Below are 87,324 nucleotides of genomic sequence, written 5' to 3'. Positions count from 1 at the left end.
GCCGAGCATGTGGTGGGGCTTTACTACGGCGCGCGGGGGTGATCCTTTGGCGCCCATGAGCGCCTTCAAGACCTACGACATCCGCGGCCGTCTCGGGACGGAACTGACCGAAACCATCGCCCACCGCATCGCGCGGGCCTTCGCCGCCGTAACCGGGGCCGGTGCGGTGGTGCTGGCGCGGGATTGCCGCGAAAGCTCTCCCGCGCTTGCCGATGCTGTGGCCGCAGGGCTGGTTGCGTCAGGGGTGCGGGTCCTCGACCTCGGGATGGCCGGAACCGAGGAGATGTATTTCGCCACCGCGCATCTCGGGGCCGGGGGCGGGATTTGCGTCACCGCCTCGCACAATCCGCGGGAATACAACGGGATGAAGCTGGTGGGGCGGGGTGCTGTGCCGCTGCCGGATGCCGATTTTGCCCGGATCAGGGCGCTGACCGAAGCTGGCGGTGAACCGGACAAGGCGGCGGGTGGCACGCGGGAGGATCATTCGTCGGTCCGTGCCGCCTATGTGGCGCATGTGGCCGGGCTGGTCGGGACGGGCATCGGGCCCCTGCGGCTGGTGGTGAATGCCGGGAACGGGGCGGCGGGGCCGACGCTGGATGCACTGGCCGAGGGACTGGCCCGGCGCGGCGCGCAGCTGGACCTGGTGCGGATGCACCATGCTCCCGACGGCAGCTTCCCGAACGGCATTCCGAACCCGCTTCTGCCGGAGAACCGTCCGGTGACGGCGGCGGCAGTGACGGCGGCGGGCGCCGATTTCGGGGTGGCGTTCGACGGTGACTTCGACCGCTGCTTCCTGTTCGACGGCGACGGTGGCTTTGTCGACGGCGAGCATGTCGTGGCGTTGCTCGCCTCGGCGCATCTGGCACAAGAGAAGGGTGCGACGATCATCCATGATCCCCGTGTCATCTGGGCGGTGCAGGATGCGGTCGCCAAGGGTGGCGGCCGGTCGGTGCTGGCGCCGACGGGGCATGTGTTCCTGAAGGCGGCGATGCGGCGCGAAGGCGCGGTCTACGGCGGCGAGATGAGCGCGCACCACTATTTTCGCGGTTTCATGGCCTGCGATTCCGGGATGATCCCCTGGCTGATGGCGGCGCGGCTGGTGTCACGGTCCGGGTGGAGCCTCACCGAGATGGTCGGGGCAATGCGGCGGGACTTTCCCTCTTCGGGCGAGATCAACTTCCGCGTGGCGGACCTGCCTGCCGTGGTGGCGCGCACCAAGGCGGCGCTGGAACCCGCGGCGCGGTCGATGGACCGGACGGATGGTTTGAGCCTCGATTTCGGCGACTGGCGGATGAACCTGCGCGCCTCGAACACCGAGCCCCTTCTGCGGCTGAACGTCGAGGCGCGGGGGGACGTGGGCCTGGTGGTCAGTGGCGTGGCCCGCGTGAAGGCCCTGATCGAGGGCTGAGGCCGCTTAGGCCGAGACGGCAGCGACCGCGGGCTTGCGCAGCATCGGCCAGCCGCGACGGAACACCGGGATCACCGGCAGGTCGTCGGCCAGAGCCTGCAAACGGCTTTCGCGGTGCTGCAGGCGGGCGATTTCCGCCCTGATATCGGCGAGTTCGTCGGTGAGGGTAAGGCGGGAAGCGGCCATCTGGTCCTCCTTTGTTCTACAGGGTCAGCATCGACTCGAAGTCTGAAGACTTGGTGAAGGGGCAGACCGACGGCAGATTGTTTCTTGCGCAGCGGCTTGTCTGGCGCCGTAACGCGGAGCATTCTGGCCACAAGAAACTGGACGCTTGCACATGTGGGATTTCAGCATTGCCAAGGCCTTGGGCCTTCTGATCCGGACCGCGCCGTTCCTGATCTTCCGCGCGTTGGTGTATTTCGGGATCGCCGTTGCGATGGTCGTCGTCACCGGCGCGGGCGCGGGGACGGGCTATGGCATCGGCCTTTTCGGGGACGAGGAGTTCCGGTCAACCAGCACGATGTGGGGCGGGATTGCGGGCTTCGGGCTGACGGTGGGAGTGATCTTCTTCCTGCGCGATTACCTTCTGTACATGGTCAAGGCCGGGCAGATCGCGGTGATGGTGGAATACCTGGACGGCAAACCCTTGCCCTATGGCCAGGGCCAGATCGCCTATGCCCGCCGGGTGGTGACGGAACGCTTCGGCCAGGCCTCGGCCCTCTTCGCGCTCGACCGGCTGGTGCGCGGGGTGATCGCGGTGATCACCGGGCTGGTCGAAGGCGTGATGACGATCCTGCCGATCCCGGGGATCAACCAGATCATGGGCGCGGTACGGGCCTATCTGCGCATATCGGTCGGGCTGGTGGACGAGGTGATCCTGGCCCATGCGATCCGCACAAGGTCGGAAAATGCCTGGGAAGCCGCGCATGACGGGCTGGTGCTCTATGCGCAGAACGGGCGGGCCATGCTGGTCAACGCGGCCTGGCTGACCCTGATCAGCTGGGTGCTGGCGGTGGTGGTCTTCCTGGTCATGCTGGCGCCGGCGGCGGGCCTTGTCTGGCTTCTGCCGGGCGAGGCGTCAGGCGGGACCTTCGTCTTCGCGCTGATCTTCGCCTGGGCGGTGAAGGCCGCGGTGATCGAACCCTTCGCGCTGGCCTGCATGTTGCAGGTATTCTTCAACGTGACCGAAGGGCAGGAGCCGCAGCCGGAATGGCGCGGGCGGCTGACGCAGATTTCCGACAAGTTCCGGCAACTCGGCGAACGCGCGGTGGGCTGGTCGCCACGCGGCGCGGCAGAGGAGTGACCTGCGCCCGGATGCCCCTGCCAAACGCATGAAAATAAACCGAAGGCCGGTTGCGGGGCCGGGGTATCTGTGGCAAGACTCCGGCTGATGCCAATCAGACCGATGAGTTCAGAATGAGCGAATTCGCCGCCCGCCGCGTGATGATGGTCGATACGCAGGTCCGCCCCTCGGATGTGACCAAGTTCCCGATCATCGATGCGATGTTGTCCGTCCCGCGCGAAACCTTCGTGCCGGATGCCCGGCGCGAGGCGGCCTATGTCGGCGAGAACCTGCCGCTGGCCCCGGGCCGCGTGGTGCTGGAGCCGCGGACGCTGGCCAAGCTTCTGGATGCGCTGGACGTGCAGCCGACGGAGCTTGTGCTGACCATCGGCTGCGGGCTGGGCTATTCGGCGGCGGTGATCGCCCGCCTGGCCGAGACGGTGGTCGCGGTCGAAGAGGACGAAGGTCTTGCGGCGGACGCGCAGCGCATCCTTTCGGAAGAAGGGGTCGACAATGCCGTCGTGGTCACCGGGCCACTGGCCGATGGCGCGGCGAAATGCGCACCCTATGACGTGATCACCGTGGAAGGCGGCGTCGAGGTGATCCCCGATGCCGTGCTGGCGCAGTTGAAGCAAGGCGGACGGATCGGCGCGGTCTTCATGGACGGGGCAGTCGGAACCGCACGGGTCGGATACAAGACCGAAGGCCGCATGACCTGGCGTCCGGTATTCAACGCGGCGGCCCCGGTCCTGGCGGGTTTCCGGACGGCGCGCGGCTTTACCCTGTAGGGCAGGCGAGGCCGGCGGGAAGACCCGCGCGGATCACAAGAGATCGCCTGCCACGTTCGTCGGTGGGCCTTGAAGAGGCGATGAATATGCGTGCTTGGCTGAAGGCGGCGGTCGTGGCGGTGGTTGCTCTGGTGGCGGTGCCCGGTGCAAAGGCCGAAACGCTGACCGATGCGCTGATTGCGGCCTACAAGAACTCGCACCTCCTGGACCAGAACCGGGCCGTGCTGCGTGCGGCGGACGAGGATGTGGCGGTAGCCGTCTCTGCCCTGCGTCCGGTGGTGGCCTATACCGCACAGGCGGGCTGGTCGCGGGCGGACGTCAGCACGGCTGGCGGGACCACGGTGGTCGAGGGGCTGTCCGCCTCGCTGGCGCTGTCGGCTGAAATGACGCTGTTCGACTTTGGCCGCAGCAAGCTTGGCATCGAGATCGCCAAGGAAAGCGTGCTGGCCACCCGGCAGGCGCTGATCCAGGTGGAGCAGAACGTGCTTCTGGCAACGGTGCAGGCCTATGTCGATGTGCGGCTGGCGCAGGACGTCGTGGCGCTGCGGCAAAGCAACCTTCGGCTGATCACGCAGGAACTGCGCGCGGCGCAGGACCGTTTCGACGTGGGCGAGATCACCCGGACGGATGTCTCGATCGCCGAGGCCCGGCTGGCGGCGTCGCGTGCGGCGCTGGCTGCGGCCGAAGGCCAGCTGATGATCGCGCGCGAGGCCTACAAGGCAGCGACCGGCGCCTATCCGGGCAAGCTTGCGCCCCCGCCGAGGGCTCCGGCCCTGCCGCGCACGATGGAAGAGGCGCAGGGCGTCGCGCGGGGGACGCATCCCCTGATCCGTCAGGCGCAGCACCAGGTGACGGTGGCCGACCTGCAGGTCGATGCGGCCAAGGCGCAGCGGATGCCGACAATCGGCGCAGGCGTGACGCTGCGCACCGATGACGAGGATCTGCAATCGTCCAGCGTCGGGCTGACGATGAACCAGACGCTCTATGCCGGCGGCAAGCTCTCGGCCCTGCAGCGCAAGGCTCTGGCGGGCAAGGATGCGGCGCGGGCGGCGCTCCAGCAGACGGCGGTCAGCGTGATCGAGAACGTGGGCGTGGCCTGGGCGAACCTGGCGGTTGCTGCGGCCTCGATCGAGGCATCCGACCTGCAGATCCGGGCGGCGCAGGCGGCGTTCGACGGCGTGCGCGAGGAAGCCGCGGCGGGGACGCGCACGACGCTGGACGTGCTGGACGCCGAGCAGGAATTGCTGGACGCGCGCAACGCACGGCTGGAGGCCGAGGCGCAGCGCTATGTGGCGGTCTACCAGGTGCTCTCGACGATGGGGCTTCTGACGGTCGACCACCTGCAACTTGGCATCCCGACCTATGATCCCGATGCCTATTACGGCGCGGTCGAGAAGGCGCCCAGCCACTCGGCGCAGGGCAAGAAGCTGGACCGGATTCTGGAGAAGATCGGCAACTGACCGACCCGACGCATTCGCAATCCGCGATTTCTGTTGCTTTGCATCGGCTTGGCGCAGTAAGTTGAAGCCGAAATCCAAGCTAGGCGAGCGGAAGTCCCTGATGGTGGGCCCCCTGAGTTCCGAGGAGATCGAGGACGTCGTTTCCTCGGTTCGGCGGCTTGTGTCCAACGAACACAGCCCGCGTCGGACCACGCGCGACCTGGGCGCAGACCGCCTGCTGCTGACCCCCGCGCTGCGCGTGGTCAGCGAGGTCAGCCCGCTTGCCCCGCTGATCCTTGATGTGCCGGTGCCGGAGCCCGAGTTGGCAGAACCGGAGATCGAGGCGGTTGAGGACGTGGAGGTCGATGAAACCGCGGTCGAACTGATCGAGGCCGACTGGGAGGACGAGATCTGGGCTGCTGCCGAGCCGGTGTCGCTGGGCGAGGCGGCCCTGGGTGCCGAGGAAGCCGAAGTCCTGATCCCGCCGATGGAGGAAGGCTCGGTCGAAATCGGGGCCGCGTCGGGCGAACTTCCCGAGCCTTGGGCGCAGGTCGGAGCCGAATGGGTCGAGGACGAGCCGATCCCCTTCGTTCCGCTGCGACGGCGGGCGGAAAGTCTGGCCGCGCGCCTGGCTTCGGGCGAGGTGCTGGAGACGCTTGGCGGGACTGATACGGTGGCCCGCGTCGAAGCCCCCGCGGTGCCGGAGGCGGTGGGTGTCGAATCGCAGCCTGTCGATGACCTGCTGACCGCAGATCTTCTTGCGGCCGACCCGGACGATGACATCGGCGCGGCTGAGGAAGATCATCACGGCCCGGCGGAGAACGCGACGACACAGCGCATGCCGACCGAGATTCTGGATGCGGACGGCACGCCGCTCGCGGTTCTGGACGAAGCCGCCCTGCAAGAGATCGTGCGGCAGATGATCCGGGAAGAGTTGCAGGGATCGCTCGGCGAGCGGATCACCCGCAACGTGCGCAAGCTGGTGCGGGCCGAGATCAACCGTGCGCTGGTCGCACGCGACCTCGACTAGGCAGAAATGAAAACGCGCCCCGGCGGGGCGCGCATCTGGCTTGATCCGATCGCGGGATCAGGCGGCTTCGGCCTGTTCCAGCTCCAGGGCGTGCCGACGTTCGGATTCCTCGCGCGACAGTGCGACCGAGGTGCGGACGCCCTTGGCGACGAATTCCATCAGGCCCTTGACCACCCGCTCGTTCGGGTCGATCCCGGCGCAGGACAGGACCTCGCGGCCGTCGCGCGACCGTGCCCAGCGGGCGATCTGGTCGGGACCGTTGCCATATTTCTTGTCGTCGGCGATGGCGTCATCCAAAGCCGCAAGCACGACGGCCGCGAACAGCTTGCGCGCGCGCTGGCCCTGCTCGAAGTTGAAGGCGGTGCTGTCGATGGTGTCAAGCATCGGCTTTTCCTTTTTTCTTGCTCTTGTAATTCCTCAGCGTCCGAGGGTTGTAACGATTTGATCACGATTCGGGGGATACCCGTTTGGAATGACTGCTATGCGCAGATTGCATGGCTTGCGCGTCACCCGTCAGCATCTAGTCGGTCCAACCCTGGACCAGTCCCGATATTTAGGGGGTGGCCCCGATTAATCAACCTTTAAGTAGGATATTCTTGCCGTAACGGAGAGGCGCTGCTCATTCGAGCCAAAGACGGGCTTGACCTGCCTTCAAGATTCCATCTGCGCGGTCACGGCGCAGATAGGCGATCCCGAATCCCTCGCTTTGGGTGAAAAGCGTGCCGACGGGCTTGCCGTCATCCTGACGGGTGATCTCGCTGCCGACGGGCGCCCACCCCTCCATCATCACCCGTACCAGCCCCTTGCGGAGCTCGGTCTTGTGCTTCATCCGCGCGGTAACTTCCTGGCCGACATAGCAGCCCTTGCGGAAGTCGACGCCATGCAGCCGCTCGAACCCGGCTTCAAGGATATAGCTGTCGTCGGGGATCAGTTCGATCCCGCTTTCCGGGATCAGGTTCCCGACCCGGATCGCATCCCAGTCGACGTCGGGCGTGACCAGCATATCGGTTGCGTAGCGCCGCCACCCCAGCGCTGGATGGCGCGGGTCGGGAAAGGCGCGATCCGGCGGGGTGCCGAGGCCGCGCGACAACCGCAGGTCGGAGGGTGCGATCTGCACATCGGCGCGCAGGCGATACATGGTCAGGCGCCGGAGCGTGTCGGCGGCCAGCGGCGTGGCGATGTCGAGCAAAAGGTCTCCCCCTTCGTGCCGGACCACGAAGAAATCGGCCAGATACTTGCCCTGCGGGGTCAGGAGTGCCGCCCAGACGATGCCGGGGCCCTGCTCCAGCGGGCGGAGGTCGTTCGTGACAAGACCCTGCAGGAAGCTCACGGCGTCCTTGCCGGTAAGGGTCCAGATCGTGCGCGGGGTGTCTTGCGTCATGTGCCGGACTGTAGGGGCAGGGCGCGGCGGGCGGAAGCCTCAGTCACGCAGTTGTGCCTCTTGCAGCTGGGCGTAAAGCCCGCCCCGGGCCATCAGGCTGTCATGCGTGCCTTCCTCGATCAGGCGCCCGTGGTCCAGCACGATGATCTTGTCCGCCGCCTTCACCGTCGACAGCCGATGCGCGATGACGAGCGTCGTGCGGCCCGACTGCGCGCGGGACAAAGCGGCCGAGACTGCGGCCTCGGTCCGGGTGTCCAGCGCCGAAGTCGCCTCGTCCAAAAGCAGGACCGGTGCATCCGCCAGAAGCGCGCGGGCGATGGCGACGCGCTGGCGTTGGCCGCCGGACAGCGCCGAGCCGCGCGGACCGGCGGGCGTGTCCAGCCCCAGCGGCAGCGCATCGGTGAAGGCGGCAACCTCGGCATCGGCCAGCACCTGCGCCAGTCGGGCCGGGTCGCGGTCGGTGCGCCCGAGAAGCAGATTTTCCCGCAGCGTTTCGTCGAAGAGCGCCGCATCCTGCGAGACAGAGGCAAGAAGCGCGCGCTGGTCGGCAAGGCTCAGGTCCTGCACGTCGACCCCGCCGATCAGGATGCGCCCGGCCTGCGGCTCGATCAGCGCGGCGATCAGCTGGAAGACGGTCGACTTGCCCGCGCCGGAAGACCCGACCAGCGCCGTGACCTTGCCCGCCTCGGCCGTGAAGCTCAGCCCGTTCAGGACCGGACGGTCGGGATAGTCGAAGGTCACGGCCTCGAACCGGATCGCCGGGGCGCCGGGGGCGGGAAGGGTCCGGCTGACGGCGGGGCGGCTGCCCTGCGGCCGGGTGTCAAGGAGGGTGAAGATGCGCTCCAGGCTGGCTTCGGCCACCTGCCACTGCCCGGCCAGGTCGCTGAGCCGCCGGATCGGCTGGAAGGTCAGGGCCATGGCGGTGAAGAAGGACATGAACTCGCCCGTCGTGCGGGTGCCCGCCGCGACTTCGCTGCCCCCCAGCATCAGGACGGCGAAAAAGCCGATGCCGGTGATCACGTCGACCAGTGCGGGCATCGTGGCCCTGGCCAGCGCGGTTTTCACCTCGGCGCGGACAATGGTGTCGATGATGCGCTGGAAACGACCGGCCTGATAACCCTCCATCCGGTTCAGCTTGACCGCCTGGATGCCATGGAAAATCTCGTCCAGCCGGGTGGCGCGCAGGCCCGCCTGATTGCGGGTGAGCACCGCCTTGCGGCGCAGGTAGCGGCGCAGGACGACGGCGGGCAACAGCAGGAGCGGCGCGCCCACCAGCGCAGCGGCGGTCCAGAGCGGGTCGATCATGATGGCGACGACGAACAGACCGACAAGCGAGATCAGGTCGCGCCCGATGCCGCCGATGACCAGGACCGAAGCCCCTTGCGCGGCAAGGGTGTCGCCCTGCACCCGCTCGATCAGCGTGCCGGGGGAATGGGTCTGGAAGAAACTGGCGTCGAGCGTCAGGAGATGCCGGATCAGATCGACCTGCATCGTCCCGGCCGAGTGCTGGTTCACCCGCGCCAGAAGCCAGCGCCCGAGGATCGACGTGATCGCGCGGACCAGGAACAGCGCCAGGATCGCGCCACCGACCCAGATCAGCGCCCCCGATCCGCCCGGCGCGAAGACCCGGTCGAACAGCGGCTCCAGCATGTAGGACAGGAACCCCAGCGTCGAGCCTTCGATCATCATCACCAGGAAGGCCAGCGCCATCACCGGCAGGTGTGGCCGCAGATACTGGCGCCAGAAGCGTCCGAATAGCTCGCGCGAGGTGTAGCGGCGGGAAGACTGCAAGAGGGGTTGCCTTTGCCTTGGATCAGATTGGGGGTTTAGCGGGAAAGGCACGGTGCCTCAAGCCGGGCCGGTTGACGCTGGCGGCGGGCGGGCCTAGCCATGGCGGGTAGCGATGGAGTGACGACGCATGAGCCTTGCCAACGGCCGCCCCTACCTGGCCATCCCCGGTCCTTCGGTGATCCCCGACCGCGTGCTGCGCGCGATGCACCGCGGCTCGCCCAACATCTACGAAGGCCCGCTGATCGAGATGGTGGCAGGCCTCTGGCCCGACCTGCGCAGCGTGGCGGGCACGACGGGTCATGTGGCCATGTATATCGGCAACGGCCATGCGGGGTGGGAAGCCGCGAACGCGAACCTGTTCCACAAGGGCGAGAAGGCGCTGGTCCTGGCGGTGGGGCAGTTCGGCCTTTCCTGGGCCAATTCGGCGCGGGCGATGGGGATCGAGGTCGAGGTACTGGACTTCGGCAAGTCCTCGCCCGCCGACATGGCTCGGGTCGAGGCGGCGCTGCGGGCCGACAAGGGTCACAAGATCAAGGCGGTGCTGACGACGCAGGTCGATACGGCCAGCACGATCAAGACCGACATTCCCGCGCTGCGGGCCGCGATGGATGCGGCAGGGCATCCGGCTCTCCTCGCGGTGGATTGCATCGCCTCGCTCGGCTGCGACGAGTTCCGCATGGACGCCTGGGGCGTCGATGTGCTGGTGGGGGCCTGCCAGAAGGGGCTGATGACCCCGCCCGGCCTCGCTTTCATCTGGTTCTCGGAGGCCGCGCGGCTGCGCTGCGGCAAGTCCGACCTCGCCACGCCGTACTGGGCCTGGGGGCCGCGTGCCGAGGCCGAGGAGTTCTGGCAGCTCTGGAACGGCACCGCGCCCACCACCCATCTCTACGGGCTGCGCGAGGCGCTGGACATGATCCATGAAGAGGGCCTGCCGCAGATCTGGGCCCGGCATCGCACCCTGGCGGGGGCCGTCTGGGCCGCCTTCGACGCCTGGGCTGCGGGCAACCCGGCGATCGGGATGAACGTCTCCGATCCGCGCCATCGCGGCCACTCGGTCACGGCGGCACGCTTCGGGGCCCCGCATGCGACCCGGCTGCGGGATTGGTGCGAGACGAAGGCGGGGGTGACGCTCGGCATCGGCCTCGGCATGGCGCCCTCGACCGACCCGGCCTACCACGGCTTCCTGCGCGTGGCGCATATGGGGCATGTCAACGCCCACATGACGCTGGGTGCGCTTGCCGTGATGGAGGCCGGGATGACCGCCCTTGGCATCCCGCATGGGCCGGGGGCGCTGGCCGCCGCTGCGCAAGTGGTGGCGAAAGGGGCTTGATGGGCTGGTTCAAGACCCGCGAACTGGAACCCGGGGTCTTCGTGACGCTGGAACCGGCGGTTGACCCGATGTTCCGGGCCAGCATCGTGACCGTTCTGGGTCGGGACCGCGACCTGCAGCTGGATTTCGGCTGCGGGGTTCTGCCCCTGCGGCCCGCGCTTCCCCTGTCCGGCAAGCCGGTCGTGGCGGTCGCAAGCCACGCCCATGTCGACCACATCGGCGGCTTCCACGAATTTTCCGAAAGGCTGGGCCACGCGGCCGAAGCGGCGGGATTTGCCGGACAGCCGGGTTTCGAAACCTTCGCCGACGAGTTTCTCGGCTGGCCGGATGTCGTGACTGCGCTGCCGCGTCCGGGATGGAGGATCAACGACTGGCATCTTTTTCCGACCCCCCTGGCCGGAACGCTGGACGAGGGCGACCGGATCGACCTCGGCGACCGGCAGTTCACGGTCCTGCACCTGCCGGGGCATTCGCCGGGCGGGATCGGCCTTCTGGACGAACAGGGCGGGCTGTTCCTGACCGGCGACGCGATCTACGACGACGAGATTCTGGATGACCTGCCGGGTGCCTCGATCCCCGACTACCTCTGCACCATGGACCGGCTGCGCCAGATCGACTGTCGGCTGGCGATCGGCGGGCACGGGCCGGAAATGACCCGCCCGCGCCTCAAGGCCATTGCCGGGGACTATCTCCGGCGACGGGGCTGACCCTCAGCCGCCGTTCTTCGCCAGCCAGTCCTCCATCCATTTGATCTCGGCCTCCTGCGCCGCGATGACGGCTTCGGCCAGCTTGCGGACCTCGGGGTCCGTGCCATGTTCCAGCACGATCCGCGCCATCTCGACCGCGCCCTGGTGGTGCGGGATCATGCCCTTGATGAAATCGACATCGGCATCGCCGGTGTATTCCATCGCCATCATCTCGTGCATCCGGGCATTGGCCTCCATGAAGGCCATCGAGGACGGCCCCATGTCGCCCATCATGTGGCCCGTATGGTCGGTCGCTTCCTGCGCGAAGGCGGGCAGGGCGCTGACCAGCGTCACGGCCAGGGTCAGGTGTTTCAGCATCGGTCGTCTCCTTGTTGTGCGGGGCCTTCCTGCCAGCCTTCCATCATGGGAAGGAAACTCATTTCCGCGTGAGCGAAACGCCTGCAACCTGCCGATTGTCGCGCAACTGTGCACGACGGAAGCCGATCTGTGCGGGACTTGCGGGCGTCAGGGCCTTTTCCGGGTCACATTCGGGGCGTATGGTCGGGCCAGTGTGACAGCAGGGGTGCGGTCAAAGTGGTGAAGCGCAAACGGCCGGTCGTGGGCATCATCGGCAACAGCTACCTGATGAACAACAGCTATCCCGTGCAGTCCAGCGGGACGATGAACACCGCGGCCGTGGCCGAAGTGGCGGGGGCAGTGCCGCTGATCATCCCCTCCGATCCGCGCTATGTGGGCGTCGAGGAACTGCTCGATCTTTGCGACGGCTTTCTCCTGACCGGCGGACGCCCGAACGTCCACCCCAGCGAATACGGCGAGGAGGAGACCCCCGCCCATGGCGCCTTCGACCGCAGCCGCGACGCAATCACCCTGCCGCTGATCCGCGCCTGTGTCGACCGGGGCCAGCCCTTCCTCGGCATCTGCCGCGGCTTCCAGGAGGTGAACGTGGCCCTCGGCGGCACACTCTACCCCGAAATCCGCGACCTGCCGGGGCGGATGAATCACCGGATGCCGCCCGAAGGCACGCTGGAGGAATGCTTCGCGCTGCGCCACAGCGTCAGCTTCACCGAGGGCGGGGTGTTCCACCGGCTGATGGGCGCGCGCGAGGTGATGACCAACACCCTGCATGGCCAGGGCATCGCCCGACCCGGATGCAGGGTCGTGATCGACGGCCATGCTCCGGACGGCACGCCGGAAGCGATCTATGTGAAGGACGCGCCGGGCTTCACCCTTTCGGTGCAGTGGCACCCGGAATGGAATGCGGGCAGCGATCCGGTGTCCCGGCCCCTGTTCCAGGCCTTCGGTACCGCCGTCGCCGAATGGGCCGAAGGCGCACGACCGGCGGCGATGGCGCGGTCAGCCTGAGGCAATCGGTCAAAGCGGGCGCAGCTTCAGCCGGGTGATCCGGTTTTCCCGTTTGCCCACCACCTCGAAGCGGAATCCGTGGAAGCTGAACACCTGGCCTTCGCTCGGGATCATCTGCGCTTCGTGGATCACCAGTCCCGCGAGGGTGTTCGCCTCGTCGTCCGGCAGGTGCCAGTCGGTCGCGCGGTTCAGGTCGCGGATCGTCATCGCCCCGTCGATCAGCCAGCCGCCATCCTCGGCCTGCGACAACCCGGCATCCTTCTTCACCACGTCAAATTCGTCGGTGATGTCGCCGACGATCTCCTCCAGGATGTCCTCCAGCGTGATCAGACCCTGCAGCGCACCGTATTCGTCGACCACCAGCGCGAAATGCGTGCGACGGGCCAGAAACGCCCGCATCTGTTCGTCGAGCGTGGTGGTTTCCGGAATGAAATAGGGTTTCATCGCCACCTTCTCGATGTCCAGCGCCGCGATCCCTGCGACGGATCCTTCCTCGCCGCGCACCAGCCGGTCGACCTCGCGCAAGAGGTCCTTGGCGTGGACCACGCCCAGGATCGTATCGTCACTGCCGCGAAAGATCGGCAGGCGGGTGTAGGGCGAGGCGAGGACCCGGGTGATGATTTCGCCGGGGGGCAGGTCGGCGTCGATCATCTCGATCTGGCGGCGGTGGCGCATGATCTCGTCGACCGTGCGGTGGCCGAGGTCGAGCGCGCCAAGCAGGCGGTCGCGGGCGTCCTTCTCCATCGCGCCGCCGGAATGGCCGATGGCGATGGCCCCGGCGATGTCGTCCCGCAGGGCCTCCATTGCGCTTTCATGATTGTCGCGGCGGACAAGCCGCATCAGCCAGCGCAAGAGCCGGCGGAGGAGGCTGGGCGGCGACAGGGAAGTGGAATCGCTTGGCATCGGAATCGTCAAGCCTTGCGTGCCAGAGGATGCTTGGTCAGGACCAGCTCTTTCAGATGCTCGTCGAGGACATGGGTGTAGATCTCGGTCGTGCCCAGGTCGGCATGACCAAGCAGGGTCTGGATCACCCGCAGGTCGGCGCCATGCGCCAGAAGATGCGTCGCGAAGGCGTGGCGCAGGACATGCGGCGTCACGCGCGCGGGCGAGATACCCGCAAGCACGGCCACGTCCTTGACCAGGCCATGGAAATACTGCCGCGTCAGATGGCCGTCGCGCCCGTCACCCGGGAACAGATAGCGCGAGGCAGGGCTGCCGACCTTGCGCCCCTCTTCCTCTTCGGCATCGCGATGCGCCAGCCAGTCGGTCACGGCCGACCTTGCCGGGGTGGAAAGCGGCACCATCCGTTCCTTCTGGCCCTTGCCGCGCACCAGGATCATCCGCGGATCGCCCCGCGCCGCCGCCACGGGAAGGCCCACCAGCTCGCTGACGCGCAGGCCCGTGGCATAAAGCAGCTCGAACAGCGCCGTATCCCGCAGCCGGTCCGCCGGATTGCGCGCGCGGGTGCGGGCGGCCTCCATCAGCCGGGTGACTTCGGCCTCGGTCAGGGTCTTCGGCAGCCGCGCAGCACGTCCCGGCCCGGTCAGGCGCAGGGCGGGGTTGTCAGTGCGCCAGCCTTCCTCAAAGGCGAAGCGATAGAGCTGGCGGATGGAAGACAGCCTGCGTGCGCGGGTGGCCTTTGACAGGCCCTGCGCGTCGCAGTGGACAAGGTAGTCCTCCACCGCCGCACGATCCGCGCTGGCAAAGCCCAGCCCGCGCCGTTCCAGCCAGTCGGCGAAATCCAGAAGGTCGCGACCATAGGCAAGCTGGGTATTGCGCGCTGCACCAAACTCCGCAATCCGTGCGTCAAGGAAGGTCGAGATCCACCGGCTCGCCTCGGCATCCGGCATGCTCTAGCCCCGCCGTTCCAGGATCATCAACTCCAGCGCGGTGCGCCGCGCAACGCTGTCCAGCCCGACCAGCCGCAGCAGCGACAGCCCCTCGGTCACGCCACGCAGGTCGCCCTGCACGCCGCGGCCGATATTGTCGATGGCGACGATGATCGCCTCGCCCTTGCGATTGCCGTCCAGCAGTGCCTTCGCCTCGGTCGAGGGTTCGGGCTCGCGGAAGGCCGCGGCGATGGCCCGGCCCAGGCTGTCTGGCGGCAGGACCAGGCTCGGGTCTCCGGCGGCAAGCGCCAGAAGGAAGGCGTCCTCTGCCGTAGCGGGTTTCTGCCGTTTCGCGACGGTTTCGGCGTAGGGCGACAGCAGGCCCACCCGCAGCGCGATGGTGGCGGTTTCGCCCGTCAGCGGAATGTCCTGCAAGGCCTTGCCGAAGAGCGTGGCGAAAGGCACCTCCAGTTCCGCCTCCTGCATCCGCGCCCAGGCCTCGGGCAGGGTCGCGGCGACCCGGGCCGCATCGCCGGACGAAATCGCGGCCTCGAAGTCCTGGAAAGCCGCCACACGGTCCCAGACCCCGCCCGAGGCCGCCGGATCGCGCTCGGTGTAAAGGCCCAGGATCACGTTCGGCGGGATCGTCCCCGCGCGGGTCAGCCGCTCTGCTGCCTCGATCTGCGCCTTCCACCCGGCGCGGGGGCTCAGTTCGGCATAGGAAAAGGCGATGGGCAGACCCTCGGTCGGCAGGGGCTCGCCGATGGCGGCATAGATCATCCAGTCAAGCGGCGTGACCGGGTTCGGTGCGGGCGGCGGCGGCTCGCCCTCGAAAAGGTCGGGATCGAGGAAGCGCGACAGAAGGGTCTCCTGATCTGCCGTTATCTGGTTCAGTGCCTTCGAGGTGCGGATGGTCAGCGCGGCGGTATCCCAGTCGCCCGAGCGCGCCAGGCAGAAGATGCGCGCGGGCAGGGTCGGCGCCAGATGCGGCTCCTCCGCCATGAACTGGCAGGCGCGATCCTCGGCCCCGGTCAGAAGCGCCACGTCGAAGGCCCTGCGGAACAGCTCGGGCGAGGGCGTACCGGCGGCATCGATCAGGGCTGCGGCCTGTTCCAGCGCGCCAAGCGCCAGCAGCTTGTCGATCCTGACCTGCAAAAGCTCACCCTTGCCACCGGCGTCGACCGGGGCCGCAACTTCGGCAAGGAGCAGCGTCAGGAACAGTTGTCGCAGCGCGGGCAGGTCGTCATCGGGATGCGTGACCAGCCGTTCGGCAATCTCGCGCGTAAGGCCCGCCCCCCAGAGATCGTGCGGCAGCCCGGAGACCGCAGGCGCGATCAGCCCGACGCTGTCGGGCGAAGGACCATCGAGGGCAGTGGTCGTCACCGAAGCCGGCAGCGCGCCGCCCGCCTTGGCGACCGGGGGTTCGTCGATGGCAGTCGGCACGTCGGCACTTGCGGCCGCAGCGGGCGTTGCCACCGATTGCGACAACCAGTCGATGGCAGAGAGCGGACCGCTCGCGTCCTGAGCCGCCAGGGGGCCGGCGAGCATGGAAAGCGAAAGAAGCCCCGCCGCACTAATCCGCATTCAGCACCACAGGCTTCTTCACTTCGCCCTGACTCGGCGTCAGATCACCCAGATAGGCATAACCGGTCAAGCCGAGGAAGCCAAAAATCACCAGCACCACCAACGCCTTGATGATCCGACCCATCGAATTGCCCTTCCTCGACTTCTGTCCCGACGGCTTGATCCGCCGGGTTCTTCTTGCTGTCGTCAGTCATCCATCGCGATGGCTGCGGCAGGTTCCTTGCGAATGTATATAGCATTCGGGGAAAGTTCACGCCATTGAGGGAGGAAGATTTCCCTTCGGCAAGTCCTTGCCCGAAGGTCACGAAACGGAGAGCCATGGCCAGGCTGGCGAAGACTGTGGTCCTTGTGGGAATGATGGGGGCGGGCAAGACGGCGGTCGGCACCGCCCTTGCCCGGCAGTTGGGGGTGGAATTCCGCGATTCCGACGAGGAAATCGTGCGCGCCGCCAACCGCACTATCGCCGAGATCTTCGAACGTGATGGCGAACCGTTCTTCCGCGCGCGTGAAACCGAGGTGATCGGCCGCCTGCTGCGCGGCACCCCATGCGTCCTGTCCACCGGGGGGGGCGCCTTCCTGGCCGAGGCAAACCGTCAGCTGATGCATGACGTCGGCGTCTCGGTCTGGCTCAAGGCAGAATTGGAGCTTCTGTGGCAGCGTGTCCGCCACAAGACGACGCGGCCCCTGCTGCGCACGGCGAACCCGCGCGAGACCCTGCGCGAGCTTTACGAAGCCCGGCAGCCGTTCTATGCGCAGGCCGACATCGTGGTGGAAAGCGCTGCCGAACGCTCGGTCGAAGAGATGGCCACCCGGGTGGTCGCGGCGCTGAAATCACGGCCGGACGTGCTGGAGGTCTGATCTTGAACAGGGTCAAGGTGGAATTGGGCGAACGCTCCTACGAGGTGCGGATCGGCTCGGGCCTGATCGCACGCGCGGGCGCCGAGGTTGCACCGCTCCTGCGCCGCAAGCGGGTGGCGGTCGTGACCGACGAAACCGTTGCCCCACACCATCTTCCCGCCCTGACCGCCGCGCTGGAAGCCGAAGGCATCGGCTCATCGGCCCTGATCCTGCCTGCGGGCGAGGCGACCAAGGGCTGGGAGAACCTGGCGCGCTGCACGGAATGGCTGCTGGACCAGAAGGTCGAGCGCAAGGATGTGGTGATCGCCTTCGGGGGCGGCGTGATCGGTGATCTGGTTGGCTTTTCCGCGGCGATCCTGCGCCGGGGGGTGCGCTTCGTGCAGCTGCCGACGACGCTCCTGGCCCAGGTCGACAGTTCGGTCGGCGGCAAGACCGGGATCAACACGCCCCAGGGCAAGAACCTGGTCGGCGCCTTCCACCAGCCAAGCCTGGTCCTGGCCGACATCGAGGTGCTGACCACGCTGCCCGACCGCGATTTCCTGTCGGGCTACGGAGAGGTGGTGAAATACGGGCTTCTGGGCGACGCGGCCTTCTTCGACTGGCTGGAGCGCGAAGGCCCGGCGATCCGCGTCGGCGACAAGGCAGCCCGGCTGCGCGCCGTGACCCGGTCGGTCGAGATGAAGGCCGGGATCGTCTCGCGCGATGAAACCGAAGAGGGGGAACGCGCGCTTCTGAACCTCGGCCACACGTTCTGCCATGCTCTTGAAAAGGCGACAGGATATTCCGACCGCCTGCTCCACGGCGAAGGGGTGGCCATCGGCTGCGCGCTGGCGTTCGAACTGTCGTCGCGCCTTGGCTTTTGCAGCCAGGAGGAGCCGAGCCGTGTTCGTGCGCATCTCAAGGCGATGGGCATGAAGGTCGACATCCGCGACATTCCCGGCGAGCTGCCGGGGGCCGACACGCTGATCGCGCTGATGGGGCAGGACAAGAAGGTGGTTGACGGCAAGCTACGCTTCATCCTCGCGCACCGGATCGGGCAGGCTTTCGTGGCCGATGACGTGCCGGGCGACGCCGTGCGCGCGGTACTCGATGAGGCGCTCGGGCGCTAGAACAGCAGCTTGTAGACGTTGCCGTTGGTGTCCGACGCCTGGCCCGTGCCGCTGGCTGTGCCCGATCCGATGACGAAGGTACCCTGCACCCGCGTTCCGTCGGCGCAGACGGCATAGATCTCGCCGTTGTTCACCCCGGCGACGGTCGAACTTTCCTTGCCCACCTCGCCGCCGGTCTTGCTCCAGGTCAGGGAGAGGCCCTTGGTGTTCGACACGGTGCGGGGGGTCAGCGAAGACCAGGTGCCCAGGCATTTGCCGCGCTCGGGCAGCCGGAAAGTCAGGTCGCCCGAGGTGCTGGTGGTGTTCTTCGCCGTCGCCTGGATGACCAGCGTCGGGTCCTTGTCGGCGATCTCGCCCTGAAGCGGGTAAAGCTGCATCGGGCTGGTCCCGCTGGCGCAGGCCGCGAGCGGCAGGATCAAGAGCGCGGCCATCATCCACGGGTGGCGATTGCGGCGGGCCTGGCGATCCGGGTGGCCAAGTGGTTCGGCGGTCATGGGCGTGGTCTTCTGTGCAAGGACAACGACGGCAGTGGGGCGGCATTGGCGGCTGTGCGCAAGGACACTCCCGCCGCCCGCATCGCGGCGTCTATGAATCGGATTCGCGCGACTGTCTAGGGGGGCGCGGGCACGGGGCGGGCAAACATGACCCGGATGCAGGTCCGGCGTGGCAGGTTTGCGCCAGCCTCAGCCCCCGACCGGCGGCACGCTGTCCTGCACCGCAAAGACCAGCAGCTTGCGGATCGTCGTCAGCCCGCCTGCAGAAGACCTGCCCAGCACCGACTCCCTCGGATGCCAGCCGCCGCCGTCCAGATTGAGATAGGAGGCCGGGTTCAGCCGGATCAGCCCGACGATGGTGTCGGCGATGATGTGGCTGGCCGTCGGCCCGACGCGCTCGCCATTCTCGCGGGCGCGGGCTTCGCACAGGAAGTAGAGCCAGGCCGGGGTTTCGCGCAGGAAGCCAAGCGTCGCCGCCGTCTCGCGCAGGCCCCGGGTGCCGGGCGGCAGCAGGCCATCATCCGGAAGCGCCATGCGGACCTCGTCTTCGCTCAGCGGCGCAACGCCGTACTCGCCGGCGAGACGCTGTCCAAACGGAATCCGGCGATGGAAGCCGCGCATCAGGTTGCGGAACAGGATCGAGCCATGCACCGCCGCCGTGGAATCCCCGACGATGTTCAGCATGTCCCGCGCGAAGGTGAGGTCGATCCGCTCGGCGCTGCCGAAGTCGCGCGGGGCGCCGTGCGCCGGTTGCGGCAGGACCCGGGTCATGCGCTTCCAGTCGATCACCCAATGGTCGGGCAGGGCATGCGCGCCGGGCAGGCTGGCCTGCATGTTGCCATGCGAGGTGAAGGCGAAGAGGTCCTCCAGCGTGGCCCCGGTGTCGGATATGCGACCGTTCACCCCGAAATTCGCGTTGAAATCATAGGCTGCCCCGACCATCGAATGCCCGAACCGGAAGGCGGCGGTGGTGAATTCCAGCGGCACGCGGTTGGCTTCGGTCAGGCGGGTCGGCCATCGGGACAGGGGCTTGCCCGTGACGGCGGTCGACAGAAGCCGGGGCAGGTAGTCGTTCAGGATCAGCCAGTGGTAATGCCGGGTCACAAGCTGCCGTGCCTGACGAAAGCATTCGGCGGCGTCCGGGACCTGCGGCTCAAGCGCGGTCACGGCCTTGTTGTGCAGAAGCATCAGCGCCAGGTGCAGCTGGCTGAGGATCAGGTTCTCGTCATTGCGGCGATCTGCAAGCTGCGGCACACCGGCCGCGCGCGGAATGTCCGGCGCGCCGGTCGCATGGATCACGCGCGCGGGGTTTATCAGGAGGTTGGTGAAGACCGCGTCCGCCTCGCGTCGGGTCTGCCCCAGACGAAACCGCTTGCCATCGGCATGATACAGCGCCCGGATCTCCGGGTCTGCGCTTTCCGGGCCGTCGCCGTAAAGGCTGGACAGCGTCAGCGGCTCCGGGTGTTCGTTGGCGAGGTTGTCCAGGATGATCGACGGCTTCGCTCGCCGGTTCCGGTCAAGGCCCGGCGGATCGACCGCGCCGATGACGCCTGCCGCCGCCGTCCAGCCGTGCTGTGTCACCACATCGCCCGTCGGGGCAGAGATGTCATGGTTCACGAACTGGCCGAAATAGGTGTAGGCCGCCGGCAGCTTCATCTGCACCACCGGCATCCCGCTCAGTGGAACGCGGCTGGCGATCTCGAAGGCGCGCAGCCGGTCGCAGGTCGCCCTGGCGGTGGTTCCGGTCACGCAGCCGACCAGCGGGTCTTCGGCGAGCGCCGGAAACAGGTAGGTGTAGCGCGATCTGGACCGGGCCGCTGCAAGGGTCGGGCGCGCATCCTCCCGGTCGATCAGGTTGTGCGTGCTCGTGATCGGCGGCATCGCGGGGCCCTCGTGCAGGAATCAGTAGGGTTCAGGCAGGTTCAGGCCCGAGGCTTTCGGGCAAAGCCGGGCAAAGCGGGACGTGTCGGTCCCTCCGCGCATCGCGCAAAGGCCGGGCACAAGGACGCGCAGGCTTGGCAGGGGGTCGCCGGGCAGCGTCAGATCCACCGCAAGCGCCCGGTGACCAAGCCCGGCCAGGCGGGTCAGAAGCCCTTCCCGATCCAGCGAGACGTCCGGCTCCCTCGCCGGGGCGGCGGGTGCAAATTGCGGTTGGCGCCCGGTCGAGGCCTGGCCGATCCAGGCCAGGACCTCCGGATCCCCAGCCTCGCGCGCAAGCTCCATGCCCACCTCGGTCTGAACCATCTCGGTCACGGCGGCCAGCGCGGCGTCTTCCAGAACCGGCCTCGCGGCCGTGCCGGTCGCCACCACCCGCCCGTCGGCATCGGCGGAAACGGCCGCCACCACGGGCAGGCCGATGTCGGTCGTCAGGTCCAGAAGCAAAGTCTGTCGCGCCCGCTGGTGCAGCCACCAGAACAGCCGTGGCTGGTGTTCGTCGATGAGGTCAAGCGGCAGCGGAGCCGCAGGGCGGCCGCCATGCCACCACAGCGCGACGGCGTCCCGCTCCACGCATTCCCAGAGCCCGGCCGCAATGGCGCCGTCGCGGTCCGCACCCGTCGCGCAACCCGTCGAATCCGCGTCCTTCACCAGTGGCTCGGACAGCACTGCCGCACAGTCCAGGTAGACAAGCTGCGCGGGCACCTCCACCGGTTCACCGCTCAGCATGTCCGTCGCCGTCACCCTGGCAAGCCCGTCCCTGCGCGGCAGTGCGGCAAGTTCGGCCAGGTGGTGCTGCGCCAGGCTTGACCGCAGTTCCAGCGCCTCGGCTCCCGCTGCAAGCAGGGCCTGCGCCATCGTCATCCCGCGCCCCGCGGGCAGGCGCGGCTTGAGCCCGGTCACGCCTTCGCTGTTCGGCAGGGCCACGGCCAGGAACAGCGGCGCATCCGGCGCATCCAAGGGCACGACGGAGAAATCCGTCGCCAGCGCAGGCCCCATCCGCGCGATCAGTTCCGCCTGGTTCTGTTTCATGCTTGCATAGGAGTGCCGTTGCGATGTCCGATCAAGACCGGATTGCGCAAGGCGCCGGGCATTTCACGCTGCCATCACGGAACGGACGAATAGTGATGTCGGGAACGAGGCGCGGCGGCAGACCGAACAGAGGGAGAGAGGGCGGAATGGTTGGGTTTTTCAAACTGAAAAGCGATGCACTGGCCGATCAGGTCGCGACGGGCGAGGCGATCATGCGGGTCTCGAAGTCGGCCTTCAAGGATACGGCCACGTCGGAATGGAAGAAGTTCAACGACGACACCCGCGGCTGGCTTCACGCCAACGGCTACCGCTACGACGGCCCCGGCGCCGGGCCGAATGGCGAGATTCCGGACAGCGTGGAAATCGTGCCGGTCTACGACACTCCGAACCGGATGCACGTCCGCATCCCGTGGTCGGGCCTGTTGAAGACCCCACCGAAAGTCGAGGACGAGCCGAGCTATGGCGGCCCGCAGAACGTGCGCTTCAAGGTGCTGCTCGCCCGCTATTTCATGCGCCACTGTCGCTGAAGGCAGGTATTCAGGCGTGCTCGGCCGCCATGTCGCGGGCGAGCCGCAGGCCCTTTTGCAGGCTCAGCCGACCTTCCGGCCAGCAGATCGGCAGGCTCTCGACCACCCAGGTCTCCAGCGCCTCTTCGTCAGGGTTGGCAGGACCCTCCCACATCTGGCTCGCGATGCGGAGGAAGGTGCGATAGGCCGCCCCGGCCTCTCCCGCCCGCCCCAGATGCGCGAAGGACGCCACCGCCCACACCCCGAGGTCGGGGAAGCCGTCGGGGCATTTCTCGACCGTGGCGATGGTCGCGGCATGGTCGCCCGCCATGAAATGAATGCCGGCGAGATAGGCGGTGTAGTATTCCGGATAGATCGGGTTCAGCCTGACCGCCTGGAGGGCCAGTTCCCGGGCCTCGGTCGCATGACCCAGGAAGCCCAGCCCGCTTGCCGCGGCGATCAGGGTTTCGGCATCATTCGGGTTCATGTCCACCGCCAGCCGGAAATGCGAATTCGCCCGCTCGGGCGACCGCGCAATCGCCCAGTTCCAGGCCATGCTGATATGACAGCGCGGGTCATAGGGGTCGAGCGCGATGGCCTCCCGCGCGTGCTTGAACGCCTTGGCACAATCGGCCTTGCGGTTCGGGTACCCGGGTCGGACCATGCTCCGGGTGGACAGGACCTGCGCCAGGCTCGCATGGCTGCCCGCAAGACCCGGGTCCAGCTCGATCGCGCGCAGGAACATCGCCTCGGCTTCCGCATCCGCCTCGGCCGACCACAGGCGCGACAGCTGGTGCCCCTTCAGCCACAGGTCATAGGCCACCGGATTGCCGGGCGTGCTGCGGGCGTGGCGCAGGAGCGTGATGTGGTTGACCTGCGACGCCAGGTTCGCCGCCACCGCCCCCGCGACGGACGAGCTGATCTCCTGCAACTCGTGCTCGGCCACCGGGAAGAGATGCGACCAGACCTCGCTGCCGTCGCGGCAGTCGATCAGGGTGACGAACAGCTTGCCGCCGCCCGTGCGCCAGTCCAGCACGCAGTCCACCGCGAAATCGGCGTCGATGGCACTGCCCACGGCCGTGAAGTCGACGACCGCAGCCGAGTCGAAGCCGCTTGACGGCCAGGGGATGACGATCCAGCAGCGGAACTTCGACAGGCAGGACTTGGCAAGAAAGGCAAAGCCTTCGCCAAGGTAGTCCTTGCTCGCATCCGTGTAGCGGGTCAGTGGCGGCCGGATCGTGATCCGGGGCGGGCCGTTGCGCGTCAGCGGGGCCCGGTCTGGTGCGGGTGTGGTGATCGGGCGTTGCAGGGACACCTCGCCACTCTTGATTGCGACCAGAAGCGCATTCGAGGCCTCGCTCGGCTCGCTGTCCAACTCTTCGGCCAGCGCCTGTTCCAGGAGGCCGAACTGCCTCAGCGCCGCCGACTGGTCGCCGCGTAGCGCGTGGAAGCGCATGACAAACTGGTGCGCAAGCTCGTGCGAGGGTTCGATCCGCACCAGCTCCTCGGCGATGCGGGTGTCGGCGAAGGCATTGGCGGCGATCAGCTTTTCCAGCTGGTCGGTCAGCGCCGTGGTCAGGACCGACCGAAGTTGCGACCGTTCGATCTGCAACCAGGCTTCGAAGACCGGTGCCGCGGGCTGGGCAGGACCGAACAGCTCGCCCTGCCAAAGCGCCGCCGCTGACAGGAGCGCATTCTGGTCATGTGTGCTGGTGGCAATCAGCTCGCGAAACCGCCGCACGTCCAGCGCAAAGGAAGCACCTTTCAGCCCGACCGAAAAGCGGTCGGCCTCCACCAGATCCTCGTCCTCGGGACCCAGCACCTCGCGCAACTCGCGCAACGCCTGCCGCAGGCTCGAGCGCGCCAGCGCCTCGGGCGCGGGGTCCCACAGCAGCGAGGCCAGCTGCTCCCGGTTCATCCGGCATCCCGGGCTCAACAGCAAGAGCCCCAGCAGGCAGCGCGTCTTGCGGGTCTTGAACGCAACCTCCTCGCCCGACGCGATGCGGGCGACCCGGCAAGAGCCCAGGAGATCGACTTGAAACCGGAACATGCAGGAGGTCCCCCGAAACCTCGCGACCAGCGTTGCACAAGGCGCCGGGGGCTTTCAACAGGCGAACGATACTATGTCCAGCATATTCCTGCGGTTGTGGCCTTCCGGCTGGCCTGTCAGGGCGTGAAGAAGGGCTTTGCCGTCATCGTGGACGGGACCGGCACGCCCATCCGGGTCAGGATCGAAGGCGCAAGGGCAAGTTGATCCAGAACTTCATCTTCGCCAGGCAAGGCACTGTTCCCGAAATAGTAAAACGCAAAGTCACGCTGCTCCTCACCCGTCCCGCCATGATGCCCCCGCGCGTCCTGGCCGTGGTCGGCGGTGACGATCACCTCGTACCCGTCCTGCCGCCAGCGGTGGATGAACGGCGCAAGAATCGCGTCCAAGTGGAAGCAGGCGTGATCCATCTCCTCGCAGTCGTGGAAGAAACGGTGGCCCATGCTGTCCAGCGTGCAGGTATGCAGGATGCCGTAGTCTATCCCCTTGACTTCGCACAGCCTTGTCAGCGTTCCGAACAGGTCGTAGTCGGCGGGCGTCATCTGGTTTGCATGACCGTAGCCGCGCATGGTGTGGAAGCGGCCATGGGTGATCGGCCCCTCGGGCTCGTCATATTCGATGTCGCGGACCACGTCGAAAGGCGCGCGGTTGAAGAACTCGGACCAGTAGCTGTGCGTCACCGCCCCCGTTTTCCTGCCCGCGCGGGTCAATTCGCTGAAAACATCGGGAAATTCCAGCCGCCGGATGTCCGCGTTGTCCCAGATCAGGTGATCTTGCGGCGGCACGCCGGTGTGGATCGAGGCGTAGCAAGAGGCCGAAGTCGAAGGCAGCACCGCGCGCATCTTCCGGACCCGAGCATGGCCCTGTTCGACCCAGCCTTCGAGGTTGCCGAAGAGCCGCCGCCAGTTCCGGTAGGGCACGCCGTCAAGGATGATGAGAAGAAGTTTGGTCACGTCTGAAGCTCGCCTAACATATATCCGGCAAGAACCGGAATTTTTGAAAATTCCGGTTCGGAGCCTTCAAAGGCTCCGGCACGATTTCTTCGAAGAAATCGCTGTCTTGCCATCAGTTCCCCGCGCTTTCCATCCTGCGATGCGCGATCACCTGCTCCAGCCAGCCCAGCTCCATCTCGGGCACCGAGCTGAGCAACAGGTCGGTGTAGTCATCGAAGGGCGGGGTCAGCACGTCGGATTTCTGGCCGTAGCGCACGACCGCGCCCTTGAACATCACCGCGATCTTGTCGGCGATGGCCTTCACGGTGGCAAGGTCATGGGTGATGAACAGATAGGCCACATGCGCCTCGGCCTGCAGGTTCAGGAGAAGCTTGAGGATCCCGTCCGCCACCAGCGGATCCAGCGCCGATGTCACCTCGTCGCAGATGATCAGCTTCGGGTTCGCCGCCAGTGCCCGCGCGATGCAGACCCGCTGCTTCTGCCCGCCCGACAGTTCCGCCGGATAACGCTGCGCGAAGCCCTTGCCCATCTCGATCTGGTCCAGAAGCTCCTGCACCCGCCGGTCGCGCTCGGCTCCTTTCAGCCCGAAGTAGAACTCCAGCGGCCGCCCGATGATCGTCCCGACCGTTTGCCGCGGGTTCATCGCGGTGTCGGCCATCTGGTAGATCATCTGGATCTCGCGCAGGTCGTCCTTGCTGCGCCCCGCCAAATCCGCCGACAGCTGCCGACCGGCAAAGGTGATCCGCCCTTGCGTGGGCGGCAACAGCCCGGTGATCGCCCGTGCAAGCGTCGACTTGCCCGAGCCCGATTCGCCCACCACCGCCAGCGTCTGCCCGGCGGGCAGGTCGACCGAGACGTTCTTCAGCACGTCGAAACTGGTACCCCGATAGCGGGCCGTGATGTTCGCGACCTGCAACACCGGCGGGGCAGGCGATTTCTCGGTATGCTCCAGCCCGCGGACCGATACCAGCGCCCTGGTATAGTCCTGCGTGGGGGCATGGATGATCTGCCCGGTCTCGCCCAGCTCCACCATCCGGCCATGACGCAGCACCATGATCTCGTCGGCGACCTGCGCCACCACGGCAAGGTCGTGCGTGATATACAGGGCAGCGACATGGGTGTCGCGGATAGCCTCCTTGATCGCGGCCAGCACGTCGATCTGCGTCGTCACGTCCAGCGCGGTCGTCGGTTCGTCGAAGATCACCAGATCGGGCTTCGGGCAGAGGGCCATCGCCGTCATGCAGCGCTGCAACTGCCCGCCGGAAACCTGGTGCGGATAGCGGTTGCCGATGGTGTCGGGGTTCGGCAGGCCCAGCTTCTTGAACAGCCCCCGGGCGCGGGCCTCGGCCTCGGCCTTGCTGCACAGCCCGTGGCTCAGGCAGGTCTCGATCACCTGCTCCATGATCTGCTTGGCCGGGTTGAAACTCGCCGCCGCCGATTGCGAGACATAGGTGACTTCGCGCCCCCGCAGCTCCCGCAGGTCCTTGTGCGAGGCGAGCCGGATTTCCCGCCCGTTCAGATGGATCGTGCCCCCGGTCAGCCGCACCCCGCCGCGCCCGTAGGACATGGCCGAAAGCCCGATGGTCGACTTGCCAGCCCCGGATTCGCCGATCAGCCCCAGGACCTTGCCCTTCTGCAACGTCAGGTCAACGCCATGCACCAGCGTCACATTCTTCGGGGGTTCCCCCGGCGGGTAGGAGGTGGCCTCGATCACAAGGCCCTTGATCAGAAGCAGGGGATCAGCCACCGCGGCCTCCTTTCAGGCTGGAGGTGCGGGTCAGGATCCAGTCCGCCACCAGGTTCACGCTGATCGCCAGCGCGGCAATCGCGGCGGCGGGCAGGAGCGCAGCGGACTTGCCGTAGATCAGCCCGTCCTTGTTCTCCTTCACCATCCCGCCCCAGTCCGCCAGCGGCGGCTGCACACCAAGGCCAAGGAAGGACAGGGTCGAGATGAACAGGACCGCGAAGATGAAACGGAGCCCGAACTCGGCGACCAGCGGCGACAGCGCGTTCGGCAGGATTTCCCGGAAGATCACCCAGGTGCCCTTCTCGCCCCGTAGCTTGGCGGCCTCGACATAGTCCATGACGGCGATGTCGACGGCCACGGCGCGCGACAGGCGGAAGACGCGCGTGGAATCGAGGATGCCCATGACCAGAATCAGGACCGTCAGGTTCAGCGGCAGGACCGACAGCATGACCAGCGCGACGATCAGCGAGGGCACCGCCATGATCAGATCGACGACCCGCGACAGGATCTGGTCGATCCATCCCCCCTTCACGGCGGCAAGGAAGCCCAGGAAGGCCCCGAGCGAGAACGCCAGGATGGACGAAGCCAGTGCCACGAAGATGGTGATCTGCGCGCCATAGATCAGGCGGCTCAGGATGTCGCGGCCGATGGTGTCGGTGCCCAGCCAGTGCGCAGCCGACATGCCCTCCCATTGGCCGCCGGAGCTGTCGTCGATGGGCCATGGCGCGATCCAGTGCCCGAAGACCGCGATGAAGAGGAAGCTCCCGGTCAGGACAAGGCCGATGAGGGCGGAAAGCGGAAGCCTCATTTCGGGTGCCTCAGACGCGGGTTGGCCAGGATGCCGATGATGTCGGCCAGCATGTTCAGGAAGATGTAGACGGCGGCGAAGATCAGCCCCACCGCCTGCACCACCGGCAGGTCGCGCTTGGTCACATGGTCGACCAGGTACTGGCCAAGGGCGTTGTAGCCGAACACCACCTCGACCACGACGACACCGACGACCAGATAGGCAAGGTTCAGCATCACCACGCTGACCACCGGCGCGATGGCATTCGGGAAAGCGTGGCGCCAGATGATCGTCATCGGCGACAGGCCCTTGAGTTCCGCCGTCTCGATATAGGCCGACTGCATGACGTTCAGGATCGCCGCGCGGGTCATCCGCATCATGTGGGCCAGGACGACCAGCACAAGGACGATGACCGGCAGGGCGACGGCGTGCAGCTTTTCCCAGAAGCCCATGCCGGGGAAGACCATGGCGACGGGCTGGAAGATCGGGATCAATTGGGTGAGGAGATAGATCACGAAATAGGCTGCGACGAATTCCGGCAGGCTGATCGTTGTCAGCGTTACGCCCGAGATCAGCTTGTCAGGCCAGCGCCCGGCATATCGGGCGGCGATGAGGCCCAGAAGGATCGCCAGCGGCACGGCGATCACGGCCGCGCAGCCCGCCAGGAACAAAGTGTTGCCAAGACGTTGCCCGATGGATTGCGCGATGTCGGCGCCGTTGGTCAGCGCATGGCCCAGGTCGCCGGTCAGGATACCGCCGAGCCACTGGAAATACCGGGTCAGGGGCGGCTGGTTCAGCCCCATCTTCTCGCGCAGGTTGGCCAGCGCCTCGGGCGTGGCCTGTTGCCCCAGGATCGCCTGAGCCGTGTCGCCCGGCAGCGCCTCGACGCCCAGGAAGATCACGGCCGAGACGGCGAGGAGCAGGAGGAGGCCCAGCGCAAGGCGCTGGACCACAAGTCTCAGGATCGGATGCACGCGCCCCGCCTCAGGCGTTCAGCCAGCAACGGACCTGCGCGCGTCCGTTCATCAGCTCGCCGTTCGGATCGTCGGCCCAGCCGCCGATCACGTCGCTGACCCCCGAGACGAAGTCGTTGAACATCGGCAGGATCAGGCCGCCTTCGTCGCGCAGGATATGCGCCATCTCGCTGTATTCCGACTTGCGCTTCGCCGCGTCCAGCTCACCCCGCGCGGCGAGCAGAAGCTCGTCGAACTTGGCGTTCTTGAACTTGGTGTCGTTCCAGTCGGCGGTGGACAGGTAGGCCGTGGTGTACATCTGGTCCTGCACCGGACGCCCGCCCCAGTAGGACGCGCAGAAAGGTTCGACGTTCCAGACGTTCGACCAGTAGCCGTCGTCGGGCTCCAGCTTCACCTGCAGCGGGATGCCCGCCGCATTTGCCGAGGCGGCAAACAGGTTCGCCGCATCCACCGCGCCGGGGAAGGCGCCCGCAGCGGTGCGCAGGATGATGGGCGAACCATCGTGGCCGGACTTCTTGTAGTACTCCGCCGCCTTGGCCGCGTCATACTCGCGCTGCTCGATGCTGTCGTCGAACAGCGGATAGGCCGCGTTGATCGGGAAGTCGTTGCCCCGGCTGCCCAGCCCGCCCAGGATCTTGTCGACCATCTCCTGCCGGTTGATCGCGTATTTCAGCGCCATGCGCATGTCGTTGTTGTCGAAGGGGGCCTTGTCGACATGCATGATGAAGACATAGTGCCCCCGCCCCGCGACCGCCTTGATCTGGATACCTGCCGCGCCTTTCAGAAGCTCGACGATCTTCGGGTCGACCCGGTTGATCATGTGGATCTGGCCCGACTGCAATGCGGCCGTCCGCGCGGTGTTGTCGTTGATCACCAGGATCTCGACCTCGTCGGCATGGCCGATGGTGCTGTCAAAGTAATTGGCGTGTTTCTTGAAGGTGTGGCGCACGCCGGGCTCGTTCACCTCCACCGCATAGGGGCCGGCGCCGATGCCTGACGTCGGGTTGTCCACCCCGCCGCCCGGCTGGATGATCAGGTGATAGTCGGCCATCAGATAGGGCAGGTCGGCGTTGGCCGCATTCAGCTTCAGCGTGACCATGTCACCCTCGGCCTTCATGTCGGCAATGCCCTGCACGATCCCCAGCGCGCCCGACTGCGCCTTCTCGTCGGTGTGCCGCTTCAGCGTCGCCACCACGTCATCCGCCGTCACCGTGCCGCCGCCGTGGTATTCCACGCCTTGGCGGATCTTGAATTTCCATTCGGCGGCATCGGGCGTCGAGGAAACCTCTTCGGCGATCCGCATGTCGAGCGAGCCGTCCGGCTTCACGTCGCAGAGCATCTCGCCCCAGGTCATGTTCACCTGGAACGGCACTTCGGACGCCGCCAGCGCCGGGTCGAGGCTGTTGGTCGACTCGCCCCCCTGCATGCCGACGCGGATCACGCCGCCCTTCTTGGCCTCCTGCGCCCGCGCGGCCTTGCCGAAGAGCGCCGAGGCGAGCCCGGCCGATACCCCGAGCGCCGTCGTGCGGCCGACGAATTCGCGCCGGGTCATCCGGCCCTTGGCAGCCTCAGCCACCATCCAGTCAAGCTGGTTGTGCTTGTCGTTCATGCTGGTCTCCCTGGATTGGTCCCCGTACCGGGGATTCTTTTGTTGACTTGGGAATCAATAAACCGCGAACCCTGTCTTGCGACAAACGTTTTTTCGCGGGTCGTCACACAAACTTGCGCTCCACCTCCTCGTCCCAGTCGCGCCGGAAGACAACGGCGTCGCCCTCCCGGGCGGTCAGCGTCGCCTGCATGCGCAAATGCGTGGCGGTCGCGGTCATCGCCGTCGCCACCCGCGTCATCACCCGCCAGTCCCCGCGCGACAGGCGCTGTTCCCAGCTGATCTCGGCGCGGGCGGACAGCGGATCGGCCCCGATCTCCCAGCGCTCGGTCGTATGCTCGCCGGTGATCAGCCCATGCGTCAGGTTCTCCGGATCGCCCTGGTCGTCCTCGACCACCAGCGCATGCCGCCCGGCGATCAGGTCGGTCTCGATCCGGCGCGTGGCGCTTCCCGTGCGCAGCATCCGGTGCTTCCACGGCGGCGCGGTTTCGGCCGGGGGAGGGGTCCATTCCGCCGCGCCCGTCCCCTGATGCACCGGCAGATCCAGGCTTGCCGCCGTGATCTCCAGCGTCGCTGCCTCCGGGCTGGGCCAGACGAAGGGCCAGTAGGTCGTCGACAGCGCCAGCCGCAGCCTGTGGCCCGTCGCGAGACGATAGCCCATCTGGTCCAGCACCAGCGTGATGTCCTCCGGCACACCCGGCAGCATCGGCTCCGGTTCCTCGCGGCTGCGCCGGTGGCAGAGGTTCAGGATGCCATGCGCAATCCGGGTCGAGGAGCCATCGGGCGCCACATCGCAAAGCCGCGCTACGAGGAATGCCAGCGGCTTGTCCGAGGCCAGTCGCAGCGTCAGCCGCGCCGCCCCCAGAACCTCCAGCGGTTCGGCGAGGGGCGCGGCATCGAAGCAGACCGACAGCGCGTCGTCGGTGCGCTGGTCTCCCGCCATTTCGGCGTTCAGCCCCATCGGGAAATACTCTCCCGCCTGCATCCCGAGGTGTTGCGCCGTGCAGACCGACGCCGAAAGCGGCCCCGCAACCCCAAGCCCCGCATCCGAAACCACCATCACCCGGCGGCTGACCCGCGGCGTCGGCCATGCGGCCTCGGCGATCCAGTGCCCGTCGCGATGCGGTGCGCTGGGGTTCGGCGGTTGGGAATGCAGCATGTAGGCGCGGAAGGCCGGGTCATCCTCCGCCCCGTTCTCGATGCCCTTCAGCCAGCGGTCCCACCAGCGGATCGCCAATTGCAGGAAGCCGATCTTCGGACCCGGCACGGCGGTATGCGGATACTGGTGCACCCAGGGCCCGATGATCCCCTTCACCGGCCCCCGCGCATTCTGCATCAGCGCGGCGACCGTGTTCATGTAATTGTCGTTCCAGCCGCCGAAGGACAGGATAGGGACGGTCATCCGGTTCCAGTCTTCGCAGATCGATCCGTGCTTCCAGTAGGCGTCCCGCGTCTGGTGCGCCGCCCAGCCGGGGGCATGGAAAGGCTCCGCCTCCAGCCGTTTCAGCCAGTCCTCGCGCCAGCCGTTGTGCAGAAGCGGATCGCCCGGACGCGAGGAATAGCTCAGCATCACGCTGCCCCAGCCGAAGTTTTCCCCCAGAAGCGCGCCGCCCTTGAAGTGGATGTCATCGGCAAAGCGGTCGGTGGTGGAATAGACCGAGATCACCGCCTTCAACGCCGGGGGTTGCAGGAAGGCCGTCTGCAGGCAGTTGAACCCGCCCCAGCTTTTCCCCATCATCCCCACGCTGCCCGAACACCAGTCCTGCCTGGCCAGCCAGGCGATCACGTCGCAGGCATCCTGCAACTCCTGCGCGGAATATTCGTCCTCCATCAGCCCTTCACTGTCGCCATTGCCACGGATGTCGACCCGGACACAGGCATAGCCATGTCCGGCGACATAAGGGTGCATCAGCTCATCGCGGGGCAGGGTGCCGTCGCGCTTGCGGTAGGGGATGTATTCCAGCACGGCAGGGACCGGGCGGGTGGCGGCATCGGCGGGCATCCAGACCCGGGCCGAAAGCCGCGTGCCGTCGGGCATCGGGATCCGCAGATCCTCGATTTCGGTGATCGCTTCGGGAAACTCGGTCCGGACCGTCACGCGCCACCTCTCCGATTCTCTTTGCCCATCCGATATTATCCGTTCGTGCAATTCAAGCGTCGCGTGCGGTGCAGAACGCGATTTGCGCGCCGTTGCCTGCCGGGCTAGGGTCGCTGGCAGTCAAGTGGCGTTCAGGTGGTCTGATGGTGCGGCCCTACTTCATCCTGCTCGCGGTCTGCACCGCGCTGACCCTGCTGTTCGCCGTCCCCGGCGTGGCATTGATCGTGCTGATCTTCACCTTCGGGCTGACCGTCCCACTTCTTTTCATCCTGCCGATGGCGACGATCCTGCTCTGGGCGCTGCTTCCCGCCGTCCTTGCCCGAAACAGCTGGCTGCGCTGGCCCGCTCTCGCGCTTGGCCTTGCGCTTCCGGCCTCGCTGCTTTTGCTGCCGGGGATGGCCGACCGCGAGGCCCGGGCGATGATTGCCGCGAAATCCCCGGTCGCACCGCAGCCGATTGCGCTTGCAGGGCAGGTGGGGGTCGAGATCATCCGCAACGCCAGCCACCATCCTGATCTCTGGAACACCAAAGGCGTGCGCTCCGACTTCTACGGCGATGCCCCGTGCTTCGACCTTTGCGAGCGCCTGCTGACCGGCGGCAAGGTCGCCTGGGTCCGCATCACCCTGCGCGACGATGCCTTCACCAACGACAAGGCCGAAACCAGCGCCCGGTTCGTCAAGGCAACCGATGCGGCCTGCCACGCGGCCAGCGCGGATTTTGCGGAAGCGGGGGCGACCTGCATCCTCTTCGCGCCCGATGACCGCCAGCCCGCCGCTCTGGTCCTAGATCTGAACGACGACCGCATCTGGCGCGACCGGGCAACCGCCGCCTGGCCGCTGGAGGAAATCGGCACCCGCACCGCCACCGCCTATGCCGGGGCAAGCGTGGAGGCGCCGGTGGTGTTCCGGGCGGTGCAACTGTTCTATTCCCGGCCCAATGGACTCGTGGGCTTCGACGGGGGAGGCCTCGGCAATGGCAACGCGGGCGGCGGCTTCCTCTTCGCCCGCACCCGCGCCATCACGCCGCCCATCGACCTCGCCGCAGCCGTGACGGCGCTGGGCCTGCCGCTCGGCCCGCCGCGCCCGCTCCTGCCGAAGACCCCGGGAACAGAACACAACATCTTCATTCCCCCGCCGCCGGACGCGCAGGACGCCGCCTATGTCGCCTCGCTTCTGTCCCTCGGCCCGTCGCCTGACCCGCGTGGCCGTTCCAACGCCTTCGCGCAGGTGGTGAACGGCTGGCACGAGCGTCTGCGCTGGAAGGACCCCATCACCGCCGCCGACCGCGACATCTTCTGCGCCTCGCTGCTCGACCCCTCGATCCGGCTTTTCTTCTGGGCCGACCAGCTTCGCAACAAGGGCCTGCGCTGCGATTGACCGTCTCTGGTCAGAGGTTAAGGAGTGGTGAACGTCCGCGACCAACCCATTGATTCCATTGCATCCGATTTTTTGTCCACTGTGGACACGTTTCCCCTGTTCACCCCCGCACACCCCCCGCGCGGCCAGATCGGGATGAAATTCCGGCTCCCCCGGTCTACCTTCCTATGCAAAGGAGACCCCCATGTGGAACCCGCTGCTCGACCCCTCGATCCCCCTCGGCGACGCCGTTGATTCCATTGAGACCGTCATCGTCCCCCGCGCCCGCGACCTCGGCGGGTTCGAGGTCCGCCGTGCCCTTCCCTCGGCCCAGCGGCAGATGGTGGGCCCCTTCATCTTCTTCGACCAGATGGGCCCGGCCGAGTTCCTGACGGGTGAAGGCATCGACGTGCGCCCCCACCCCCATATCGGCCTCGGGACCGTGACCTACCTCCTGAAAGGCCGCCTCCACCACCGCGACTCCCTGGGGACCGACGCCTGGATCGAGCCCGGCGCGGTCAACTGGATGCTTGCGGGGCAGGGGATCACCCATTCCGAACGGACCGACGGCGAGGCCCGGAAGGCGCCCCTGTCGATGTTCGGCCTCCAGACCTGGCTGGCCTTGCCGAAGGACCGCGAGGACGCGGTGGCGGGCTTCACGCATCTGGGTCGCGACGAACTGCCGGAGCTTGACGGAGAGGGAAAACAGGTCCGCCTGGTCCTGGGCCATGCCTGGGGCGAGAAGGTGGATCTCGCCATGCCCTCCGAGGTTTTCTACGCCGACGCTGTCCTGCAACCCGGTGCGGCGATCCCCTTGCCCGACGACCACGAGGATCGGGGCGTCTACGTTCTGGAGGGCGAGGTTTCGGTCGGCGGCCAGGTGTTCGAGGCCGGGCGGATGCTGGTCTTCCGGCCAGGCGACCGCATTTCGGTCAAGGCGGGGCCGCAGGGCGCGCGGATCATGCTACTCGGCGGGGCCACCATGGACGGACCGCGCTTCATCTGGTGGAACTTCGTGGCCTCCTCGCGCGAACGGATCGAGGCCGCGAAAGAGGCCTGGCGCGCGGGCGACTGGCAGCACGGCCGCTTCAAGCTGCCGCCCGGGGACGACGGAGAGTTCATCCCCGCCCCGGATCGCTAGGCGCGGGGCAGGCCTTTTCCGGCGCAGCGCCCGGATCGAGGCGCGGAACGGTTCGACCATGAACCGCACAAGCGTGCCGTGGGGTTGAGCCACCTTTTCACCCGCTGCATCGGCCAGCCCGAAGGTCAGCTCTTCCCGTCCGCGAGGAATGTAGAGAGTGCCGAACATCCAGTCCCAGGTCGCCAGGATCAACCCGTAGTTCCGGTTGTGGTGCCGTGGGTCGCAGCTGTGATGGATCTGGTGCTGCGCGGGCGAGATCAGAAGGTGCTCCACGAAACGGCCATAGCTGAGCCAGATATGGCTGTGTCGCAGGTTCCCGCCGAGCAGGCAGAAGAGATAGAATGACACGCTCAACCCGGCCAGCATCCCAAGGGGCACCGGGCCTACCGTAACCCCCAGAATCACGCCAAGCAGCAGTCCGGTCACGATTCCGGTGAAGAAATCGCAGAACATGTTGTCGACGGGATGCCTGCGCAGAACCGTGATCGGGGTCATGACCTCGGCGGAATGATGGGTGGCGTGGAATGGCCAGAGGAACGCCCAGTCATGGGTCAGCCGATGCGACCAGTATTGACAGAAATCCGCAGTCAGGAAGACGAGTGTCGCGACGAGGAACGGATGCGAGACCGCGGGCTCGCCGGCGATCTTTCCAAAGGTTGCGCCAACCAGTTCCGAAACCCGCGTGCCGATGGTCGTGGCCGAGGCGATGGCGAGAAGGGAAGATGCCGCCATGAGGATCCGCGAGAAGATCAGGACCTTCAGGTCGACCCGGTGCGAGGGATGGAACCAGATTTCCCGGGGCAGCGCCCAGCGAAGGAAGCCGACACCCGGACGACGCATCCGCCAGAGGACGAAGGCTATGACCAGCGAGGAGACCAGGAAGACGGGGGCGAGCAGGCCGGCACCCCCCAGGGCCAACCGGCTCAGCCCGGCGGCAATACGGGAAAAGAGGTCCTGGAGGACCGGATCGTCTTGCAACATCGTCTCTGCCCCTACGCATGCAAGCATAGAAATATGGCGGTCGATGAGCAAGGGCGGGCCGGCCCGGGCGGGTGCGGCGAATAATGCAGGGGAATTGGCTTTCGCATGGCTTGACGGGGCCTGCGGGCTTCCGTAATACCCCGCCACGCCGCTCCCGGAAGGGGTGGCTGACGAGACGCGCGGTGGTAGCTCAGTTGGTTAGAGTACCGGCCTGTCACGCCGGGGGTCGCGGGTTCGAGCCCCGTCCACCGCGCCAGTCTCCTCCCTGTCGCCCGATCATCGGCAGCCAGACGGGTGTCCACGCAGGACAGCGTTTGGGATTGCAATGAATTCAGCGGCTTGGCCGTGGGCGTTCAGGAAGTGTTCATCCTTTCTGCGGGCCTCGTGCGACGCTCCGCCGCCGGATCGCACCCTTCCATCTTTCTCCCGTGGCGGGGAGGGAGGCGCGGCTTGCCCGTATCCGTTCCGGCGGATCGACATCGGTCGGGGTGACGACGTTTCCCGCTTGACGCCCCCCGGACAACCCCTTATCTGCCCGTTCCAGCGCGCGGTGGTAGCTCAGTTGGTTAGAGTACCGGCCTGTCACGCCGGGGGTCGCGGGTTCGAGCCCCGTCCACCGCGCCAGCTTCTTCCCGTGATGGTCAGGCATTCCAGCCTCGCCCCCTGCGGCGGGTGTCGGTAGGGCTGCGGCCACACCGGAGGAACGCCGCGATGATCCGTCTTGCCTTTGCCCTGTTCATCCTCTCTGCCAGGGCCGCGCTTGCCGAAGGCGGAGTTGCCCTGCCCACGGGATTCGACGGGACATATGCCGCAGAGGGTCAGCCCTGCGGCACTGGCGAGCCGATCACGGTCAGCGATGGCACCTTGTTCGGCGCGGAATGGGGCATGACCGTCACCGACCTGATCGAATCCCCGAACGATCCGGACACCGTGGAGGCGACGCTTCTGGTCAGCGGTGGTGGCGATGAGTGGGTCGAGTCGGCGGTGATCCGGCGCGAGTCGGACGGCAAGGGACAGGTTCTGGTGATCGACTACCCGGACGGAACCCGCACCACCTGGCGACGCTGTGAGTAAGCTCGCAGGCCAATCGCAGGGGCGTGATTTGCCAAGGCGGTCGCCGCAGCCGCAACGCAACTACCCCCAACCGTTGATTTCGACAAGCCTCTGGAAAGATGCGGTTTCGACTGCGCATTTGCTTCGGCGCAAACTGGCCTATTCCGCGATGCAGCACGAACCTTCACGCGGCACCACCTTGCGGTGAGCCCCCCTTCGCAACGGTTGGTGCCGGGAGTAGCGTCCGGCCCATCCCGGCCAGAGCCTGCCGGATGGGAGATCCCATCGACGCGACAGGCCCGGCGCGCCGGGACGTGACTGGAACGGAAGCCGCGGAATGGCCCGTTCCTGAAACAGGAGACGCATCATGCGTTCGAACGTTCTTTCCCTTGCCCTGATCGCATCGCTTGGCCTCGGCACTGCCGTGCTGGCAGCCTCGACCGACAGCTCCGGCGTGATCAAGACCATCGACGCGAAGGCGATGACGGTGGTTCTGGAGGACGGCACCACCTATCACCTGCCCGCGGGCTATGACCTGAAGCCGTTCAAGGTCGGCGAGAAGGTGGTGGTGAGCTGGGAGATGAAGGGCACGCTGAAGGAAGCGACGGCGCTGAAGGCGAGCTGAGGGCCTGAGCGAGACACGGGAACGGGGGCCGCGAGGCCCCCGTTTTCGTTTGTGGCGGGACAAATTCCTTCGAAGGAATTTGCAAAAAGTCTTCGAAGACTTTTTGGCCCGGCCCCGGCGTCGCGCTACAGGGTCATCCGGTAGCGGATATGGCCGTCATTGTCGCAGAACTGGTCGTAGAGGCGCCGGGCGGTCGCGTTCTCGATCTCGGTCAGCCAGTAAAGCCGCTGCCAGCCCTTTGCGCGGCCGATGGCGACCAGATCCTCGATCAGCGCGCGGCCCAGGCCCTGGCCCCGGGCCTCCGGCGCGACGAAGAGGTCTTCCAGATAGCCGTCATCGCCCATCACCCAGGTCGAGGGATGATGCTGGTGGATGGCGAAGCCCTGCGGCACGCCCTCGACACAGGCCAGACGCGCGGTCAGGGCATTGCCCGGGTCCATCAGCCGCGCCCAGGTGAAGGCGGTCGCTTCGGGCGGCAGGGACAGGCCGTAGCCGTTACAGAATCCCTCCCAGAGGCGACGGAAATCCGTTTCGTCCGAAGGCCTTGCGTCGCGAAGCTCAACCATCACGCGATGCGGGCCAGGATGCGGGCCCAGCTGCGGATGCCCTTGTGGAACGATTCGAGGTCGTATTTCTCGTTCGGGGAATGGATCTGGTCGTCGTCGCGACCGAAGCCGATCAGCATGGCGTCCATGCCGAGGATGGTCTTGAAATAGCCCGCGACCGGGATCGACCCGCCCGCGCCGACGAATGCGGCGGGGCGGCCCCATTCCTCGGTGAGCGCGGCGCGGGCGGATTCGAAGGCCGGGTCGGAGATTGCCATGACCGAGGCGGGGGCGCCGTCGCTGCCGCCTTCCCAGTGGATCTCGCAATCGGCGGGCATCTGCGCCTCGGCCCAGCGTTTGAACGCGGCGATGATCTTCTCGGGATCCTGGCGTGAGACGAGGCGGAAGGACACCTTGGCATGGGCTTCCGACGGCAGCACCGTCTTGAAGCCCGCGCCGGTATAGCCGCCCCACATGCCGTTCACTTCGGCGGTCGGGCGCGACCAGATTTTTTCCAGCGGCGTGCGGTCCTGCTCGCCTGCGGGGACGGACAGGCCCACGTCGCCCAGGTAGCCCGCGTGGTCGAAGGCCAGCGCCTGCCATTGCTGGCGGAGCGCGTTGGGAAGCTCGTCGACATCGTCGTAGAAGCCCGGAACCTGCACCCGGCCCTGCGAATCGTGCAAGGCGGCCAGAAGCCGCGCCATCAGGTGCAGCGGGTTCTGGGCCAGCCCGCCGTACATGCCGGAATGCAGGTCGCGGTTCGCGGCGCGGATGGTGAATTCCGACTTGGCAAGGCCGCGCAGCATGGTGGTGATGGCCGGGGTCGCCGCCTCGAACAGCCCGGTGTCGCAGATGAGCGCCAGGTCGCAGCTGAGTTCCTCTCGGTTCGCCTCCAGGAAGGGGACGAGGGAAGGCGAGCCCGATTCCTCCTCGCCCTCAAGGAAGATGGTCAGCTTGCCGGGCAGGGTTCCGTGGACATGCTTCCAGGCGCGGCAGGCCTCGATGAAGGTCATCAGCTGGCCCTTGTCGTCCGAGGCGCCACGGGCACGGATCACCTTGCCTTTCGGGGTGTCCTGCAGTTCGGGGTCGAAGGGCGGGCGGTCCCAAAGGTCCAGGGGATCAACGGGTTGCACGTCGTAATGACCATAGAAAAGGATATGGCGCTTCCCCTCGCCGCCATGGGCCACGACCATCGGGTGCCCCGGCGTCGCGGCGGCGCGGGCAGTGAAGCCGAGCGTGTTCAGGTCGGCCGCCAGCGCCTCGGCGGTGCGGGCGCAATCGGCCTTGTAGGCCGGATCGGTCGAGATCGAGGGGATGCGGAGAAGCTCCATCAGCCGGTCCAGCGACTGTGGCAGGGTTTCGTCGATGCGGGAAAGGACGGCGTCAAGCTGGGCTTCGGAGGTCATGGCGGGCCTGTCTGGTAAGGTTTTCCGGATCGTAGCAGGCCAGACCCTGCTGTCCATAGGCGGCGGGATCGGGTAGACTTCCAGCATTGTTGAAGACATTCATCCAAAGTTGGGGGTGACAATTCGCCCCCTTGGCCGTAATCGGCGTTTGACCGAAATCAAGGCACCAAGGCGGGGGTTCGGGCAGAACCGCCGCAAAAGGGACCGAGACCGATGACCAGATACGACGACGCGATCGACCTGAGCCTTCAGCGCCTGCACGACGAGGGACGCTATCGCACCTTCATCGACATCGCGCGCGCGCAGGGCCAGTTCCCCCATGCGGTGTGGACGAAGCCGGACGGGTCGCAGAAGGACATCACCGTCTGGTGCGGCAACGATTACCTCGGCATGGGCCAGCACCCGGAGGTTCTGGGCGCGATGCACGCCGCGCTGGACGCAACCGGGGCGGGCTCGGGCGGCACGCGCAACATCAGCGGGACGACCGTCTGGCACAAGCGGCTGGAGGCGGAGCTTGCCGACCTGCACGGGAAGGAGGCGGCGCTGGTCTTCACCTCGGCCTACATCGCCAATGATGCGACGCTGTCGACGCTGCGGACCATCTTCCCCGGCCTGATCATCTATTCCGACGCGCTGAACCATGCCTCGATGATCGAGGGCGTGCGGCGCGGCGGCGGCGAGAAGCGGATTTTCCGGCACAACGACGTGGCGCATCTGCGCGAGCTGCTGGCGAAGGACGACCCGGCGGCGCCGAAGCTGATCGCCTTCGAATCGATCTATTCGATGGATGGCGACTTCGGCCCGATCGAGGAAATCTGTGACCTGGCAAGCGAATTCGGTGCGCTGACCTATCTGGACGAGGTCCATGCCGTCGGCATGTACGGCCCCCGCGGCGCGGGTGTGGCCGAACGCGACGGGCAGATGGGCCGGATCGACATCGTCAACGGCACGCTTGCCAAGGCCTTCGGCGTCTTCGGCGGCTATATCGCGGCCTCGGCCCGGATGGTCGATGCGGTGCGGTCCTATGCGCCGGGCTTCATCTTCACCACCTCGCTGCCGCCTGCGGTGGCGGCGGGCGCGGCGGCCTCGGTCCGGTTCCTGAAGGGCGAGGGCGGGGTGCGCCTGCGCGAGAAGCACCAGACCCAGGCGAAGATCCTGAAGACACGGCTCAAGGCGATGGGCCTGCCGATCATCGACCAGGGCAGCCACATCGTGCCGGTCCATGTCGGCAATCCGGTGCACTGCAAGATGCTGTCGGACATGTTGCTGGAAAGCTATGGCATCTATGTCCAGCCGATCAACTTCCCGACCGTGCCGCGCGGGACGGAGCGTCTGCGCTTCACGCCCTCGCCGGTCCATGGTGCACAGGAGATCGACCAGCTGGTGCGCGCCATGGATGCGCTCTGGGCGCATTGTGCGCTGAATCGCGCCGAACAGGTTGCCTAAGGGCTTTGGCCGGTGGAAAACCCCTTGTCCTGTGCTAGGGTTTCGCGAATAGAACAATTGTGAGTCGCTGGGGAAGGCGGCCACGCTTGAGTAGTGCACCGAAGGGGACAGGGCGCTGATGATCGGTTGGAGGTCGAAACCTTCGACAACCGAAGAAGACAAGCCAAAGGGCTTTGACGACTTCGAGTTGCGTCTCGGCGATCTCATGCGCGGCGAGCGGGCCACGCTTGGGAAATCGCTGCTGGATGTTCAGCGCGAGCTGAAGATCAAGGCCACCTATATCGCCGCCATCGAGAACGCCGATCTTTCTGCTTTCGAGACGCCCGGTTTCGTCGCCGGTTACGTTCGCTCCTATGCCCGTTACCTGGCCATGGACCCGGAATGGGCCTTCGAACGCTTCTGCGCCGAGGCCGGATACCAGGTGTCGCACGGGCTTTCCGCCGCCGCTTCGCCGCAGCAGATCGTCAAGGCGCGGGCGCGGTCAGAGTTTTCCGACCCGCTGGGCGACCCGAACGCAAGCTTCATCCCGCGCGGCGAAGCGATCTGGAGCCACATCGAACCCGGTGCGCTGGGATCCATTGCCGTGCTGGTCGCCTTGATCGGAGCCATCGGCTATGGCGGCTGGTCGGTCTTGCAGGAAGTGCAGCGGGTGCAACTGGCCCCGGTGGACGAGGCGCCGACCGTGGTGGCCCAGATCGACCCCTTGGCCAATGCTGGGGCGACCGCGCCGCAGGTGGTGGCATCGCGTCCCGTGGAACCCGCCACCGAGGCGGTGGCAAGCGCCGAGGGTACGGCGACGGAAGACGTGCTGGATCGCCTGTACCGACCGCAGGCTCTGGACGTGCCGGTCCTGACCTCACGCGATGGCCCGATTGCGGCGATCAACCCGCGTGACACGGGTGTGTTGTCGCAGGTGGCCGAGGCCGATGCGGTGGACGCCGCCATCGACCAGGCGGTCGAAGGGGACGTGCAGGTTATCGCCGATGCCAAGGAAGGCGTCGAGGTTCTGGCCGTCCGCCCGTCCTGGGTGCGGGTCAATGCCGCCGACGGCACCGTGCTGTTCGAGAAGATCCTCGACGCGGGCGAACGCTATGCCGTGCCGCCGCTGGAAACCGCTGCCGTCTTCCGCACCGGCAATTCCGGGTCGATCTACTTCGTCGTCGACGGGGTGGCCTATGGGCCTGCCGCGCCTGGGGCGCAGATCGCCAAGGACATTCCGCTGTCGCCCGAGGCGCTGACGCAGACCTACGCGCAGGCTGACCTGACGGCGGATCAGGACCTGGCGAACTTTGCCACCGCGGATGCCTCTGACGTGGTGCCCGCGCCGGTGCCCGAGGCGTCGGAGTAAACCCCGCCCATTGCCGGTGCTGCCCGTCCGGCCTATGTTCCGGGCGGTAGTCCCTGGAGCCTGACCGATGACCCACAACCCCGTCCGCCCCTGGCGCAATATCGAGCGTCGGAAGTCGCGACAGATTCGCGTGGGCAAGGTTCTGGTCGGGGGCGATGCGCCGATTTCGGTGCAGACCATGACCAACACCATCACCTCGGACGTGGCGGCGACGCTTGAACAGGTGCAGCGTTGCGCGGTGGCCGGGGCAGACATCGTGCGGATTTCCACGCCGGATGTGGAGTCGACCCGAGCGCTGAAGGAGATTGTCGCGGAAAGCCCGGTGCCGATCGTTGCCGACATCCATTTCCACTACAAGCGCGCCATCGAGGCGGCCGAAGCAGGCGCCGCCTGCCTGCGGATCAACCCCGGCAACATCGGCGACTCCAAGCGCGTGGCCGAGGTTGTGAAGGCGGCCAAAGACCACGGATGCAGCATCCGTATCGGGGTGAACGCGGGAAGCTTGGAAAAGCACCTGCTGGACAAATATGGCGAGCCTTGCCCGGATGCCATGGTGGACTCCGGCCTCGACCATATCAAGCTGTTGCAGGACAACGATTTCCACGAGTTCAAAATCTCGGTGAAGGCCTCGGACGTTTTCCTTGCCGCCGCCGCCTATCAGCAGCTCGCCGACGCAACCGACGCGCCGATCCATCTCGGGATCACCGAAGCGGGCGGCCTCGTCTCCGGCACGGTGAAATCGGCGATCGGGCTTGGCAACCTGCTCTGGATGGGGATCGGCGACACGATCCGCGTCAGCCTTTCGGCGGACCCGGTGGAAGAGGTCAAGGTCGGCTATGAAATCCTGAAATCGCTGGGCCTGCGGCACCGGGGGGTGACGATCATCTCCTGCCCGTCCTGCGCCCGGCAGGGGTTTGACGTGATCAAGACGGTGTCCGCGCTGGAGGACCGGCTGGCGCATGTCACGACCAGCATGAGCCTGTCGATCATCGGTTGCGTGGTGAACGGCCCGGGCGAGGCCTTGATGACCGACATCGGCTTTACCGGCGGCGGGGCAGGCAAGGGGATGGTCTATCTGGCCGGCAAGCAGGATCACACCCTGTCGAACGACCGGATGGTCGATCACATCGTCGAACTGGTCGAGGCGAAGGCCGCCGAGATCGAAGCGGCCGAGAAGCTGGCGGCGGAGTAGGCCCGCGCCGTCAGTCGTCCCCGAGTTCCCGGGCCAGATGGTCGATGAAGGCGCGCAGCCGGGCGGTCACCGACTGGGCCGAGGGGTAGACGAAATAGATCGCCTTCCGGGGTGTCGACCAGTCGGGCAGGACATGCACCAGCCGTCCGGCGGCGATTTCGGGGCGGGCGACGATGCCGGGCAGGGCGGCGATTCCGGCCCCGGCCAGCAGTGCATCGCGCACCGCAAGGTGCGAGCCGAGCCGCAGGGGCGGGTCATGCGGAATCACCACCTCCTCGCGCCCGTTCTGCAGGGGGAGGCCGCCGGGCCAGGGCGCGGCAAGGCCGACGAGATCGAACCGGGCCAGGTCTTCGGGCCGGTTCAGCGCATCGAGCCCGGGCAGGTCGGGGGCGGCGACGAGCATCGCCTGACCGTGCAACAGCCGCCGGGCGACCTGGCTGCTGTCCTCCAAGGGGCCAAAGCGGATGCAACCGTCAAAGCCTTCCTCCAGCAGATCCGGGGCGCGGTCGAGGAAATGCACCTCCAGCGTCACATCGGGATGGGCCTTGCGGAACCCGGCCGCGATGCCGCCGATCAGCACGTTGCCGATCGACTGCGGCACCGCCAGCCGCAGGTGCCCGCGCGGGGTGCCGCCGGATTCGCCAAGCGCTCGGCGAATGTCCTCGGCCTCGCCCAGCAGGCGGTCGGCGCGGGCGGCTAGGACCTCGCCTTCCTGCGTGGGGCGCAGCGTGCGGGTGGAGCGTTCGATGAGCCGGACGCCGAGATGCGCCTCAAGATCGGCCACGCGCTTCGACAGGGTGGATTTCGGCACCCGCAGGGCCAGCGCGGCGGCCGAGAACGAGCCCTCGCGCAGGACAGTGCGGAAACCGCGCAGGGCAGAGAGGTCGAGGTCATTGTCCATGATCTTGGACGCACCTTGCATGAATAGCTATCTTGTCCATAGTGGTGGATTTTGCCATCTTCCGCAAGACAAGATCAAGGAATGTGAGATGGATCGGAGTTCCGAAACGCCGCCCAGCCGGGCGGTGACATTGGCCGTTCTGGGCCTGGCGTCGATGACGATCATGGCCAATGCCACGGTTGCCTCGTCCCTGCCGGGCCTGCGCGCGCACTATGCCGACGTGCCGCATATCGACACGCTGGCCGGGCTGATCGTGACGCTGCCCTCGCTCGCCATCGTGCTTTCAGCGGGGCTGATGGGGGTGCTGATCGACCGCTGGGACCGGCAGAAGCTCTTGCTGCTGACGGCGGCGCTATACGCCATCGGCGGCACCTCGGGCCTTTGGGCGGAAAGCCTGTGGGGGATGCTGGCGGGTCGGCTGGCCCTTGGGCTGGGCGTCGCGGGAACGATGAACCTGGGGATGACCTGGGCCAGCGACCTCTGGCAGGGCCCGGCGCGGGCGCGGTTCCTGGGCTGGCAGGGCGCGGCGATTTCGCTGGCGGGGATCGTGTTCATGCTGGCGGGCGGGGCGCTGGCCAGCCTGCACTGGCGCGGGGCCTTCGCCGTCTATGCGCTGATCGTGCCGATTGCCACGCTCGCCTTCCTGGTCCTTGGCCCGCACGCCCGCCGGATCGCGGCCGAGAAGGCGCGGCCCAAGGCGGTTGCCTCCAGCGCCGACCGCTTCCCCTGGGCAGCCTATGCCTTCATCGCGCCCCTGGCCTTCCTGTTCCAGACCGCGTTCTACGTCACGCCCACCCGGCTGCCGTTCCATCTGGAGGCGCTGGGAGTGACAAGCCCGCTGGTCGTGGGGGCGCTGATGGCGGCGCTCGTCACGGTGTCGGCTCCTGTCGCGCTGATGTATGGCCGCATCCGGGCGCGGCTCAGCGCCATGACGATCTTCGGGCTGTCCTTCTTCCTGATTGGCCTTGGTTTCCTCGCCCATGCCACGGCGTCGGACTGGCACGGGGTGCTGATGGGCTCGCTGATTGCGGGGCTTGGCATGGGGATATCGATGCCCAACTACACCACATGGTTCATGGAGCGGGTGCCCGCGTCGATGCGGGGGCGGGCTTCGGGGCTGCTGACCACGGCCTTCTTCCTCGGCCAGTTCGCCTCGCCGCTGGTGTCGGCGCCGCTGGTTGCCTGGTTCGGGCTGGCGGGAACCTTCGCGGTCGTCGGCACGGGGCTGATGACGCTGGGCACCGGCCTCTGGGTTGTCCATGCGCTGCGGCCGGACCCGACTGCGCTGGAAGCATGACAGGAAGGGCGGCCATATCGGGCCGCCCATTTCACAGCTGAACCCCAAGGTCAGCCGTCGGCGCGGGCGTCCTTGACGAAATCCTGCATCGTCTCAAGCGGCGCATAGCCGCGCATCACCGTGTCCTTCAACACGAAGGCCGGCGTGCCGGTGATCTCCATCTGCTCGGCAAGCGCGTAATTGTCCTTGATCACGGCCATCACCTCGGGCGCGTTCATGCGGTCGATGATCGGCTTGGCTTCGAGACCAAGATCGGTTGCCAACCGGGCCAGCGTCTCGGGCGTAGGCTCGCCGCGCAACGTCATCAGCGCGTCATGCGCCTTGGCGTAAGCCTCGTCGCCGTGCAGCTGGCGGAGCGCGATTGCGAACTGCGCCGACAGCATCGAAGCGTCGCCCAGGATCGGGAATTCCTTGACCACGAAGCGGATGTTGCCGTCGGTCTTGATCAGCTCGTCAACTTCGGAATAGGCCTTGCGGCAATAGCCGCAGCGGTAATCCATGAACTCGACCAGCGTGATGTCGCCGTTCGGGTTGCCGCCGACCCAGTCGTTCGGGTTCTGGAAGATCACGTCGTTGTGGGTGGACACCATCTGCACGTCGCGCGCCAGCGAGGCGTCTTCCTCGCGCTTCTGTAGCACGTCCATCGCCTCGATCAGCACTTCGGGATGCTCCAGCAGATAGGCGCGCACTTCGTCGCGCAAGGCCTTGCGCTCGACCTCGGTCATCGTGCTGTCGACGCTGCCCGCCACGGGAGCGGTCTTCGGCAGGTCTTCGGCGAAGGCGGGAAGGCTGGCAAGGCTGACGATCAGGCCAAGGGCGAGGCGGGTCATGCGGTCTCCTGAACGGGCCGCAAACCTGCGGCGGACGGAGGATAGGCGGCGACCCCGGGCAAGACAAGGCGCTCGCCGTTTCGTGATACCGAAGCGGTTGGCGCAATTTACAAAGCCGGGCCAAGCAGGGATAAGGCGGCGATGATCGCGCTTCGCCCGTTTCTGTCCTTGCTGCTGCTGGTTCTGACCCTGGCCCGTCCGGCGGTGGCCGAAGACCTGTCGGCATTGGCGAAGGTCGATCCGCTGCGGTCGGGGATCATCGCCACCGGCGATGGCGGGCTGGAGCTGCGCATCGCGCTGAGCCAGCCGGTGCCCTGGCGCCTGCGGATGATGGACAACCCGCCCCGGCTGGTGATCGACACGCGCGAGGTCGACTGGCGCGGGGTCGAGGCGCTGGCCGTGGTTCGACCGGGCGCGTCGCTGCGCGCGGGCGCCTTCCGGCCGGGCTGGTCGCGGCTGGTGCTGGAACTGGAGCATCCGCTGAAGGTGGTGCGGGCCGAGATGCCGACGGGCGCCGAGACCCGGATCGACCTGACGCTGGAGCCGACCGATGCGGCAAGCTTTGCCGCCGAAGCGGCAAGGCCCGATCTGCCGGACTGGGCGCTGCCCGAGGCGGCGGATCTGGTGGCCCCCGTGCCTTCCGGCGCAGGACCGCTGGTGGTGGTGCTTGATCCCGGCCATGGCGGCATCGACCCGGGCGCCGAGCGCGAGGGGCAGAGCGAAGCCAAGCTCATGCTCACATTCGCCCGCGAACTGAAGGAGGCGCTGATCCGGGATGGCCGCTTTCGGGTGGTGCTGACGCGCGACGAGGATATCTTCGTGCCGCTGGAAACCCGCACCTCGATCGCGCGCGAGGCCAAGGCGGACGTGTTCCTGTCGCTGCATGCCGATGCCCTGGCCGAGGGCGATGCGCAGGGGGCGACGGTGTATACGCTGGCGGCGGATGCGTCGGACGAGGCCTCGGCGGCATTGGCCGAACGCCATGACCGCGACGACCTTCTGGCCGGGGTCGATCTCAGCGCGCAGGACGATCTGGTGGCGGAAGTGCTGATGGACATGGCGCGGACCGACACTGCCCCGCGCACCGAGCGGCTGGCCGAGGCGCTGGTCGCGGCGATCCGGGGGGCGAAGGTCAGGATGCACCGGCATCCGCACCAGACCGGCGGCTTTTCGGTGCTGAAGTCGCCGGATATTCCGGCAGCGCTTCTGGAGGTGGGGTTCCTGTCCTCGGACCGCGATTTCAAGCGCCTGTCCGATCCGGCCTGGCGCGCGACGCTGGCCGGGGCCGTGCTGGCGGCGCTGGTCGCCTGGGCGGACGAGGATGCCGTCCTGCGGGCTGCGGCCAAGCCGTGACTGTTGCGAAAGCCTGCCTGAACAGCCATTTGTGACCGGCCAAGGTTTTGACGCGCGTCCGCGTCTGGTATAGTGCGGGGCGAAACTCAGCAGGGGGCCCGGGTGCTTCGGTTTGTCGGTAACGTTCTGGGTGGCCTGTTCTCGGCTTTGACGCTGGGGCTGATCTTCGCCGCCCTGACGCTGGGCGGCATCTTCTACATGTATTCCCGCGACCTGCCGAGCCATGAGAACCTGGCACAATATACGCCTGCGACGATCAGCCGGATCTATTCGGGCGAGGGGCGGATCATCGACGAATTCGCCCGCGAGCGGCGGCTGTTCGTGCCGGCAGATGAAATTCCCGACCTGGTGAAGCAGGCCTTCATCAGCGCCGAGGACAAGAACTTCTACCATCACCACGGCTATGACACCCGCGGCATGGTGGCCGCGCTGATCGAGGCGGTGAAAAGCCGGGGCGAAAACATGCGCGGCGCCTCGACCATCACGCAGCAGGTGATGAAGAACTTCCTTCTCGACGGCAGCCGGTCGATCGAGCGGAAGATCAAGGAGATCATCCTGGCGACGCGGCTGGAGCAGACGCTGTCGAAGGACCGGATTCTGGAGCTGTACCTGAACGAGATCGACCTCGGCTATCGCAGCTTCGGCGTGGCGGCAGCGGCGCAGACCTATTTCAACAAGACGCTGGACCAGTTGAGCCTGGCCGAGATCGCCTATCTGGCCGCGCTTCCGAAATCGCCCGGCAAGGGGCTGCGCCCCGTGCAGGAACACGACGCGGCCGTGGCCCGGCGGAACTACGTCCTGGGCGAGATGCTGCAGAATGGCTACATCGACCAGGCCGCCTATGACGAGGCCAAGGCCTCGCCGCTCCTGACCGTGCAGGGCGGCGACTTCGAGGCCTTCCGCGACAGCCTGCCCCCGCGCGACTATTTCACCGACGAGATCCGCCGCCAGCTTTCGGGCGTCTTTGGCGAGGAAGAGTTCTTCTCGGGCGGATTGACGATCCGGGCCACCGTCGACCCCGACCTGCAATACGCCGCCGCCGCCGCGCTGCGCGAGGGACTGGAGGATTACGACCGCAATCAGGGTGTCTGGCGCGGTACAGGCAAGACGCTTCCCGCCGAAGTGCTGGCGTCCGAGGAAAGCTGGCGGGCAGAACTGTCGAAGCTGGAACTCCCGCGCGACGTGCCAAGCTGGTTCCCGGCCGTGGTTCTGGACGTGGGCGAGAGCGACGCCCGCATCGGCATCGAGGGCGTGGCCGATGACGAGGATGGCCATTTCATCCCCTCCGAGGACGTGACCTGGGCGCGGAAGCGTCTGGCCGACGGCACTCTGGCCAAGAAGGCCAAGGTGGCGGGCGACCTGGTGGCGGTCGGCGACGTGGTCCTTGTCCGCGCCGTGACGAACGAGGACGGCACCTTCAAGCGCTGGTCGCTGCGCCAGGTGCCGGAAGTGCAGGGCGCGTTCATGGCGATGGACGTGAACACCGGCCGGGTGCTGGCGATGCAGGGCGGGTTCAGCTACCAGGATTCGGTCTTCAACCGCACCACGCAGGCGACGCGCCAGCCGGGGTCGAGCTTCAAGCCCTTCGTCTATGCCGCTGCACTGGATTCGGGCTTCACCCCGGCGACCATCGTCGTCGACGCCCCGATCGAGATCGACACGCCGCAGGGCCTGTGGACACCGAAGAACGCCTCGAACAAGTTCTACGGGCCCACCCCCTTGCGCACCGGGATCGAGCAGTCGCGGAACCTGATGACCGTGCGGATCGCGCAGGAAATCGGCATGCAGACCGTCGCGGGCTATGCCGAACGCTTCGGGGTCTATGACCGGATGGGGCCGTTCCTCGCGAACGCTCTCGGGTCGCAGGAAACCACGCTCTTCAAGATGGTCGCCGCCTATTCCATGTTCGCCAATGGCGGCGAGAGGGTGGAGCCGACGCTTGTCGACCGGGTGCAGGACCGCTTCGGCAAGACGGTCTACCGCCACGACCAGCGCGTCTGCGAGGATTGCTCGGCCGCCGATCTTGCGGCGGGGCAGGGCGTCAGGATCGACACCAACCGCGAGCGGGTGCTGAACGCGATCACCGCCTACCAGCTGACCTCGATGCTGGAAGGTGTGGTCAAGCGGGGCACCGGGCGCGGGATCAACCTGCCGGTGCCGGTGGCGGGCAAGACCGGGACCACGAACGATGCCAAGGACGTCTGGTTCATCGGCTACACCTCGAACATCGCGGCTGGCTGCTACATCGGCTTCGACCAGCCGCGCACCCTTGGCGGCAAGGCCTCGGGCGCGGGGCTCTGCGGCCCGGTCTTTGAACGCTTCATGAAGACCGCGATCAAGAAATACGGCGGGGCTGCGTTCAAGGTGCCTCCCGGCGGCTATTTCCGCAACATCGACCGTTTCACCGGCCAGCCGCTGCCCGATGGCGCCTCGGGCGACAATGTGGTGGCCGAATACTTCCGCGAGGGCGAAGAGGCGCTGATCGGCCTCGGCCTCGTGGTCGACGGCGGCTTCGCTATGGGCGAGAACCTGCCCCTCTTCGCCTATGGCGAGGGCGAGGGCGAGGTCGACCAGGGCAAGACCGTCACCAACTCGGAAGGCGAGCGCGTGGTCGTGCCGAAGAAGGCCGATTTCGGAACCGTGTCTTCCGGCGGCCTGTACTGACCCGATCCCTGACGCCGGGCCGCACCCTTGCCGGGGCGCGGCCTTGGCTTTATGACCGCCTGCAACAACCATCAGGACCGATCCGCAATGCGCGCCGAAACCCAAGGCAATGTCGAAGCCATCGAAAAGACCCTGAAACTGCTGGCGCAGCGGATGGACTGGGAAACCGCGCCGCACCGGCTCGAGGAATTCGACGCGATGATCGAATCCCCCGACCTGTGGAACGACCCGGCCAAGGCGCAGAAGCTGATGCGCGACCGCCAGTCGCTGATGGATGCGGTGGCGGGCTACAAGCTGATCGCCGGGGGCCTGAAGGACAATGTCGAGCTGATCGAGCTGGGCGAGATGGAGGGCGACGCCGAGATCGTGACCGAGGCCGAGCGGGCCCTGACCGATCTGGTCAAGGTCGCCGCCGAGAAAGAGCTTGAGGCGCTTCTCGATGGCGAGGCCGACGGCAATGACACGTTCCTGGAAATCAATGCTGGCGCGGGTGGAACGGAAAGCTGCGACTGGGCCTCGATGCTGGCGCGGATGTATGTCCGCTGGGCCGAAAAGCGCGGCTTCACGGTGGAGCTTCAGTCGGAATCCGAAGGCGACGGTGCGGGGATCAAGTCGGCCTCCTACAAGATCAGCGGCCACAATGCCTATGGCTGGCTGAAGACCGAAGCCGGGGTGCATCGTCTGGTCCGCATCTCGCCCTACGACAGCGCGGCGCGGCGGCATACCAGTTTCTGTTCGGTCTGGGTCTATCCGGTGGTCGACGACAACATCGAGATCGAGGTGCAGGACAAGGATATCCGCATCGACACCTACCGCTCCTCGGGGGCCGGTGGCCAGCACGTCAACAAGACCGACTCGGCGGTGCGGATCACCCACTTCCCCTCCGGGATCGTGGTGACGTCGTCCTTGAAATCGCAGCACCAGAACCGCGACATCGCGATGAAGGCGCTGAAGTCCCGCCTCTACCAGCAGGAACTGGACAAGAGGAACGCTGCCATCAACGAGGCGCACGAGAACAAGGGCGATGCCGGCTGGGGCAACCAGATCCGGTCCTACGTCCTGCAGCCCTACCAGATGGTGAAGGACCTGCGCACCGGGCATGAGACCTCGGACACGCAGGGCACGCTGGACGGTGACCTTGACGGGTTCATGTCGGCGACGCTGGCGCTGAACGCCTCCGGCAAGAAACGCGGCGAGATCGCGGACGTGGATTGAGATGACCGCGCCCCGGACTTGATCCGGGGCCTCGCGTCATCGCATGAGGACCCGGACAAGTCCGGGGCGGGGTTTCTTCGCAGTCAAATCCCTTGCCTGACGCTTTGCCCTACGCCTAATCTTCCAGCATGAGCGTCACCCATCCCCCCGCCGTGCCCGAGATCAATCTGGTCGATGCCTCCGACCTGAAAGCCAGCCTTGCGCTGGGCTGGCGGGATTTCCGCCGCGCGCCGGTTCTCGGCCTCGCCTTTTCGGCGGTCTACGTCCTCGGCGGCTGGCTGATCACCTGGGCGATGACGGCCAAGGGGCAGGTCTGGTGGACATTGCCCGCCAGCGCGGGCTTCCCGATCCTTGGTCCCTTCGTCGCCTGCGGCTTCTACGAGATTTCGCGACGGCTTGAGGCGGGGGAGCCGCTTGTGGCCAATGAGATATTCGGCGTGATCTTCCGCCAGAAAGACCGCCAGATCCCGGCCATCGCGGCGGTGATCGTGGTCTATTTCCTGTTCTGGAACTTCCTGTCGCACATGATCTTTGCCCTCTTCCTCGGCAATGCGACGATGACCAATGTCTCCTCCTCGCTGGCGGTGTTCCTGTCGCCGCAGGGGCTGTCGATGTTGGCCTTCGGAACGCTGGTCGGGGCGGGCTTCGCCACGCTTCTGTTCTGCCTGACGGTGGTCAGCCTGCCGATGCTTCTGGATCGCGAGGTCGATTTCGTGACCGCGATGCTGACGAGTTTCGCCCTGGTACGGGAGAATCCGCGCATCATGCTGTCCTGGGGGGCACTGATCGCGATCTGCCTGTTCCTCGGGATGCTCCCGGCGTTCCTCGGCCTTCTGGTGGTACTGCCGCTTTTCGGGCACGCAAGCTGGCACCTCTACCGCCGCGCGATCACCTGACACGCCGCGCCAGCATCAGCGCCAGAACGGCGGCGAGCGCGGCCATCAGGCTGGCGGTCAGCGCGACCGCGCCGAAGGCGGCCCCGGTTGCGGCAAGATGGGCGGGCCCGTCGCCGGTGACGCCGAATCCCGGGGCGCCAGGGCCATAGGCCGCCGCTGCGATCCGGCCCTGCAGCGCGATGGCAATCAGCCCGGCCACCCGCGCGACCGCGTTGTTGATCCCCGAGGCGGCGCCCTGTTCGCCGTCCTCCGCCCCCTGCATCGCCGCCGCCGTCAGCGGGGCCACGACCAGCCCCAGTCCGAACCCCGCCAGCGCGGTCAGCGGCACGACATTGGTCCAGAACTGGCCATGGGGAGCCGCAAGCCAGAGGCCAGCATAGGCGCAGGCCACCAATCCCGAGCCCGCCGCCATCAGCGGCCCCGCGCCCCAGCGGTCCGCCATCCGGCCTGCGGGGGCGGACAGGATCCCGATCAGCACCGAGATCGGCAGGAAGGCCGCCGTCACGTCCAGCGGCGTGACCTTCCAGGCGGAAACGGCGGTCATCGGCAGGTAGAACATCACCCCGTTCAGCGCGAAATACAGGACGAAGGTGACAAGGTTGGTCACGGCCATCGTCCGGTTGCGGAACATCGCCAGCCGCAGCATCGGCGCGGGGGTCATCGCCTCCCAGGCCAGGAAGGCGGCAAGGCTTGCCACGGCCGCCAGCGCGATCATGGGGCCGGCGCTCGCCTCGGTCAGCGCCCAGGCCATCAGCCCGAGGCCGAGCGTGGCCAGGAGCCCGCCCAGGATGTCGACCCTTACGCCGGGCTTGCCGATGTCACCGGGCGTGCGGCCCCGGATCAGCCAGAGCGCGGCAAGGCCAAGGGGCAGGTTCAGCGCGAAGACCAGCCTCCAGCCGAGCTCTCCGCCCCAGGTGACGAACATGCCGCCCAAGACCGGCCCCAGCGCCGTGGTCAGCGTCGAGGCTGCGGCCCAGAGGCCGAGCGCCTGGCCGCGTTCGGCCCGGGGATAGGCGCGCGAGACCATGGCCATCGACCCCGGCACCATCAGCGCGGCGCCGACGCCCTTCACCGCGCGGGCGGCGATCATCTGCTCGGGCGTCAGCGCCGCCGCGCAGGCCAGTGACCCGCCGACGAAGACCAGGATCCCCAGCGAGAAGATGCGGGCGATGCCGAACCGGTCGCCCATCGCGCCCCCGACCAGCACCAGCGAGGAGAGCGACAGAAGATAGGCCGCGTTGATCCACTGCGCCTGCTGCAACGTCGCGCCCAAGGCCTCGCGCATCGCGGGGGTGGCGATCGAGGTCACGGAGCTGTCGATGAAGCCCATCGACGAGGCCAGGATCGCGGCCCAGAGGATGATGCGGCGGTCAGCGTCCGCACAGAAGGAAACGGGCACCGGAGTGCCCTCCGATGCCCGCGACATGGTCATGCCAGGAGGTCGGCTTATTCGGCGTCGGCAGCGGAGGCCGGGGTGTCCAGCCGCACGGCCCCGGCGGGGCGGCCATTCGCCAGCGGGTCTTCCTGCCGCTGCACCGAGCCTTCGAAATGCGCGCCGGATTCGATGGCGATGGTCTTGTGGATGATGTCGCCCTCGACCCGGGCGGTCGAGGTGAGGCGGACCTTCAGGCCGCGCACCCTGCCGATCACCCGACCGTTGACCACGATGTCGTCGGCCACGATCTCGCCCCGGATGGTGGCGCTTTCGCCGACGGTCAGAAGATGCGCACGGATGTCGCCTTCAACGGTGCCCTCGACCTGGATGTCGCCCGTGGTACGCAGGTTGCCGACGACCGTCAGGTCGGACGACAGGACGGAAGCCCCGGCCTTGCCTTTCGGGGCGGTGGGGGTGAAATCCATGGACGGTTTGGTCAAGGGGGCCTCCGGGGCTTTGGGCTTCTCGGCCTCGGCCTTCGGGCCCGGCTCGTTGATGCGGCTCTTAGAAAACATTCTTCGCTGCCTTTATGAAGGTCATCGGATTGATTGCGGTCCCGCTGAGGCGGATTTCGTAGTGCAGGTGCGTACCAGTGGACCGGCCTGAGTTGCCCATATCACCGATCCGGTCGCCACGCGATACCCTTTGTCCGACCTCGACCCTGATCTGCGACAGATGGCCGTAACGGGTCTCGACACCGAAGTCGTGCTTGATCTTGATCAGTCGTCCATAGCCGTTTTCCCAGCCGGCATAGGTCACGGTTCCGTCCGCGGTGGCATAGATCGGGGTGCCATAGGCCCCCGCCATGTCCTGCCCCTCGTGGCGGCGCGAACTGCCGTTGAACGGGTCGTTGCGGTTGCCGAAGCCGCTCGTGTAGCGCACGGCCTCGCGCACCGGCATGGCGAAGGGAAGCTGGAAGGCCGCGATGCGGTACATGTTCATCTTGTCGAGCCCGCCAAGGATGGCATTGGCGCGCAGTTCCTCGGCCGACGGCGCACCGCCCGAGGTCGAGAAGGTGATGGGGGTCAGCGGGCCGCCCTGACCGGAGTAACCTTCGCGTACCGCGCCGATCAGGTCATCCGGCGACATCCCGGCCTCGCGGAACATCTTGTCCAGCGGCTCGACCGAGACGGTCAGCGCCTCTTCCAGCTTGGTGAAGATGGCATCGTTGCGCAGCTCCATCGCGTCCTTCTCGGCCGCGATCTCGCGGGCCTCCTCGCGGGCTTCCTCGGCGCTGGCAAGCACGTCGTTGCGCTCTTCGGCGGCATCGCCAAGGGCACCGGTCAGGAATTCCAGTGTGGCGACCGTATCCTGCGCGCGGCCCATTTCGGTCGCGCCGCCCGCCTGCGCGTTCAGCGCGAGCGTCACCCGCTCGGTCTCGCCACGGGCCACGTCGCGTTCCTTGATCGTCTCGCGCAGGGTGTCCTGGATCGCGTCGATCCCGGTTTCCAGCTCGCGCCGCCGGTCTTCCGAGGCCAGGAGCCGCTCCTGCATTTCCGAAACCTGGGTCAGCGCGATGTTGAAACGTTCCTGGGCGCGGACGGCTTCCTCGGCGCGCAGGTCACGGTCCGACGACAGCGCGTTCAACCGTTCCTCGTACAGCGCCTGCTGGCGGACCGACTGTTCTCGGGCCGATCCGGCCCCGATCGAATCCATCATGATCAGCGCGGTGGCGACGATGGTCCACGAAAGCCCCAGCGTGCCACCGACCAGTGCGATGATCTGGGTCGCGGGCCTGAGACGGATGAACCGGGTCTCGGTGTCGGATTTCAGGAACAGGCGCTGTTCGGGAAAGTGCCGTTCCAGGCTTTGATGGAACCGATAGGCGAGGCGATTCAGCACGTTGGGGTCATCCGTTCATAGCCTTGGCAGTGGCTTCGCTACGTTGCCCCAAGACCTTGCGCCCCGGGCTCGGACCTGATTATCCACCCCATTTCAGGGTCGCAACAATTTTGACCATATTCGGGGTTTTTCCGCGCGGGACAGCCATTTCATCGGCAAGAAACCGCCGATCAGCCGACGTCCTCGGCCAGGGGCCAGTAGAAGTCGGGCGGCAGGCCCGCATCGGCACGCTTTTCCTCGTTGAACGGCGGTTTCAGCGACCCGTGGAAGTAACGGCGGACAAGGGTGTGAAACACCTCTTTCGGGTCGGTACCGTCGCGCCCGCAGAGCCAGTTGAACCATTTCGAACCATAGGCGACATGGGCGACCTCCTCGGCATAGATCACCTGCAATGCCTCCAGCGCCTGCGTCTCGCCATGCTTGCGGAACACCTCGATCATGCCGGGGGTGACGTCGAGCCCGCGGGCCTCCAGCACCATCGGCACGACGGCCAGTCGGCCATGCAGATCGTGGGCGGTATCCTCTGCCGCGCGCCACATTCCGGCATGCGCGGGAAGCGCGCCGTAGTGGCTGCCCATCGCTTCAAGGCAGTCGCAGATCAGGTTGAAATGCTTGGCTTCCTCGTCGGCGGCCTTCACCCAGTCGTCGTAGAAGCCCAGGGGCATCGGCTGGTCGGTGAAGCGGGCGATGATGTCCCAGTGCAGGTCAACCGCGTTCAACTCGATATGCGCGACGGCGTGAAGGAGGGCGATCCGCCCCTCGGGACTTCCGGGACGACGACGGGGCACGTCCTTCGGGGCGAGGAGTTCGGGTCTTTCCGGTCGGGCAGGAAACAGCGGAGGTTCGGCCCGGCCGATGGGCAGTGGTTCCCCGGCATCGCGGGCCGCGAACCAGCGGGCGGCATGCGCCCGGCCAAGCGCGGTCTTGGCGCGGCCATCGGCGGTCGTCAGAACCTCCACCGCCAGTTCTGCCAGGCTTTGCGTCATCCGTCGCGTCCCCCAAAAGCCTTCGAAGGCTTTTGCAAATTCCTTCGAAGGAATCTGGCCCTCATGTCACAGCGCCTTTGCGGCTGCCAGAACCTCATCCGCGTGACCCTTCACCCGATCGACCTGCCAGCGTTTCAGCACTGTCCCGTCGCCGCCGATCAGCAGGGTCGCCCGCAGCACGCCCTGCACCATCTTGCCAAAGAACAGCTTCTCGCCGAACAGCCCCCAATCCTGCATCAGATGCCCGCCGTGGTCAGAGAGAAGCGGCACCGTCAGCCCCTGTTTTGCGGCAAACCGTTCGTGTGATTTCACCGGGTCCTTCGACAGGCCAAGCACCACGACCCCCAGCGCGTGGAACTGCGGCAGCAGAGCGTCGAAATCCTTGACCGCCGTGGTGCAGGTCGGGCTGCCGTCCTGGCCATAGGCGAACAGGACCACGGGCTTCGGCCGCAGCGCCGACAGCGTCACAGTGCCGCCACCATCGCGGGGCAGGGTGAAATCGGGGGCGATCTGTCCTTCGGAAATCATGGGCGGCTCCTTGCCTTGCGATGACTTGTGACTATGCATCTGGTTGCCTTCGCGCAAAGATAAAGGCAGGGAACGCGCAAGTCACTCCGCAGGCGGGGTGAAGGGTGATACAGCGGGGCGGCAGTCTCAGATGAACGACCAGTCGGCCGGCATGGAAGACGGGCACACCCCCGTTGCCGCGCCCGCGCGACCCGAGCCGCTGATTCTGACCGATGCGCTTTCCCCCGTGCCTTCCCGGGCCGACGGTCGGCGCGCGCGAAGGCCGCGGGGGCGTGGAAGGCTCAGCCTGACGGTGATCCTGACGCTGGTCGTCCTGGCCCTGGGCTTCGGCTACCTCACGCTCGCCTATACCGGCAAGACGCTACGCCTGCCGACCTGGATCGTGGCCGAGATCGAGGCGCGGGTGAACGCGGGCCTGGAAGGCGCCCGGCTGCCGATGGGCACGGCGGTCTCGCTTGGCGGCGTGGAACTGGCGGTCGACACCGACTTCGTCCCCCGCTTCCGGATCGAGGACATCCGCCTGATCGGGGGCAATGGCCGCTCGCTTCTGGCCCTGCCCGAGGCGCTGGTGTCCTTCGAGCCAAAGGCGCTCCTGACCGGTAAGATACGGCCTGCCGAAGTGCGGTTGTCGGGCGCGCGCCTGGCGGTGCGGCGTGATGCCGAGGGCCGGATCGACGTACAGTTCGGCGGGCGCGGCGGCGGGGCGAAAAGCTCGTCCGAAATCCTGACCGCCGTCGAGACGCTGTTCGCCAGCCCGGCGCTGGAATCGCTCACCACCATCGAGGCCGAGGGGCTGACGCTCGTCCTGACCGACGATCGTGCCGGGCGGACCTGGCAGGTCGGCGACGGACGGCTGGCGATCGAGAACGGCGCAACGGCGATCTCGGCCGAACTGGGGCTGACGCTCCTTGATGGCGAGGTGCCCGCGCAGGCCGTGCTGACGCTCGTCTCCGACAAGGGCGCGAAGACGGCGCACCTGACCGCAAAGGTGGACAACATCGCCGCGACCGACCTGGCGGCCATGGCGCCGCCGCTGGCCTTCCTCGGCTTTGTCGATGCTCCGATCTCGGGTGCGCTTGACGCCCGGCTGGGCGAGGACGGCAGCTTCGCCGGCCTGACCGGCAAGCTTGGCCTCGGCGCGGGCAGCCTGGCCCCGGGCAAGGGCACAAGGCCGATCGGCTTCGACCGGGCCGAGATCTCGCTGGCCTACGACCCCGTGACTGCCCGGATCGACCTGGCCGACCTGTCGGTCGACAGTCCTTCGCTGCGGCTGAAGGCCCGGGGGCATGGCGATCTTCAGGGACCGGACGGCGGCGCGCTGGCGGTGGGGGCGCTGCCCGATGCCATCATCGCGCAGATCGCGTTCCAGCAGGTGATGGTTGACCCCGAGGGCCTCTTCGAGGAACCGATCCGCTTTGGCGAAGGCGCGCTTGACCTGCGGCTGCGGCTCAACCCCTTCCGGCTGGACATCGGCCAGCTTGCCCTGACCGAGGGCAACGAACGGCTGCTCCTCTCGGGTCAGGTCGGGGCCGAGGAGGCAGGCTGGGGCGGTGCGCTCGATGTGCGCCTGAACCAGATCGACGCCGAACGCCTGCTGAAAGTCTGGCCGGTGGCTGCAGTGCCGAAGACGCGCGCCTGGTTCGCCAGCAACGTCGGTCAGGGCAGACTGTCCGACGTGCAGGCCGCCCTGCGGCTGGAACCCGGCGGGCAGCCGCAGTTCAACCTGGCCTACGAGTTCGCCAACACCGAGGTGCGCTTCGTGCGCACCCTGCCGCCGATCCTGAACGGGCGGGGGCACGCGACGCTCGACAACAAGACCTACACCGTCGCCTTGGACGAGGGCCATGTCATCGCCCCCGAAGGCGGCCGGATCGAGGCCGACGGGACAGTGTTCCAGATCCTCGACATCACCCAGCGCCCCGCGACGGCCAAGGTCGACCTCGTCACCTCGGCCAGCCTGACCGCCACCCTGTCGCTTCTGGACCAGGAGCCGTTCAGCTTCTTCTCCAAGGCCGGGCAGCCCTACAACCTGGGCGACGGGCGGGCCGACCTGACCGCGACGATCCTGATGCCGATGAAGCCGAAGATCCCGTTCGAGGAGATCAGCTTCACCGTCGCAGGCACGATCCGCAACTTCACCTCGCCCGCGCTGGTGCCGGGCCGCATCCTGACCGCACCGGAAGTGGCGGTCGCGGTCAACACCGACGGGTTGCAGCTTTCCGGCAAGGGCAAGCTGGACCAGATGCCCATCGACCTGACCTATGTGCAGGGCTTCGGGCCAGAGCAGAAGGGGCGGGCGCGGGTGAACGGCACGGTCATCCTGTCCGACGCGGTGCTGCGCGACTTCGGGGTCGAACTGCCCGCAGGTTCGGTCAAGGGCGAGGGGCCGGCCGCCATCGACGTGGCTCTGGTCAAGGACCAGCCGCCGCAGCTGACGCTCACCTCGAACCTGACCGGCCTCGCCCTGCGACTGGATGCGCTTGGCTGGTCGAAGGCGGCGAAGACCAGGGGGGCGATCGACCTTGATGTGCGGCTTTCATCGCGCCAGCCGGTGGTGGAGCGTCTGGTCCTGAAGGCTCCGGGACTGGAGGCGCGGGGCAAGATCACCACCCGCGAGAACGGTGGCCTGGATGCGGCTGTCTTCGAACGGGTCAGGGCGGGCGACTGGCTTGACGCGCCGCTGACGCTGACCGGGCGCGGCAAGGGCGCGCTCGACGTCACGCTGACCGGCGGCACGCTTGACATGCGCCGGATGCCGGATACCAGCGGTGGCCCGGCTGGTGGCGGGCCGATCACGGTGCGGCTGGATGCCCTGCGTATCTCGGACGGGATTTCGCTGACCGATTTCCGCGGTGAGTTCGGCTCGAAGGGCGGTTTCAACGGCAGTTTCAGCGCCGGGGTCAACGGCAAGGCGGAAATCTCGGGGGTGGTGGCCCCGGCCAAGCAGGGCAGCGCGGTGCGCATCACCTCGGAAAATGCGGGCGCGGTGATGGCGGCGGCGGGCATCTTCGACAAGGGACGCGGCGGCAACCTGGACATGACCCTGATTCCACGCGGGCCGGACGGAGAGTACAACGGCACGGCCACCTTCACGCGCATGCGTGTCCAGGGGGCACCCGCCCTGGCCGAGCTGCTGTCGGCCGTTTCGGTCGTCGGCCTTCTGGAGCAGTTGAACGGCGAGGGGCTTGCCTTCAACAATGGCGAGGTCAAGTTCATCCTGACGCCCAAGGCGGTTGAAATCAGCCAGGGGTCGGCCGTCGGCGCCTCGCTTGGCATTTCCTTTGCCGGGCTGTACCTGAACGGTTCTGGCCGGATCGACCTGCAGGGGGTGATCTCGCCCATCTATCTGGTCAACGGGGTGGGACAGATCCTGACACGCAAGGGCGAGGGGCTGTTCGGCTTCAACTATCGCGTGACCGGGACGACGGACAATCCGAACGTGATGGTCAACCCGTTGTCGGTGCTGACGCCCGGCATGTTCCGCGAGCTGTTTCGCCAGCGCCCGCCGAACCTCAAGGACGCCGACGAGGGGGGCGGATGAAGCTTTCCGACTTCGACTTCGATCTGCCCGAAGCGCTGATCGCCACAAGGCCCGCGCGTCCGCGCCCCTCGGCCCGGCTTCTGCTGGCCGAAGGCGACCGGATCAGCGACCGGCAGGTGAGCGACCTGGTGGAGATCCTTCGCCCCGGCGACCGGCTGGTCCTGAACAACACCAAGGTCCTGCCCGCGCGGCTGTTCGGCACCCGCCAGCGCGGCGAGGCCGTGGCCAGGGTGGAAATTACCCTGCTGGAGCCGCGCCCGCAGGGCTGGCGCGCCTTGGCCAAGCCCCTGCGCAAGGTTCAGCCGGGCGAGGTGATCCGCTTTTCCGACCGGTTGTCCGCAACCGTTGCGGCCAAGACCGAAACCGACCTGACCCTTGCCTTCGATGCCTCCGGCGCGGATTTCGATGCCGCGCTGGCCGAAGCCGGGGTCATGCCCCTGCCGCCCTACATCGCGGCAAAGCGGGCGGCGGACGATCAGGACCGCACCGATTACCAGACCGTCTTCGCCCGCCATTCCGGCGCGGTCGCGGCCCCGACAGCCTCGCTGCATTTCGACGAAGAATTGCTGCGTGCCCTGGCCGCAAAGGGGGTGGAGTTCACCGAAGTCACGCTTCACGTCGGCGCGGGCACCTTCCTGCCGGTGAAGGTCGAAGACGTGACCACCCACAGGATGCACGCCGAATGGGGCCGGGTGACGGCTGCGGCGGCGGATGAGATCAACGCGACCAGGCGGGCAGGGGGCCGGGTGATCCCGGTCGGAACCACCGCGCTGCGGCTGATCGAAAGCGCTGCGGGGGCCGACGGGGTCCTGCACCCCTGGGAAGGCGAGACGGACATTTTCATCTATCCAGGCTACCGCTTCCGCGTGACCGACGCCCTGATGACCAACTTCCACCTGCCGAAATCGACGCTGGTGATGCTGGTCGCCGCCCTGATGGGGGAAGACCGGATCCGCAGTATCTACGCCCACGCAATCCGTGACGGGTATCGGTTCTTCTCCTATGGTGACAGTTCGCTTCTGATCCCGAAGGCTTCTGCATGAGCTACTTCGTCCTGAAGTCCATCCTGTCCGGTCTCCTGATCGCCGCGATTTCCGAAATCGCCCGGCGCAGCCCCGGGGTCGCGGCACTGGTCGCCTCATTGCCGCTGGTGTCGATTCTGGGGGTGATATGGCTTTGGCGCGATACGGGTGACACATCGCGAATCGCCAGCCATTTCGAGGCGACCTTCTGGTATGTCCTGCCATCCTTGCCAATGTTCCTGATGGTGCCCCGGCTCATGCGGGACGGGCATGGCTTCTGGGTCTCGCTTGGCCTTGGATGTGGCTTGACGATTGCGCTCTACTTCTTCCTCTTGTGGCTCGCCCCACGGTTCAACCTGCCACTCTGACGAAGGCCCCCGATGCTGCGCGTCTTCTTCCATTCCTGGCCGCTCCTCACCGGCGTCATGCTCCTGATGGTCGGCAACGGCGTGCAGGGCTCGCTCCTCGGCATCCGCGGTACGCTCGAAGCGTTCAACACCCTGCAACTGTCGGTGGTGATGTCGGCCTATTTCCTGGGCTTCCTGATCGGCTCGCGGCTTGCCCCCGGCATGATCCGCCGCGTCGGCCATGTCCGGGTCTTCGCCGCCCTCGCCTCGCTGATCTCTGCCGTGCTCGTGCTGTTCCCGATGCTGGTCGACTGGCAGGTCTGGGCGCTGATGCGGGTCATGATCGGCTTTGCCTTCTCGGGCATCTACATCACCTCTGAAAGCTGGCTGAACAACACCGCCACGAACGAGACGCGCGGCCAGGCGCTCTCGCTCTACATGATCGTGCAGATGCTGGGCATCGTCGCCTCCCAGGCGCTTCTCGCCGCCGGGGACCCCTTCGGCTACGACATGTTCCTGATCCCCTCGGTCCTCGTCTCGCTCGCCTTCCTGCCGCTCCTCCTGGCCGACACCCCCGCGCCCACTTTCGATTCCACCGCACGGCTGGGCTTTCGCGACCTCTTCCACATCTCGCCCCTCGGCTGCGTCGGCATGCTGATCTCGGGCGGCGTCTTTTCGGCGATGTTCGGCATGGCCGCGGTCTGGGGCACGCTCAGCCTGTTCAGCGTCGGGCAGATCGCGCTTTTCACCAGCTTCCTCTATGTCGGCGGCCTGCTGGCGCAGTACCCGATCGGCCGGATGTCGGACCGGATGGACCGCCGCAAGATCACGCTCTGGCTTTCGGTAGCCGCCCTGATCGTGCTGACGGTGGCGGCAATCTTCAAGCTGCCGTTCTGGGCCTATCTGGCGGTTGCGGCGGTACTGGGGGGCGTGACCTACCCGATGTATTCCCTCCTCATCGCCTATACCAACGACTTCCTGTCCAAGGAGCAGATGGCCGCCGCCTCGGCCGGGATGATCTTCCTGAACGGGTTCGGCGCGATCTTCGGCCCGCTCGTCACCGGCTGGCTGATGGGGGTGGTCGGTACCCGCGGCTTCTTCCTGTTCATGGCGGTGCTCTATGCCATCCAGATCGGCTACACGATCTGGCGGATGACCAAGCGCGCCGCACCCAGCCACACCGGCGGCTTCCGGGGCGTGGCGCCCACGGCCTCGACGCTCGCCACCGTCGCCGTCCTCGAAAGCGCGCCCGACCTCGGCCCCTCGCCCGAACCCGCGAAAGGCTAGAGGTTGCACCCGGCGGAAAGGCCTGTCAGGCTTCCCCGAAACGAGGGAGGTGCCGATGTCCGACCCGGTCGAGGTCCTGGAATTCTGGCTGCACGAGCTTGGCCCGAAGGGCTGGTATGCCGGCGGGGACGAGATCGACAGCCTCTGCCGCGACCGCTTCGCCGACCTCTGGCAGGCGGCCCATGACGGCGGGCTTGAGCACTGGGTCGATGGCACGGTCGGCACGCTCGCCTACCTGATCCTCACCGACCAGATCCCGCGCAACATCCATCGCGGCACCGCCTTGGCCTTCGCGACCGACCCGCTGGCCCGCGCCGCCACCCGCAAGGCCGTGGCGGAGGGCTGGGACCTGAACGCCCCCGAACCCGAACGCCAGTTCTTCTACATGCCCTTCGAACATTCCGAGGATCCGGCCGACCAGGCGCTTGCGGTGGAATACATGCGCGACCGCCTGCCCTCCGACCCCGAGAACCTCCTCCACGCCCGGGCGCATCAGGCCATCATCCTGCGCTATGGCCGCTTCCCCACCCGCAACGCGGCGCTTGGCCGGGTCTCGACACCCGAGGAACAGGCCTATCTCGACCAGGGCGGCTATGCCGCGTTGGTCAAGGCAATGAAGGACAGCCATGCGCCCGGCGCATAGGCCCACGGCAACACCAATGTTGCTTGGGTTTTTCGGATAGTTTAATGGCAAACTACTTTTTCTGGAGGAGGGAAAGATGGCTGCCCAAAGCTTCGACGTAATCGTGATCGGTGCCGGACCGGGGGGCTATGTCGCCGCCATCCGCGCCTCCCAGCTTGGCCTGAAAGTCGCCATCGTCGAACGCGAACATCTGGGCGGCATCTGCCTGAACTGGGGCTGCATCCCGACCAAGGCACTCCTCCGCTCGGCCGAGGTCTTCCACCTGATGCACCGCGCCAAGGATTTCGGGCTGAAGGCCGACGGCATCGGCTTCGACCTGCCCGCCGTCGTCGCGCGGTCGCGTGGCGTGGCGAAACAGCTGTCGGGCGGCATCGGCCATCTGATGAAGAAGAACAAGGTCACGGTCTTCATGGGCGCCGCGACCCTGCCGAAGAAGGGAACCGTCAGCGTCAAGACCGACAAGGGCACCGAGGACCTGACCGCGAAGTCGATCATCGTGGCGACCGGCGCCCGCGCCCGCGAGCTGCCGGGGCTGGAGGCGGACGGCGATCTGGTCTGGTCCTACAAGCACGCCCTCGTCGCGACCCGGATGCCCAAGAAGCTGCTGGTGATCGGCTCGGGCGCCATCGGCATCGAATTCGCCAGCTTCTTCAACACGCTGGGCGCTGACACGACGGTCGTGGAAGTGATGGACCGCATCCTGCCGGTGGAAGACGCCGAAATCAGCGCCTTCGCGAAAAAGGCTTTCATCAAGCAGGGGATGAAGATTCTGGAAAAGGCGGCGGTCAAGAAGCTGGACCGGCATCCCGGCAAGGGCGTCACCGCGCATATCGAGCAGGACGGCAAGATCACCACGCAGGACTTCGACACGGTGATCTCCGCCGTCGGCATCGTCGGCAATGTTGAAAACCTTGGCCTCGAAGCGCTCGGCGTGAAGATCGACCGCACCCATGTCGTGACCGACGAATTCTGCCGCACCGGGGTCGAAGGGCTTTACGCCATCGGCGATATCGCCGGGGCACCCTGGCTCGCCCACAAGGCCAGCCATGAGGGCGTGATGGTGGCCGAACTGATCGCGGGCGGCCATCCGCATCCGATCAAGCCGAACTCCATCGCGGGCTGCACCTATTGCCAGCCGCAGGTGGCCTCCGTCGGCCTGACCGAGGCCAAGGCGAAGGAGGCGGGCTATCAGATCAAGGTCGGCCGCTTCCCCTTCATCGGCAACGGCAAGGCCATCGCTCTGGGCGAGCCCGAGGGCATGATCAAGACCCTCTTCGATGCCAGGACCGGCGAGCTACTGGGCGCGCACATGATCGGCGCCGAAGTGACCGAGCTGATCCAGGGCTATGTCGTCGGCCGCGCGCTGGAGACCACGGAAGAAGACCTGATGAACACCGTCTTCCCGCACCCGACCCTGTCGGAAATGATGCACGAAGCCGTGCTCGACGCCTACGGACGCGCGCTCCACATCTGATGCGGTCGCTGAACCGGATCGTGATGCAGAAGGCCAGCCGGGACTGGATTGCCAGTCTCGGCCCCAAGGGGCTGGATGTGGCCGAAATCTCGGGCAAGTGGGGCGAGATGTTCGCCTTCCGCAGCTATCGCAGCTTCCATTTTCCCCAGCATGACCCCTGCACCGGCCCTTTCCGCGATGGCGCGGGCAAGGTGTTGAAGTTCGACCTGATCCTGGCCAATCAGGTCTGGGAACATATCGACCGCCCCCATGCCGCTACCCGCAGCGTGCATCGCATGCTGCGGCCCGGCGGCTGGTTCTGGATCGCGGTGCCGTTCTTCATTCCCTGGCACGCCGCCCCGGTCGACTGTTCCCGCTGGTCGGCGCGCGGGCTGGCGAACCTGCTGGTCGAAGGCGGCTTCGATCCGGATCGGGTGCAGTCCTTCCAATGGGGCAACCGCGCCGCCGCGCTGCGCAATCTGGAAACCCCCTGGCCGCCGGAATACAGGGACGATGACCTGACCAACGACCCGGACTTCCCCATCGTCGCCTGGGCCATGGCGCAGCGCGCCTGATCCCTTCTCGTTCGACGTCGTCTCCTCGTCGCATGACCGGGGCCTACGATCTGCCTTTCATCTTTGCCGCAAATATCCCTGCCGGAGCCATCTGCGGCCCGCCACACGCGCCCTGCCCACCTTTCATACTGGCCCAAATATCCCCGCCGGAGGCGTTCCCCGCCAACCAGGGGCGCGCGCGCTCACGCCATTTCATCGCTCCGCGAGGGGTGGTAGGGTGGGTGCCAACCCACCGTCCCCGCTGTCATCGAGCGCGACCGCGCATGGTGCAAGCCCTTAACAATCCCTGAACGCCCGCGCGCAAGCCCTTGAAATCGAACGACCAGAAAATCTGTCCACCGTGGACACCCCTCTGGCACCCCGCCCGCGATCCAGCTACGACTGCGCCATGCGCCCGCTGCCCCCCATGTTCCTCGTCCTCCTCCTCTGGTGCGCCGGTCTCGGCGCCGCCGCCCAGTTCGGCAAGATATCGATCCTCTACGAAAGCCTGCGGGCCACCTACGGCGGGAATGGAGAGATCGCCCTCGGCCTCGTCGTCTCCATCGTCGGCATGGTCGGCCTGATCTTCGGCACCACCGCCGGATTGCTGGTCGCCCGCATCGGCCCCCGCCGCGCCATCGTGACGGCGCTCGCCGCCGGGGCCGCGATGTCCGCCCTCCAGTCCCTGATGCCCGCCTACCCGCTGATGCTCGCCTCCCGCATCGTCGAGGGAGGAAGCCACCTTTCCGTCGTCGTCGTCGGCCCCACCATGATTGCCGCCCTCGCTCCCGATGACCGCCGCCCACTGGCGATGACCCTCTGGTCCAGCTTCTTCGGTGTCACCTACACCGTGCTCGCCCTGATCGGCCCGCACCTGGCGCCCACCACCCTCTTCCTCGGCCACGCCACCTACATGGCCGCGCTTGCCACGATCCTGTACCTGACCCTGCCGCCCGACCCGCGCCACGATCCGGCGCCGCTTGGCAATCTCCTCGCCCAGCACGCCGAAATCTACGCCTCTCCCCGCCTCGCCGCCCCGGCCATGGGGTTCTGCTGCTATACCTTCCTCTATGTCGCCATCCTGACCCTGCTCCCGCCCGAGACCCCCGAGACCCACCGCGCCCTGATCGCCGCCGGGATGCCGCTCGTCTCCATCGCAGTCTCGCTGACCCTCGGGGTCCGGCTTTTGAAACGCATGTCGGCCGTCCGGCTGGTGCAACTTGGCTACGCGTCGGCCATTCCGGGCTTCCTGCTCCTGTGGCTGTTCTGGGGGCAGGGGGCCGGGATGGTTGCGGGCGGGTTCCTCCTCTCCGCCGCGCTGGGGATCGTGCAGGGCGCCAGCTTCGCCTCGATCCCCGAGCTGAACGCCACGGCAGAGGACCGGGCCCGCGCTGCGGGGGCGGTGGCGCAGCTGGGCAACCTGGGCACCACGACAGGCACCCCGATCCTCGCTGCGCTCATGGCGAGTATCGGTCCGCCGGGGCTCGCCTTGGCGGCCACCACGCTGTGCCTGCTCGGGATCGGCGTGCACCAGCTTCAGGCGCGCCGCCGCCGACTGTCCGCCGATTGACGACCGTTCCCTTTTCGTTCACAAATTCTGGTTGGAGACTCGGCCGCGACGCACTATCTCTTGGCCGCATGTCCGGGGGTTGCCATGGCCGAACAGAAGTTCATCGAAGTGCGGGGCGCCCGCGAACATAACCTGAAGGGCGTCGATGTCGCGATTCCGCGCGACCAGCTGGTGGTGATCACCGGGCTGTCGGGGTCGGGCAAGTCCAGCCTCGCCTTCGACACCATCTATGCGGAAGGCCAGCGCCGCTATGTTGAATCTCTGTCGGCCTATGCCCGGCAGTTCCTCGACATGATGGGCAAGCCGGATGTCGACCATATCTCCGGCCTGAGCCCAGCGATCTCCATCGAGCAGAAGACCACCTCGAAGAACCCGCGCTCGACTGTCGGCACGGTGACAGAGATATACGACTACCTCCGCCTCCTCTTCGCCCGGGTCGGCACGCCCTTTTCCCCGGCCACCGGCCTGCCGATCACCGCGATGCAGGTGCAGGACATGGTGGATGCGGTGATGGCGATGGCCGAGGGGACACGCGCCTATCTGCTGGCGCCCATCGTTCGGGACCGCAAGGGGGAGTATCGCAAGGAATTCCTCGACCTGCGCAAGCAGGGCTTCCAGCGGGTGAAGGTCAACGGCGCCTTCCATGAGCTGGAAGAGCCGCCCACGCTCGACAAGAAGTTCCGCCACAACATCGACGTGGTGGTCGACCGGATCGTGGTACGCGAGGGGATCGAGACGCGGCTGGCGGACAGCTTCCGCACCGCGCTGAACTTGGCCGACGGGATTGCAGTGATCGAGCTGGCCGATGCCAGGGAAGGCGAGGAGCCGGTCCGCGTGACCTATTCCGAGAAATTCGCGTGTCCGGTCAGCGGCTTCACCATCGCCGAGATCGAGCCGCGGCTCTTTTCCTTCAACGCCCCCTTCGGCGCCTGCCCGGTCTGTGACGGGCTGGGCGTGGAACTGTTCTTCGACGAACGGCTGGTCGTGCCGGACCAGAACCTGACGCTCCTGCAAGGCGCCATCGCGCCCTGGGCCAAGTCGAAATCGCCCTACCTGACGCAGACGATGGAGGCCCTGTCCAAGCACTACGGTTTCAACCTGAAGGCCAAGTGGAAGGACCTGCCCGAAGCGGTGCAGGAGCTGTTCCTGCAGGGGTCGAAGGGCGAGGAGATCGAGTTCCGCTATGACGAGGGCGGGCGGGTCTATCAGGTGAAGCGGGTCTATGAGGGGATCATCCCCAACATGGAGCGCCGCTACCGCGAGACCGACAGCGCCTGGAGCCGCGAGGAGATGGAGCGCTACCAGTCGAACCGTGCCTGCGGGGCCTGTGGCGGCTACCGGCTGAAGCCCGAGGCGCTGGCGGTCAAGATCGCGCGCCTGCACATCGGCCAGGTGGTGCAGATGTCGATCACCGAAGCCTTCGCCTGGGTCGAAGGCGTGGCCGAGACACTGACGAAGCAGCAGAACGAGATCGCGCGGGCGATCCTGAAGGAAATCCGTGAACGTCTTGGTTTCCTTGTGAATGTCGGCCTCAACTACCTTACGATGAGCCGTGCGGCAGGCACCCTGTCGGGCGGGGAATCGCAGCGCATCCGGCTGGCCTCGCAGATCGGCTCGGGCCTGACCGGGGTGCTGTATGTGCTGGACGAACCCAGCATCGGCCTGCACCAGCGTGACAATGACCGGCTTCTGACCACGCTGAAGAACCTGCGCGATGCGGGGAACACGGTGCTTGTGGTGGAACATGACGAGGACGCGATCCGCGAGGCGGATTATGTCTTCGACATGGGCCCGGGGGCCGGAGTGCATGGCGGGATGGTGGTCAGCCACGGCACACCGGAGCAAGTTGCGGCCGACCCCGCCAGTTTGACCGGGCAATACCTCTCTGGCACGCGAGAGATCGCGGTGCCGAAGATCCGGCGCAAGGGCAATGGCAAGAAGCTGGTCGTCGTCGGCGCGACGGGGAACAACCTGAAATCGGTGACGGCCGAATTCCCGCTGGGCAAGTTCGTCTGCGTGACCGGGGTGTCTGGCGGGGGCAAGTCGTCCTTGACCATCGAGACGTTGTACAAGACCGCCGCCATGCGGCTGAACGGGGCGCATGAGACGCCCGCGCCCTGCGAGACGATCAGGGGGTTCGAGCATCTGGACAAGGTGATCGACATCGACCAGCGGCCCATCGGGCGCACCCCACGGTCGAACCCTGCGACCTACACCGGCGCCTTCACCCCGATCCGCGACTGGTTCGCCGGGCTGCCGGAATCGAAGGCGCGGGGCTACGGGCCGGGGCGGTTCAGCTTCAACGTCAAGGGTGGGCGCTGCGAGGCCTGCCAGGGCGATGGCGTCCTCAAGATCGAGATGAATTTCCTGCCGGATGTCTATGTCACCTGCGAAACCTGCAAGGGCCACCGCTACAACCGTGAGACTCTGGAAGTCAAATTCAAGAACAAGAGCATAGCCGAGGTTCTTGAGATGACATGCGAAGACGCCCGCGACTTCTTCCAGGCGATCCCGGCAATCCGCGAGAAGATGGATGCGCTCTGCGAGGTCGGGCTGGGCTACATCAAGGTCGGCCAGCAGGCGACGACCCTGTCAGGCGGCGAGGCGCAGCGGGTGAAGCTGTCGAAGGAGCTTTCCCGTCGGGCGACGGGGCGGACGCTCTATATCCTCGACGAGCCGACGACGGGCCTCCACTTCGAGGATGTGCGGAAGCTTCTGGAGGTCCTGCATTCGCTGGTGGAACAGGGCAACACCGTCGTGGTCATCGAACACAACCTCGACGTGGTGAAAACCGCCGACTGGGTGATCGACATCGGCCCCGAGGGCGGCGATGGCGGCGGCGAGATCGTGGCCACCGGCACACCCGAGGAGGTGGTCAAGGTCGAGGCGAGCCACACCGGGCGCTACCTCAAGGATCTTCTTCGCCCGCGCCGGGTGGCGGCGGAGTAGGTGGGCAGATTGCACACGCGCCCGCGTCAGTTCAGCACACGGTCCAGGATCCGGACGGCCTCGATGACGATCAGCGCATCACCTGCCACCCGCAGGATCTGGTTGTCGACTTGCAGATACCGGCTGCCGTCGCGATAGTCGCGCAGGCGCAGGCGTTCCCACTCGGCACGCGGGATCAGGACGTAGTCGTCGCGGACCCGGTCGCCCGCGTGCCAGTCAGGGTGGTGGCGGTCGTGATCGTGTTCTTCCTCATGGCCGCGATCGCCGTCATCCCACTTTTTCGCCTGACCGGGGGGCACGCAGGGCACGGCCTTCTTGGCTAGGCCGGGCGGGCAGGACTTGTCCTTCGCCGCGGCGGGAAGCGAGAGTGGGGCGGAAAGCGCGAGGGTGGCAGCAAGGACGATGCGCAGCATGGCAGGCTCCTGGGACAGGTCGCGTCTTGCAATGCCGCATGGCGGCAGAGAGTTCCATCCCGGACAGCCGCTCACTTGGGCTGTCGGCTGTTTCCTGCCTGACTGACAGCAACAGAAAGGGCGCGGGCCCGAAGGCACCGCGCCCTGATTTCCTAGATAACCGAAGAGCTTAGTCCAGTGCCTTGAAGTTCAGCGCAGCCCCGTCCTTGATGCCGCTGAACCAGCGCGCCGTGACGGTCTTGGTCTTGGTGTAGAAACGGAAGGCATCCGGCCCGTACTGGTTCAGGTCGCCGAAGGCCGAGCGCTTCCAGCCGCCGAACGAGAAGTAGGACAGCGGCACCGGGATCGGGAAGTTGATCCCGACCATGCCGACGTTGACACGCGAAGCGAAGTCGCGCGCGGTGTCGCCGTCGGCGGTGTAGATCGCGGTGCCGTTGCCGTATTCGTTGTCCATCACCAGCTTCAGCGCGTCGTCATAGGACTTGGTCCGCACCGTCGTCAGCACGGGACCGAAGATTTCCTGCTTGTAGATGTCCATCTCGGGCGTGACGTTGTCGAAGAGGGTCGGGCCGACGAAGAAGCCGTTCTCGTAGCCCTGGATCTTCAGGCCCCGCCCGTCGACCACCAGCTTCGCGCCCTGTTCGACGCCCGAGCCGATCAGGCCCAGGATCCGGTCTTTCGAGGCCTGAGTGATCACCGGCCCGAAATCGACATCGTTTCCAGCGGTATAGGGGGCGACCTTCAGCTTCTCGATCCGAGGCACCAGCCGTTCGATCAGCGCATCCGCCGTCTTGTCGCCCACCGGCACCGCGACCGAGATCGCCATGCAGCGTTCGCCCGCCGCACCGTAGCCGGCACCCACGAGCGCATCCGCCGCCTTGTCCATGTCGGCGTCGGGCATGATGATCATGTGGTTCTTGGCGCCGCCAAAGCATTGCGCCCGCTTGCCGTTCGACGCCGCGCGACCGTAGATGTATTGCGCGATCGGGGTGGAGCCGACGAAGCCCACGCCCTGGATCACCGGGTGGTCGAGGATGCCGTCCACGACCGCCTTGTCGCCGTTCACCACCTGCAGCACACCATCCGGCAGGCCCGCTTCCTTCAGCAGTTCCGCAAGGAACAGCGAGGTCGAGGGCACCCGCTCCGACGGCTTCAGGATCATCGCATTACCCGAGGAGATCGCCGGTCCGATCTTCCACAAGGGAATCATCGCCGGGAAGTTGAACGGAGTGATTCCGGCAACGACGCCAAGGGGTTGGCGCATGGCGTAAAGGTCGATGCCGGGCCCGGCGCTATCCATCATCTCGCCCTTCAGCATCGCAGGCGCGCCCATGCAGACCTCGATCACCTCAAGCCCGCGCTGCACGTCGCCCTTGGCGTCGGGGATGGTCTTGCCGTGTTCGCGGGCGACCATTTCCGCCAGCTTGTCCATGTTCTGATTGATCAGCGCGCCGAAGGCCATCATCACCCGCGCGCGGCGCTGCGGGTTGGTCGCGGCCCAGCCGACCTGTGCCTTTGCGGCCTCCTGGATGGCGTGGTCGAGTTCCCCGAGCGTGGCCAGCGCGACGCGCGCCTGCACTTCGCCCGTGGCGGGGTTCATGACATCGGCGAAGCGGCCCGAAGTGCCCGCGACGCGCTTGCCGTTGATCCAGTGACCGATCTCTTGCATGGAATCCTCCCGTTTGCTGGGGGGCTTTTACTCTTGCACAAACGCCAGACAAAGCGGCAATATGTCAAAAGGGTTTTGCAGGAATGCAAGAATGGCCGCGACGATGGACTGGGACGACCTGCGCGTTTTTCTTGCCGTGGCGCGGACCGAAAGCCTGTCGGCCGCAGGCAAGCAGCTAAGGATCGACCCGGCCACCGTCGGCCGCCGCATCGCCCGGCTGGAAGAGGCGACGAAGGCGCGGCTCTTCAGCAAATCCCCGCAAGGCTACGCGCTGACCGAAGAGGGCGCCCGTCTGATCCCGCATGCCGAAACCGCCGAACGGGCCGCGCTGGGGGCCGAGGAGAGCCTCTCCGGCCCCGGCGGCCTGACCGGGCTGATCCGTCTTGGCGCGCCCGATGGCTGCGCGAACTACCTTCTGCCGCAGGTGCTGGCCCGCATCTGCGACGCCAATCCCGGCCTTGAAGTCCAGATCGTCGCGCTTCCCCGCGTGTTCAACCTGTCGAAGCGCGAGGCGGACATGGCCATCGCCGTCAGCCGACCCGAGGCCGGACGACTGACGGTGCAGAAGCTGACCGACTATCACCTGCACCTTGCCGCCAGCCGCGACTATCTGGCGCAGGCCGCGCCGATCCGGCAGCCGGAGGACCTGACCGGCCACCGGATCATCGGCTACATCCCCGACATGATCTTCGACAAGGAACTCGACTATCTGGCCGAGATCGGGATCGGCCCCGCCACGCTCAGCTCCAATTCGGTCTCGGTGCAGCTGAACTGGCTGCGAACCGGGGCAGGGGTCGGCGTGGTGCATGATTTCGCGCTTCCCGCCGCGCCGGACGTCACCCGCATCCTGACCGAAAGCATCCACCTGACCCGGTCGTTCTGGCTGATCCGCCACGAAAGCGATACCCGGCTGGATCGCCTGAACCGCTTTGCCGACCAGCTGACCCGCGAGGCGCGCGCCGAGATGGCCCGGCTGGAAGGTGCATTGCGGGCCGACGAAAGCCGCCCTTGACAGAATCCCCTTTCCGGCCCGACGCTTGACCTCCGGTCGAAGGGAGGGGCCGTCCCATGCTCGTACAGCAGATCCTCGCATCCAAGGGCGACCAGAACGTGATCACGGTGCCGCCTGGCAGCACGGTGCAGGAAGTTGCCGCGCTCCTGTCCTCGAAACGCATCGGGGCGGTGATCGTTTCGGCGGACGGCAAGGCGGCGAAAGGCATCGTTTCGGAACGCGACATCGTGCGCGAGCTGGGCAAACGGGGGCCTGCTTGCCTGGGCGACAAGGTCGAAACCTTGATGACGGCGAAGATCGTGTCCTGCACCCGGGCCGAAGGCACCGATGCGGTCCTTGGCCGGATGACGGACGGTCGCTTCCGGCACATGCCGGTGATCGAGGATGGCAAGATGGTCGGCCTCATCTCCATCGGCGACGTGGTCAAGGCCCGGCTGATGGAGCTTGCGGCGGAGAAGGACGCGCTGGAAGGCATGATCAAGGGCTTCTGACCTGCCCGAAACCCCTTGCGCCCGCGCGGGCAATATTGTTGCGTGCGCGGGGCGGGCGGCTGCGGAGGATACCATGCGCATCGGGCTTTATCCGGGGACCTTCGACCCGATCACCCTCGGCCATACCGACATCATCCAGCGCGCGATGGCGCTGGTCGACCGTCTGGTGATCGGGGTGGCGATCAACCGCGACAAGGGTCCCTTGTTCACGCTGGAAGAGCGGGTGGCCATGGTCGAGGCGGAATGCGCGGCGATCATCGCCAAGACCGGGGGCGAAATCATCGTCCACCCGTTCGAGAACCTGCTGATCGATTGCGCGCGCGACGTGGGGGCGGGGATCATCATCCGCGGCCTGCGGGCGGTTGCGGACTTCGAATACGAGTTCCAGATGGTCGGCATGAACCGGGCGCTCGATTCCTCGATCGAGACGGTGTTCATGATGGCCGACGCCCGGCGGCAGGCCATTGCCTCGAAGCTGGTCAAGGAAATCGCCCGGCTGGGGGGCGATGTGTCGAAATTCGTCCCGGCCCCGGTGGTCGGCGCGCTGGCGGGCAAGTTCGGCTGACATGCAAAAGGGGCCCGAAGGCCCCCGCATCAGGTCCGGCAGTGGGTTTTGCCGTTCAGGCCGCCTTGCCGTAGACGGATTCGCGCGCAAGGCGCTCGGCGTCGCCCGGGTAGATCCCGAGGTCCAGCGCGATGTCGGCGGGCAGGTTGGCAATCTCGTTGCGGGTCTGGCGATACAGCACATAGTTCGCCGCAGCGGTCTTCAGCATTTCATACACAGAGGTCATTTTCATCGTCCTTCTTCATCCGCGAGAGGTCTGCTTTTCCTTTCTCGCATGGCAGGAAGATAGGGGTGTCTGCTAGCGCCAACAACATCCAATGCTGCGGTGCAGCAATGCACTGATTGCATAGCTGTCGGCAAGAAAAAAGGCGCCAGAAGGCGCCTTTTTCCTGTAATAACAATCAATTCAGATCAGCTTGCCCATCGCGACGGCCGTATCAGCCATGCGGTTCGAGAAGCCCCATTCGTTGTCATACCAGCTGAGGATCGAGACGAAGGTCCCGTCCATCACCTTGGTCTGGTCCATGTGGAACACCGACGAATGGGGGTCGTGGTTGAAGTCCGACGACACCAGTTTCTCGTTGGTATAGCCGAGGATCCCCTTCAGCGGCCCATCCGCCGCCGCCTTGATCGCGGCATTCACCTCCTCGACCGAAGTCGCGCGCTTGGCGATGAACTTCAGGTCCACCACCGAGACATTCGGCGTCGGCACCCGCATGGCGAACCCGTCCAGCTTGCCCTTCAGCTCGGGCAGGACCAGCCCCACCGCCTTGGCCGCGCCGGTCGAGGTCGGGATCATCGACAGCGCCGCCGCGCGGGCGCGGTACAGGTCCTTGTGCATCGTGTCCAGCGTCGGCTGGTCGCCGGTATAGCTGTGGATCGTGGTCATCATGCCCTTCTCGATCCCGATGGCGTTGTTCAGCACATAGGCCACGGGCGACAGGCAGTTGGTGGTGCAGGAGGCGTTCGAGACGACGATGTCATCCTTCGTCAGTGTCTTGTCGTTGACGCCATAGACGATGGTCTTGTCCGCACCCTCGCCGGGGGCCGAGATCAGCACCCGTTTCGACCCGTTCTCCAGATGGGCTTGGCATTTCTCCTTCGAGGTGAAGATGCCGGTGCATTCCAGCACGATGTCCACATCCGACCAGGGCAGGTCGGCCGGGTTCTTCAGCGCCGTCACCCGCATCGGCCCGCGGCCCACGTCGATGGTGTCGGTGCCGGTGGTCACGGTGGCCGGGAATTTCCCGTGGACCGAATCGTAGCGCAGGAGATGCGCGTTGGTTTCCACCGGACCAAGGTCATTGATGGCGATGACCTCGATGTCGGTACGACCCGACTCGATGATGGCGCGCAGAATGTTGCGTCCGATCCGTCCAAACCCGTTGATGGCAACCTTCACGGCCATGACTCTACCTCCAAAGCAGGGGCTCGTATCCCGATAGCGCTAACAATGACATATCGCCGGGAATTGCAACCGGAGTTTGACGCGGTCAGTTCCAGAAATCCACCCATTCGATCAGGTCAAGGAACTTGCGGGCCAGGAACATCAGCGCCGACCCGCCATTCAGGGCAAGGTCGGCGATTATGGCGGCCGTCAGGATCAGGCCGATCCAGAGCGCGATGATGTTGGTCACGATGGCCCCCAAAGGGACCGGCGGCCCCGATTACTGCGCGAGCCGCCCCATGACGCCGGCGACATCGGCCATCCGACAGGAGAAACCCCATTCGTTGTCATACCACGCCAGCACCCGAACGGAACGGCCCGCGACCTTGGTCTGGTCCGGCGCGAAGATCGAGGATTGCGGCGTGTGGTTGAAGTCGATCGACACCTTCGGCTCGGGGTCATAGGCCATGACCATGCCCATGTAGCCTGCGCAGGCTTCCCTGACGATTTCGTTAACCTCCGCGACCGTCACCGACTTCTCTGCGATGAAGGTCAGGTCCACCGCCGACACGTTCGGCGTCGGCACCCGGATCGCAGAACCCTCCAGCCGCCCGGCCAGTTCCGGCAGCACCTCGCCGATGGCCTTGCCGGCCCCGGTCGAGGTCGGGATCATCGCCATTGCCGCCGACCGCGCCCGGTACAGGTCCTTGTGCCGCCGGTCCAGCGTCGGCTGGTCGCCGGTGTAGCTGTGGATCGTGGTCATGATCCCGCTCTCGATCCCGATGCTGTCGTTCAGCACCTTGGCCAATGGCGCGAGGCAGTTCGTCGTGCAGGAGGCGTTCGAGACGACCTTGTGTTCCGGCAGCAGGCTGCGATGGTTCACCCCGTAGACCACGGTCAGGTCCGCCCGCTTCGCCGGGGCCGAGACCAGCACCCGTTTCGCCCCGCGCCCCAGATGCACCGCCGCCTTGTCGCGGTCGTTGAACTTGCCGGTGCATTCCAGCACCACGTCCACGCCCTGCCAGTCCAGCTCTTCGGGGTTGTAGGTCGACATCATGCGGATCGGGCCCCGGCCGAGGTCCATGCCTTCGTCCGTGACCTTCACCACCCCGGGGAAACGGCCATGCACCGAGTCGTAGCGCAGCAAGTGAGCGTTCGTCTCGACCGGACCCGTGGCATTGATCGCCACCACCTGCACGTCGTTGCGGTTCGATTCCGCGATATGCGCCAGCGTGCAGCGCCCGATGCGGCCGAAGCCGTTGATGCCGACAGTCACGGTCATTCTGGAAGTCCCCTGCTGATGCCTGGAAAGAGGCCTTAGCCGGTCCACAATGGTATGCAAGGCGGAAAACGACGCCTTTTCATGATGTTAGCGCAATCTTCGCCTGTTTGCGCTAACCCGGGGCATCGCTTTGCCGAATCCCGCGTTTCCCGCTACATCCACGGTTGCAGGCAGGATGGGGCAGGGCATGAGCGGGCTTCTCGCACTTCTCGACGACGTGGCGGCGATTGCCAAGGTGGCGGCAGCCTCGATCGACGATGTGGCGGCGGCGGCGGCCAAGGCGGGGACCAAGGCCGCAGGCGTGGTGATCGACGACGCGGCGGTGACGCCGAAATACGTCCACGGCTTTTCCGCCGACCGGGAGCTGCCGATCATCTGGCGCATCGCGCTCGGCTCGCTGAAGAACAAGCTGATCATCCTCTTGCCCGGGCTTCTGGCACTGGACTATTTCGCCCCCTGGGCCATCACCCCGCTTCTCATGCTGGGCGGGGCCTATCTCTGTTTCGAAGGGGCTGAAAAGCTGGCCCATGCCTTTGCACCCCATGCGGACGAAGGGGTGGAAGCGGATTACGACACCAAGGATCCTTCCCATCTGGAAGAGGAAAAGGTGGCGGGCGCGATCAAGACGGATTTCATCCTGTCGGCCGAGATCATGACCATCGCGCTTGCCGCCATCGAAAGCCCGAGCTTCTGGCTGGAGGCGACCAGCCTTGCGGTCGTCGGCACCCTCATCACCGTCGCGGTCTATGGCGCGGTGGCGCTGATCGTGAAGATGGACGACGTGGGCCTGCATCTGGCTGCGAAGGGGCGCACCAGCGGGGGCAGGGCACTTGGCCGGGGGCTGGTCCACGGCATGCCGAAGCTGATGGCGTTCCTGTCCACGGTCGGTACGGCTGCGATGCTCTGGGTCGGTGGCAACATCGTGATCCACGGGCTGGAGGTGACGCATCTCTGGGCCTGGCCGTATCAGACGATCCATTACATCGCCGAAGCTGCGGCGCACGCCGTACCGGCGGCGCAGGGCTTCGTCGAATGGCTGGTGACGGCGACGCTGGACGGCATCTTCGGCGTTATCCTGGGGGTGATCCTGATCCCGGTCGCGACCCGCGTGATCGGTCCGCTCTGGGCTGCCGTCACGGGGCGGAAGGCCGCCGCGCACTAGGCCCCGATCAGCGCCAGCCTTTGCGACAGGGCCGAGACGAGATCGGTTCGCGTCACGATGCCGACGATGCGGTCGCCCTCGACAACCGGCACCGCCTCGGCCCCGCCATCGGCCAGCAGCGGCAGAAGCGCGCCCACCGGGGTATCGGCTGTCACCTTGGGCACCGCGCGCTCCATGATCTCGGCCGCTTTCGGGGGGCGCTTGCGATGGGTGTCGATCAGATGTGCCAGCGCCCGGATGAAGCTGTGGTGCTGGCGGAAGGCATCCTCGCGCGCGCGGCGGATCAGGTCGATCTGGAAGATGACGCCCAGAAGCCTTGCATCCCCCTCGACCACCGGCAGCGAGGTGAAGCCCCGCTTGCGGAACAGGTCCGCCACTTGGCTCAGCGCCGCATCCGGCCCCACCGTCACCAGATCGCGCGACATGATGTCGGCGGCGGTGAACCCCTCCATCCGCCGCGCCGCTGCCGCCTGCTCCGCCGCCCCCACCAGCCGGGCAAGGTCGGCCACGCCCAGGTTGGCGGACTGGCGGTAGTCCTCCAGGATCGTGGCGAGTTCCGCCGGATCAAGCCCGATCCGCGCCTCCGGCGCGGGGTCGGTCGTGCCGTGCGTCCCGGGCTGTGACGGCTGGCGGAACGGGTAGACGCGGCCAACCCCGTGGTTCCACAGGACCCCGAGCGCTACCAGGAGCGCCGACCCGGCAGCAACCGTGGCCAGGGTCGCACCGCCATGACCCATCCCCCCGAGCGCCACCAGCAGGGCCACCGCGCCCCCCGGCGGATGCAGGGCGCGCAGCGCCAGCATGGTGACAATGGCCAGCGCAACCGCCAGCGGCACCACCCAGTCGGCCGGGGGCAGGGCACCGATCATCGCCAGCGCAACCAGCGCCGAGGCGGTGTTGCCCACGACCACCGACCAGGGCTGCGCCAGGGGGCTGTTCGGCACCGCGAAGACCAGCACCGCCGAGGCCCCGAAGGGCGCGATCAGCCAGCCAAGGCCGATGCCATGCAGCGCCAGCCCCGCGAGGAGAAGGCCTAGCCCCGCCCCGAACCCGGCGCGCGCCAGGTCCACCGCCTTCGGCCCCGCCATCGCCGGGGCCAACCCTCGCCATCCTGCCATGCGCTTCTCCTTGCCGGTCAAGCCTGACCCGGCGCCCGGTCATTGAAAAGGCCGCCTTCGCCAGGCGGCCCATCCGTTTTCGCCATCCACACGGCGGGCGGCACTTCGACCGCGACGATTGGGGTCAGAGAAGCGACTTCACCTTCGCGACGGTCGCCTCCGCGGTGATCCCGAACTCGGCATAGAGCCGCTCCATCGGGGCCGAGGCGCCGAAGGACGACATGCCGATGAACCCGGCTTTCGCCTCGCGGCCCCGCTCGCCCAAGAGCCAGCGGTCCCAGCCTTGGCGCACACCCGCTTCCACCGCCACGCGCACCGGGCCTGCGGGCAAGACGCGCTTGCGATAGGCCTCGTCCTGCGCCGCGAACAGCTCCATCGACGGCATCGAGACCACGCGGGTGCCGATCCCCTCTGCCTCCAGCGCCTCGCGGGCCTTCAGGGCAATCTCGACCTCGGAGCCGGTGGCCATCAGGATCACCTGGCGCTTGCCGGTCGCCTCGGCCAGCACATAGGCACCCTTCGAGACGAGGTTCGCGTTGGTATGCGTCTTCCGCACCGCCGGAAGGTTCTGTCGTGACAGCGCCAGCACGGTGGGCCGGGTCTTCTCGGTCAGCGCGATCTCCCAGGCCTCCGCCACCTCCACCAGATCGGCCGGGCGGATGACCAGCGTGTTGGGCGTCGCGCGGCTGATCGCCAGATGCTCGACCGGCTGGTGCGTCGGGCCATCCTCGCCCAGACCGATGCTGTCATGCGTCATCACATAGACGACCGGCACCCCCATCAACGCCGAAAGCCGCATCGAGGGCCGGGCATAGTCGGTAAAGCACATGAAGGTTCCGCCATAGGGTCGGACCCCGCCATGCAGCACCATGCCGTTCATCGCCGCGGCCATGCCATGTTCGCGGATGCCGAAATAGATGTAGCGGCCCTTGCGATCCTCGGGGGTGAAGGTGCCCAGATCGGCGGTCTTGGTGTTGTTCGACCCGGTCAGGTCGGCCGAGCCGCCAATGGTTTCCGGCATGACCGGGTTCACCGCCGCCAGCACCTTTTCCGACGAGGCGCGGGTGGCAAGCTTGGGCAGGTCAGCAACCGCCTGTTTCTTCACCCCGCGAATGGCGGCCGCCAGCTTTGCCGGAGCCTCCAGTGCGAAGATACGGGCGAATTCGGCCTGCTTGGCGGGTGACAGGGCGGCGATGCGCGCCTCCCACTCTGCCCGGGCTTTCGCCCCCTTGGCCCCCAGCGACTCCCACCATTTCTTGATGTCGGCGGGCACTTCGAACGGCCCGCCTTTCCAGCCATAGGCATCCTTCGCCGCCTGCAGCTGCGTCTTGTCGGTCAACGCACCATGGCCCTTGTTGGTGTCCTGCGCCGCATGGCCGATGGCGATATGCGTCTTGCAGGCGACCAGAGCCGGGCGGGCGCTTGCCTTGGCGGCGGTCAGCGCCCGGTCGATGTCCACCGGATCATGGCCGTCACAGTCGAACACGTCCCAACCGCTCGCCGCAAACCGCGCCTTCTGGTCCGTCACGTCGGACAGCGAAACCTTCCCGTCTATGGTGATGCCGTTGTTGTCCCACAGGACGATCAGCCGCGAGAGCTGCTGCTTGCCCGCCAGGCCGATCGCCTCCTGCGACACGCCTTCCATCAGGCAACCGTCGCCCGCGATGACCCAGGTGTGGTGATCCTGGATCTTCGCCCCCCAGCGCGCCCGCAAGGACTCCTCGGCAATCGCGAACCCGACCGAGTTGGAAATGCCCTGGCCCAACGGTCCCGTCGTCGTCTCCACCCCCGCGACATGGCCGTATTCCGGGTGCCCGGCGGTGATCGCGCCCCACTGGCGGAAATGCTTGATCTGGTCCAGCGTCATGTCCTCGTACCCGGTGAGGTACAAAAGCGCATAGATCAGCATCGACCCGTGCCCCGCCGACAGGATGAAGCGGTCGCGGTCGGGCCAGCGCGGCGCCTTGGGGTCGAACTTCAGATGTTTCGAAAACAGCACCGTCGCCACGTCGGCCATGCCCATCGGCATCCCCGAATGGCCGGAATTCGCGGCGGCGACCGCATCGAGCGCGAGCGCGCGGATCGCGGTGGCGCGCATCCAGTGGTCGGGGTGCTTGGTGCGAAGGGTCTGGATGTCCAAGGCGGCATTCCTTTTGGGCTGGCGTGGCAATGGAATTGCCAGCCTCCTATCCACCGCGACCGGCAAGATCAAGCTTGGTCCCCAAGGCCTTGGGAAGAAAGGCCGGTCGCCTTTCCGGGGTTTCGCGCTAAGATTGCCTCTGACCGGGGCAGGGGCGATTCGCCTTGCCCCGACCGCAAGGATTGACGGGCGCAGGGACAGCGACCGGGGTGCAAGGGGTAAGGGATGCAGGAAATCACCGAGCTGGAGAAGCGGATCACCACCGCGCTGGAACGGATCGGCAAGGGCGTCGACCGGCTGGCCGCGCAGCCCCGCCAGGCCGTGGCCCCGGCGCCCGCGGGTGCCGTTGCCGATTCAGCGCTCCGTGCCCAGCTCGAGGAAGAGAAGTCGCTGACCGCCCAGCTGCAGGCCCGCCTTCGCGCCGCCAAGGACCGCGAGGCGAAGGGCGACCTGCAGGACAAGGTCGACCGGCTGACGCAGGAACTGGACGTGCAGGGCCTCGAACTGCAACGCATGCGCCGGGTGAACGCTTCCCTGCGCGAACAGCTTGAGGCGCTGCGCACCGCGGCAGCGTCCGGTGCCACCGAGCCCGGCCTGATCAACAAGGCGATGGCCGCCGAGCTTGAGGCCCTGCGCGCCAGCCGCCTGACCGAAATCGCCGAGATGGACGAAATCCTTGCGGCCCTCGAACCCCACCTGACGGAGGCCGGCAATGCCTGATCTTGAAGTCACCATCGGCGGCCGCCCGTTCCAGGTGTCCTGCCAGCCGGGCGAGGAACATTTCCTGCGCTCAGCCGCCGGGATGCTGGATGCCGAAGCCGCGCCGATCATCGCCCAGATGGGCCGCCTGCCCGAGGCCAAGATGCTCTTGATGGCGGGCCTTATGCTCGCAGACAAGACGGCGGCGGTCGAGGATGAACTGCGGGGCTTGCGCGCCCGTGTGGCCGAGCTTGAGGCCCGTCCCGTCGCCACCCGCGACGTCGCCGTGATCCCGGCGCAGGTGAACGAGACCCTCGCCGAAATCGCCGCCCGCGCCGAGGCGATGGCCGCCCGCGTCGAAGAACAGCTGCGCGCATGAGGGCGATGGTCCTCCTCGCGCTCGTGCCGGGCCTCGCCGCCGCGCAGGAGTTTACCACCCAGCGCTACACCTGCGACCGCGGGGTCGAGGTCCCCGCGACCTATGTGAATGGCGCCGACCAGAGCCTTGCCATCATCCATGTCGAGGGCAACCAGATCACGCTGGTGAACGAACCCGCCGCATCCGGCGCCCGCTATGGCTGGCCCTCGGACGGGTCGACCTATGTCTGGTGGACGAAGGGCGACGAGGCGACCCTCTACTGGAAGACGCCCGAGGGCGAGACGCCACTTCTGGCCTGCAAGGCCGAATAGATATACCTCTTCATGTGCGGTATGTATTGAGGTATGATTCCGGCACAGGAGGACCGCCCATGCCCAGCCAGCGCCGCGCCACATCCATGACCCTCGACGCCGCCCTTCTGGACGAAGCCCGCGCGCTGGGAGTGAACCTCTCCCGCGCGGCCGAAGAGGGATTGCTCATCGCCGTGAAGGCTGAGCGCAAGCGCCGCTGGGCCGAGGACAACGCCGAATTCATTCGCGACTACAACGAGTGGATAGCTGAAAACGGCATTCCTAACAGTGATATTCGGATAACCGCGCTCTGATGGCCGCGCAGTTCGATCTTTATCTTGCGCCAAACAAGAGCCTCGTCGTCGTTCTGCAAAGTGACGCTCTCGAAGCCATCGAGACGCGGGTCTTTGCACCTTGCCTTCCGGCCGACCGGCCCGGAATGCGACCAGAACGCCTCGCCCCGGCCTTCGTCCACGCCGAGCGGGAATATCGGGTCATGACGCATCTGGTCGGCGTCGCCCCGGTCCGTAGTCTCGGTACGCGGGTCGGCAATATCTCGCATGTTCGGGACGATATCGTGCGCGCGTTCGACTTGCTGATCACAGGAATTTGAAACGCGGAAGGCCCGCCGGGTGCGGGCCATCCTGTCTCATTGAAACCCTCAGGCGTTGGCTTCGCGGATCTTGTCCGCCGCTTCCTTGTCGAAGGCCACGCCCTTCGTCTCGAAAAGCTGGTCCAGCTCGCCCGACAGGGTCATCTCGGTGACGATGTCGCAGCCGCCGACGAATTCGCCCTTGACGTAAAGCTGCGGGATCGTCGGCCAGTCGGAGAAGTCCTTGATGCCCTGCCGAATCTCGGCATCGGCCAGCACGTTCACGTCCTGGAACTCCACGCCCATGAAGTTCAGCACCCCCGCCACACGGGACGAGAACCCACATTGCGGCATCATCTTGGTGCCCTTCATGAACAGCACCACATCATTCATCGCGATCGTCTCGCGGATCGTCGTCTCGGCGCTCATCGCCTGATCTCCTGTTCGTCGTCTTCGCTGACGTGATAACTCGCCGTGCTGCGCTGCGCCAGATAGGCGGCCATGCGCGCCTCGGATTCCCGGGTTGCCGCGCGGCGCTTCTCGAACTCGTGATCCACCGGCTCGGGCAGGCCTAGCTTGCGCCGACGGCGGCCCTTCAGGATCGTGACGATCCCGACCAGCGGCAGAAGGGCCGATACCAAGCCACCCAGTCCCGCGCCCGTTGCCATCCCGGTTCCCCCGCGCCCTCAGACCATCCCAAGGTCAACGCCCACCACATAGGCAGCCGCGGCGATCCCGACAAGGACCATCATGGTGAAGGGAAGCCGCAGGCCGGGCCGGTCGGCGGTCATTTTCGGCAGGCGCAGCAGCGCGAAAAGCAGAAGAACAAGAATTGCACCATGCAGGACGAGGTTGAAGGTGACATACCAGTCCGGCTCCGGCTCGACGAAGTCCCCCGGCGCGGGTCGCTGCAACCATTCCATCCCCGCGATGAAGATCGAGGCGAGCGACATGACCGTCGCCCCCATCCGTTCCTGTCTGGTTTGGGCTTCCGCCATGGTGTCCTCCGTCAGGCGTCAGTATGGAAAACCGCTAGTTCCGCTCTTCATCGTGTGGTCGCGACGGATGGGTCGCGCCGGCAGCCATCCAGCTTGTCGACGTTCCGCCAGCTCCTGTCTTGGCCGCAAGCGCAGAGTTGTGCCGCAACATCCCTGCTGCTTTCTCAACATCTGTCGCTTCCATGCCAAGGTCCGACGATTGCGGCCTCCTTGCGAAACGGTCGGCAAGCGGTCGGGTCTTTCCCCGCCTCAGGCGGTACTCCACCGCAATTCCGCACAGGACCAAAACCACGATCCCCAGAAGAACCGCGCCCGGCGTCGTCACTCCGGCGCCTTGGTCGTCAGCGCCAGCGCGTGCAATTCGCCCTGCGCGCCGTCCATCCTGCCCTTCAGCGCCGCATAGACCGCGCGCTGCTGTTGCACCCGGTTCAGGCCGCGGAAGCTTTCGTCGATCACCTCCGCCGCGAAATGCGCGCCGTCATCACCCTGGACGCTGATCTTCGCTTTCGGAAAGGCCTCCCGGAGCAGGGTTTCGATGTCGCGGGCTTCGATGGGCATGGAGGTCTCCTTCTGTGAGGTAAACCTAGGCCCGGGGGCCAAGCGGTTCAAGGGATTCCCATTCTTCCCGCAGGATGCCGAACAGCATCAGGTCCACCACCCGCCCGACCGAGGGGCGATACCAGTGCTGCCGCAGCCGCCCCTCCAGCGTGAAGCCCGCGCGTTCATAGACCGCCTGCGCCCGCAGGTTCTCCGAGGAGGCATCCAGCCACAATCGCGCTGCGCCAAGCTGGCCGAACCCGTGGTCGACCAGCGCCCGAAGGAACACCTGTCCCTGACCCTTGCCCGCCGCGTCGAGCGCCAGCCGCCGCAACTCCACCCGACCCGCCGGATCGCCGATCTCGCAGAACAGCGCGAACCCGGCCTGCTTGCCCGCCACCTCCCAGATCAGAAGCCGCGAGGCCGGATCGGCAAGATAGGCCGCCAGCGCCGCATCATCCTCGTCGGTGATGTAGACCGCATAGTCCGGGCGGCTGGCCAGGCCATGGATGAACGGAAAATCCGCCGCCGTCGCTGGCCGCAGCATCAGACCCCGACCACCGCCGCAAAGGCCGTGCGGTAGAACTTCGACAGCTCCGCCAGGGGCGCGCTCTCCATGCCGAACGTCACCTTCTCGCCACCGAACTTGCCGACCTGGGCCACCTTGACCCCGCCCGCCGCCGCCATGAAGGCCGCCAGGTCATCCGCCCGGATCGCCACCAGATAGCGCGCCTGATCCTCGCCGAAGAGCTGCCCGATGTCCCCGGACTTCAGCGCCAGGCCAAGGCCCGCACCTTCGGCCATCCGGAACGCCGCCAGCGCCAGCCCGCCGTCGCCGAGGTCCCGGGCCGCATGCACCCGCTTGCGGTTGGCCAGAAGCGCCTTCGCCGCATTCGCCTCCAGCGTCAGGTCCACCGGCGGCGGCTCGCCCGCCTCGATCCCGAAGGCTTCTGCCAGAAGCGCCGACTGCCCCAGATGCCCCCGCGTCTCGCCGATCACCACCGCGATGTCGCCGTCGGCAGGCTGCCCCGCGATCAGCTCATCACCCTTCATGATCCCGACCGCCCCGATGGTCGGCGTCGGCAGGATGCCCTTGCCGTCCGTCTCGTTGTAAAGGCTGACGTTCCCCGACACGATCGGCATGTCCAAGGCCTTCACCGCCGCCCCGATCCCCTCCAGGGCCCCCACGAACTGTCCCATGATCTCGGGCTTTTCCGGGTTGCCGAAGTTCAGGTTGTCGGTCGTCGCCAGGGGCCGCGCACCAACGGCCACAAGGTTCCGGTAGGCTTCGGCGACTGCCTGCTTGCCGCCCTCGAACGGATTCGCCTTCACATAGCGCGGCGTGACGTTGGAGGTGAAGGCCAGCAGCTTCCCCGTCCCATGCACCCGCACCACGCCCGCGCCAACACCCGGCGCAACGACCGTATCGGCCCCGACCTGGCTGTCATACTGTTCGTAGACCCAAGCCTTGTGGGCATAGCTGGGCGATCCGATCAGCGCCTTCAGCGCTGCGATCGGGGTGATCGTCGGAATGGCGGGCAGCGGCGCCGGGGCGGGGGAGGGCACATGCGGCCGGTCATACTCCGGCGCCGAAGACGACAGCTTCGACAAGGGAATATCCGCCTTCACCTCGTTGCCATGCAGGATCAGGAAGCGATCCTCCGGGATCGTCTCGCCGACGATGGCAAAGTCGAGGTCCCACTTCACGAAGATCGCCCGCGCCTCGGCCTCAAGCTCCGGCTTCAGCACCATGAGCATCCGCTCCTGGCTTTCCGACAGCATCATCTCATAGGCCGTCATATGGGTTTCGCGCTGCGGCACGTCATCCAGTTGCAGCCGGATGCCAAGCCCGCCCTTGTCGCCCATCTCGACCGCCGAGCAGGTCAGCCCCGCCGCGCCCATGTCCTGGATGGAAATCACCGCGCCAGACGCCATCAGCTCCAGGCAGGCTTCCAGAAGGCGCTTCTCGGTGAAGGGGTCGCCGACCTGCACCGTGGGGCGCTTCTCCTCGATGGTATCGTCGAACTCGGCACTGGCCATCGTGGCCCCGCCAACCCCATCCCGGCCCGTCTTCGCGCCGAGGTAAACCACCGGCATCCCCACGCCAG

The 87,324-nt window shown here is 66.7% G+C and carries 82 protein-coding genes, 2 tRNA genes and 2 pseudogenes (1 of these 86 cut by a window edge); 43 read left to right on the top strand and 43 right to left on the bottom strand.

The features are described from left to right. A partial coding sequence (locus JNL31_RS04015; protein WP_366928913.1) for a hypothetical protein occupies positions 1-1,408 on the top strand: 1,408 nt, incomplete at its 5' end. Between the two features lie 6 nt (positions 1,409-1,414). Here the strand turns inward: JNL31_RS04015 and JNL31_RS04010 are convergent. Beyond that, a complete protein-coding gene (locus JNL31_RS04010) occupies positions 1,415-1,594 on the bottom strand; it encodes a hypothetical protein (RefSeq protein ID WP_294970295.1) in 180 nt (59 codons plus the stop codon). Between the two features lie 151 nt (positions 1,595-1,745). On the opposite strand from JNL31_RS04010, the gene JNL31_RS04005 reads away from it, so the two are divergent. The 4 genes from JNL31_RS04005 (at position 1,746) to JNL31_RS03990 (ending at position 5,947) form a co-directional block, all read left to right on the top strand. Next, positions 1,746-2,711, top strand: coding sequence for a hypothetical protein (locus tag JNL31_RS04005; protein ID WP_294970292.1), 966 nt, complete (start codon positions 1,746-1,748; stop codon positions 2,709-2,711). A gap of 113 nt (positions 2,712-2,824) precedes the next feature. Then, a complete protein-coding gene (locus JNL31_RS04000; protein ID WP_294970289.1) occupies positions 2,825-3,478 on the top strand; it encodes a protein-L-isoaspartate O-methyltransferase in 654 nt (217 codons plus the stop codon). A gap of 80 nt (positions 3,479-3,558) precedes the next feature. Next, entirely contained in the window at positions 3,559-4,938 is a 1,380-nt protein-coding gene (locus tag JNL31_RS03995) for a TolC family outer membrane protein (protein WP_294970286.1), read from the top strand. Positions 4,939-5,038: 100 nt separating this feature from the next. Then, positions 5,039-5,947 carry a hypothetical protein gene (locus JNL31_RS03990; protein ID WP_294970283.1) on the top strand — a complete coding sequence of 303 codons (909 nt, stop codon included), beginning with the start codon at positions 5,039-5,041 and terminating at the stop codon, positions 5,945-5,947. Between the two features lie 57 nt (positions 5,948-6,004). Here the strand turns inward: JNL31_RS03990 and JNL31_RS03985 are convergent, their stop codons facing one another. From JNL31_RS03985 to JNL31_RS03975, 3 genes are all read right to left on the bottom strand, one after another. Continuing rightward, positions 6,005-6,331 (bottom strand): DUF6280 family protein, encoded by a 327-nt coding sequence (locus tag JNL31_RS03985; RefSeq protein ID WP_294970280.1) that lies wholly within the window; start codon positions 6,329-6,331, stop codon positions 6,005-6,007. A 235-nt stretch (positions 6,332-6,566) separates the two neighbouring features. Further along, entirely contained in the window at positions 6,567-7,328 is a 762-nt protein-coding gene (locus JNL31_RS03980) for a folate-binding protein (protein ID WP_294970277.1), read from the bottom strand. Between the two features lie 39 nt (positions 7,329-7,367). Continuing rightward, complete coding sequence (locus tag JNL31_RS03975; RefSeq protein WP_294970305.1) at positions 7,368-9,038, bottom strand: ATP-binding cassette domain-containing protein; 1,671 nt, start codon at positions 9,036-9,038, stop codon at positions 7,368-7,370. 208 nt (positions 9,039-9,246) lie between these two features. On the opposite strand from JNL31_RS03975, the gene JNL31_RS03970 reads away from it, so the two are divergent. Next, complete coding sequence (locus JNL31_RS03970; protein WP_294970275.1) at positions 9,247-10,449, top strand: aminotransferase class V-fold PLP-dependent enzyme; 1,203 nt, start codon at positions 9,247-9,249, stop codon at positions 10,447-10,449. After that, positions 10,449-11,156 carry an MBL fold metallo-hydrolase gene (locus JNL31_RS03965; protein WP_294970272.1) on the top strand — a complete coding sequence of 236 codons (708 nt, stop codon included), beginning with the start codon at positions 10,449-10,451 and terminating at the stop codon, positions 11,154-11,156. Before JNL31_RS03970 ends, JNL31_RS03965 begins: the two co-directional genes overlap by 1 nt. A 3-nt stretch (positions 11,157-11,159) precedes the next feature. On the opposite strand, the gene JNL31_RS03960 is transcribed toward JNL31_RS03965, so the two are convergent. Next, positions 11,160-11,513: a DUF305 domain-containing protein gene (locus JNL31_RS03960; protein WP_294970269.1), complete on the bottom strand. Its 354-nt coding sequence runs from the start codon at positions 11,511-11,513 to the stop codon at positions 11,160-11,162. A gap of 219 nt (positions 11,514-11,732) precedes the next feature. Here JNL31_RS03960 and JNL31_RS03955 point away from each other — a divergent pair, with 219 nt between their 5' ends. Then, on the top strand, positions 11,733-12,518 hold the full coding sequence (locus tag JNL31_RS03955) for a gamma-glutamyl-gamma-aminobutyrate hydrolase family protein (RefSeq protein WP_294970266.1): 786 nt from the start codon (positions 11,733-11,735) through the stop codon (positions 12,516-12,518). Between the two features lie 9 nt (positions 12,519-12,527). On the opposite strand, the pseudogene JNL31_RS03950 reads toward JNL31_RS03955, so the two are convergent. From JNL31_RS03950 to JNL31_RS03935, 4 genes and pseudogenes are all read right to left on the bottom strand, one after another. Further along, positions 12,528-13,397, bottom strand: a pseudogene (locus tag JNL31_RS03950) (transporter associated domain-containing protein); the annotation flags it as partial. 32 nt (positions 13,398-13,429) lie between these two features. Then, positions 13,430-14,368, bottom strand: a complete 939-nt coding sequence (locus JNL31_RS03945; RefSeq protein ID WP_294970263.1) for a site-specific tyrosine recombinase XerD — start codon at positions 14,366-14,368, stop codon at positions 13,430-13,432. A gap of 3 nt (positions 14,369-14,371) precedes the next feature. Then, positions 14,372-15,895, bottom strand: coding sequence for a hypothetical protein (locus JNL31_RS03940; RefSeq protein WP_294970260.1), 1,524 nt, complete (start codon positions 15,893-15,895; stop codon positions 14,372-14,374). A gap of 25 nt (positions 15,896-15,920) precedes the next feature. Next, positions 15,921-16,055, bottom strand: coding sequence for a hypothetical protein (locus JNL31_RS03935; RefSeq protein WP_294970257.1), 135 nt, complete (start codon positions 16,053-16,055; stop codon positions 15,921-15,923). Between the two features lie 134 nt (positions 16,056-16,189). On the opposite strand from JNL31_RS03935, the gene JNL31_RS03930 reads away from it, so the two are divergent. Next, complete coding sequence (locus tag JNL31_RS03930; protein WP_294970255.1) at positions 16,190-16,789, top strand: shikimate kinase; 600 nt, start codon at positions 16,190-16,192, stop codon at positions 16,787-16,789. Continuing rightward, the gene (aroB, locus tag JNL31_RS03925) at positions 16,786-17,898 is read left to right on the top strand and encodes a 3-dehydroquinate synthase (protein WP_294970303.1); all 1,113 of its coding nucleotides are present in this window, start codon (positions 16,786-16,788) and stop codon (positions 17,896-17,898) included. The genes JNL31_RS03930 and aroB overlap by 4 nt, the downstream gene beginning before the upstream one ends. Here the strand turns inward: aroB and JNL31_RS03920 are convergent. The 3 genes from JNL31_RS03920 to JNL31_RS03910 all read right to left on the bottom strand — a co-directional run bounded on the left by JNL31_RS03920 (position 17,895) and on the right by JNL31_RS03910 (position 21,359). Continuing rightward, positions 17,895-18,392, bottom strand: coding sequence for a hypothetical protein (locus tag JNL31_RS03920; RefSeq protein WP_294970252.1), 498 nt, complete (start codon positions 18,390-18,392; stop codon positions 17,895-17,897). The genes aroB and JNL31_RS03920 overlap by 4 nt on opposite strands. Positions 18,393-18,581: 189 nt before the next feature. Next, a complete protein-coding gene (locus JNL31_RS03915) occupies positions 18,582-20,273 on the bottom strand; it encodes a peroxidase family protein (protein WP_294970249.1) in 1,692 nt (563 codons plus the stop codon). Between the two features lie 21 nt (positions 20,274-20,294). Then, entirely contained in the window at positions 20,295-21,359 is a 1,065-nt protein-coding gene (locus JNL31_RS03910; protein ID WP_294970248.1) for a YcaO-like family protein, read from the bottom strand. A gap of 146 nt (positions 21,360-21,505) precedes the next feature. On the opposite strand from JNL31_RS03910, the gene JNL31_RS03905 reads away from it, so the two are divergent. Next, positions 21,506-21,886 carry a hypothetical protein gene (locus JNL31_RS03905; protein WP_294970245.1) on the top strand — a complete coding sequence of 127 codons (381 nt, stop codon included), beginning with the start codon at positions 21,506-21,508 and terminating at the stop codon, positions 21,884-21,886. Positions 21,887-21,896: 10 nt separating this feature from the next. Here JNL31_RS03905 and JNL31_RS03900 read toward each other — a convergent pair whose 3' ends face one another. The 7 genes from JNL31_RS03900 to JNL31_RS03870 all read right to left on the bottom strand — a co-directional run bounded on the left by JNL31_RS03900 (position 21,897) and on the right by JNL31_RS03870 (position 32,077). Further along, a complete protein-coding gene (locus JNL31_RS03900; RefSeq protein WP_294970242.1) occupies positions 21,897-23,915 on the bottom strand; it encodes a BTAD domain-containing putative transcriptional regulator in 2,019 nt (672 codons plus the stop codon). Positions 23,916-24,031: 116 nt separating this feature from the next. After that, a complete protein-coding gene (locus JNL31_RS03895) occupies positions 24,032-24,865 on the bottom strand; it encodes an alkaline phosphatase family protein (RefSeq protein WP_294970239.1) in 834 nt (277 codons plus the stop codon). A gap of 112 nt (positions 24,866-24,977) precedes the next feature. After that, positions 24,978-26,612 carry an ABC transporter ATP-binding protein gene (locus tag JNL31_RS03890; protein ID WP_294970237.1) on the bottom strand — a complete coding sequence of 545 codons (1,635 nt, stop codon included), beginning with the start codon at positions 26,610-26,612 and terminating at the stop codon, positions 24,978-24,980. Then, positions 26,605-27,420, bottom strand: a complete 816-nt coding sequence (locus JNL31_RS03885) for an ABC transporter permease (protein ID WP_294970234.1) — start codon at positions 27,418-27,420, stop codon at positions 26,605-26,607. The genes JNL31_RS03890 and JNL31_RS03885 overlap by 8 nt, the downstream gene beginning before the upstream one ends. After that, positions 27,417-28,373 carry an ABC transporter permease gene (locus tag JNL31_RS03880; protein ID WP_294970230.1) on the bottom strand — a complete coding sequence of 319 codons (957 nt, stop codon included), beginning with the start codon at positions 28,371-28,373 and terminating at the stop codon, positions 27,417-27,419. Before JNL31_RS03880 ends, JNL31_RS03885 begins: the two co-directional genes overlap by 4 nt. Positions 28,374-28,383: 10 nt before the next feature. Continuing rightward, the gene (locus JNL31_RS03875) at positions 28,384-29,982 is read right to left on the bottom strand and encodes an ABC transporter substrate-binding protein (RefSeq protein ID WP_294970227.1); all 1,599 of its coding nucleotides are present in this window, start codon (positions 29,980-29,982) and stop codon (positions 28,384-28,386) included. A 103-nt stretch (positions 29,983-30,085) separates the two neighbouring features. Beyond that, on the bottom strand, positions 30,086-32,077 hold the full coding sequence (locus JNL31_RS03870) for a CocE/NonD family hydrolase (RefSeq protein WP_294970224.1): 1,992 nt from the start codon (positions 32,075-32,077) through the stop codon (positions 30,086-30,088). Positions 32,078-32,220: 143 nt separating this feature from the next. Here JNL31_RS03870 and JNL31_RS03865 point away from each other — a divergent pair, with 143 nt between their 5' ends. After that, a complete protein-coding gene (locus JNL31_RS03865; protein WP_294970221.1) occupies positions 32,221-33,453 on the top strand; it encodes a hypothetical protein in 1,233 nt (410 codons plus the stop codon). Positions 33,454-33,637: 184 nt separating this feature from the next. After that, on the top strand, positions 33,638-34,573 hold the full coding sequence (locus JNL31_RS03860; RefSeq protein WP_294970218.1) for a pirin family protein: 936 nt from the start codon (positions 33,638-33,640) through the stop codon (positions 34,571-34,573). 168 nt (positions 34,574-34,741) lie between these two features. Here the strand turns inward: JNL31_RS03860 and JNL31_RS03855 are convergent. Beyond that, a pseudogene (locus JNL31_RS03855) lies at positions 34,742-35,305 on the bottom strand (sterol desaturase family protein); the annotation flags it as partial. Between the two features lie 428 nt (positions 35,306-35,733). On the opposite strand from JNL31_RS03855, the gene JNL31_RS03850 reads away from it, so the two are divergent. The 4 genes from JNL31_RS03850 to JNL31_RS03835 all read left to right on the top strand — a co-directional run bounded on the left by JNL31_RS03850 (position 35,734) and on the right by JNL31_RS03835 (position 37,232). After that, positions 35,734-35,810, top strand: a tRNA-Asp gene (locus tag JNL31_RS03850). Positions 35,811-36,101: 291 nt separating this feature from the next. Further along, positions 36,102-36,178: transfer RNA gene (locus JNL31_RS03845), tRNA-Asp, on the top strand. Between the two features lie 87 nt (positions 36,179-36,265). Beyond that, the gene (locus JNL31_RS03840) at positions 36,266-36,628 is read left to right on the top strand and encodes a hypothetical protein (protein WP_294970216.1); all 363 of its coding nucleotides are present in this window, start codon (positions 36,266-36,268) and stop codon (positions 36,626-36,628) included. A 346-nt stretch (positions 36,629-36,974) separates the two neighbouring features. Continuing rightward, a complete protein-coding gene (locus JNL31_RS03835; RefSeq protein WP_294970212.1) occupies positions 36,975-37,232 on the top strand; it encodes a DUF1344 domain-containing protein in 258 nt (85 codons plus the stop codon). 125 nt (positions 37,233-37,357) lie between these two features. Here JNL31_RS03835 and JNL31_RS03830 read toward each other — a convergent pair whose 3' ends face one another. Both JNL31_RS03830 and JNL31_RS03825 read right to left on the bottom strand, forming a co-directional pair. Further along, positions 37,358-37,798 carry a GNAT family N-acetyltransferase gene (locus tag JNL31_RS03830; RefSeq protein WP_294970210.1) on the bottom strand — a complete coding sequence of 147 codons (441 nt, stop codon included), beginning with the start codon at positions 37,796-37,798 and terminating at the stop codon, positions 37,358-37,360. After that, on the bottom strand, positions 37,798-39,183 hold the full coding sequence (locus JNL31_RS03825) for a M20/M25/M40 family metallo-hydrolase (protein ID WP_294970207.1): 1,386 nt from the start codon (positions 39,181-39,183) through the stop codon (positions 37,798-37,800). The genes JNL31_RS03830 and JNL31_RS03825 overlap by 1 nt, the downstream gene beginning before the upstream one ends. 213 nt (positions 39,184-39,396) lie before the next feature. On the opposite strand from JNL31_RS03825, the gene hemA reads away from it, so the two are divergent. The 3 genes from hemA (at position 39,397) to ispG (ending at position 43,169) form a co-directional block, all read left to right on the top strand. Beyond that, the gene (hemA, locus tag JNL31_RS03820) at positions 39,397-40,629 is read left to right on the top strand and encodes a 5-aminolevulinate synthase (protein ID WP_294970205.1); all 1,233 of its coding nucleotides are present in this window, start codon (positions 39,397-39,399) and stop codon (positions 40,627-40,629) included. Positions 40,630-40,747: 118 nt separating this feature from the next. After that, positions 40,748-41,977: a helix-turn-helix domain-containing protein gene (locus JNL31_RS03815; RefSeq protein ID WP_294970203.1), complete on the top strand. Its 1,230-nt coding sequence runs from the start codon at positions 40,748-40,750 to the stop codon at positions 41,975-41,977. A 67-nt stretch (positions 41,978-42,044) separates the two neighbouring features. Next, positions 42,045-43,169 carry a flavodoxin-dependent (E)-4-hydroxy-3-methylbut-2-enyl-diphosphate synthase gene (ispG, locus tag JNL31_RS03810; RefSeq protein ID WP_294970201.1) on the top strand — a complete coding sequence of 375 codons (1,125 nt, stop codon included), beginning with the start codon at positions 42,045-42,047 and terminating at the stop codon, positions 43,167-43,169. A 10-nt stretch (positions 43,170-43,179) separates the two neighbouring features. On the opposite strand, the gene JNL31_RS03805 is transcribed toward ispG, so the two are convergent. Next, the gene (locus JNL31_RS03805; RefSeq protein ID WP_294970198.1) at positions 43,180-44,091 is read right to left on the bottom strand and encodes a LysR family transcriptional regulator; all 912 of its coding nucleotides are present in this window, start codon (positions 44,089-44,091) and stop codon (positions 43,180-43,182) included. A gap of 67 nt (positions 44,092-44,158) precedes the next feature. Between JNL31_RS03805 and JNL31_RS03800 the strand changes: the two genes are divergently transcribed. Then, positions 44,159-45,367, top strand: coding sequence for an MFS transporter (locus JNL31_RS03800; protein WP_294970195.1), 1,209 nt, complete (start codon positions 44,159-44,161; stop codon positions 45,365-45,367). Between the two features lie 50 nt (positions 45,368-45,417). Here JNL31_RS03800 and JNL31_RS03795 read toward each other — a convergent pair whose 3' ends face one another. Then, positions 45,418-46,197 carry a DsbA family protein gene (locus tag JNL31_RS03795; protein WP_294970192.1) on the bottom strand — a complete coding sequence of 260 codons (780 nt, stop codon included), beginning with the start codon at positions 46,195-46,197 and terminating at the stop codon, positions 45,418-45,420. Between the two features lie 141 nt (positions 46,198-46,338). Between JNL31_RS03795 and JNL31_RS03790 the strand changes: the two genes are divergently transcribed. From JNL31_RS03790 to JNL31_RS03775, 4 genes are all read left to right on the top strand, one after another. Further along, positions 46,339-47,550 carry an N-acetylmuramoyl-L-alanine amidase gene (locus JNL31_RS03790; RefSeq protein WP_294970191.1) on the top strand — a complete coding sequence of 404 codons (1,212 nt, stop codon included), beginning with the start codon at positions 46,339-46,341 and terminating at the stop codon, positions 47,548-47,550. A 102-nt stretch (positions 47,551-47,652) separates the two neighbouring features. Continuing rightward, positions 47,653-50,214, top strand: a complete 2,562-nt coding sequence (locus JNL31_RS03785) for a penicillin-binding protein 1A (RefSeq protein ID WP_294970188.1) — start codon at positions 47,653-47,655, stop codon at positions 50,212-50,214. 87 nt (positions 50,215-50,301) lie between these two features. Next, positions 50,302-51,429, top strand: a complete 1,128-nt coding sequence (gene prfB, locus JNL31_RS03780) for a peptide chain release factor 2 (RefSeq protein ID WP_294970185.1) — start codon at positions 50,302-50,304, stop codon at positions 51,427-51,429. A 128-nt stretch (positions 51,430-51,557) separates the two neighbouring features. Further along, positions 51,558-52,325 carry a DUF2189 domain-containing protein gene (locus JNL31_RS03775; protein ID WP_294970182.1) on the top strand — a complete coding sequence of 256 codons (768 nt, stop codon included), beginning with the start codon at positions 51,558-51,560 and terminating at the stop codon, positions 52,323-52,325. Here JNL31_RS03775 and JNL31_RS03770 read toward each other — a convergent pair. The 5 genes from JNL31_RS03770 to JNL31_RS03750 all read right to left on the bottom strand — a co-directional run bounded on the left by JNL31_RS03770 (position 52,318) and on the right by JNL31_RS03750 (position 57,116). Beyond that, positions 52,318-53,751 (bottom strand): MFS transporter, encoded by a 1,434-nt coding sequence (locus JNL31_RS03770; protein ID WP_294970179.1) that lies wholly within the window; start codon positions 53,749-53,751, stop codon positions 52,318-52,320. The genes JNL31_RS03775 and JNL31_RS03770 overlap by 8 nt on opposite strands. A gap of 20 nt (positions 53,752-53,771) precedes the next feature. Then, entirely contained in the window at positions 53,772-54,275 is a 504-nt protein-coding gene (locus JNL31_RS03765; RefSeq protein WP_294970176.1) for a polymer-forming cytoskeletal protein, read from the bottom strand. Beyond that, positions 54,265-55,602 carry a M23 family metallopeptidase gene (locus JNL31_RS03760; protein WP_294970173.1) on the bottom strand — a complete coding sequence of 446 codons (1,338 nt, stop codon included), beginning with the start codon at positions 55,600-55,602 and terminating at the stop codon, positions 54,265-54,267. Before JNL31_RS03760 ends, JNL31_RS03765 begins: the two co-directional genes overlap by 11 nt. 170 nt (positions 55,603-55,772) lie before the next feature. Continuing rightward, on the bottom strand, positions 55,773-56,588 hold the full coding sequence (locus tag JNL31_RS03755) for a ferritin-like domain-containing protein (protein WP_294970170.1): 816 nt from the start codon (positions 56,586-56,588) through the stop codon (positions 55,773-55,775). A gap of 66 nt (positions 56,589-56,654) precedes the next feature. Further along, positions 56,655-57,116, bottom strand: coding sequence for a peroxiredoxin (locus tag JNL31_RS03750; RefSeq protein WP_294970167.1), 462 nt, complete (start codon positions 57,114-57,116; stop codon positions 56,655-56,657). Positions 57,117-57,246: 130 nt separating this feature from the next. On the opposite strand from JNL31_RS03750, the gene JNL31_RS03745 reads away from it, so the two are divergent. From JNL31_RS03745 to uvrA, 9 genes are all read left to right on the top strand, one after another. Beyond that, positions 57,247-60,657, top strand: a complete 3,411-nt coding sequence (locus JNL31_RS03745; protein WP_294970165.1) for an AsmA-like C-terminal region-containing protein — start codon at positions 57,247-57,249, stop codon at positions 60,655-60,657. Further along, the gene (gene queA / locus JNL31_RS03740) at positions 60,654-61,700 is read left to right on the top strand and encodes a tRNA preQ1(34) S-adenosylmethionine ribosyltransferase-isomerase QueA (RefSeq protein WP_294970162.1); all 1,047 of its coding nucleotides are present in this window, start codon (positions 60,654-60,656) and stop codon (positions 61,698-61,700) included. The genes JNL31_RS03745 and queA overlap by 4 nt, the downstream gene beginning before the upstream one ends. Next, on the top strand, positions 61,697-62,047 hold the full coding sequence (locus JNL31_RS03735; RefSeq protein WP_294970160.1) for a DUF3147 family protein: 351 nt from the start codon (positions 61,697-61,699) through the stop codon (positions 62,045-62,047). Before queA ends, JNL31_RS03735 begins: the two co-directional genes overlap by 4 nt. 12 nt (positions 62,048-62,059) lie before the next feature. After that, positions 62,060-63,313 carry an MFS transporter gene (locus JNL31_RS03730; RefSeq protein WP_294970157.1) on the top strand — a complete coding sequence of 418 codons (1,254 nt, stop codon included), beginning with the start codon at positions 62,060-62,062 and terminating at the stop codon, positions 63,311-63,313. 55 nt (positions 63,314-63,368) lie between these two features. Continuing rightward, positions 63,369-63,956, top strand: coding sequence for a DUF924 family protein (locus JNL31_RS03725; RefSeq protein ID WP_294970154.1), 588 nt, complete (start codon positions 63,369-63,371; stop codon positions 63,954-63,956). A gap of 76 nt (positions 63,957-64,032) precedes the next feature. Beyond that, the gene (lpdA, locus tag JNL31_RS03720) at positions 64,033-65,430 is read left to right on the top strand and encodes a dihydrolipoyl dehydrogenase (protein ID WP_294970151.1); all 1,398 of its coding nucleotides are present in this window, start codon (positions 64,033-64,035) and stop codon (positions 65,428-65,430) included. Further along, positions 65,430-65,984 (top strand): methyltransferase domain-containing protein, encoded by a 555-nt coding sequence (locus tag JNL31_RS03715; protein WP_294970148.1) that lies wholly within the window; start codon positions 65,430-65,432, stop codon positions 65,982-65,984. The genes lpdA and JNL31_RS03715 overlap by 1 nt, the downstream gene beginning before the upstream one ends. Positions 65,985-66,372: 388 nt before the next feature. Further along, on the top strand, positions 66,373-67,533 hold the full coding sequence (locus tag JNL31_RS03710; RefSeq protein WP_294970145.1) for an MFS transporter: 1,161 nt from the start codon (positions 66,373-66,375) through the stop codon (positions 67,531-67,533). Between the two features lie 84 nt (positions 67,534-67,617). After that, positions 67,618-70,482, top strand: coding sequence for an excinuclease ABC subunit UvrA (uvrA, locus tag JNL31_RS03705; RefSeq protein WP_294970143.1), 2,865 nt, complete (start codon positions 67,618-67,620; stop codon positions 70,480-70,482). Between the two features lie 26 nt (positions 70,483-70,508). Here the strand turns inward: uvrA and JNL31_RS03700 are convergent, their stop codons facing one another. Together JNL31_RS03700 and JNL31_RS03695 are read right to left on the bottom strand one after the other, a co-directional pair. Then, positions 70,509-70,895 (bottom strand): hypothetical protein, encoded by a 387-nt coding sequence (locus JNL31_RS03700; protein WP_294970140.1) that lies wholly within the window; start codon positions 70,893-70,895, stop codon positions 70,509-70,511. A 169-nt stretch (positions 70,896-71,064) separates the two neighbouring features. Then, entirely contained in the window at positions 71,065-72,564 is a 1,500-nt protein-coding gene (locus tag JNL31_RS03695) for a CoA-acylating methylmalonate-semialdehyde dehydrogenase (RefSeq protein ID WP_294970137.1), read from the bottom strand. A gap of 103 nt (positions 72,565-72,667) precedes the next feature. Here JNL31_RS03695 and JNL31_RS03690 point away from each other — a divergent pair, with 103 nt between their 5' ends. The 3 genes from JNL31_RS03690 (at position 72,668) to coaD (ending at position 74,632) form a co-directional block, all read left to right on the top strand. Continuing rightward, entirely contained in the window at positions 72,668-73,576 is a 909-nt protein-coding gene (locus JNL31_RS03690; protein ID WP_294970302.1) for a LysR family transcriptional regulator, read from the top strand. A 56-nt stretch (positions 73,577-73,632) separates the two neighbouring features. Continuing rightward, positions 73,633-74,067: a CBS domain-containing protein gene (locus JNL31_RS03685; RefSeq protein WP_294970135.1), complete on the top strand. Its 435-nt coding sequence runs from the start codon at positions 73,633-73,635 to the stop codon at positions 74,065-74,067. A 73-nt stretch (positions 74,068-74,140) separates the two neighbouring features. Further along, positions 74,141-74,632 carry a pantetheine-phosphate adenylyltransferase gene (coaD, locus tag JNL31_RS03680; RefSeq protein WP_294970132.1) on the top strand — a complete coding sequence of 164 codons (492 nt, stop codon included), beginning with the start codon at positions 74,141-74,143 and terminating at the stop codon, positions 74,630-74,632. Between the two features lie 55 nt (positions 74,633-74,687). On the opposite strand, the gene JNL31_RS03675 is transcribed toward coaD, so the two are convergent. The 4 genes from JNL31_RS03675 to gap (JNL31_RS03660) form a co-directional block, all read right to left on the bottom strand. Continuing rightward, positions 74,688-74,858, bottom strand: a complete 171-nt coding sequence (locus JNL31_RS03675) for a hypothetical protein (RefSeq protein WP_294970129.1) — start codon at positions 74,856-74,858, stop codon at positions 74,688-74,690. A 180-nt stretch (positions 74,859-75,038) separates the two neighbouring features. Then, complete coding sequence (gap, locus tag JNL31_RS03670) at positions 75,039-76,040, bottom strand: type I glyceraldehyde-3-phosphate dehydrogenase (protein WP_294970127.1); 1,002 nt, start codon at positions 76,038-76,040, stop codon at positions 75,039-75,041. Positions 76,041-76,125: 85 nt separating this feature from the next. Next, positions 76,126-76,269: a hypothetical protein gene (locus tag JNL31_RS03665; RefSeq protein WP_294970125.1), complete on the bottom strand. Its 144-nt coding sequence runs from the start codon at positions 76,267-76,269 to the stop codon at positions 76,126-76,128. A gap of 30 nt (positions 76,270-76,299) precedes the next feature. Next, positions 76,300-77,301, bottom strand: a complete 1,002-nt coding sequence (gene gap, locus JNL31_RS03660) for a type I glyceraldehyde-3-phosphate dehydrogenase (RefSeq protein ID WP_294970122.1) — start codon at positions 77,299-77,301, stop codon at positions 76,300-76,302. A 187-nt stretch (positions 77,302-77,488) separates the two neighbouring features. Between gap (JNL31_RS03660) and JNL31_RS03655 the strand changes: the two genes are divergently transcribed. Further along, the gene (locus JNL31_RS03655; protein ID WP_294970119.1) at positions 77,489-78,463 is read left to right on the top strand and encodes a DUF808 domain-containing protein; all 975 of its coding nucleotides are present in this window, start codon (positions 77,489-77,491) and stop codon (positions 78,461-78,463) included. On the opposite strand, the gene JNL31_RS03650 is transcribed toward JNL31_RS03655, so the two are convergent. Then, positions 78,460-79,581 carry an HPP family protein gene (locus JNL31_RS03650; protein ID WP_294970116.1) on the bottom strand — a complete coding sequence of 374 codons (1,122 nt, stop codon included), beginning with the start codon at positions 79,579-79,581 and terminating at the stop codon, positions 78,460-78,462. The genes JNL31_RS03655 and JNL31_RS03650 overlap by 4 nt on opposite strands. 124 nt (positions 79,582-79,705) lie before the next feature. After that, a complete protein-coding gene (gene tkt / locus JNL31_RS03645) occupies positions 79,706-81,721 on the bottom strand; it encodes a transketolase (protein ID WP_294970113.1) in 2,016 nt (671 codons plus the stop codon). 225 nt (positions 81,722-81,946) lie between these two features. Between tkt and JNL31_RS03640 the strand changes: the two genes are divergently transcribed. From JNL31_RS03640 to JNL31_RS03620, 5 genes are read left to right on the top strand one after another with little or no spacing between them, the layout of a single operon-like run. Beyond that, the gene (locus JNL31_RS03640) at positions 81,947-82,441 is read left to right on the top strand and encodes a hypothetical protein (protein WP_294970110.1); all 495 of its coding nucleotides are present in this window, start codon (positions 81,947-81,949) and stop codon (positions 82,439-82,441) included. After that, entirely contained in the window at positions 82,434-82,799 is a 366-nt protein-coding gene (locus JNL31_RS03635) for a cell division protein ZapA (RefSeq protein WP_294970106.1), read from the top strand. The genes JNL31_RS03640 and JNL31_RS03635 overlap by 8 nt, the downstream gene beginning before the upstream one ends. Further along, the gene (locus tag JNL31_RS03630) at positions 82,796-83,110 is read left to right on the top strand and encodes an MliC family protein (RefSeq protein WP_294970103.1); all 315 of its coding nucleotides are present in this window, start codon (positions 82,796-82,798) and stop codon (positions 83,108-83,110) included. Before JNL31_RS03635 ends, JNL31_RS03630 begins: the two co-directional genes overlap by 4 nt. A 59-nt stretch (positions 83,111-83,169) precedes the next feature. Next, complete coding sequence (locus tag JNL31_RS03625; protein WP_294970100.1) at positions 83,170-83,403, top strand: type II toxin-antitoxin system CcdA family antitoxin; 234 nt, start codon at positions 83,170-83,172, stop codon at positions 83,401-83,403. Further along, the gene (locus tag JNL31_RS03620) at positions 83,403-83,702 is read left to right on the top strand and encodes a CcdB family protein (RefSeq protein WP_294970097.1); all 300 of its coding nucleotides are present in this window, start codon (positions 83,403-83,405) and stop codon (positions 83,700-83,702) included. Before JNL31_RS03625 ends, JNL31_RS03620 begins: the two co-directional genes overlap by 1 nt. 48 nt (positions 83,703-83,750) lie before the next feature. Here JNL31_RS03620 and grxD read toward each other — a convergent pair whose 3' ends face one another. From grxD to purL, 6 genes are all read right to left on the bottom strand, one after another. Beyond that, positions 83,751-84,110 carry a Grx4 family monothiol glutaredoxin gene (gene grxD, locus JNL31_RS03615; RefSeq protein WP_294970094.1) on the bottom strand — a complete coding sequence of 120 codons (360 nt, stop codon included), beginning with the start codon at positions 84,108-84,110 and terminating at the stop codon, positions 83,751-83,753. Further along, on the bottom strand, positions 84,107-84,349 hold the full coding sequence (locus tag JNL31_RS03610) for a hypothetical protein (RefSeq protein ID WP_294970091.1): 243 nt from the start codon (positions 84,347-84,349) through the stop codon (positions 84,107-84,109). Before JNL31_RS03610 ends, grxD begins: the two co-directional genes overlap by 4 nt. Positions 84,350-84,367: 18 nt before the next feature. Then, the gene (locus JNL31_RS03605) at positions 84,368-84,679 is read right to left on the bottom strand and encodes a hypothetical protein (protein ID WP_294970088.1); all 312 of its coding nucleotides are present in this window, start codon (positions 84,677-84,679) and stop codon (positions 84,368-84,370) included. A 321-nt stretch (positions 84,680-85,000) separates the two neighbouring features. Beyond that, complete coding sequence (locus JNL31_RS03600; RefSeq protein ID WP_294970085.1) at positions 85,001-85,237, bottom strand: BolA/IbaG family iron-sulfur metabolism protein; 237 nt, start codon at positions 85,235-85,237, stop codon at positions 85,001-85,003. 25 nt (positions 85,238-85,262) lie between these two features. Next, positions 85,263-85,763: a GNAT family protein gene (locus JNL31_RS03595; RefSeq protein WP_294970082.1), complete on the bottom strand. Its 501-nt coding sequence runs from the start codon at positions 85,761-85,763 to the stop codon at positions 85,263-85,265. Further along, a protein-coding gene (gene purL, locus JNL31_RS03590; protein ID WP_294970081.1) for a phosphoribosylformylglycinamidine synthase subunit PurL crosses the window boundary here: on the bottom strand, positions 85,763-87,324 show its 3' portion. Its footprint extends 592 nt past the window's final position; only the last 1,562 of its 2,154 coding nucleotides appear in the window; its start codon lies off the right edge, out of view; the stop codon is at positions 85,763-85,765. Before purL ends, JNL31_RS03595 begins: the two co-directional genes overlap by 1 nt.

The sequence above is a fragment of the Tabrizicola sp. genome (genome assembly GCF_016792905.1).
GTDB lineage: Bacteria > Pseudomonadota > Alphaproteobacteria > Rhodobacterales > Rhodobacteraceae > Tabrizicola.
The sequence above is the reverse complement of the archived record's forward strand: the minus strand, read 5'-3'. Positions and strand labels throughout refer to the sequence as shown.

Excerpts from the sequence above, each read along its gene's own strand:
- lpdA (WP_294970151.1), top strand. The coding sequence starts at position 64,033 with ATGGCTGCCCAAAGCTTCGACGTAATCGTGATCGGTGCCGGACCGGGG.
- JNL31_RS03830 (WP_294970210.1), bottom strand. The coding sequence starts at position 37,798 with ATGGTTGAGCTTCGCGACGCAAGGCCTTCGGACGAAACGGATTTCCGT.
- JNL31_RS03595 (WP_294970082.1), bottom strand. The coding sequence starts at position 85,763 with ATGCTGCGGCCAGCGACGGCGGCGGATTTTCCGTTCATCCATGGCCTG.
- JNL31_RS03620 (WP_294970097.1), top strand. The coding sequence starts at position 83,403 with ATGGCCGCGCAGTTCGATCTTTATCTTGCGCCAAACAAGAGCCTCGTC.
- JNL31_RS03985 (WP_294970280.1), bottom strand. The coding sequence starts at position 6,331 with ATGCTTGACACCATCGACAGCACCGCCTTCAACTTCGAGCAGGGCCAG.
- JNL31_RS03860 (WP_294970218.1), top strand. The coding sequence starts at position 33,638 with ATGTGGAACCCGCTGCTCGACCCCTCGATCCCCCTCGGCGACGCCGTT.
- JNL31_RS03960 (WP_294970269.1), bottom strand. The coding sequence starts at position 11,513 with ATGCTGAAACACCTGACCCTGGCCGTGACGCTGGTCAGCGCCCTGCCC.
- JNL31_RS03630 (WP_294970103.1), top strand. The coding sequence starts at position 82,796 with ATGAGGGCGATGGTCCTCCTCGCGCTCGTGCCGGGCCTCGCCGCCGCG.
- JNL31_RS03940 (WP_294970260.1), bottom strand. The coding sequence starts at position 15,895 with ATGCTCGCCGGCCCCCTGGCGGCTCAGGACGCGAGCGGTCCGCTCTCT.
- JNL31_RS03775 (WP_294970182.1), top strand. The coding sequence starts at position 51,558 with ATGAGCGTCACCCATCCCCCCGCCGTGCCCGAGATCAATCTGGTCGAT.
- JNL31_RS03915 (WP_294970249.1), bottom strand. The coding sequence starts at position 20,273 with ATGCCGCCGATCACGAGCACGCACAACCTGATCGACCGGGAGGATGCG.
- JNL31_RS03650 (WP_294970116.1), bottom strand. The coding sequence starts at position 79,581 with ATGGCAGGATGGCGAGGGTTGGCCCCGGCGATGGCGGGGCCGAAGGCG.
- hemA (WP_294970205.1), top strand. The coding sequence starts at position 39,397 with ATGACCAGATACGACGACGCGATCGACCTGAGCCTTCAGCGCCTGCAC.
- JNL31_RS03790 (WP_294970191.1), top strand. The coding sequence starts at position 46,339 with ATGATCGCGCTTCGCCCGTTTCTGTCCTTGCTGCTGCTGGTTCTGACC.
- JNL31_RS03700 (WP_294970140.1), bottom strand. The coding sequence starts at position 70,895 with ATGCTGCGCATCGTCCTTGCTGCCACCCTCGCGCTTTCCGCCCCACTC.
- JNL31_RS03695 (WP_294970137.1), bottom strand. The coding sequence starts at position 72,564 with ATGCAAGAGATCGGTCACTGGATCAACGGCAAGCGCGTCGCGGGCACT.
- ispG (WP_294970201.1), top strand. The coding sequence starts at position 42,045 with ATGACCCACAACCCCGTCCGCCCCTGGCGCAATATCGAGCGTCGGAAG.
- JNL31_RS03865 (WP_294970221.1), top strand. The coding sequence starts at position 32,221 with ATGGTGCGGCCCTACTTCATCCTGCTCGCGGTCTGCACCGCGCTGACC.
- grxD (WP_294970094.1), bottom strand. The coding sequence starts at position 84,110 with ATGAGCGCCGAGACGACGATCCGCGAGACGATCGCGATGAATGATGTG.
- JNL31_RS03610 (WP_294970091.1), bottom strand. The coding sequence starts at position 84,349 with ATGGCAACGGGCGCGGGACTGGGTGGCTTGGTATCGGCCCTTCTGCCG.
- uvrA (WP_294970143.1), top strand. The coding sequence starts at position 67,618 with ATGGCCGAACAGAAGTTCATCGAAGTGCGGGGCGCCCGCGAACATAAC.
- JNL31_RS04005 (WP_294970292.1), top strand. The coding sequence starts at position 1,746 with ATGTGGGATTTCAGCATTGCCAAGGCCTTGGGCCTTCTGATCCGGACC.
- JNL31_RS03745 (WP_294970165.1), top strand. The coding sequence starts at position 57,247 with ATGAACGACCAGTCGGCCGGCATGGAAGACGGGCACACCCCCGTTGCC.
- coaD (WP_294970132.1), top strand. The coding sequence starts at position 74,141 with ATGCGCATCGGGCTTTATCCGGGGACCTTCGACCCGATCACCCTCGGC.
- JNL31_RS03605 (WP_294970088.1), bottom strand. The coding sequence starts at position 84,679 with ATGGCGGAAGCCCAAACCAGACAGGAACGGATGGGGGCGACGGTCATG.
- JNL31_RS03815 (WP_294970203.1), top strand. The coding sequence starts at position 40,748 with ATGATCGGTTGGAGGTCGAAACCTTCGACAACCGAAGAAGACAAGCCA.
- JNL31_RS03840 (WP_294970216.1), top strand. The coding sequence starts at position 36,266 with ATGATCCGTCTTGCCTTTGCCCTGTTCATCCTCTCTGCCAGGGCCGCG.
- JNL31_RS03725 (WP_294970154.1), top strand. The coding sequence starts at position 63,369 with ATGTCCGACCCGGTCGAGGTCCTGGAATTCTGGCTGCACGAGCTTGGC.
- JNL31_RS03795 (WP_294970192.1), bottom strand. The coding sequence starts at position 46,197 with ATGACCCGCCTCGCCCTTGGCCTGATCGTCAGCCTTGCCAGCCTTCCC.
- JNL31_RS03635 (WP_294970106.1), top strand. The coding sequence starts at position 82,434 with ATGCCTGATCTTGAAGTCACCATCGGCGGCCGCCCGTTCCAGGTGTCC.
- JNL31_RS03825 (WP_294970207.1), bottom strand. The coding sequence starts at position 39,183 with ATGACCTCCGAAGCCCAGCTTGACGCCGTCCTTTCCCGCATCGACGAA.
- JNL31_RS04010 (WP_294970295.1), bottom strand. The coding sequence starts at position 1,594 with ATGGCCGCTTCCCGCCTTACCCTCACCGACGAACTCGCCGATATCAGG.
- JNL31_RS03800 (WP_294970195.1), top strand. The coding sequence starts at position 44,159 with ATGGATCGGAGTTCCGAAACGCCGCCCAGCCGGGCGGTGACATTGGCC.
- JNL31_RS03710 (WP_294970145.1), top strand. The coding sequence starts at position 66,373 with ATGCGCCCGCTGCCCCCCATGTTCCTCGTCCTCCTCCTCTGGTGCGCC.
- prfB (WP_294970185.1), top strand. The coding sequence starts at position 50,302 with ATGCGCGCCGAAACCCAAGGCAATGTCGAAGCCATCGAAAAGACCCTG.
- JNL31_RS03965 (WP_294970272.1), top strand. The coding sequence starts at position 10,449 with ATGGGCTGGTTCAAGACCCGCGAACTGGAACCCGGGGTCTTCGTGACG.
- JNL31_RS03625 (WP_294970100.1), top strand. The coding sequence starts at position 83,170 with ATGCCCAGCCAGCGCCGCGCCACATCCATGACCCTCGACGCCGCCCTT.
- JNL31_RS03750 (WP_294970167.1), bottom strand. The coding sequence starts at position 57,116 with ATGATTTCCGAAGGACAGATCGCCCCCGATTTCACCCTGCCCCGCGAT.
- JNL31_RS03600 (WP_294970085.1), bottom strand. The coding sequence starts at position 85,237 with ATGCCCATCGAAGCCCGCGACATCGAAACCCTGCTCCGGGAGGCCTTT.
- JNL31_RS03690 (WP_294970302.1), top strand. The coding sequence starts at position 72,668 with ATGGACTGGGACGACCTGCGCGTTTTTCTTGCCGTGGCGCGGACCGAA.
- JNL31_RS03770 (WP_294970179.1), bottom strand. The coding sequence starts at position 53,751 with ATGTCGCGGGCATCGGAGGGCACTCCGGTGCCCGTTTCCTTCTGTGCG.
- JNL31_RS03640 (WP_294970110.1), top strand. The coding sequence starts at position 81,947 with ATGCAGGAAATCACCGAGCTGGAGAAGCGGATCACCACCGCGCTGGAA.
- JNL31_RS03805 (WP_294970198.1), bottom strand. The coding sequence starts at position 44,091 with ATGCAAGGTGCGTCCAAGATCATGGACAATGACCTCGACCTCTCTGCC.
- JNL31_RS03655 (WP_294970119.1), top strand. The coding sequence starts at position 77,489 with ATGAGCGGGCTTCTCGCACTTCTCGACGACGTGGCGGCGATTGCCAAG.
- JNL31_RS03875 (WP_294970227.1), bottom strand. The coding sequence starts at position 29,982 with ATGAACGACAAGCACAACCAGCTTGACTGGATGGTGGCTGAGGCTGCC.
- queA (WP_294970162.1), top strand. The coding sequence starts at position 60,654 with ATGAAGCTTTCCGACTTCGACTTCGATCTGCCCGAAGCGCTGATCGCC.
- JNL31_RS03885 (WP_294970234.1), bottom strand. The coding sequence starts at position 27,420 with ATGAGGCTTCCGCTTTCCGCCCTCATCGGCCTTGTCCTGACCGGGAGC.
- JNL31_RS03735 (WP_294970160.1), top strand. The coding sequence starts at position 61,697 with ATGAGCTACTTCGTCCTGAAGTCCATCCTGTCCGGTCTCCTGATCGCC.
- gap (WP_294970122.1), bottom strand. The coding sequence starts at position 77,301 with ATGACCGTGACTGTCGGCATCAACGGCTTCGGCCGCATCGGGCGCTGC.
- JNL31_RS03675 (WP_294970129.1), bottom strand. The coding sequence starts at position 74,858 with ATGACCTCTGTGTATGAAATGCTGAAGACCGCTGCGGCGAACTATGTG.
- JNL31_RS03995 (WP_294970286.1), top strand. The coding sequence starts at position 3,559 with ATGAATATGCGTGCTTGGCTGAAGGCGGCGGTCGTGGCGGTGGTTGCT.
- JNL31_RS04000 (WP_294970289.1), top strand. The coding sequence starts at position 2,825 with ATGAGCGAATTCGCCGCCCGCCGCGTGATGATGGTCGATACGCAGGTC.
- JNL31_RS03945 (WP_294970263.1), bottom strand. The coding sequence starts at position 14,368 with ATGCCGGATGCCGAGGCGAGCCGGTGGATCTCGACCTTCCTTGACGCA.
- JNL31_RS03905 (WP_294970245.1), top strand. The coding sequence starts at position 21,506 with ATGGTTGGGTTTTTCAAACTGAAAAGCGATGCACTGGCCGATCAGGTC.
- JNL31_RS03730 (WP_294970157.1), top strand. The coding sequence starts at position 62,060 with ATGCTGCGCGTCTTCTTCCATTCCTGGCCGCTCCTCACCGGCGTCATG.
- JNL31_RS03755 (WP_294970170.1), bottom strand. The coding sequence starts at position 56,588 with ATGACGCAAAGCCTGGCAGAACTGGCGGTGGAGGTTCTGACGACCGCC.
- JNL31_RS03980 (WP_294970277.1), bottom strand. The coding sequence starts at position 7,328 with ATGACGCAAGACACCCCGCGCACGATCTGGACCCTTACCGGCAAGGAC.
- JNL31_RS03920 (WP_294970252.1), bottom strand. The coding sequence starts at position 18,392 with ATGACCGCCGAACCACTTGGCCACCCGGATCGCCAGGCCCGCCGCAAT.
- JNL31_RS03975 (WP_294970305.1), bottom strand. The coding sequence starts at position 9,038 with ATGGCGCTGGCCTTCCTGGTGATGATGATCGAAGGCTCGACGCTGGGG.
- JNL31_RS03910 (WP_294970248.1), bottom strand. The coding sequence starts at position 21,359 with ATGAAACAGAACCAGGCGGAACTGATCGCGCGGATGGGGCCTGCGCTG.
- JNL31_RS03685 (WP_294970135.1), top strand. The coding sequence starts at position 73,633 with ATGCTCGTACAGCAGATCCTCGCATCCAAGGGCGACCAGAACGTGATC.
- JNL31_RS03765 (WP_294970176.1), bottom strand. The coding sequence starts at position 54,275 with ATGTTTTCTAAGAGCCGCATCAACGAGCCGGGCCCGAAGGCCGAGGCC.
- JNL31_RS03835 (WP_294970212.1), top strand. The coding sequence starts at position 36,975 with ATGCGTTCGAACGTTCTTTCCCTTGCCCTGATCGCATCGCTTGGCCTC.
- JNL31_RS03935 (WP_294970257.1), bottom strand. The coding sequence starts at position 16,055 with ATGGGTCGGATCATCAAGGCGTTGGTGGTGCTGGTGATTTTTGGCTTC.
- JNL31_RS03990 (WP_294970283.1), top strand. The coding sequence starts at position 5,039 with ATGGTGGGCCCCCTGAGTTCCGAGGAGATCGAGGACGTCGTTTCCTCG.
- gap (WP_294970127.1), bottom strand. The coding sequence starts at position 76,040 with ATGGCCGTGAAGGTTGCCATCAACGGGTTTGGACGGATCGGACGCAAC.
- JNL31_RS03970 (WP_294970275.1), top strand. The coding sequence starts at position 9,247 with ATGAGCCTTGCCAACGGCCGCCCCTACCTGGCCATCCCCGGTCCTTCG.
- JNL31_RS03900 (WP_294970242.1), bottom strand. The coding sequence starts at position 23,915 with ATGTTCCGGTTTCAAGTCGATCTCCTGGGCTCTTGCCGGGTCGCCCGC.
- JNL31_RS03715 (WP_294970148.1), top strand. The coding sequence starts at position 65,430 with ATGCGGTCGCTGAACCGGATCGTGATGCAGAAGGCCAGCCGGGACTGG.